General features: G+C 67.1%; 93 protein-coding genes and 3 pseudogenes (1 of these 96 only partly in view). 46 read left to right on the forward strand and 50 right to left on the reverse strand.

Annotated features, from left to right (window positions below; all coding sequences use genetic code 11):
• The 5 genes in view from ACWEKR_RS10970 to nuoN are tightly spaced (at most 1 nt apart) and all read left to right on the forward strand, a layout consistent with a single transcriptional unit that may run on beyond the window.
• Positions 1 to 139, forward strand: the final stretch of a protein-coding gene (locus ACWEKR_RS10970; RefSeq protein ID WP_452354319.1) for an NADH-quinone oxidoreductase subunit J. The gene continues 692 nt to the left of window position 1, outside the view; only the last 139 of its 831 coding nucleotides appear in the window; the start codon falls outside the window, past its left edge; its stop codon occupies positions 137 to 139.
• On the forward strand, positions 136 to 435 hold the full coding sequence (nuoK, locus tag ACWEKR_RS10975; RefSeq protein WP_159840702.1) for an NADH-quinone oxidoreductase subunit NuoK: 300 nt from the start codon (positions 136 to 138) through the stop codon (positions 433 to 435). The genes ACWEKR_RS10970 and nuoK overlap by 4 nt, the downstream gene beginning before the upstream one ends.
• Before the next feature lies 1 nt (position 436).
• The gene (gene nuoL / locus ACWEKR_RS10980) at positions 437 to 2,323 is read left to right on the forward strand and encodes an NADH-quinone oxidoreductase subunit L (protein WP_452354320.1); all 1,887 of its coding nucleotides are present in this window, start codon (positions 437 to 439) and stop codon (positions 2,321 to 2,323) included.
• Positions 2,320 to 3,945, forward strand: a complete 1,626-nt coding sequence (locus tag ACWEKR_RS10985) for an NADH-quinone oxidoreductase subunit M (RefSeq protein ID WP_452354321.1) — start codon at positions 2,320 to 2,322, stop codon at positions 3,943 to 3,945. The genes nuoL and ACWEKR_RS10985 overlap by 4 nt, the downstream gene beginning before the upstream one ends.
• Complete coding sequence (gene nuoN / locus ACWEKR_RS10990; protein WP_452354322.1) at positions 3,942 to 5,567, forward strand: NADH-quinone oxidoreductase subunit NuoN; 1,626 nt, start codon at positions 3,942 to 3,944, stop codon at positions 5,565 to 5,567. The genes ACWEKR_RS10985 and nuoN overlap by 4 nt, the downstream gene beginning before the upstream one ends.
• Positions 5,568 to 5,631: 64 nt before the next feature.
• Here nuoN and ACWEKR_RS10995 read toward each other — a convergent pair whose 3' ends face one another.
• Genes ACWEKR_RS10995 through ACWEKR_RS11005 form a run of 3 tightly spaced genes read right to left on the reverse strand, consistent with a single transcriptional unit; the run spans position 5,632 to position 7,297 of the window.
• Positions 5,632 to 6,459, reverse strand: coding sequence for a helix-turn-helix domain-containing protein (locus ACWEKR_RS10995; RefSeq protein ID WP_452354323.1), 828 nt, complete (start codon positions 6,457 to 6,459; stop codon positions 5,632 to 5,634).
• A gap of 5 nt (positions 6,460 to 6,464) precedes the next feature.
• Positions 6,465 to 7,013 carry a DUF6879 family protein gene (locus ACWEKR_RS11000; protein ID WP_452354324.1) on the reverse strand — a complete coding sequence of 183 codons (549 nt, stop codon included), beginning with the start codon at positions 7,011 to 7,013 and terminating at the stop codon, positions 6,465 to 6,467.
• Positions 7,013 to 7,297: a hypothetical protein gene (locus ACWEKR_RS11005; RefSeq protein WP_159840714.1), complete on the reverse strand. Its 285-nt coding sequence runs from the start codon at positions 7,295 to 7,297 to the stop codon at positions 7,013 to 7,015. Before ACWEKR_RS11005 ends, ACWEKR_RS11000 begins: the two co-directional genes overlap by 1 nt.
• 201 nt (positions 7,298 to 7,498) lie before the next feature.
• Between ACWEKR_RS11005 and ACWEKR_RS11010 the strand changes: the two genes are divergently transcribed.
• The 3 genes from ACWEKR_RS11010 (at position 7,499) to ACWEKR_RS11020 (ending at position 9,503) form a co-directional block, all read left to right on the forward strand.
• Positions 7,499 to 7,738 carry a GntR family transcriptional regulator gene (locus tag ACWEKR_RS11010; protein WP_452354325.1) on the forward strand — a complete coding sequence of 80 codons (240 nt, stop codon included), beginning with the start codon at positions 7,499 to 7,501 and terminating at the stop codon, positions 7,736 to 7,738.
• A gap of 344 nt (positions 7,739 to 8,082) precedes the next feature.
• Entirely contained in the window at positions 8,083 to 8,670 is a 588-nt protein-coding gene (locus ACWEKR_RS11015) for a TetR/AcrR family transcriptional regulator (protein ID WP_452354326.1), read from the forward strand.
• Entirely contained in the window at positions 8,667 to 9,503 is an 837-nt protein-coding gene (locus ACWEKR_RS11020) for an alpha/beta fold hydrolase (protein WP_452354327.1), read from the forward strand. The genes ACWEKR_RS11015 and ACWEKR_RS11020 overlap by 4 nt, the downstream gene beginning before the upstream one ends.
• A 273-nt stretch (positions 9,504 to 9,776) precedes the next feature.
• Here the strand turns inward: ACWEKR_RS11020 and ACWEKR_RS11025 are convergent, their stop codons facing one another.
• From ACWEKR_RS11025 to ACWEKR_RS11045, 5 genes and pseudogenes are all read right to left on the reverse strand, one after another.
• Entirely contained in the window at positions 9,777 to 11,207 is a 1,431-nt protein-coding gene (locus ACWEKR_RS11025) for a S8 family serine peptidase (RefSeq protein WP_452354328.1), read from the reverse strand.
• Positions 11,208 to 11,261: 54 nt separating this feature from the next.
• Complete coding sequence (locus ACWEKR_RS11030; protein ID WP_452354329.1) at positions 11,262 to 11,858, reverse strand: HdeD family acid-resistance protein; 597 nt, start codon at positions 11,856 to 11,858, stop codon at positions 11,262 to 11,264.
• A 104-nt stretch (positions 11,859 to 11,962) separates the two neighbouring features.
• On the reverse strand, positions 11,963 to 12,328 hold the full coding sequence (locus ACWEKR_RS11035; RefSeq protein ID WP_452354418.1) for a hypothetical protein: 366 nt from the start codon (positions 12,326 to 12,328) through the stop codon (positions 11,963 to 11,965).
• Positions 12,329 to 12,529: pseudogene (locus ACWEKR_RS11040) on the reverse strand (maltokinase N-terminal cap-like domain-containing protein); the annotation flags it as partial.
• 119 nt (positions 12,530 to 12,648) lie between these two features.
• Positions 12,649 to 13,584, reverse strand: a complete 936-nt coding sequence (locus ACWEKR_RS11045) for a hypothetical protein (protein WP_452354330.1) — start codon at positions 13,582 to 13,584, stop codon at positions 12,649 to 12,651.
• Between the two features lie 556 nt (positions 13,585 to 14,140).
• On the opposite strand from ACWEKR_RS11045, the gene ACWEKR_RS11050 reads away from it, so the two are divergent.
• Together ACWEKR_RS11050 and ACWEKR_RS11055 are read left to right on the forward strand one after the other, a co-directional pair.
• Entirely contained in the window at positions 14,141 to 15,328 is a 1,188-nt protein-coding gene (locus tag ACWEKR_RS11050; protein WP_452354331.1) for an NAD(P)/FAD-dependent oxidoreductase, read from the forward strand.
• Positions 15,329 to 15,338: 10 nt separating this feature from the next.
• On the forward strand, positions 15,339 to 16,280 hold the full coding sequence (locus tag ACWEKR_RS11055; RefSeq protein ID WP_452354332.1) for a sigma-70 family RNA polymerase sigma factor: 942 nt from the start codon (positions 15,339 to 15,341) through the stop codon (positions 16,278 to 16,280).
• 193 nt (positions 16,281 to 16,473) lie between these two features.
• Here ACWEKR_RS11055 and ACWEKR_RS11060 read toward each other — a convergent pair whose 3' ends face one another.
• Together ACWEKR_RS11060 and ACWEKR_RS11065 are read right to left on the reverse strand one after the other, a co-directional pair.
• Positions 16,474 to 17,397, reverse strand: a complete 924-nt coding sequence (locus ACWEKR_RS11060) for an NAD-dependent epimerase/dehydratase family protein (protein ID WP_452354333.1) — start codon at positions 17,395 to 17,397, stop codon at positions 16,474 to 16,476.
• Positions 17,394 to 18,071 (reverse strand): TetR/AcrR family transcriptional regulator, encoded by a 678-nt coding sequence (locus ACWEKR_RS11065; RefSeq protein WP_452354334.1) that lies wholly within the window; start codon positions 18,069 to 18,071, stop codon positions 17,394 to 17,396. The genes ACWEKR_RS11060 and ACWEKR_RS11065 overlap by 4 nt, the downstream gene beginning before the upstream one ends.
• 75 nt (positions 18,072 to 18,146) lie before the next feature.
• On the opposite strand from ACWEKR_RS11065, the gene ACWEKR_RS11070 reads away from it, so the two are divergent.
• The 5 genes and pseudogenes from ACWEKR_RS11070 to ACWEKR_RS11090 all read left to right on the forward strand — a co-directional run bounded on the left by ACWEKR_RS11070 (position 18,147) and on the right by ACWEKR_RS11090 (position 22,880).
• Positions 18,147 to 18,467, forward strand: a complete 321-nt coding sequence (locus tag ACWEKR_RS11070) for an MFS transporter (protein ID WP_452354335.1) — start codon at positions 18,147 to 18,149, stop codon at positions 18,465 to 18,467.
• 314 nt (positions 18,468 to 18,781) lie between these two features.
• Entirely contained in the window at positions 18,782 to 19,987 is a 1,206-nt protein-coding gene (locus tag ACWEKR_RS11075) for a site-specific integrase (protein WP_452354336.1), read from the forward strand.
• A 79-nt stretch (positions 19,988 to 20,066) separates the two neighbouring features.
• Positions 20,067 to 21,008, forward strand: coding sequence for a non-homologous end-joining DNA ligase (gene ligD / locus ACWEKR_RS11080; protein ID WP_452354414.1), 942 nt, complete (start codon positions 20,067 to 20,069; stop codon positions 21,006 to 21,008).
• 350 nt (positions 21,009 to 21,358) lie between these two features.
• Positions 21,359 to 22,486: pseudogene (locus ACWEKR_RS11085) on the forward strand (transcription termination factor Rho, short form); the annotation flags it as partial.
• Positions 22,487 to 22,547: 61 nt separating this feature from the next.
• Positions 22,548 to 22,880, forward strand: coding sequence for a DoxX family protein (locus tag ACWEKR_RS11090; RefSeq protein ID WP_452354337.1), 333 nt, complete (start codon positions 22,548 to 22,550; stop codon positions 22,878 to 22,880).
• Between the two features lie 13 nt (positions 22,881 to 22,893).
• Here the strand turns inward: ACWEKR_RS11090 and ACWEKR_RS11095 are convergent, their stop codons facing one another.
• Complete coding sequence (locus tag ACWEKR_RS11095; RefSeq protein ID WP_452354338.1) at positions 22,894 to 23,586, reverse strand: TetR/AcrR family transcriptional regulator; 693 nt, start codon at positions 23,584 to 23,586, stop codon at positions 22,894 to 22,896.
• A 750-nt stretch (positions 23,587 to 24,336) separates the two neighbouring features.
• Here ACWEKR_RS11095 and ACWEKR_RS11100 point away from each other — a divergent pair.
• Genes ACWEKR_RS11100 through ACWEKR_RS11110 form a run of 3 tightly spaced genes read left to right on the forward strand, consistent with a single transcriptional unit; the run spans position 24,337 to position 26,031 of the window.
• On the forward strand, positions 24,337 to 24,900 hold the full coding sequence (locus ACWEKR_RS11100) for an ester cyclase (RefSeq protein ID WP_452354339.1): 564 nt from the start codon (positions 24,337 to 24,339) through the stop codon (positions 24,898 to 24,900).
• 35 nt (positions 24,901 to 24,935) lie between these two features.
• A complete protein-coding gene (locus tag ACWEKR_RS11105) occupies positions 24,936 to 25,199 on the forward strand; it encodes a hypothetical protein (protein WP_452354340.1) in 264 nt (87 codons plus the stop codon).
• A gap of 22 nt (positions 25,200 to 25,221) precedes the next feature.
• Positions 25,222 to 26,031 carry an MBL fold metallo-hydrolase gene (locus ACWEKR_RS11110; protein ID WP_452354341.1) on the forward strand — a complete coding sequence of 270 codons (810 nt, stop codon included), beginning with the start codon at positions 25,222 to 25,224 and terminating at the stop codon, positions 26,029 to 26,031.
• Positions 26,032 to 26,062: 31 nt separating this feature from the next.
• On the opposite strand, the gene ACWEKR_RS11115 is transcribed toward ACWEKR_RS11110, so the two are convergent.
• Genes ACWEKR_RS11115 through ACWEKR_RS11130 form a run of 4 tightly spaced genes read right to left on the reverse strand, consistent with a single transcriptional unit; the run spans position 26,063 to position 31,493 of the window.
• Complete coding sequence (locus tag ACWEKR_RS11115) at positions 26,063 to 26,644, reverse strand: histidine phosphatase family protein (RefSeq protein WP_452354342.1); 582 nt, start codon at positions 26,642 to 26,644, stop codon at positions 26,063 to 26,065.
• Between the two features lie 10 nt (positions 26,645 to 26,654).
• Positions 26,655 to 28,352: a tetratricopeptide repeat protein gene (locus ACWEKR_RS11120; RefSeq protein WP_452354343.1), complete on the reverse strand. Its 1,698-nt coding sequence runs from the start codon at positions 28,350 to 28,352 to the stop codon at positions 26,655 to 26,657.
• 37 nt (positions 28,353 to 28,389) lie between these two features.
• Positions 28,390 to 30,204: a hypothetical protein gene (locus ACWEKR_RS11125; RefSeq protein ID WP_452354344.1), complete on the reverse strand. Its 1,815-nt coding sequence runs from the start codon at positions 30,202 to 30,204 to the stop codon at positions 28,390 to 28,392.
• Positions 30,201 to 31,493: an ABC transporter substrate-binding protein gene (locus ACWEKR_RS11130; protein ID WP_452354345.1), complete on the reverse strand. Its 1,293-nt coding sequence runs from the start codon at positions 31,491 to 31,493 to the stop codon at positions 30,201 to 30,203. Before ACWEKR_RS11130 ends, ACWEKR_RS11125 begins: the two co-directional genes overlap by 4 nt.
• Positions 31,494 to 31,708: 215 nt before the next feature.
• Between ACWEKR_RS11130 and thrS the strand changes: the two genes are divergently transcribed.
• From thrS to ACWEKR_RS11155, 5 genes are all read left to right on the forward strand, one after another.
• The gene (gene thrS, locus ACWEKR_RS11135; RefSeq protein WP_452354346.1) at positions 31,709 to 32,983 is read left to right on the forward strand and encodes a threonine--tRNA ligase; all 1,275 of its coding nucleotides are present in this window, start codon (positions 31,709 to 31,711) and stop codon (positions 32,981 to 32,983) included.
• A 116-nt stretch (positions 32,984 to 33,099) separates the two neighbouring features.
• On the forward strand, positions 33,100 to 34,440 hold the full coding sequence (locus ACWEKR_RS11140) for a cytochrome P450 (RefSeq protein ID WP_452354347.1): 1,341 nt from the start codon (positions 33,100 to 33,102) through the stop codon (positions 34,438 to 34,440).
• A gap of 48 nt (positions 34,441 to 34,488) precedes the next feature.
• Positions 34,489 to 35,346 carry an SDR family NAD(P)-dependent oxidoreductase gene (locus ACWEKR_RS11145; RefSeq protein ID WP_452354348.1) on the forward strand — a complete coding sequence of 286 codons (858 nt, stop codon included), beginning with the start codon at positions 34,489 to 34,491 and terminating at the stop codon, positions 35,344 to 35,346.
• Complete coding sequence (locus ACWEKR_RS11150; protein WP_452354349.1) at positions 35,343 to 36,884, forward strand: flavin-containing monooxygenase; 1,542 nt, start codon at positions 35,343 to 35,345, stop codon at positions 36,882 to 36,884. The genes ACWEKR_RS11145 and ACWEKR_RS11150 overlap by 4 nt, the downstream gene beginning before the upstream one ends.
• A complete protein-coding gene (locus ACWEKR_RS11155) occupies positions 36,871 to 37,512 on the forward strand; it encodes a TetR/AcrR family transcriptional regulator (RefSeq protein ID WP_452354350.1) in 642 nt (213 codons plus the stop codon). Before ACWEKR_RS11150 ends, ACWEKR_RS11155 begins: the two co-directional genes overlap by 14 nt.
• A gap of 27 nt (positions 37,513 to 37,539) precedes the next feature.
• Here the strand turns inward: ACWEKR_RS11155 and ACWEKR_RS11160 are convergent, their stop codons facing one another.
• Genes ACWEKR_RS11160 through ACWEKR_RS11180 form a run of 5 tightly spaced genes read right to left on the reverse strand, consistent with a single transcriptional unit; the run spans position 37,540 to position 41,924 of the window.
• On the reverse strand, positions 37,540 to 37,989 hold the full coding sequence (locus tag ACWEKR_RS11160) for a 2-phosphosulfolactate phosphatase (protein WP_452354351.1): 450 nt from the start codon (positions 37,987 to 37,989) through the stop codon (positions 37,540 to 37,542).
• A 26-nt stretch (positions 37,990 to 38,015) separates the two neighbouring features.
• Complete coding sequence (locus ACWEKR_RS11165; RefSeq protein ID WP_452354352.1) at positions 38,016 to 39,017, reverse strand: ABC transporter substrate-binding protein; 1,002 nt, start codon at positions 39,015 to 39,017, stop codon at positions 38,016 to 38,018.
• Between the two features lie 17 nt (positions 39,018 to 39,034).
• On the reverse strand, positions 39,035 to 39,376 hold the full coding sequence (locus ACWEKR_RS11170; RefSeq protein WP_452354353.1) for a 4Fe-4S dicluster domain-containing protein: 342 nt from the start codon (positions 39,374 to 39,376) through the stop codon (positions 39,035 to 39,037).
• Positions 39,376 to 40,965, reverse strand: coding sequence for an FAD-dependent oxidoreductase (locus ACWEKR_RS11175; RefSeq protein WP_452354354.1), 1,590 nt, complete (start codon positions 40,963 to 40,965; stop codon positions 39,376 to 39,378). The genes ACWEKR_RS11170 and ACWEKR_RS11175 overlap by 1 nt, the downstream gene beginning before the upstream one ends.
• Complete coding sequence (locus ACWEKR_RS11180; protein WP_452354355.1) at positions 40,962 to 41,924, reverse strand: ABC transporter permease; 963 nt, start codon at positions 41,922 to 41,924, stop codon at positions 40,962 to 40,964. Before ACWEKR_RS11180 ends, ACWEKR_RS11175 begins: the two co-directional genes overlap by 4 nt.
• 358 nt (positions 41,925 to 42,282) lie before the next feature.
• Here ACWEKR_RS11180 and ACWEKR_RS11185 point away from each other — a divergent pair, with 358 nt between their 5' ends.
• On the forward strand, positions 42,283 to 43,068 hold the full coding sequence (locus ACWEKR_RS11185) for a hypothetical protein (RefSeq protein ID WP_452354356.1): 786 nt from the start codon (positions 42,283 to 42,285) through the stop codon (positions 43,066 to 43,068).
• 315 nt (positions 43,069 to 43,383) lie between these two features.
• Here the strand turns inward: ACWEKR_RS11185 and ACWEKR_RS11190 are convergent, their stop codons facing one another.
• The 6 genes from ACWEKR_RS11190 to ACWEKR_RS11215 form a co-directional block, all read right to left on the reverse strand.
• On the reverse strand, positions 43,384 to 43,917 hold the full coding sequence (locus ACWEKR_RS11190) for a hypothetical protein (protein WP_452354357.1): 534 nt from the start codon (positions 43,915 to 43,917) through the stop codon (positions 43,384 to 43,386).
• 103 nt (positions 43,918 to 44,020) lie between these two features.
• Entirely contained in the window at positions 44,021 to 44,299 is a 279-nt protein-coding gene (locus tag ACWEKR_RS11195; protein ID WP_452354358.1) for a hypothetical protein, read from the reverse strand.
• Between the two features lie 316 nt (positions 44,300 to 44,615).
• Positions 44,616 to 45,263, reverse strand: a complete 648-nt coding sequence (locus ACWEKR_RS11200; RefSeq protein WP_452354359.1) for a hypothetical protein — start codon at positions 45,261 to 45,263, stop codon at positions 44,616 to 44,618.
• Positions 45,264 to 45,563: 300 nt separating this feature from the next.
• A complete protein-coding gene (locus ACWEKR_RS11205) occupies positions 45,564 to 46,700 on the reverse strand; it encodes a 2Fe-2S iron-sulfur cluster-binding protein (protein WP_452354360.1) in 1,137 nt (378 codons plus the stop codon).
• Between the two features lie 14 nt (positions 46,701 to 46,714).
• Positions 46,715 to 48,202 (reverse strand): phytoene desaturase family protein, encoded by a 1,488-nt coding sequence (locus ACWEKR_RS11210; RefSeq protein ID WP_452354361.1) that lies wholly within the window; start codon positions 48,200 to 48,202, stop codon positions 46,715 to 46,717.
• Positions 48,199 to 48,615 carry a nuclear transport factor 2 family protein gene (locus ACWEKR_RS11215; RefSeq protein ID WP_452354362.1) on the reverse strand — a complete coding sequence of 139 codons (417 nt, stop codon included), beginning with the start codon at positions 48,613 to 48,615 and terminating at the stop codon, positions 48,199 to 48,201. The genes ACWEKR_RS11210 and ACWEKR_RS11215 overlap by 4 nt, the downstream gene beginning before the upstream one ends.
• Positions 48,616 to 48,737: 122 nt before the next feature.
• On the opposite strand from ACWEKR_RS11215, the gene ACWEKR_RS11220 reads away from it, so the two are divergent.
• Complete coding sequence (locus tag ACWEKR_RS11220; protein WP_452354363.1) at positions 48,738 to 49,301, forward strand: PadR family transcriptional regulator; 564 nt, start codon at positions 48,738 to 48,740, stop codon at positions 49,299 to 49,301.
• A gap of 261 nt (positions 49,302 to 49,562) precedes the next feature.
• Here the strand turns inward: ACWEKR_RS11220 and ACWEKR_RS11225 are convergent, their stop codons facing one another.
• Entirely contained in the window at positions 49,563 to 50,543 is a 981-nt protein-coding gene (locus tag ACWEKR_RS11225) for an SAM-dependent methyltransferase (protein ID WP_452354364.1), read from the reverse strand.
• 476 nt (positions 50,544 to 51,019) lie between these two features.
• On the opposite strand from ACWEKR_RS11225, the gene ACWEKR_RS11230 reads away from it, so the two are divergent.
• Positions 51,020 to 59,494, forward strand: a complete 8,475-nt coding sequence (locus tag ACWEKR_RS11230) for an amino acid adenylation domain-containing protein (RefSeq protein ID WP_452354365.1) — start codon at positions 51,020 to 51,022, stop codon at positions 59,492 to 59,494.
• A gap of 4 nt (positions 59,495 to 59,498) precedes the next feature.
• Complete coding sequence (locus ACWEKR_RS11235; protein WP_452354366.1) at positions 59,499 to 60,365, forward strand: methionyl-tRNA formyltransferase; 867 nt, start codon at positions 59,499 to 59,501, stop codon at positions 60,363 to 60,365.
• Positions 60,366 to 60,390: 25 nt separating this feature from the next.
• Here ACWEKR_RS11235 and ACWEKR_RS11240 read toward each other — a convergent pair whose 3' ends face one another.
• On the reverse strand, positions 60,391 to 61,566 hold the full coding sequence (locus tag ACWEKR_RS11240) for an aspartyl/asparaginyl beta-hydroxylase domain-containing protein (protein WP_452354367.1): 1,176 nt from the start codon (positions 61,564 to 61,566) through the stop codon (positions 60,391 to 60,393).
• A gap of 365 nt (positions 61,567 to 61,931) precedes the next feature.
• On the opposite strand from ACWEKR_RS11240, the gene ACWEKR_RS11245 reads away from it, so the two are divergent.
• From ACWEKR_RS11245 to ACWEKR_RS11255, 3 genes are read left to right on the forward strand one after another with little or no spacing between them, the layout of a single operon-like run.
• On the forward strand, positions 61,932 to 63,239 hold the full coding sequence (locus ACWEKR_RS11245; RefSeq protein ID WP_452354368.1) for an FAD-binding oxidoreductase: 1,308 nt from the start codon (positions 61,932 to 61,934) through the stop codon (positions 63,237 to 63,239).
• On the forward strand, positions 63,236 to 64,294 hold the full coding sequence (locus ACWEKR_RS11250; protein ID WP_452354369.1) for an amino acid--tRNA ligase-related protein: 1,059 nt from the start codon (positions 63,236 to 63,238) through the stop codon (positions 64,292 to 64,294). Before ACWEKR_RS11245 ends, ACWEKR_RS11250 begins: the two co-directional genes overlap by 4 nt.
• 55 nt (positions 64,295 to 64,349) lie before the next feature.
• Positions 64,350 to 65,717 (forward strand): hypothetical protein, encoded by a 1,368-nt coding sequence (locus tag ACWEKR_RS11255; RefSeq protein WP_452354370.1) that lies wholly within the window; start codon positions 64,350 to 64,352, stop codon positions 65,715 to 65,717.
• Positions 65,718 to 65,931: 214 nt separating this feature from the next.
• Here ACWEKR_RS11255 and ACWEKR_RS11260 read toward each other — a convergent pair whose 3' ends face one another.
• A complete protein-coding gene (locus ACWEKR_RS11260) occupies positions 65,932 to 67,389 on the reverse strand; it encodes an aminotransferase class V-fold PLP-dependent enzyme (RefSeq protein WP_452354415.1) in 1,458 nt (485 codons plus the stop codon).
• 419 nt (positions 67,390 to 67,808) lie between these two features.
• Between ACWEKR_RS11260 and dpgD the strand changes: the two genes are divergently transcribed.
• The 5 genes from dpgD (at position 67,809) to ACWEKR_RS11285 (ending at position 73,432) form a co-directional block, all read left to right on the forward strand.
• Positions 67,809 to 68,621: an enoyl-CoA-hydratase DpgD gene (dpgD, locus tag ACWEKR_RS11265; protein WP_452354371.1), complete on the forward strand. Its 813-nt coding sequence runs from the start codon at positions 67,809 to 67,811 to the stop codon at positions 68,619 to 68,621.
• A gap of 285 nt (positions 68,622 to 68,906) precedes the next feature.
• Positions 68,907 to 70,061: a 3,5-dihydroxyphenylacetyl-CoA synthase DpgA gene (gene dpgA / locus ACWEKR_RS11270; RefSeq protein WP_452354372.1), complete on the forward strand. Its 1,155-nt coding sequence runs from the start codon at positions 68,907 to 68,909 to the stop codon at positions 70,059 to 70,061.
• Positions 70,062 to 70,085: 24 nt separating this feature from the next.
• The gene (gene dpgB / locus ACWEKR_RS11275; protein ID WP_452354373.1) at positions 70,086 to 70,787 is read left to right on the forward strand and encodes an enoyl-CoA-hydratase DpgB; all 702 of its coding nucleotides are present in this window, start codon (positions 70,086 to 70,088) and stop codon (positions 70,785 to 70,787) included.
• Between the two features lie 43 nt (positions 70,788 to 70,830).
• Positions 70,831 to 72,141: a (3,5-dihydroxyphenyl)acetyl-CoA 1,2-dioxygenase DpgC gene (gene dpgC / locus ACWEKR_RS11280; RefSeq protein ID WP_452354374.1), complete on the forward strand. Its 1,311-nt coding sequence runs from the start codon at positions 70,831 to 70,833 to the stop codon at positions 72,139 to 72,141.
• Positions 72,125 to 73,432 (forward strand): aminotransferase-like domain-containing protein, encoded by a 1,308-nt coding sequence (locus ACWEKR_RS11285; RefSeq protein WP_452354375.1) that lies wholly within the window; start codon positions 72,125 to 72,127, stop codon positions 73,430 to 73,432. The genes dpgC and ACWEKR_RS11285 overlap by 17 nt, the downstream gene beginning before the upstream one ends.
• Before the next feature lie 135 nt (positions 73,433 to 73,567).
• On the opposite strand, the gene ACWEKR_RS11290 is transcribed toward ACWEKR_RS11285, so the two are convergent.
• From ACWEKR_RS11290 to ACWEKR_RS11305, 4 genes are all read right to left on the reverse strand, one after another.
• Positions 73,568 to 74,719, reverse strand: coding sequence for an aminotransferase-like domain-containing protein (locus ACWEKR_RS11290; RefSeq protein ID WP_452354376.1), 1,152 nt, complete (start codon positions 74,717 to 74,719; stop codon positions 73,568 to 73,570).
• A 78-nt stretch (positions 74,720 to 74,797) separates the two neighbouring features.
• Positions 74,798 to 75,862: an isocitrate/isopropylmalate family dehydrogenase gene (locus ACWEKR_RS11295; protein ID WP_452354377.1), complete on the reverse strand. Its 1,065-nt coding sequence runs from the start codon at positions 75,860 to 75,862 to the stop codon at positions 74,798 to 74,800.
• Positions 75,859 to 77,853 (reverse strand): aconitase family protein, encoded by a 1,995-nt coding sequence (locus tag ACWEKR_RS11300; RefSeq protein WP_452354378.1) that lies wholly within the window; start codon positions 77,851 to 77,853, stop codon positions 75,859 to 75,861. The genes ACWEKR_RS11295 and ACWEKR_RS11300 overlap by 4 nt, the downstream gene beginning before the upstream one ends.
• Positions 77,837 to 79,102, reverse strand: a complete 1,266-nt coding sequence (locus tag ACWEKR_RS11305; protein ID WP_452354379.1) for a LeuA family protein — start codon at positions 79,100 to 79,102, stop codon at positions 77,837 to 77,839. The genes ACWEKR_RS11300 and ACWEKR_RS11305 overlap by 17 nt, the downstream gene beginning before the upstream one ends.
• 448 nt (positions 79,103 to 79,550) lie before the next feature.
• On the opposite strand from ACWEKR_RS11305, the gene ACWEKR_RS11310 reads away from it, so the two are divergent.
• A complete protein-coding gene (locus tag ACWEKR_RS11310; protein ID WP_452354380.1) occupies positions 79,551 to 79,757 on the forward strand; it encodes a hypothetical protein in 207 nt (68 codons plus the stop codon).
• A gap of 128 nt (positions 79,758 to 79,885) precedes the next feature.
• Here the strand turns inward: ACWEKR_RS11310 and ACWEKR_RS11315 are convergent, their stop codons facing one another.
• The 5 genes from ACWEKR_RS11315 to ACWEKR_RS11335 form a co-directional block, all read right to left on the reverse strand.
• Positions 79,886 to 80,110, reverse strand: a complete 225-nt coding sequence (locus ACWEKR_RS11315; protein WP_452354381.1) for a hypothetical protein — start codon at positions 80,108 to 80,110, stop codon at positions 79,886 to 79,888.
• A 132-nt stretch (positions 80,111 to 80,242) separates the two neighbouring features.
• A complete protein-coding gene (gene lexA / locus ACWEKR_RS11320) occupies positions 80,243 to 80,905 on the reverse strand; it encodes a transcriptional repressor LexA (RefSeq protein WP_452354382.1) in 663 nt (220 codons plus the stop codon).
• Positions 80,906 to 80,933: 28 nt separating this feature from the next.
• Positions 80,934 to 81,905, reverse strand: coding sequence for a LysR family transcriptional regulator (locus ACWEKR_RS11325; RefSeq protein ID WP_452354383.1), 972 nt, complete (start codon positions 81,903 to 81,905; stop codon positions 80,934 to 80,936).
• Between the two features lie 19 nt (positions 81,906 to 81,924).
• Positions 81,925 to 84,219, reverse strand: a complete 2,295-nt coding sequence (locus ACWEKR_RS11330) for a molybdopterin-dependent oxidoreductase (protein ID WP_452354384.1) — start codon at positions 84,217 to 84,219, stop codon at positions 81,925 to 81,927.
• 52 nt (positions 84,220 to 84,271) lie between these two features.
• The gene (locus ACWEKR_RS11335; protein WP_195085468.1) at positions 84,272 to 84,754 is read right to left on the reverse strand and encodes a nitroreductase family deazaflavin-dependent oxidoreductase; all 483 of its coding nucleotides are present in this window, start codon (positions 84,752 to 84,754) and stop codon (positions 84,272 to 84,274) included.
• Between the two features lie 410 nt (positions 84,755 to 85,164).
• Between ACWEKR_RS11335 and ACWEKR_RS11340 the strand changes: the two genes are divergently transcribed.
• Together ACWEKR_RS11340 and ACWEKR_RS11345 are read left to right on the forward strand one after the other, a co-directional pair.
• The gene (locus ACWEKR_RS11340) at positions 85,165 to 86,484 is read left to right on the forward strand and encodes a glycoside hydrolase family 1 protein (RefSeq protein WP_452354385.1); all 1,320 of its coding nucleotides are present in this window, start codon (positions 85,165 to 85,167) and stop codon (positions 86,482 to 86,484) included.
• 42 nt (positions 86,485 to 86,526) lie between these two features.
• Complete coding sequence (locus ACWEKR_RS11345; protein ID WP_452354386.1) at positions 86,527 to 86,721, forward strand: hypothetical protein; 195 nt, start codon at positions 86,527 to 86,529, stop codon at positions 86,719 to 86,721.
• Between the two features lie 5 nt (positions 86,722 to 86,726).
• Here the strand turns inward: ACWEKR_RS11345 and ACWEKR_RS11350 are convergent, their stop codons facing one another.
• Complete coding sequence (locus tag ACWEKR_RS11350; RefSeq protein ID WP_452354387.1) at positions 86,727 to 87,713, reverse strand: NAD(P)H-dependent flavin oxidoreductase; 987 nt, start codon at positions 87,711 to 87,713, stop codon at positions 86,727 to 86,729.
• Between the two features lie 61 nt (positions 87,714 to 87,774).
• On the reverse strand, positions 87,775 to 88,473 hold the full coding sequence (locus tag ACWEKR_RS11355; RefSeq protein WP_452354388.1) for a TetR/AcrR family transcriptional regulator: 699 nt from the start codon (positions 88,471 to 88,473) through the stop codon (positions 87,775 to 87,777).
• A gap of 187 nt (positions 88,474 to 88,660) precedes the next feature.
• On the opposite strand from ACWEKR_RS11355, the gene ACWEKR_RS11360 reads away from it, so the two are divergent.
• The 3 genes from ACWEKR_RS11360 (at position 88,661) to ACWEKR_RS11370 (ending at position 92,675) form a co-directional block, all read left to right on the forward strand.
• The gene (locus tag ACWEKR_RS11360) at positions 88,661 to 90,382 is read left to right on the forward strand and encodes a GMC oxidoreductase (protein WP_452354389.1); all 1,722 of its coding nucleotides are present in this window, start codon (positions 88,661 to 88,663) and stop codon (positions 90,380 to 90,382) included.
• Positions 90,383 to 90,521: 139 nt separating this feature from the next.
• Complete coding sequence (locus tag ACWEKR_RS11365) at positions 90,522 to 92,111, forward strand: serine hydrolase (protein ID WP_452354416.1); 1,590 nt, start codon at positions 90,522 to 90,524, stop codon at positions 92,109 to 92,111.
• Between the two features lie 132 nt (positions 92,112 to 92,243).
• Positions 92,244 to 92,675, forward strand: a complete 432-nt coding sequence (locus ACWEKR_RS11370) for a hypothetical protein (protein ID WP_195085474.1) — start codon at positions 92,244 to 92,246, stop codon at positions 92,673 to 92,675.
• A 132-nt stretch (positions 92,676 to 92,807) separates the two neighbouring features.
• On the opposite strand, the gene ACWEKR_RS11375 is transcribed toward ACWEKR_RS11370, so the two are convergent.
• The 4 genes from ACWEKR_RS11375 to ACWEKR_RS11390 form a co-directional block, all read right to left on the reverse strand.
• Complete coding sequence (locus ACWEKR_RS11375) at positions 92,808 to 93,191, reverse strand: VOC family protein (RefSeq protein ID WP_452354390.1); 384 nt, start codon at positions 93,189 to 93,191, stop codon at positions 92,808 to 92,810.
• Positions 93,192 to 93,505: 314 nt separating this feature from the next.
• On the reverse strand, positions 93,506 to 94,381 hold the full coding sequence (locus ACWEKR_RS11380; protein ID WP_452354391.1) for a DUF4231 domain-containing protein: 876 nt from the start codon (positions 94,379 to 94,381) through the stop codon (positions 93,506 to 93,508).
• A gap of 236 nt (positions 94,382 to 94,617) precedes the next feature.
• Entirely contained in the window at positions 94,618 to 95,889 is a 1,272-nt protein-coding gene (locus ACWEKR_RS11385) for a cytochrome P450 (protein ID WP_452354417.1), read from the reverse strand.
• Positions 95,890 to 96,247: 358 nt separating this feature from the next.
• The gene (locus tag ACWEKR_RS11390) at positions 96,248 to 97,363 is read right to left on the reverse strand and encodes a hypothetical protein (RefSeq protein WP_452354392.1); all 1,116 of its coding nucleotides are present in this window, start codon (positions 97,361 to 97,363) and stop codon (positions 96,248 to 96,250) included.
• Between the two features lie 600 nt (positions 97,364 to 97,963).
• Between ACWEKR_RS11390 and ACWEKR_RS11395 the strand changes: the two genes are divergently transcribed.
• Positions 97,964 to 98,725 (forward strand): bestrophin-like domain, encoded by a 762-nt coding sequence (locus ACWEKR_RS11395; RefSeq protein WP_452354393.1) that lies wholly within the window; start codon positions 97,964 to 97,966, stop codon positions 98,723 to 98,725.
• Positions 98,726 to 99,140: 415 nt separating this feature from the next.
• Here ACWEKR_RS11395 and ACWEKR_RS11400 read toward each other — a convergent pair whose 3' ends face one another.
• Entirely contained in the window at positions 99,141 to 99,473 is a 333-nt protein-coding gene (locus ACWEKR_RS11400; RefSeq protein ID WP_452354394.1) for a hypothetical protein, read from the reverse strand.
• A gap of 408 nt (positions 99,474 to 99,881) precedes the next feature.
• Positions 99,882 to 100,643: a 3-hydroxyacyl-CoA dehydrogenase gene (locus tag ACWEKR_RS11405; RefSeq protein ID WP_452354395.1), complete on the reverse strand. Its 762-nt coding sequence runs from the start codon at positions 100,641 to 100,643 to the stop codon at positions 99,882 to 99,884.
• A 238-nt stretch (positions 100,644 to 100,881) separates the two neighbouring features.
• Between ACWEKR_RS11405 and ACWEKR_RS11410 the strand changes: the two genes are divergently transcribed.
• The gene (locus ACWEKR_RS11410; RefSeq protein ID WP_452354396.1) at positions 100,882 to 101,733 is read left to right on the forward strand and encodes a crotonase/enoyl-CoA hydratase family protein; all 852 of its coding nucleotides are present in this window, start codon (positions 100,882 to 100,884) and stop codon (positions 101,731 to 101,733) included.
• A 166-nt stretch (positions 101,734 to 101,899) separates the two neighbouring features.
• Here the strand turns inward: ACWEKR_RS11410 and ACWEKR_RS11415 are convergent, their stop codons facing one another.
• The gene (locus ACWEKR_RS11415; RefSeq protein WP_452354397.1) at positions 101,900 to 102,574 is read right to left on the reverse strand and encodes a cyclase family protein; all 675 of its coding nucleotides are present in this window, start codon (positions 102,572 to 102,574) and stop codon (positions 101,900 to 101,902) included.
• A gap of 118 nt (positions 102,575 to 102,692) precedes the next feature.
• Here ACWEKR_RS11415 and ACWEKR_RS11420 point away from each other — a divergent pair, with 118 nt between their 5' ends.
• Entirely contained in the window at positions 102,693 to 102,899 is a 207-nt protein-coding gene (locus ACWEKR_RS11420) for a hypothetical protein (RefSeq protein WP_452354398.1), read from the forward strand.
• 17 nt (positions 102,900 to 102,916) lie between these two features.
• Here ACWEKR_RS11420 and ACWEKR_RS11425 read toward each other — a convergent pair whose 3' ends face one another.
• On the reverse strand, positions 102,917 to 103,801 hold the full coding sequence (locus ACWEKR_RS11425; RefSeq protein ID WP_452354399.1) for an alpha/beta fold hydrolase: 885 nt from the start codon (positions 103,799 to 103,801) through the stop codon (positions 102,917 to 102,919).
• A 140-nt stretch (positions 103,802 to 103,941) separates the two neighbouring features.
• Positions 103,942 to 104,457, reverse strand: a complete 516-nt coding sequence (locus tag ACWEKR_RS11430; RefSeq protein ID WP_452354400.1) for a hypothetical protein — start codon at positions 104,455 to 104,457, stop codon at positions 103,942 to 103,944.
• A gap of 299 nt (positions 104,458 to 104,756) precedes the next feature.
• Here ACWEKR_RS11430 and ACWEKR_RS11435 point away from each other — a divergent pair, with 299 nt between their 5' ends.
• A complete protein-coding gene (locus tag ACWEKR_RS11435) occupies positions 104,757 to 106,292 on the forward strand; it encodes a hypothetical protein (protein WP_452354401.1) in 1,536 nt (511 codons plus the stop codon).
• A gap of 329 nt (positions 106,293 to 106,621) precedes the next feature.
• Positions 106,622 to 107,107, forward strand: a complete 486-nt coding sequence (locus tag ACWEKR_RS11440) for a DUF2505 domain-containing protein (RefSeq protein ID WP_452354402.1) — start codon at positions 106,622 to 106,624, stop codon at positions 107,105 to 107,107.
• Between the two features lie 44 nt (positions 107,108 to 107,151).
• Here the strand turns inward: ACWEKR_RS11440 and ACWEKR_RS11445 are convergent.
• Positions 107,152 to 107,471 (reverse strand): annotated as a pseudogene (locus ACWEKR_RS11445) (esterase family protein); the annotation flags it as partial.

Below are 107,471 nucleotides of genomic sequence, written 5' to 3' on the forward strand. Positions count from 1 at the left end.
GTTCGAGGAACTGTCGGTCAGCACCATCCTGCGGCACCGCCGCACCAGGGCGCTCACCGAAGCGGCCGTCATCTCGGTCGGCACCACGCCCGCATCGGACGGGACCGACAACCCCAGCGACGAGGAAGGCAACCGGTGAATCCCGAGAACTACCTGTTCCTGTCCGCTCTGCTGTTCACCATCGGGGCGGCCGGAGTGCTGCTGCGCCGCAACGCCATCGTGGTGTTCATGTGCATCGAGCTGATGCTCAACGCGGTGAACCTCGCGTTCGTCACCTTCGCCCGGATGCACGACGACCTCGACGGGCAGGTGTTCGCGTTCTTCACGATGGTGGTCGCCGCGGCCGAGGTGGTCGTCGGCCTGGCCATCATCATGACCATCTTCCGCGCCCGCCGCTCGACCTCGGTCGACGACGCCAACCTGCTGAAGTTCTGACGTGGACACCGCAACGCTGTGGCTGCTGCCCGCCCTCCCCTTGGCGGGCGCTGTCGTACTGCTGCTGACCGGCCGCTACGCCGACAAGTGGGGTCATCTGCTCGGCACCGCGATCGCGCTGGCCTCGTTCGCGGTCGCCGTGCTCGGGTTCGCCGACATGCTCGGCCGCGACACCGCCGACCGCGCGATGCACCAGGACCTGTTCAGCTGGGTCCCGGTGGCCGGCCTGCAGGTCGACTTCTCGCTGCAGGTGGACCAGCTGTCGATGTGCTTCGCGCTGCTGATCACCGGTGTGGGTTCGCTCATCCACGTCTACTCGATCGGCTACATGAGCCACGATCCGGCGCGACGAAGGTTCTTCGCCTACCTGAATCTGTTCCTCGCGGCGATGCTGCTGCTGGTCCTGGCGAACAACTATCTCGTGCTCTACCTCGGCTGGGAGGGCGTCGGCCTGGCTTCCTACCTGCTCATCGGGTTCTGGCACGAGAAGCCATCGGCGGCAACGGCGGCGAAGAAGGCGTTCGTGGTCAACCGAGTCGGTGACATGGGCTTGGCGATCGCGATGATGGTGATGTTCGCGACGTTCGGGTCGATCGACTTCGGCGTCGTGTTCGGCGCCGCGCCCGCCGCGAGCGAGGGCACGCTCACGGCGATCGGCCTGTTGCTGCTGCTGGCCGCGTGTGGCAAGTCCGCCCAGGTGCCGCTGCAGTCCTGGCTCGGTGACGCGATGGAAGGCCCCACCCCCGTGTCGGCGCTCATCCACGCCGCCACCATGGTCACCGCGGGCGTGTACCTGATCGCGCGCTCCCACGCGATCTTCGACCTCGCACCGAACGCGCGCCTCGGCGTGGTGCTGGTAGGCGCGGTCACCCTGCTGTTCGGCGCGATCATCGGCTGCGCCAAGGACGACATCAAGAAGGCGCTGGCCGCCTCCACGATGAGCCAGATCGGCTACATGGTGCTGGCCGCCGGACTCGGCCCCGCCGGATACGCCTTCGCCATCATGCACCTGCTCACCCACGGGTTCTTCAAGGCCGGGCTGTTCCTCGGCGCCGGTTCGGTCATGCACGCGATGGACGACGAAACCGACATGCGCCGCTACGGCGGACTGCGCACCCTGCTGCCGATCACCTACGTCACCTTCGGTCTCGGCTACCTGGCCATCATCGGAGTGCCGCCGTTCGCCGGATTCTTCTCCAAGGACCGGATCATCGAGGCGGCGTTCAACCAAGGCGGGATGAGCGGGATCGCGCTCGGCCTGGCGGCGTTGCTCGGTGCGGGCCTGACCGCGTTCTACATGACGCGGGTGATGCTGATGACGTTCTTCGGCGAGCGCCGCTGGAAACCGGACACCCACCCGCACGAATCTCCCGCGGTGATGACCGGCCCGATGATCCTGCTCGCCCTCGGCTCGATCGGGGCCGGAGCGGTGTTCGCTTTCGGCTCCTCGCTGCAGAACTGGCTCGAACCGGTCGTCGGCGCCCATCACGGCACCGAGACCGTCCCCGCGGCGCTGGTCACGATACTGGTACTCGGCGTGGTCGCCGTCGGCGTCGCGGTCGCCTACTCGCAGTACGCACACCGTGAGGTCCCCGAGACCGCACCCGAAACCGTGTCCGCACTGACCGTGGCCGCCCGGCGCGATCTCTACGGCGACGCCGTCAACGAAGCCGCGTTCATGCGACCCGGCCGGCATCTGACCCGAGCGCTGGTCTTCCTGGACAATCGCGGCATCGACGGCGTCGTCAACGGCACCGCGGCACTGATCGGCGGGTTGTCCGCACGGGCCCGGCGCATGCAGTCCGGATTCGTGCGCTCCTACGCTCTGTCCATGTTCACCGGCGCGGCCCTGGTGGCCGCCGCCCTGCTGGCGGTGAGGTTGTGGTGAACGAATTCCCCTGGTTGACGACGCTGTGGCTGGCCCCGGTCGTCGGTGCGGCGATCGTGCTGATGCTGCCCCCCGCGCAGCGCACCCTCGCTCGAGCCGTGGCGCTGGGCTTCTCGGTGCTCGTGCTGGGTCTCGGCATCGGGCTGGCCGTGCGGTTCGACACCGCGGGCGCCCAATACCAGTTCGTCGAATCCCATCAGTGGATTCCGGCGTTCGGCGCCGGCTACACCCTCGGCCTCGACGGCATCGCGCTGGTCCTGGTACTGCTGACCGCGGCGCTGGTGCCCCTGCTGATCCTGGCGGGCTGGCACGACGAACGCGAAGTCGGCAGCGGCAAACGGGTGGCCCACACCTACGTCGCACTCACCCTGCTCGTCGAGGCGATGGTGCTGGTCTCCTTCGTCGCCCTGGACATCTTGCTGTTCTACGTGTTCTTCGAGGCGATGCTCATCCCGATGTACTTCCTCATCGGCGGGTTCGGGCCGCGCACCGGGGATGCGCTGCTGCGCAGGCAGCGCTCCCGCGCGGCGGTGAAATTCCTGCTGTACAACCTGTTCGGCGGGCTGATCATGCTGGCCGCGGTGATCGGGTTGTACGTCCTCACCGCTCGCGAGGGCCTCGGCGAGGGATCCGCGGGCACGTTCGATTTCCGCACGGTGGTCGCCGCCGCCAACGCCGGGCAGCTCGGCGCCGGTCCCGCGGTGCTCAATGCCCTGTTCCTCGGCTTCATGTTCGCCTTCGCGGTCAAGGCTCCGCTCTGGCCGCTGCACACCTGGCTGCCCGACGCCGCCGTCGCGGCCACGCCGTCCAGCGCTGTGCTGATGATGGCGGTGGTCGACAAAGTGGGCACCTTCGGCATGCTGCGCTACTGCCTGCTCCTGTTCCCCGGCGCGTCGGACACCTATGCGCCGCTGGTGATCACGCTGGCGGTGATCGGCATCGTGTACGGCGCTCTGCTGGCCATCGGGCAGACCGACGTGATGCGCCTGATCGCCTACACCTCGATCTCCCACTTCGGCTTCATCATCCTCGGCGTCTTCGCCATGACCAGCCAGGGCCAAACCGGCGCGACGCTGTACATGGTCAACCACGGTATCTCCACCGCGGCGCTGTTCCTGGTGGCCGGATTCCTGGTCTCACGGCGAGGTACCCGGCTCATCGCCGAGTACGGCGGCGTGCAGAAGGTGGCTCCCGTGCTGGCCGGCACCTTCTTCATCGCCGGTCTGGCGACGCTGTCGCTGCCGGGTCTCGCCCCCTTCGTCAGTGAATTCCTAGTGCTGGTCGGGACATTCACCCGCTACCAGTTCGCCGCCGTGATCGCCGCCAGCGCGCTGGTGCTCGCGGCCCTCTACATTCTGTGGCTCTACCAGCGGATGATGACCGGGCCGGTGAAGAAAGGCAACGAGCGCATCCATGATCTCGCACCGCGCGAAGTCGCCGTGGTGGTCCCGTTGATCGTCGCGCTGCTGTTTCTCGGCATCTATCCGAAGGTTCTGACCGACTTCATCAATCCCGCGGTGAGCCAGACGCTCACCACCATCGGCCGCAGCGATCCCGCACCCTCGGTACCACCCTTGCCGGAAGCGGGATCGGCCCACCAGTCCGGAGGTGCCCACAAGTGAACGTCCCGGCCTCCGCTACGACGCTCGCCGCGAGCGTCCCCGCGCCGAGCATCGAATACGGCGCCCTGTCCCCGATGCTCATCGTGTTCGGCGCCGCCGTCCTCGGCGTCCTGGCCGAAGCGTTCGTCGCCCGGCGCTACCGCTATGCCACCCATGTGGTGCTGAGCGTGGCCGGCCTGACGGCGGCGTTGATCGCCGTCGTGGCGTTGGCGGGCACCGAGACCGTCGCCGTCGCCGGGGCGGTCGCGATCGATGGTGTGACGCTGTTCCTGCAGGGCACCATCCTGGTCGTGTCGATCCTCGGGGTGTTGTTCATCGCCGAGCGCGGAGCCGAACCCCGTATACAGGCGCGGTCCGGTCCAGGAACCTGGAGCCGAGCCGCGGCCGTTCGGGAACGGGGTGTGGACGCGTTCACGCCGCAGGCTTCGGCAGTACCAGGCAGCGCGGCGGAAGCGGCGGCGCTGCGCGCGGGCGTGGCGACCACCGAGGTGTTCCCGCTGACGCTGCTCGCCGTCGGCGGCCTGCTGCTGTTCCCGGCGTCCAACGACCTGCTGACCATGTTCGTCGCCCTCGAGGTGCTGTCGCTTCCGCTGTATCTGCTGTGCGGGCTGGCCCGGCGCAAGCGGTTGCTCTCCCAGGAAGCGGCGCTGAAGTACTTCCTGCTCGGCGCGTTCTCCTCGGCGTTCTTCCTCTACGGCGTCGCGCTGCTGTACGGCCAGGCGGGTACGGTGCGGCTCGGCGGCATCGCCGACGCGATCGCGCAGCATCCGGACAACGCGACGCTGGCGGTGCTCGGGATCGCCATGCTCGCCGTCGGCCTGCTGTTCAAGATCGGCGCGGTGCCGTTCCAGTCCTGGGTGCCCGACGTCTACCAGGGCGCTCCCACCGCGATCACCGGCTTCATGGCCGCGGCCACCAAGATCGCGGCGGTCGGCGCGCTGGTGCGCGTGCTGCAGGTCGCGGTGCCCGGCCTGCGCGACGACTGGCGGCCCATCCTCGCGGCCGTCGCGATCGCCACCATGGCCGTCGGCGCGGTCATGGCGATCACACAGACCGACGTCAAACGAATGCTCGCGTATTCCTCGGTGGCGCATGCCGGCTTCCTGCTCACCGGACCGGTCGCGGCCAACGAGCGCGGTGTCGCGGCGGTGCTGTTCTACCTGGCCGCCTACGGTATCGGCACGCTCGGCGCATTCGCGGTGGTCAGCCTCGTCCGCGAACCGGACGGCGACGAAGCGACCGGCCTGCCGCGATGGGCCGGGCTCGGCCGCCGCTCCCCCTGGCTGGCCACGATCTTCGCGCTGTTCCTGCTCTCCTTCGCCGGGCTGCCGCTCACCAGCGGCTTCGTCAGCAAGTTCGCCGTCTTCGAGGCCGCCGCCTCGGGCGGTGCGACACCGCTGGTCGTCATCGGCGTGATCTGCAGCGCCATCGCGGCTTTCTTCTACCTGCGGGTCATCGTGCTGATGTTCTTCACCGACCCGCCCGCCGACGCTCCGGTGCTGGTGTCCCCGCCGCTGACGACGACGATCGTGGCGATCACCGCGGCGATCACCTTCGCGCTCGGCGTCTTCCCCCAGCCGCTGCTCGACCTCGCCGGCCAGGCGGCGACCTTCGTGCGCTGACCCGACCCGGCGATGCCGCCGCTGGACGACAGTGGCGGCATCGCCGTCGCACTGTTGCGGGCACTCAGCTGCCGCGCCGGCGTTCCAGCGCTTTCGCGATCAGCGCGCGGGCGCGATCACCGTACTCGGCTTGGTCGGCGAGGATCGCGAATGTCCGCTCGTGCAGGGCGATCTCCGACGGACGAGTGATGGTGAGTTCGGCCGAAACCGTCTCGGTGAGCACCTGCGCACGGTCGTAGATGACGAAATTCGTCGCGGGGGCACGGTACTCGGCGCAGATCGGGATGATGCCCAGCCGCACCCTGGGGTTGGCCATCACCGCCAGCAGGTGGGCGAGTTGCTCGGCCATGGTGGCGGCGTCGCCGACCGTGCGCCACAGCGCGGCCTGGTTGACCACGAAGTGGAACCGGTGCTTGGCCCGGAACAGCACTTGCTTGCGGGCGATGCGGGCGGCCACCGCGTCCTCCAGGTCGTCGCGTCCACCGGTGACCGCGATGCAGGCGGTCAGGATCGCGCGCGCGTAGCCCTCGGTTTGCAGCAGTCCCGGCAAGGTGTCCGGCGCGTACCAGCGGATCTGCGTGGTCTGCGCCTCCAGATCGATCGACTGCCGTTGCCTGCGCGCATGCCCGGAGGCGACGGTGCGCTGCCATTCCAGGTACATCGACTGCAGATTGCGCGCGTTGGCGACCAGATCGTCCAGCACGGCGGTATTGCCGCACGCTTCGCACCACGCCGCCAGATCCGCCTCCGAGGGCGTCTGCTTGCCGCCCTCGATCCGGGAAACCTTGCTGGAATGCCAGCCGCATCTCGCGGCCAGTTCCAGGCCGGTCAGGTGGGCGGCACGACGTAATTCACGTAGGCGCGCGCCCAGCACCTCACGTGCGTCCGACACACCGTTCACTCGGGTACGTGCTCACTCTCGGAATATCGTTGATGATCAATGCCCCTGGGCCACAGTCGTTCCCGCACCTGCAGGTAGCGGGCGATCAGCGCCGGGTCGGTGGTGATCGACAGCCCCATGAACGCCCCGTTCTCCGCGAAGGTGTTGAAGGCGAGGGTGTTCGTGTCGAACAGCCAGTAATCGTCGGAGGGCAGATCGACGGGGTCGATCAGATGCCGCGGCAGCCAGCGCACGGTCTCGCCGGTGGCGATGTTGTCGTCGGTCGCCGACACCAGCCATCGGGTGTAGCCGGTGTGCGGAACGGTCACGACGCGCAACCGCTCGAGCGTGACGCCGCGCGTGGCTGACTCGACCATCAGGGCATCCCAGGCTTTCCAGGACTCGGGCTGTTCCTCTCGCTCGTACGCTACTCCGGCATCGAAGCGGCGCAACGCCTCCTGCTCGTCCTCCAGCGCGTAGTGGTCGCGAACCTCCAGATGGAAGGCACGGAATCGAGCCGCCCGGAAGAGCGGCTCGAAACAGCGGTCACCGACGACGTGCAACATCAGCGCACCACCACGGCGGTTTCGTGACAGTCGAGGGTCAGCTGGGCAAGCAGTTCCGGGTCGGTGACCGGTTCACCGGCCACCAGCACCGAACCGCAGGTGCCACTCGCCTCCACCCGTAGCCACATGCCCGGTTCCAGCCAGTCCAGCAATTGGTGTGGCACGAGGACCGTTCCGGTGCGGTCGGTCGCATCGCCCTGCACCACCAGCACGCCGGTGTCGGTGGCGTACACGGCGGGACAAGCTCCATGATCGGATCCGGATCCGAGAAGTCGCAGGTTCATAGCTGATCCTTTGCGAGAGCTGACGGACGATGTCGTGCAATCGTCCCCACCGGAGGCGCTGGCGGTCAACGCGATTCGCAAAGTCGCGCAAAGTCATGGCGGGGGTATCGGTGTGGCTTCTACCGTCGATTCGGCAACTCCGGCCACCGAGCCTCAGTCGATTCCTGGGTTGCCTTCTCCCGAGGGAAAGGCCGCGACATGATGAGACGACCCAGGACTGCCGCCGATTTCGCGGTGCTGGGTGTGCTTGCGCCAGGCGGATTGCTCACCGTCGAGCAGCTGGCTCAGCAGGCGCGACTGACCTCATGGACGGTGCGCAGCGCATTGCTGCGCCTGCAGTCGCGCGGTCTGATCATGGATTGCCAGCACCGCGGCCGCTGGGCCATCACTCCGCGAGGGCGGGGTGAATGGGCCGCGAAGGGACGGCGATTCACTTTGTGAGCCGATCCGCGCGGCTTCGGTCGGGGCGCCGAGGTTGCCCGGATGGCCTCGCCGACGGAAGGCCGACTCGTGGCATGGGTCGGCCATGCGGTTAGCGAACGCTCGATCCTCGCGGCGCTCCGTGGGCACGTCGGGCCGAATCCCACTTCGAGGAACAAGTTGCGACGGTTGGCGGACCAGCTGATCGGTTGCCACGCCCCGACGACGGACGATCCCGAGGATCCGGTGGGCAAAGACGCGGTTCGTAGCCCGAATACCGGTGCGCATGCCGAAGCACCGCCCCACGGTGCAAACCTAAGCGTCCTAGGATATAAACTATTAGTACTAGGAATGGAGGTGTGCGCATGATGGCTCGGGCCGGGCTGACCGCGGAGCGAATCACCCGCGCCGCGGCCGATCTCGCCGACGAGATCGGACTGGACAACGTCACCATGTCGGCGGTGGCCAAGCAGTTCGGCGTGCAGGACGCGAGCCTGTACTCGCATGTCAAGAATTTGCGAGAACTCCGCGCGCGCGTCGCCGTGCTGGCGGCCACGGAGAAGAGCGAGCTGATCGCGGCCGCGGTGGCCGGGCGCGCCGGACGCGACGCTCTCGCCGCTTACGCCCACGCTTGGCGGGACTACGCCCTGCGCTACCCCGGCCGGTATGCCGCGAGCCAGCTTCCGTTCGATCCGGAAGTCGCGCGCACCGCGACCGGCGCGTTGCGCGCCGTCGAACTGACCTACAGCATGCTGCGCGCCTACGGTTTGGCCGAACCCGACCAGACGGACGCCGTGCGCTTGCTCCGCAGCACGTTTCACGGCTACAGCGTTCTCGAGGCGACCGGCGGATTCGGACACACACGCTCCACGGCCGACTCCTGGGAACGCATCATCGATGCCCTGCACGTCACCCTCGAGCAGTGGCCGACCGAGAACAAGGAGAAACGATGAGATCCGGCACTCTGCGCGTCCCGGGAGCCACGCTGTACTACGAACTGAGCGGCGCCGGGCCGGTCCTGCTGTTGCTACCGGGCAGCGGAGGCGACGCGGCAGTCTTCGACCCCATCCTCGAGCCGCTCGCGCGGCACTTCACCGTGGTCACCATCGACCCGCGCGGCTACTCCCGCAGTGTGCTCGACCCCGGCCCACCGGCCGACATCGAGGTCCACGTGCAGAGCGAGGATGCCCACCTCCTGCTGGAACACCTCACCCCTGCGGGGGAAGACGCCTACGTGTTCGGCGGCAGCGGCGGCGCGGTGGTCGCGCTCGATCTGCTCGCCCGCCATCCCCAGCGGTTACGGCTGGTAATCGCACACGAGCCGCCTTCTTTCGGCGTGCTGCCCGACGCCGCCGAACACAAGGCGTTCGTCGACGAGGTGTACGCACTGTTCGTCACCGACGGTCTCGCCGCAGCGGGCGCTCGTTTTCTCGAAGGCATCGGCGGAGGCGTCAGCATGCCCGACCCTGCGCAGCTCTCGCCGCGCGCCGCGGCGATGATCGAACGTCTGCACGCCAACGCACCGCGCAACATGGCACACGAATTGCGTGCGATCACGTCGCATCTGCCCGATGTGGCGGCCTTGGCACCGGTCACCGATCGCCTCGTAGTGGGTGCGGGCCGGGAAAGCAAGGGCAAACTCCCGTATCGCCCCGCGCAGACACTCGCCGCACAGCTGAACATTCCGCTTACCGAGTTTCCTGGTGGACACAGCGGATTCACCGACGCACCCGCCGAATTCGCACAGGTGCTGCTCGACTTGCTGATGGCCGCCCGCGTGGAATGATCATCGTGACCGGGCGGGGCACGGCCCGGTCCACCATTGTCGAAGCGCGCCGCCCGGGGCCTGAGCGTTCAGCTCGTCCCCCGCCGAGGCAACCGAGCACCGTTGCCGGGTGAGTTACTGCCGGTAGGCCATGAGTTGCTACCCGATACCCGGATTCCATTTCTGTCAACTAATTACCGAATGGATTTCACCTAGCGGAATCGGATGGATCAGCGCTGGTCTCTGGACTGATTCCGAGCACTTCATCCCCGGTGGGATCGTCGTCTCGACGGCCTATCGCGGCAGGATCATCGACTTCAGATCCGGCAGATTGCCGATACGCTGGATCGCGGGACGCTCCGGCGCATCGGTCTGCGGCGAGCCGGTGTCCCGCAGCCGCGCACGTACCTCCGCGGGCGTCTTGCGTCCGGCCGCGGCCGCGCTCATTCCCTGGAAGCTCGTGACCGCGCCGGCCACGATCGGCGCCGCGCTGGACGTTCCGCTGAATACGTCGGTGTACCAGAGGTCCTCGTCGGGTCCGCCTTGCAGGTCGCCGTATCCGGTGGTGGTGACTTCCAGTCCCCAGCCCTGCACGTCGACCCGCTCTCCGTAATTGGAGAAGGACAGGCGGGATCGGGCCGGGCCGTAGTCACGGCCGTGGAAGCCGGGCGGGGGTGCACCGGCTCCGACGAGGATCGCGCCGGAGTCGGCCGCACCGCCGCGGAACGGATTGCGCCAAGTGTCCGGGAACTCCGCAGGCCGGGTGTCATAGATCGCGTCGTCGAGATCCTCGCCGCCGTTCCCGCCCGCCTCCACCACGATGACGCCCTTGCCGACCGCATAGCGGATCGCCGCGGCGTCATCGGGCCACCATTCGATCGCGATGCAGCCACGCTGATCCGGCCGGTTGGCGTAGGTGAATCGGGGGCCTGGACGGTGCAATTCGAGCAGCATCACATCGCCGGTGTTCAGCGCGTCCGCGGCGGAGCGGATCGCGGCGGCCGAACCGGATCCGAAGATCGACACCGCCCGGATGTAGGCCTCGGGAACGATCCCGGTGATCCCGTAGGCATTCACGTCGCCGCTGATCACGCCGGCGACCGCGGTGCCGTGGTCGCGCCAGCCCTGCTGCGGTGCGGGGTTACCTCCGATCACCCCGCCTTGGTTGACCTGCAAGTCCTCGTGGGTGAACCGCCATGCGCCCTCGATGTCCACCACGCGTACGCCGGTCCCGCGGCCCCCGGGTACCGTCCAGGCCCATCGGGCGTCGATGCCTTTCGGGGCCGCGTCCAGGTAGCCCTGCCGCACCGCGAAATCCGGGGTCACCGGCGGCGCCTCAGCAGCGGAGCGGCCGGTGATCGCTCGCGCCCCTTCCGGCGCGAGAGGCGGTTCGGCGGGCGGTTTCACATATGCCGCCGCGACGTCGTCGGCGGCCCGCAGGCGCGCGGCCAGCTCGTCCAGTCCGCCGGTGACGCCGCGGACGAAGAAGTAGTTGAGGTATTCCGCACCGGTCTCCAGATGCGGGGTGCCGGTGAGTCTGCGCTCCACACGGTTGGCCGGTCCGAAGATGCGCACGAGTTCCCCGCCGGGCGGGAGCAGTTCCTCCAGACGTGATTGTGCGCTGCGACTGTCGTTCAGCGCGATCGGTGTGATCGCGGTGTCGGCGCCACGGGTGATCACGATCAGCTCCGCTGGTGACCGGAGTGGGGAGTGCTGGGATGCCATGGTGCCCAGTCAACCTCGACAGCACACGGCTCGCCACCGGATGCGTTCGCGCGGTCAGCCACCCAAGCGCAAGCTCGGCACCACGTCCGGCATCGTGACCACGTCGCGCCGGGAACCCGTGGCGAACAAGGCTTCCATCGTCCCGATCGCGACCAGGCACGGCCCCGCCACCCAGCCGAGTGCGTCCGGCGATTCGAACAGCACCACGCTCACCAGCACGCCGAACGCCAGCGTGACCAATCCGAACAGCTCGTGCCATCCGCGCCGGGGCAAGTCGTCGTCCCAGACCGCTACGGTGGCGTGGCAGATCCCACGGATCGCCCAAGCCAATCCGATCCAGAACGACAGCAGCGGAGTGGAATTCCCGCCCGCGAAGCACAGCGCCGCCAGTAGAGACGACACTATGCCACTGACCAGCACCAGCACTCGCAACGGTGTGGCGAAGCGGGCACCGACCGCCACGACCAATTGCAGGACGCTGTTGAGCAGCAAATAGCCGCCGGACAGCAGTTCCGCTGTCGGCAGCGACTTGTGCGGCCACACCGCTAGGGCCACACCCATGATCATCGAGCAGGCACCGGCCACCAGTACCGTCTGCCGGACTGTGCCGGCCAGTGGTTCCGTACGCCCTTCGACTTCGGTTTCGGGCATAGCTACATGATATGACCGAGGGTCCGGTTAGCGGCTCGTTTGCCTCACGACGGCACCGTCATCCATGCGCGAGGGCTTGGCGGGTCCGGCCGGTCATCCCCGAATCAGGCGGCCAGCTCGAGGAATACACCGCTGACGCTGGTGCCGTCAGCTAGCCGCCAAGGGGCGATGACATAACCGGCGGCGGCCGGTTCCGATCCCTGCAGAAGGCGATGGACTCGTACGGTCCGGTCGCCCACCGGGATATCGGTGCACACCGACTCCTCTCGGGCGATACCGAATCCTTGTGCGAGCGAGAGCATGTCGGCACTGCGGACGGTGACCGAGGAATCCGGCGCGTTGCTTTCGTTCTGGGCCTGCGGGCGGGCCTTTCCGGTGAGCAAGGCGACGATCTGGGCCACCGCCACCGGGTCACGGGTGGCGTCGTAGACCCACCGGGTGCCGAGGACACCGTGTTCGGAAGTGCCCACGAACGCATCGGCGGCCTGCGGTAGCGGCGAGCCTCGGTAAGTCAGCGGAACGTGATAGGTGCATGGCCGCGCTCCGGAGTGATCTGTGACCGCCAAGAATTCGATCCCGACTTCCCCCTCCGGTCGTCGACCCGGAATCCACCGGCTTTCCGTAGATCCGCGTGGTTCGCACCGCGATACCAGGCACGACTGGGCAACCATGAGGCAAGCAGTTCCATCTTGGTGGGCACCATGGTGGTCCGGTGAATGACGGCCATGCCGGATCCTTTCTCTTGGTCACGCTGCCGCACCGAGAATATGGCCGGCACCACATCGGCCTATCACCCGTCGCCGCGCCGTTCGGGTTCGGTAGCGGACAGCTTGCGGCGAGCTTCGGCGAGGAGTTCGTCCAGTTGAGCCTCGGCGCGTTCGGCGCGCGCGAGGGTCTGGGCGCGGGCTTCGTCCAGCGCTTCGAGACGTTGCGCGGCTTCTGCACGCGCCTTCTCGACGGCGGCTGCGGCTTCGGCGCGGACAGAGGCGAGTTCGGCCGCCGCGGCCCGACGGGTGTCGGCGAGCTCGGTGCGGGTCGCGTCGAGTTCGGCGCGCACTCGCCGCCATTCGGCTCGCGCCTCTTCGGCGGCTTCGGCACGTTCGGCGGCGGTGCGTTCGGCTCGCTCGGCCGCTCGTTCGGCGTCGGCTGCGCGTTGGGCGGCGAGATCGCGTTCGGAATGGGCCGCCGCGACCTGTGCCGCCGCTTCCCGCCGGGCCTGCGCGATGTCGGTCTCGGCGCGGCGTTCGGCTCGCTGAACCTGTTCCGCGGCTTGCTGTTCGAGGCGTTCGGCCTGCTCGGCGGACTCGCGGCGCACAGTGCGGATCTCGGCTTCCGCGGCGCTGCGGGCGGCGAACACCTCGTCCGCCGCCTGCTTGGTGACCCGTTCGACTTCCCGTAGCGCGTCGTCGCGCGCCGCATCGGCCTCGGCGATAAGTGCTTCGGCCTGCTCGGCAGCGCTCGCCGCGTCGTCGGCGGCGGACTCGGCGAGTTCCCTGGCCTCCTGCGCCTCCCGCCGGGCCTGCTCGGCCGCTACCGCTGCGCCCTCCGCCTCGGCGATCCGCCGTGCGGCATCGACCTGTACCGCTTGCACCTGGGCTTCGGCGATCGCCGGGTCCGCGAGCGTGGACAACTCTGCGACGGCGGCGCTGAGCGTGGTGTTCAGCTGCTCCGCCAGTCCGCGGAATTGGGTGAGCAGTTCATCGGCGCGCAACCGCGCGACAGTCACCGGCCCCGGTTGCGTCACAGTGACGGGAACGGCCGCTGCCTCGGACTCCTGTTGCTGCCGTTGCCGCTCCCGCCACGCGCGCCATCGCGTGTGATCCGGCCGGTCACAGTACTCGGAGGGACGGCCGGGCCCCGCTGCACTCGTGATGGGACGGGAGCAGCCCGGATAGTTGCACACCTTCGACACGGCCAGATCGTAGCGTCTGCCTCGTCGGGCCAGCCGAGTTCGGCCTGCCCGTCCCCATAGGGGTTGCCCACCAGGCGGAACAGCGCCACGCGCGGGCTCGCCGAATCAGGGCGTCATCGGCGGCGGCGTACGTATCGAAGAACCGCGTGGCGTCTCCTGCGGGCGGCCTCTCCGGCGGGCAGAAGCAGCCAGGCAGTTACCCGATCCGTCCTCGGATCACGGCGGCGAGCTCGCCGGAATCGAGGACGCCCGAGAGCGTGGCGGTCGTCTGCCGACCACGCCCCGGTGTAGCCCACGTCACTGGTTGATGCTGTCAGGAATTCGGGGGCTGTCTCGTTCAGGAAGCACGCGAACCAGACAGGAGCGAACCATGAAGCACCGCATCGTCGTCCTCGGGGCCGGATACGCCGGAGCATACTCCGCCACATTCCTGGCCCGCCAGCTCCACTCCGACGATTTCGAGATCACCGTTGTCAACGCCGAACCCGACTTCATCGAGCGGTTGCGCCTGCATCAGCTCGCCGCCGGGCAGGAGCTGCGCCACCGGCCGCTGGCGGAGGTGTTCGCGGGCACCGACATCCGGCTACGCCTGGCTCGGGTCACCGACCTCGACCCCGAGCATCGGACTGTCACCGTCGCCGACGGCAACGGCATCGACCGGCTCGAATACGACACCCTCCTCTACGCGCTCGGCAGCACCATCGCCGACCACGGCGTTCCCGGCGTCGACGAGCACGCCTACCATGTGGCGGCGCGGCCGGCGGCGCTGCGGCTGCGCGCACGCCTGGACGAGCTGGGCGAGGGCGGGAAGGTACTGGTGGTCGGCGGCAACTTGACCGCGATCGAGGCCGCCACCGAGCTCGCCGAATCCCGTCCAGGGCTTCAAGTCAGCCTCGTCACCCGCGGCGAACTCGGCGGCTGGCTGGGCGCCAAGGCTCACCGGCACATGTGGCGCGCCTTCGACCGGTTCGGTATCACGGTCCACGAGCACTCCGCCATCGTGCGCGTCGAGGAGGCTGCGGCGATCGCCGCCGACGGCACCGTTTTCGGCTCCGACGCGACCGTGTGGGCCGCCGGTTTCGCTGTCCATTCGATTGCCGCAGCCAGCGGCCTCGCGGTGGAACCCAACGGCCAGATCACGGTCGACCGTCAGATGCGGTCGGTCTCCCACCCGAACGTCTACGCCGCCGGTGACAGCGTCTTCGTCATCGGCGACAACGGCCTGCCGTACCCGATGTCGTGTGCTTCGGCCGGACCCACCAGTAAGGCGGCGACGGCTGCGATAATCGGGGACCTGACCGGCCGCAAAGTCGCGCCGACCACCTTCTCCTATATCGGCAACCACGTCAGCCTCGGCCGTAACGACGGGCTGTTCCAGCTGGTCGACGGGGACGCGCGGGCGAAGCCGGGAGCCCTGCGCGGCTGGGCGGCCGCACGCGTCAAGTCGGCGATCATCAATACCGCCGCCTGGGCTGTGAGCCGCCCGACTTTCGGAAAGCCGAGTCACCAGTACCGCTTGGCCATCCGGAAGCCCTCGACCGAGCTGGTCGCTGGATAGAGTCGTGCTCATGGACACTGCCACCGTGGCGCGTTTCGAGGCCAGCCGGAATCGGCTGGCCTCGCTCGCCTATCGTCTGCTCGGCTCGGCCGCCGACGCCGAGGACACGGTGCAGGACGCGTTTCTGCGGTGGCAGGCCGCCGACCAGGAGCACGTCGAGGTGCCCGAGGCATGGCTGACGAAGATCGTCACCAACCTGGCGCTCGACCGGCTCCGTTCGGCGAAGGTGCGGCGGGAACGCGCGGTCGGCGCTTGGATGCCCGAACCGCTCCTGGACGGCGACCCGATGCTGGGTCCGGCCGACACCGTCGAGCAGCGGGAATCGGTGACCTTGGCGGTGCTGACGCTCATGGAGCGCCTGTCGCCGGTCGAACGGGCCGTTTACGTGCTGCGCGAGGCTTTCGCGTACAGCCACGCCGAGATAGCCGAGATTCTCGGCATCAGCGAGTCCGGCAGCCAGCAACACGCGCACCGAGCCCGGCGTCGACTCGCCGCCGCCGGTAACGGCACCGACATCGACCACGCTTCCGCGCGTCGAATCGTCGAGGCGTTCGTCGATGCCGCGTCTTCGGGCCGGACCGAACGGCTGGTCGCGCTGCTGACCGGCGACGCGACCGGCATTTCCGACGGCGCCGGGTTGGGACTCGCCGAGAAGCTGGTCAGGTTTTCGACGCCGGAGCGGATCGCCGGCGCGGTACGGGCCGGCTTCAAACCTTCACCGGCCAAGCGCAGACTCGCCGGTGGCTCGCCGTCGATCCATGCCGCCGTGGTCAACGGCTGCCCGGCCATGCTCGCCACACTCGACGACCAGGTCCTGGGCGTCGTGATCCTGGAGGTTCGCGACGACAAGATCGCAGGCGTGCGCGGCATCGCCGCCCCGGACCGACTCCGTCGCCTCACCGCGGAATGGCAGCGGCAGGAGCACGATGTCCCGCTGATCGAATCGTGGTGATCGACCGTTCGGCCGAACACTGCGGCTCCCGCCTCCGGATTCCCGACGCCGTCAGGAAGTGCGAAGTAGCTTCGGCGGCTGCGGGTTTCGTCCAGCGTGGGGGTTGTGGGTCGACCTCGTGGTCCGTGAGCCGGGTGGGCCCGTGACCGTAAGCGGTGGTGACGAGTTCGCCGGTTGTCGGTCGAGTGGGAGCTCAGAGCCTGATACCTGCTGCCGATAGATCCTGTCGCACTGCGTCGATCTCGAGTAGTTCGTGAATCCATGTCGGTGCGGTGATTCGGTGGTGTGCCAGCGCCTGGACGGTCGTGGCGGCGACCGCGGCTGTGGCCAGGGATTGGCCACGGCCGGTGGCCCACCGTATCGGTCCGTCGGCGGGCCGGGCCAGGACCACCCATCTGTCGCTGCCGGGCATTCGGCGTGGAACCAGCGCCTGCAGTGCCGGCGCCCAGGTGAGTGCCGCCAGCCCGGCGGTGGCAAGCCGGGAATCCAATCTCAGATAGGTGCGGACGGGTACCGCGTATTCGCGGGTGAGTCGGTGTTGGTCGGCGAAGTCAGCGCGCAGCGCGGGAAACGGTTTGTACCCGGCCTGTCCGGGGACCGTGAAGTGCGCAGGTTTGGTGAAGTTGCGGACGCTGGTGCCGTCCGGGTCGGCGAAGTGCCGTCCCAGCAGCCGGTAGGTCCAAGCTGTCGCGGCGGGACCGTGGTGTTCGCCGGAACCGAGCCCGATCATGACATCGACCGGGCCGAGGTCGTCCGAGAGCGCGTCGACGGCGAGTAGGGTCGTCAGACCGGGCGCCAATCCGACACCGAGCATCACCGGCCCCCCGACGTACTCCAATGCCCGCACGTAGTCGGAGGTCGCTGAGATCTCGACGAACACGATCCCGCGGCGGGTGCACTCCTGGGCGAGCCGGACGTCTTCGGCGCCCGCGCAATTCACCACGATCGACACCCCGGCCAACGCGGTGATGAAACTGTCCATCGCGGTTACATCGATCACCCGGTCCGCGCGTGCCGCGTCGCGTCCGGCCGCGAGCACCGGGATTCTCCGCGCGCGTAGCAGCCGTACCAGGTGAGCGCCGACGGCTCCGTATCCACCCAGGACCAGCACGCTCACCGCGCCTCCTCCGGCGCGGAGGTTTCCTCGGTGTCGCCGCGCGATCGTCCCGAGGGGAGCAATTGCAGGATGAGAGCCTCGGCGGCCCAGGACTCCCACTCGGCCGCGGTCCATCCGCGTTCGTGGACGAGTAACCGGTAGATCTCGGGGGCCAGCGTGGCGAGCGCGATGTCGGCGGCGCGGGCAGCAGCGAGGCCCCGGCGCAGCGGTGTCTTGGCGGCGAGGGCCTCGGCCAGGCGGAGCTGGACCAGGTGACGCTGGGCGAAATTCGTTTCCCAGAGTTCGGCGAGTTCGGGAGCGGTCGCCGCGGCCGACCGGATCACCTCGAGCAGCGGGCCCACCCTGGCGTGAATCGTTGCCGCCGCGGCGACTTGAAGCCGGATCTGCTCGATGGGCGCAGCCGCCACCGCCGCGGCGAACCAGGGACGATCCAAGGTGGCGACCGGTTCGGTGTCGCCGGCGATCTCGATGTCGAGTAGTTCGGACAGGATCGCGCGTTTGGTGGCGAAGGTGAAGTAGAGCGTCTGTTCCGCCATCCCCGCCCGCTCGGCGATCGCTTTCATCGTGGTCGCCGTATAGCCGCGGGTGGTGAACAGTTCCCGCGCCGCTGCCAGCATCTTGGCTCGGTTCGCCATTGTCTTGGCCGCCCGCACACCGGTGTTTCTCCCTGTCATGCCTCGCATACTACTTGACTGTAGTGCTGCTCTAGTGAAACTGCTGTAGTACCGCTCTAGCGAAAGGCCGGGCTCATGGCACGCGTAGGCGTACTCGGGATCACGACGGTCGAGTTGGTCGCCTTCCTGGCCCCAACCGTGCCGAATGTGGCGCTGCCCAGCATCGGCGCGGACCTCGGGCTCGACGAAGCGGGACCGGGATGGGTGACCAATGCCCACCTGCTCACCTTCGGCGGATTCATGCCGCTGGCCGGGCGCGCCGCGGACGCACTCGGTCCACGCCGGGTGTTCGCGGGCGGACTCACCGTGTGCAGGCCGGATACACCGTTGAATCCCACAGTCCCAAGCGGCGATTCCGAGGGATCCGGACCTCCCGGCCTGACCGCTGATAAGTGAACCTTATCGGCGGTCAGATTCCTAGTTTGGGCCGGTTTCCCCTCGGAATAATTTCGTTTCGTAGCGTTGATTATGACGAAACTAAATACCAACGGAAAGGACGGAAAACTGGGTACCCCCTCGCCAGGGGTCGAGGGTCGGTTCTCATCGCTTTGACGCGACTGGCGAGCGCTTATCGGTGCCAACCGCTTTCGGAGAGGCTCACGCCGAGTGGATCCGCGCCAGGGCCGCACCGCAGTGCCGTAGGCTGATTTCCCGCGCCGAATGCCGGAGTGCGTACAGCCAGTCACCGATGAGAACGCGGGAGCCGTGTCGTGGACGATCGATCCAGCGTTGTGGTGGTCCCGGACGCGGTGCGCACCGAGTTGCGCCGTGGCGTGCGCAGCGTGCTGGTCGATGCGGCGGCACTGCGGTTGGTGCGCGACCGCTTCGATGACAAGCAAGCCGGTTCGCTGCGCCGGTATCTCGAGGCGTCGCAATCGGCGAACACACTGCGCGCCTACCGGGCGGATTGGGTGGCGTGGTCGGCGTGGTGCGCCACCGAAGGGCGCCAGGCATTGCCCGCCGACGCGCTGGACGTTGCGGTCTATCTCGCCGCGGCCGCCGACGCGCGGCGCGACGGCGGCGAATGGGCTTTCAGCCCCGCAACGTTGGAGCGTAAATCGGCGGCCATCGCGGCGGTGCACGCGGCGAATGGCCTGCCGTCACCGACTCGGTCGGATGTGGTGCGGCTGACGCTGCGCGGCATCCGCCGCACCCGGCGGACACAACCCAAACGCAAACGGCCCGTCCTGCTGCACACTCTCGACCAACTGCTCGGCGGGCTGCCCGAGCCGGGCTGGCCGTCCGAACCCGCCCGGCGGCGGGATGCGCTCGCACTGCTCATCGGTTTCGCGGGGGCTCTGCGCCGCAGTGAACTGGCCGGCCTGCGTATCGGCGACGTCGAGGTCGGCACCGACCACACGACCGGCGAGCCACTCCTGCTGATCCGGCTGCCCGCGACGAAGACCGACCCCACCGGCGCGGCCGAACAACGCGTGGCCCTCCCCCGCGGCCGCCGCCCCGCGACCTGTCCGGTCTGCGCCTTCGCCGATTGGCTGCGACTGCGCGAAATACACGCTACCGCGGGAACTTCCGGCGTGCGCGCCTGGCTGGCCGACAGTCCCGCGAAGTCGGCCGACATCCACCGTTGCCATGGCTTCACCGGCACTACGCTCACCGACGCGGACCTGCCGGTCTTCCCCACCATCAACCGGCACGGCGGGATCGGCGACCGTGCTATGTCCGGCCGGGCCGTCGCCGAACTGGTCAAGCGTTACGCCGCCCGGGCCGGGCTCGACCCCGACCTGTTCTCCGGACATTCGCTGCGCGCCGGGTTCGCCACCCAGGCCGCGCTCGGCGGCGCCAGCGACCGCGAGATCATGCGCCAGGGCCGCTGGACCAACCCGCGCACCGTCCACGGCTACATTCGCACCGCCAACCCGCTGGAGGACAACGCGGTCACCAAGCTCGGATTGTGACTCCGGGTCGGCGTCGGGGCTGCCCGATCCGCCCGTTTGCTGGAGATATGCTGATGATGTGCTGTCAGCGCCGGCGCCGATGCTGGCCGTCTCCGGACGGCCGCCGCGAGACCGTGGCCGGTGGGCCTTCGAGATGAAATGGGACGGCATTCGCGCCATCGCGCGGTGCCGGGACGGGGACTGCCGGCTCTACAGTCGCAACAATCGCGATCTCAGTGGCTCATTTCCCGAGCTCACCGCGGTGCTCGCGGATCTGGGCGAGCGCGGCGGGCTGATTCTCGACGGGGAGATCGTCGCCCCGGACCCCCAGACGGGGGCGCCGTCGTTCGGCCGCCTGCAGCGGCGGATGCATGTGGTCTCGCCGAGCGCGGAATTACTGCGCGCATTCCCGGCGCAATACTTGGCCTTCGATTTGCTGGCCCTCGGCGAAGTCTCCCTCCTGTCGCTGCCCTACACCGAACGACGTGAGCGCCTGGCGGAACTCGCGCTCGATCGCCCCCTCGCCCGCACCCCGCCCTACTACACCGACATCGACCCCATGGTTCTGATGGACGTCGCCCGCGAGCACGGTCTGGAAGGGATCGTCGCCAAGCGTCTCGATTCCGCGTACTACCCGGGCCGCCGCTCGCCGGTGTGGATCAAGACACCGCTGCGTAAGACGACAGAGGTCGTCGTCGCGGGCTGGCTGCCCGGCACGGGGCGGTTTTCCGCGACGTTCGGCTCGCTCGCACTCGGCGCGTACGACGACCGTGACCAGCTGGTGCACATCGGCAATGTCGGCACCGGATGGAGCATGCCCGATCGCCGCTCCTTGCAAGCCCGCCTGAATGAGCTGTCCCGGCCGGACACTCCGTTCGATGTCCCGCCGCCGCGCGCGATCGCGGCCGCCGCGCACTGGGTGGAGCCCGTTTTGGTCGCCGACATCGAATATCGCGAAGCCACACCGGAGGGCCTGCGCCACCCCAGCTGGCGCGGCCTGCGGCCGGACAAGACGCCGCACGAGGTGAACCTGCCGGAATAGCACCAGTGCCGCACGGACAGCGCCGTGGCACAAGCGCTACGGGCTTCGAATCGAGCACCGGAATAGACCCCCACCATTGCGTGTTGCGTGTGATACCGCTACCGTAGGTGCGGTCTTCATCTTGTGGACGTAGGTGACAACTCCCTCCCGCAAGAGTCCACATTCGCCACGGCGTTCTCGACTGCCGTGCACTCGGGCAGCGTGTCCGGACTTGTACGGATTCCAGTGACACGTCATAGCGGTGCGCGCGCTGAGCGCCATTCCCAGTAGGCGGCATTCACGGCGACCCGCCGACATCCATTCCACTCTCAGGAGAAATACTCATGCAAGACAACGCTGTTCACACAAGAGACGGTGAATCCGGGGAGGACCGGCCGACACCGGTCACCGGCATCCTCGAGATCATCCACAACCACGCCTCCTTGCACGTCGACGGTTACCTGGCCGGACCACACGACGCTCATGTACCGGCGCGTACGGTCCGTGAGTACGGACTACGCCGCGGGGACACTGTCACCGGCGCGATCGGCCCCGAGCGTGACGGCGCCAGACGGGCACCGCTGGTTCGGATCGACGGGATCAACGGCCTGCCACCCGGCAACGCCGCGGCGCGACCACACTTCCCCGACCTGGTGCCCATCTATCCGCAGGACCGCCTCCGCCTGGAAACCGAGCCGCATGAGCTGACCACTCGCGCCACCGATCTGGTCATGCCGATCGGCAAGGGCCAGCGCGCCTTGGTCGTCGCACCGCCCAAGGCGGGTAAAACCGCTGTGCTGCAGTCCGTTGCGCACGGTATCGCCAAGAATCACCCCGAATGCCAGCTGATGCTGGTACTGGTCGGGGAACGCCCGGAAGAGGTGACCGACCTGTCCCGCACGGTGCCTGCCGAGGTCGCCGCCGCGACCTTCGACCAGCCCGCGCACGAACACATCGCGCTCGCCGAGTTGGCCATCGAACGCGCCAAACGCCTTGTCGAAATGGGCCGCGACGTCGTCGTACTGCTGGACTCGCTGACCCGGCTGGCCCGTTCCTACAACTCGGCGGCCTCCGGGTCCGGCCGCATCCTCTCCGGTGGCGTCGACGCGGGCGCGCTCGCGCCGCCGAAGAGATTCCTCGGCGCCGCCCGCAATATCGAGGACGGCGGTTCACTCACCATCATCGCCACCGCATTGGTCGAGACCGGCTCGCTAGCAGACACCGTCATCTTCGAGGAATACAAGGGAACCGGAAACGCCGAGCTGAAACTCGATCGGCACCTCGCCGACCGCCGTCTGTTCCCGGCGATCGACATCGATCGTTCGAGCACGCGCAAGGAGGAACTACTGCTGTCCACCGACGAGCTGGCCGCCACTCGATCCCTGCGCAAGACCCTCGCGGGCCGCAACCCCCAGCAATCGCTCGAACTGCTGTTGACCGGCCTCGGACAGACCGAGACCAACCTCGACTTCCTGACCCGGATCCGCACCGCGAGCTGAGCCGGCGCATCCTGATAAGGCAGCCGCTCGGCTTCGAGAGGTTCTTCGTTGCGGGTCTTCCGTGTGCGCAGGATGTCCAGGCAGACCGTCCGACGACAGTGGTCAGCCAACCGCCGAGATCGACGAAATCGGTGGTGTCGGTGCGGGCCAGACACGACAAGCGGTCCTCACCCCCGGCCATCCCCGCACCAAGGAATGGGCTTACGCCGGGCTCGTCTTCGTCTACAGCGGCGCCGCCGCCTCGCATGTGGCCGCAGGGGACGGCCCCGACAAGTGGGCCATGCCCGTGTTCTTCGCCGCCGCCACCTTCGCCGCTCGCGCCCGGCTGCCCCGAGGCGGCTATGCCGACCAGTGGACGCTGACGGATCGACCGGCGATGGTGGGGCGCGCGTGAGTGCGTCGGCGGTTCAGCCGTTTCGTGCCGAACCGCTGACACGCGCGACGATCGCGTCGAGCGCCAGATCCATCGCGTAGTCGAATTCCGCCTGGCTGTCGAACCGGGCCAAGTACGGAGCAGCCTCGGCCACAGCCGGCAGTCCGGATTGTTCCAGGGTCGTCCGACGGGCGGCGATGCCGGCGGTGTCGCTGGTTCCGTAGGTGGGACCCGCGCTGACTTCGCGCAGCAGAGTGCCGATGAGGGTGGCCAACATCGTCCGCAAGAGATGAACCGCCTCCTCCGAGTCGCACCCCGCGGCGCGCAGCACCTCCAGGACGGCTTGGATCGGCGACAAACCCTCCACTGATCCCAGCTGCCGCGTGAGTACCAGCGCGGCGGCCGCGGGATGCCGCAGAGCGCGATCGCGGAACGCCTCCGCGATGGCGCGCAGATCGCTGCGGAGGTCACCGCTGAGCGCGGGCAACTCGATCGAGCCCAAAAGATGCTCGGCCACCGCATCGAGTAACCCGTCTTTCCCGTCGACGTGGTTGTACAGGCTTTTCGGATCGACTCCGAGCGCGCGCGCGACCGCTCGGATACCTACCGCCCCGACACCGTCACTGCCGATCACGTCGAGGGTCGCCTCGACGATCCCCGCACGGGTGAGCTGTCCCGCGCCTTTCGGAGGTCGTCCGCGGCGCGTCGAGGGAGCTTGGCTGGTCATGTGGTCATTCTGCCGCACGCCTCTTGATTTTACCCACATCGTGGATATAGTGTCGGAGTTACACCAAACCCACATCGTGGATATTGGAGTCCGACATGCGTTTCCCCTGGGGAACCTCCGACGTCGCCGATCTTCGGACCGTCGGAGACCACATCGACACCTTCACCGATCTCGCCCATGCAGACGGCGGCCCGGGCGCGCGCCTACAACTGGCTCGCGCCCGCGCCACGGCGTTCCGCCGAGAGTTCCCGAGCACGGGCACCCCGGACAGCGTCACCACCTGCGATCTGGTGACATTGCCGTATCCGACCCGCTTCGGACTGTTCCGCGCCTCCCGCGCGATCGCGCCGTTCCTGTCGATCACCAACCGCATGCTGGTGATCCGCTGGCACGATTCCGACGGCCACCGCCGCACGCTGCTGTTCGAACCCTCGGACGTCGAACTCGGGCGTCACACACCGTATTTCGACAATCTCGCCCAGCGCACCCCGGCCGTGATCCAACGGCGCATGGTCCGCGAGCACGGCACGGTGCAAGCGCATCTGTCGCGCTTGGGTATCGCGCCCGAGGAGGTCGACTACCTGATGTTCGACCACCTGCACACCCAAGATCTGCGGCGGTGGATCGGCACCACGGCGCATCAGGACGACCTCGGCACCACACCGGCGTGTGGACCAACCCGGGCACCCACCCCACCTTCCATCACGGCCACATCGCCCACGGCCCGCAGCGTTGAGAAAAGAGCAACCGATGTCGTCACGTTTCGCCTTGCCCCCCGAAGCCGTTCTGCGCGCGCGGGAGAAACTCGTTCTCGACCACTTCCACGACGAAGTGGCCCAGGACTGGGACGCCACCCTTTCGACGTTCCCGCATCCGCATTACGAGCTGATCGCGCCGATGGTCGTCCACGACGGCGACGAGGAGGTGCGCGGCTATTATCGCGACACCCGCCGCGCCTTTCCCGACCAAGACCACGAGATCATCGCCCTGCGGCACAGTCACGATGCGGTGATCGTCGAATTCTGGCTACTCGGGACCCATTCGGGGCCGCTCGGAAAGATCCCGCCGACCGGGTCGACCCACCGGACCCGGATGACGGCCTACTTCGTGTTCGACGAGCACGAGAACCTGGTGACCGAACGGATCTACTTCGATCAGCTCACCGTCTTGAAGCAACTGCTGGGCGGACTGGACAAACGCAGTCCCCGCGGCCTGTTCACCCTCGCCCGCGTCCTCGCCGGAGTCGCCGCCACGGCCGGAGACGAACCGGACCCGCGCCTACTGGCCACCACACCGCCCGACCTCGGCGACTGACGCCACTCTCACCCGATAGAACTCAGGAGAAGACCGTGACAATGCGCGCCGCCGCGCAGCGACCGCGGGACAACGCGGCCATCGGCAAGATCGTCTTGTCCTTCGCCGACGCGCACACCTGGCCGCATCCGGCCCCCGATCCGGTGGCCACCATCGAGCTCTGCGACCGCGCCCTCGCCGCCGGATTCACCGTCGGGCAGGAAGGCCGAACCGAATCCGGCCGCGGCGACTCGGGACGGCAGCAACCCGATCCAGGCCATCGACGCCGGCCTTCCTCGGAGACGGTCGGGCGGTCATGACGGTGATGCTGGAGGCATTGGGATGAAGGTCCACCACCTCAACTGCGGCACCATGCGCCCGCTGTGCACCCCCGACGGATTGGTCTGCCATGTCCTGCTGCTGGAAACACCCACCGGTCTGGTGCTGGTGGACAGCGGGCTGGGGCTGCGCGACGCCGCCGAACCCGGCGCCCGGTTCGGGCCCGGCCGCTACTACGTCCGCCCGCGGTTCGACGAGAACGAAGCCGCCGTCCGGCAGATCGCACGTCTCGGGTTCGACCCGCGTGATGTCCGCGATATCGTGCTCACCCACTTCGACGCCGACCACACCGGCGGGCTGGCGGACTTTCCCTGGGCCAGAGTGCATCTCACCGCAGCCGAAGCGGACGCGGCACTGCACCCACGCGGTTTCGTCGAGAAGGGCCGCTACCTGGCTACCCAACGCGATCACCACCCGACGCTGATCGGCCACCTCCCCGGATCCGGCGAGCCGTGGAACGGCTTCGCCGCCGCCCATGAACTCACCGACGTCGCGCCCGGCCTCGTCATGATCGGCCTGCCCGGCCACAGCCGCGGCCACGCCGCCATCGCCATCGATACCGGCAAGCGATGGATCCTGCACGCGGGCGATGCGTTCTACCACCACGGGCAGATCGACGGCACCAGCCGCGTGCCCCGCTCCCTGATCCTCATGGAGCGCTTCATCGCCCACGACATGCCTCGAGTCCGCGCCAACCACGAACGGCTCACCGAATTGTGGACCACCCAGGCCCCTGAACTGCTGCTGGTCAACGCACACGATCCCACGCTGCTTCGCCGCGCCCAGCAGATCGACGCAGGCATCGCGAGTTGAGGTGCCCTACCTCGACGAGGCCTGCAGCGGCTCACTCCGCCAGACCAGGCCCGGTGGCTCGCACGCCGGAGTCCTCGAAGGCCAGCCGGTAGATCGCGGGCATCGGCATCGCCCGGTGGAAGGCCCAGTCCACCTCTCGACATCCGAACCCGATCAATGCGCGCGAGATGAAGGTGCCGTGGCTGCCGATCACGACCGTCCCGCCGCGATGCCGCTGCGCCAGCTGCGTCAGGATCGCGGTGGCTCGCCCGGAGAGCTGTCGCATGCTCTCCCCTCCCGGCCGGGCCCACCCCGGTTCGGCCCAGCTTTCGCGGTAGTAGCGGGCGAAATCGGGAGTCGGGCCGAATCCGGAATCCCATTCACGCAATGCGTGATCCGTGACAACGGGCAGGCCGATGCGACGGGCGAGGGGTTCGACGGTTTGCACCGCCCGCAGGTAGGGGCTCGAGACAATGGCGGTGGGTGCCGCGGCGGCCAGGAAGGTGACCAGCCGCTGCGCTTGGCCTCGGCCTTCGTCGGTCAGCGAGCGCTCCCGATCCCCCGGTCCGCCCGGGCGCGGCAGGAACGGCTGGGCATGGCGGACCAGCACGAGCGTGGATGGCGCGGGGAGCATCAGCCCGCGATCAGCGCGGCCGGTGGGCGTGGTCTTCGACCGACGCGGGCCACTGATCGATGCGCGCGAGCGGGCCGCGGCGGCGAGCGGGGAGGATGCCGAGCAAGCCGCGATCGGCGCGCAGGTCCGAACGCGCTTGCGCCGCATAGTGTCCGGCGTGACGGGCGGCCGGATGCCTGCGGCGTGCTTCGGCCAGCCATCCGGTGGCTTGGCGGACGGCTTCGGCGCGGGTGAGCGGTGGGTCGGCGGGCAGCAGCAAGGTGGCGTGGTCGGGGTCGGCGACGACCGCGGACCCGAGATGTTGCAGGCAGCGGCCGATGCCGGGGTCGTCGTCCAGGACACGGTAGGCGCTCAGCGCGAGCTGCCAGCAGCGCAGGGCTCGGCGGGGTTCGCCGCGGGCCCACCACAGCGCGCCCATGGTCTCGTGGGTCTGTGCTCGCCCGTCGGGATCGACACCGGTGCGGGTGAGGGATTCGGCCAGTTCGAGACGGTCCTGCGCGGCGTCGAGGCGGCCTTGCCGGATGTGCACGACGGCGAGGTTGATCAGAGCGCACACTTCCCCGGCGACGTCGTCGCGCGGCAGCAGCCACCACGCGGTCTCCAATTGATCGGCGACCTCGTCCAGATCCACCGGTGCGGTGGCCAGCCGCCGCAACGCCGTGTGATGTTCCCAGCGGGCGGCCAAGCTCGTCGACAGCCGCCGCGGCCGGTAGCCGCGCGGCCGCTCGTCCAGCCGTCCGGCCCGCAGCAACACCAGGTCGCGGTTCAGCTCGTCGATTCCAGGCAGCGAGCACAGATCGTCGGCCACGCCGGTCTCGTTTTCCCCCGACCCGATGCGCGCGTACCACACGTCCAGGGCATTGCCGAGGCGAATCAGGTGCGCGACCGCCGCCGGGGGAAATTCCCGACCGGGATTCGCGCAGGCGGCCACCAGGGCACGCAGGTAGGGTTCCTCGGTCTCGAACCAGCGGCGAGCGCCCACGGCGAAGCGCCGTGATTCCAGCGCGATCGCCCAGCGGCCCGCGCGGTCGGCGTAGTGCTGCAGCAGCGCGGTGAGCGCCGCGGCCCACTGCGGTCCTGCGGTCACCGTGGGCCGATCAGGGAGTGCGGGCACTCGACGCACGCGGAATCGTTGTGCGCCGTGCTCGGTGACGATCTCCCGGCGGCACAGACCCTCCAGCAGTTTCGCCGCGGTGCGCGCGGAGGGTTCGCGTGCCAGCGGCAACCGCCCCGGCGTGTCCCGGATGGCGTTGAGCACGGCCAGCAGCGCGATGGTTTCGTAGTCGTGCACCGGCAGGTCCCGCAGCACCGCGGCGATGAGGTGCCCGTCGAGCGTCGCGACCCGTCGCGGGGGCGGCGCGGCGGCGCGCGGTCGGTGGTCGGCGAGCGCGGGGCCCGGTTCGACCAGATCGGCGATCAGGTCCATTTCCCGGGCGGTCCGCACTCGGGTGCGATACCCGCGGGCGAACCGGGACAGCGCGTAGACGGCGGCGGCGGCGACGAACAGCACTGACAGCCAGCGCAGCGGCCCGTTGAAGAACTGGACGACGGCGTTCTCGCCGAACGAATTCACCACCAGGGTGCGCACCAACTCGAACAACACCGTGTAGGCGACCAGCGAGGCGGTGCCGAGAAACCCGATCCAGATCGAGGATCGCGGCGTCGCGGTCTGCCCGACCGGTTCGGTGGGTTCGGTCGATGTACTCACCGTCGCTCTCCCTCCCCGCACCCCGGCGCGGCCGTTCTCATCGCAGCACTCCACCGGTCAGGCCCGGCACCACCCACCGCCGCCAGGTCACCAGCAGCAGCGCCACCGGCAGCACGGCCGACACCAGCGACCCGGCGGCCAATTGCGCGGTGTTCTCACCGAATTGCCGCGCCTCGCCCCACAACAGCAGCGACCACGGGCTCGCGCCTGCTCCGCTGACGACGAGCCCGATGAAGAAGTCGTTCCACACCTGGACGAACTCGAGCACCGCCACCGCCCCCAGCGCGGGCCCGGACGAGGCCAGCACGCGCTGGGCGATGGTGCCGGGACTGGCCAGGCCGTGCAGGGCGTCCGCGGCGGCGCTGCCCGGCGGGGCGAGCATCGCGCCGCGCAGCACGAGGATGGCGATCGGCAGTCCGGCGGCGGCGTGCACGAGGATCAGCGGGATTCGGGTGCCCGACAGCTCGTGGGCGTTCACCAGACCGTCGATCGGCCCGAGGTAGGTCTGCGCCGGCATCACCGCGAGCACGACCAGCGCCACGACCGCCACCCGGGCGGCGGTGCCGTTGGGGCGCAGCGCCGCCAGCCGGTAGGCCACCGGCGCGGCCGCGGCCACCACGACCACGGTCACGATCCCCGCGACCCAGGCGGTGGTCTGCAGCGAACGCCACAGCCCGTCGTCGCCCCACAGCAGACCGATGGCCGCGAATCCGAACCCGTCGTGCCCGTGCAACCCGGTATAGGCGAGCACGCCGATCGGGTAGAGCACCAGCACCGAGACCAGCACGATGCCCGCCGCGCGCACGGGACCGACGCGCCTGCGGCCCGCCACCGACATCGCGCGCACCGCCGACCAGCTCGCGCGGTGCCGGCGCACGTCGACTTGCAGCAGCCAGGCGACCGCGCCCACGAGCACCGCCAGCGGCAGCGCGTAGGCGGCCGCGACACCGGGCTCGGCGTCGGCCGACAACCGCCACCAATGCACGGTCGCGCTGTCGACCTGGTACTCGAGTGCCCCGGGCGCCCCGATCAGCACCACGTCGAACACGCGCGCGGCCGCGACGCCGACGGCCAGCCCGGCGATCAGCAGCACCGGCCGCAACAACTCGTACAGCCGGACCGCCAGCGGTCTGCCGTCGTCGCGGTAGAGGTAGCCCGCGCGCGCCGGATCGGCTTCTATCGCGTGGATTCCGGCACGGAACAGCGCGGTGAGGAAACCCAGCCAGGTCCACAGGAACGCCGACCCGAGCATCGCCGCGAGCCACCATCGGTAGAGCCAGACGTCCTCGATGCCCAGCCGGCGCGCGCCGTCGGCGAAGATCACCCGGAACGCCACGCCCGACACGAATGCCGACACTCCGAACGGAACGATCAGCGGCAACCACAGCCAGCGCGCCGAGCGCCCCCACCACGCGATCGCCAGCGCGAGGATCAGCAGCCCGATCGCGAAGGCCACCCACAGCAGCGTGCGCAGGTAGGCGCCGCGATCGTCGGCGGTCATCGTGCCACCCAGCAACCACAGTCCCCCGATCGTGCCGCCGATCGCCGCAGGCCACACCACGATTCGTAGCCAGGGCGCACTCAACCGCCTGCGCAGCACGGCGGGCAGCAGCGCACCGGCCGCGGCGAGCGCGCAGGCGAACACCGTGACCGGACGTGCCCGGGTGGCGATGAGGAGCGTCCACGCGGCGGGCAGCGCCAGGAGCGCGACCGTCAGCACCGTCGCGGGAAGACCCGCCGCCCATCCCAGCCAACGCCGCGGCCGGCCGCCGGGCACGAGCGGCCCGCGCATGCGGCGGGTGGCCAGCTCGATGCGCAGACCGTTGGCGTCGAAATCCGAAGGCCCGGTCATCGACGCCGCCGCTCGACGTCGTCCAGCGCGGCGATCGCGCGGTCGGTGGACTCGGCCACCCGCCGCTGAGCGCCGTCGCCGATCGCGATGAGGAACTCCGTCAGCACCCGCCACAGCCCTTCCCGGCCACCCACCGGACCGATCCGGTCGGACAGATCGAAGGTGCTGCGCGCGGCGAGTTCACGCGCCGAGGGCGCGAGCAACGGCGAATAGTCCGCCTCCGTGCGCAGGTTCGGCGCCAGGAAGCCGCCGTAGCGCTCGATCCACGGCAGCGGAGCGCGTGCGCCGGCCAGTTTCTCGATCAGTTCATCCGCGCGGGGGTTGGCCTGCCGGGTCACCACCATGACGTCGCCGCCGACGATCTTCGGCCGCCCCGATGCGGCGGTCACCGCGGGGAAGGGCACCACGCCCACGGCGTCCTCCACGGTGCGGCCGGAGGCGCGGACCGCGCTGCGCACGATCGGTTCGGCGAAGTCGGGGGCGACGACCGCCGCGGCTCGGCGGTGCTGGAACACCTCCCGGACGGCGTCGGAGAACTGTCTGGTCAACGCCACGCCGACGCCGCCGGGGAACGCGTGCCGCTGCCCCCACAGCACGCCCAGGTGCCCGAATGCGGCGCGCACCGCGGGGTTGTCCCACTCCCGGCTGCCTTTGGACGCCAAATCGTCGTAGATGCGCGGGGATTCGGCGAGCAGAACGTTTTCGAAGAAGTCGGTCAGCGCCCATCCGTCGGCGGCGGCCAGCGCGAGCAAGCGGATCGGGCTCTGGGCGAGCACCTCCATCCGGTCGACCCAGTCCCCGAGCGTCCAAGCCGCCGGCGCACCGAGGCCGTAGCTGTCGAACTGCTGCCGGTCGAACCACAGCAGCGACTTGTCGGCGGCTTTGAACGGCACCCCGTACATGCGCCCCTCGGAGCGGAGCAGCACTTGCCAGGGCTGGGCGTAACGGCTGCCGAGTTCGTCGGTCCACACCGTGTCGGCGACGGGCCGCAGTTTGTGTTCTCCAGCGAGTTCACGCACCCGTCCCGCCTGCGGAAGCAACACCACATCCGGCGCGGACCGCCCGCCCGCGGTGAACGCGGTGTCGGTGTTGTCGCCGAGAGGGATCACCTCGATCGCGAAGCCGAGGTCCAAGCCGTCCAGGACGGCGTGGAAGGCCGCCAGTTCCTGACCGCTCCAGGACACCCCGACGCGCACCGCGTCCGAGCTGCCCAGCAGCAGGTCCGGCGCGCACGCGGCGACCAGCGGGAGGAGCGTTCCCGCTTGCAGCACCGCTCTGCGTGTCCCCATCGACCCCCGATGTCATTGCGTGCCAATCGAACCCGATTATGCGCGAAAGCCGTCGCGTGGATGGGCGCTTCGCGATCTTCGCCGTTTCCCGGAAAAACCCGTGCGTGACCGCGGCGGACTCTGCTACCGTCGCCCGCGTGAAGCGCGCTGCTGTGACGACGACGCCGGAATCCGTCCCGGCGCGCTGATCCACGTCTGTCCGAGCCCCGGGGCGAGTGCCCCGGGGCTTCGTCTCGTGGTCACTCGCCCTTCTCGACGAGGAGACCACCATGCCCGACCATCGCACCCTCGGCCGTGCGCTGAACCTGTTCGACACCGACCCGCTGATCGGCTCCGGCCTGCCGTTCTGGCTGCCGGACGGCGCGACCGTGCGCCAAGCGTTGGAGGATTACCTCCGCGCCGCCGAACGCCGCGCGGGCTACCGCCACGTCTGCTCGCCGGTGCTCGGCAAACGCGAACTCTACGAAATCTCCGGGCACTGGCGGCATTACCGTGACGACATGTTCCCGCCGATGGACATCGGCGGTGAGCAGGTGGTGTTGCGTCCGAGCCTGTGCCCGCACCACGCGCTGCTGTTCCGTTCCCGCGCGCACAGCTATCGGGAGCTGCCGTTGCGGATCGCGGAGCTGGGCGGCATGTATCGCTCCGAATTGTCCGGCGTGCTGGGCGGGTTGACCCGGGTACGCGGAATCCAGCTCAACGACGCGCATATCTTCTGCACCCTCGATCAGGTAGCCGCCGAGGTCGCCGGTGCGCTGGCGATGATCGCCGACGCCTACGCCGCACTCGACATCCGTGCCGCCCGCTACCGGTTGTCGCTGCCCGGTCCGGGTGGCAAATACGTTGCCGCACCGCTCTTATGGGAGCGGTCGATCGCCCTGCTCACCGCTGCTCTGGACGAGTGCGGCCTCAGCTACGAAGCTGTGCAGGGCGAGGCGGCGTTCTATGGGCCCAAGATCGACGTGCAGGTCCGCGACAGCGCGGGGCGAGAGTGCACCTTGTCCACCGTGCAGGTCGATTTCCATCAACCCGAGCAGTTCGACTTGCGTTATACCGGCGCCGACGGCGCGGCGCACCGGCCGGTCATGGTGCACCGCAGCATCGTCGGCAGTATCGAGCGGGCCGTGGCCCACCTGATCGAATGCCACGGCGGCCGCTTCCCGGCCTGGCTGGCGCCGACCCAGATCGTGGTGCTGCCGGTGACCGAGGCCCAGCAGCCGGCCGCCGCGCACCTCGAGCGCCGCTGCCGTGACCTCGGGCTGCGCGTGGTGGTGTCGCCGCCGGATCGCGGCAGCCTCGGTGCACGCATCCGGGATCACCGCTTCATGCCGTATCAGGCGATCCTCGGCGCCGAGGAGGTCGCCGCCGGCGAGGTGGCACTGCGTCTGCGCGACGGACGCCGCATCGCCTCGCTGCCTGCCGCCGAAGCGCTCCGGCGCATCGGCGCCCTGCTCACCGTCCACAGCGCCGAACTGTGGGATGTCGCATGAGGACCCCGCCGACGGTGGCCGGTGCGCCCGATTGTCCGATGTAACCCTTGTCACATCTGGTACATGAGCGTACCGTACGAGTGGTACATCGGAGTACCACACGAGGAGGTGGGCGCATGCCCGCTGTGCGACGTCCCGACGGGCCATCCAGCCCGCCGATCGTGCAGAACCTGCGGATACTGACCGGACGCACCCGGACCTGGCGCCGCATGCACGACCGTTACGGATCGGCCTTCCGCATCCAGATGCCCCGATTCGGAGACTGCGTCGTGCTCGCCGAACCGGCCGAGATCAAAGCCCTGTTCACCACGAGCACCGATCTCGTCGACAACATCGACGTCAACCTCGGTCAGTTCCTCGGACCCGGATCGCTGTTCGCGCTGACCGGCGCCGAGCACCGCAAGCAGCGCAAACTGCTCACCCCGCCGTTCCACGGCCGTAGGCTGGCCGTATACGAATCGCTCGTCGAAGAGGAGGCGGTCCGCGAGATGGCCGACTGGCCGTCGGGCCGCGAGTTCGCGACCATGGACTCGATGATGCGGATCACGCTGAACGTGATACTGCGCGCGGTCTTCGGCGCCGAGGGCGCGGAATTCGAGGAATTGCGCCGACTGCTGCCCAAACTCGTCCTGATCGCCTCGGCCCTCGCCGCGGTCCCGGTTCCCCGGCGAGCGCTGGGCAGATTCGGTCCCTGGGCTCGCTTCGCGGCCTACCGCCGCCGCTACGACGAGATCGTCGACCGGCTCATCGACCGCGCCGACCGCGAAGGGGTGGACGAGCGCGACGACGTGCTGGCGATGATGCTGCAGGCGCGCTACGACGACGGCACGGCCATGTCGCGCGGTGAGATCGCCGACGAACTGCTGACCCTGCTCACCGCCGGGCACGAGACGACGGCGACGACGCTGTCGTGGACGATCGAGCGGCTGCGCAGGCACCCGGATGTCCTGCGCCGCTTGGCCGCCGAAGCCGATGCCGGGGGTTCGCAGCTGCGCGAGGCGACGCTGCTGGAGGTGCAGCGCGTACGGCCGGTCATCGACATGACGTTGCGCCAGGTCCGGGCCGACACGCTGCAATTGGGCCGATGGACCTTGCCCAAGGGCCAGAAGATCGTGGTCAACATCCGGTTGATGCACGACAACGAGGACCTTTTCCCGAACGCCCGCGCCTTCGACCCCGACCGGTTCGTCGGCGTCCGGCCGGGCACGTTCAGCTGGATCCCGTTCGGCGGCGGCAGCCGCCGGTGCATCGGCGCCGCGTTCGCCACGATGGAGATGAACGTCGTGCTGCGCACCCTGCTGCGGGACTTCACGCTGGAGCCGACCGACGCCCGCGACGAGCGCACACACTTCCGCGGCGTCGCACTCGTCCCGGCCGGGAAGGGCCGCGCCGTGGTGCACCGTCGCACGCCGCGTCCCGAGCGAACACTCGACCGTGCCGTCGAGGCGAGAGCATGAGCGAACGGTTCGCCGATCCCATCCGCACGCGCGAAAGCAGGAGCACCGATGCCCCGCACCCGTAGACCGCTGTCGGGCCGCCCGGTCATGATCACCGGCGCGGCCTCCGGCATCGGCCGCAGTCTGGCCCGATTGTTGTCCGGCACCGGCTCTCCCGTCGCGATCGCCGATATCGATGCGGTCGGGCTGAAGGAGACCGCGTCCGCACTGACCGGCCCGGTGCTCACCCGCGTCCTGGACGTGCGCGACGCCGCCGACCAGTCCGCTTTCGCCGACGAGGTCCGCGACTGGCTGACCGCGCCACTGGCGGCAGTGTTCAACAACGCCGGTGTCGCGATGTCCTCCTCGGTGCTCGACGCCGTCGCCGACGACGACGAATGGCTGCGACGGATCGACTTCGACGGGGTCGTCAACGGCACACGCGCCTTCCTGCCCATCCTGGTCGAGCAGGATCACGGCGTGATCGTCAACACCTCGAGCGTGTTCGGGCTGCTGGGCATGCCCAATCAAAGCGCCTACTGCGCAGCCAAATTCGCGGTGCGCGGGTTCACCGACGCCCTGCGCCAAGAGCTGCGCGGCACCGGCGTGTCCGCGGTGAACGTCCACCCCGGCGGCATCAAAACCAACATCGCGCGCAACGCCCGCGTCCGCAAGGACCCCGAGGGCCGGGGCCGGACACACGAGCAGATGGCCGCGGAGTTCGAGACACTGGCGCTGACCACACCGGAGAAGGCAGCCCGAATCATCCGCCGCGGAGTCGAACACGGCAAGTCCCGGATCCTGGTCGGTCCCGACGCCTATTTGTTCGATGCGTTGGCGCGGGTGACGCCCACCCACTACTACGGTCTGGTCGCGCTGCTGGAGCGCCGCCTGCGCGCCCGCGACGCGAAAGGGGCGCGGGCATGAGCGAACACCTCGACGTCCTGATCGTCGGCGCCGGGCTCTCCGGCATCGGCGCGGCCCACCACCTGCGGGCGGCCTTCCCGCACCGCAGCTACGCGATCCTCGAGGCGCGCGACACCCTCGGCGGTACCTGGGACCTGTTCCGCTACCCCGGCGTGCGCTCGGACTCCGACATGCACACCCTCGGGTACCGATTCCGCCCGTGGACACAAGCGGAAGCCATCGCCGACGGGCCGGCGATCCTGCGCTACATCCGCCGGACCGCCGCCGACGCCGGGATCGACCGGAACATCCGGTACGGGCATCGGGTGATCGAAGCGTCTTGGTCCAGCACCGAGTCACGCTGGACCGTGCTGGCCGAACACGACGGCGGCACGCGCGAACTCACCTGCGACTTCCTGCTCGTGTGCAGCGGCTACTACCACTACGACGAGGGCTACACCCCGCAGTTCGCCGGAATCGGCGACTTCCGCGGACAAGTGGTGCACCCGCAGCACTGGCCCGAGGATCTCGACTACACGGGCAAACGGGTGGTCGTGATCGGCAGCGGCGCCACCGCGGTGACCCTGGTGCCCGCGCTGACCGACCATGCCGCGCACGTGACGATGCTGCAACGCTCCCCCAGCTACATCCTGCCGGTGCCCGCACGAGACGCCCTGGCCGACCGGCTGCGCGCTCTACTGGGACCGAAACGGGCCTACACCGTGGTCCGGTGGAAGAACGTCCTGGTCAGCACGGTGATCTATCAGCTGAGTCGGCGACGTCCAGCATTGATGCGAAAATTCATCCGCAACCTGACCGTCAAGCAACTACCGCCGGGCTACGACGTCGACACCCATTTCAAGCCCGTCTACCAACCGTGGGATCAGCGGCTGTGCCTGGTGCCGGACGCAGACCTGTTCCGCGCGATCCGCGGCGGCCGCGCCTCGGTGGTCACCGATCGCATCGAACGGTTCACCCCGACCGGGCTGCGCCTGTCCTCCGGGCGCGACCTCGAGGCCGATGTGGTGGTGACCGCCACCGGCCTGCGCCTGCTCGCGCTCGGCGGCATCCGGCTCACGGTGGACGGGCAGCACATCGCGTTGCCGCACACCATGGCCTACAAGGGGATGATGCTCAGCGGAGTGCCGAACTTCGCCTTCACCATCGGCTACACCAACGCCTCCTGGACCTTGAAAGCCGATCTGGTCAGCGAATTCGTCTGCCGGCTGTTGCGGCACATGGACGCGGGCGGCTACCGGCAGACCACTCCGTGGCCGGACTCCACCGTGACGCCCGCACCGCTGCTCGACTTCCAGGCCGGGTACGTGCTGCGCGACATCGACCGATTCCCCAAAGCGGGCTCCCGGGCTCCGTGGCGGCTGGGCATGAGCTACGCCCACGACGTGCTCGCCCTCCGCTACGGCCGCATCGACGACGGCACCATCCGCTTCACCCGGGGCGGCGCGCCGTCCGACGATCACCACACCGTGGCATCGGGACACGACAGGCGCCCGGCCACGGGTTCGGGCCGGGCACGAGGAGCCGATGGGAGTAACTAACCTGACTCTCGTGACCCGCGCCGCGCCCGCATCCCGCACCTCCGCCGACAACGGCTCGGATTCGGGGTTCCGCCGCCGCCTGCTCGACGCCATGGCCATGGCGGTGCGCGAACGCGGCTACCAGGACACCACCGTCGCCGACGTGGTCCGCCACGCCCGCACCTCGCGGCGCACGTTCTACGAGCACTTCACCAGCAAACAGGACTGCTTCATCGCCCTGCTGAGCGAGCACCACAAGGAGATGATCCAGCGGATCGATGCCGCGGTCGACCCGCACATGCCCTGGCGTAGCCAGGTGCGTCAGGCCATCGAAGCGTGGATACGGGTCGCGCGTGAAGAACCGTCCTTGACTCTCAGCTGGATCCGCGTCGTCCCCGCACTCGGCGAGGACACCCGGCAGTTGCAGCGTGAGGTCGGCGAGGCGTTCGTGACGTTGATCCAGAAACTCGCCGACACACCGGAATTCGCCGCCGCCGGACTGCGGCCGCCGTCACGGCAGGTCGCGACGATCCTCTTCGGCGGTTTCCGGGAACTCATCGCCACCACCGTGGAGGACGGCGACGACATCGCGGGGATCGTCGACGTGGCGGTCGAATCCGCGGTCGCGCTGGTCGGACCGCACCGCTAGCACCCACTCGACGGTGACCGCCGCGGTTCAGCGACTTGCGTCGGCGAATGCTCCGTCGGTCAGCACCGGCACCACCTGGCTGCGCTCGATTTCGATGGCCACCGCGACATCCTGCGCGAACCCACCACCGGCGAGTTCCCGGCCCGAGGAGCAGTCCCGGATCAGCGCCGCGACGTCGGCGATTCCCTCGTGCGCCACGGCGGCGGCATGAGCTTCCGGAGACAGCGGTCCGGCTCCCAGACGCGCCAGCGCCGCGGCGACCGCCCCTGCTCCCAGCCAATCCTCCACCGCGGGCCGCAGGTCGGCGCGGCCGGGCCATTGCTCCCCGGCGGCGATCACGGCGACCGGCTGCTGCGCGCTGCCCCATCCTCGCCCGGCGATCCAGCCGGCGACCGCGTTCGCGTTGCGCAGACACGCGGCGATGACCGGCACGCCGCCGACGGCGGCGGAGATGGCCGACCCGTTGGGTGAGGGCACGCCCGGCTGACCACCCGTCCACCCGTTCAGCCCTGCTGGGTCCGGTCCGGCCGGTAGAACCACTCCTCCAGACCGAAATCCTCCCGGATCTTCTTCTGCTCCACGAGGAACTGCTTGGTCCCGGTCAGCAACTGGATGCCAGACGGCGCGAAGATCTCGTCGGGGATGTAGCTCTGCCGCGCGGTGGCGCGCACGACCGCCTCCGGTGACCTCGACTGAGCCACCTCGTAGTTCACGTAGTCATCCCAATGCTGCTTCGCATACCGGTTGGCCTCACCGATCACCGACTGCCACGCGGCACCGAACCGCGGATGGCTGTCGAGGAAGTCCTGACTGCTGACCGAGGAGCTGGTGCCCGCCAGATCGGGATGGTTGTCCTGAACCGAGTCGACCTGGTGGAAACCCTTGGCCAGGAACGCGTGGAAGAACGACGACGGGTTCACATCCGGCAGCGCGACCGCCGCGACATCACCGCCGTTGAGCGGCGCCTCCGCGTCGGTGGCCAGCAGATGCACCAGCTGCGCCTGGATTCCCTCGGCCTTCAACGCACCCTGCAGGTAGCGGTCGATGTAGGAACCGGACTGCACGCCGATCTTCTTGCCCGCCAAATCCTTCAACGTCCGGATCGACGGATCCTTCGCCACCACACCGGCGTTGTAATTCACCGCGGCGATGGCCGGCAGCCGCGTCTGCAACCCGCTGCCGCGCGCGACCAGGGCGGGCGTGTCGCCGTAGGTGGCGACATCGAGGCGGCCGCCGACCAGCGCCTGATTCAGGTCGGGTCCGTTGGGGAAGCTGTAGACCTCGATGTTGTCCACGCCCAACGGCTTCAACGCGGGCAGCAGGGCGCCGCGTTGATGGGCGAAGCCGACCGGACCGGTGAGCACGTTGCCGGTGCCGATGGTGCCGATGCGGAGGGTCTTGATCTCGGCGCGGGTCGCCGAGCCCGCGTCCTCGCTCCCACAGCCGGTGAGCACCAGCAGCAGGGCCGAAACGACGGCGGGCACGATCAGCCGGACAATGCGCATGATTCGCTTTCGTTGGTTCAGAGTTCGGACAGCCGCGGCGGCGGAGCGCCCTGCGGCAGGCGCGGTCCCACCGCGACGAGGCTGCCGGGCTTTCGGCCGCGTCCCCAGCCGAGTTCCTTGCGGTAACGGCCGATGTGCTCATCGCGGACCGTCTCGTGATCGGCCAGCGGCGTCGCCTCCGGATCGACGTACAGCGCGTCCATGGGGCAGTAGGCCTCGCACATGAAGCAGGTCTGGCAATCGGATTGCCGCGCGATGACCGGGATTCCGCTGTCGGTGCGGTCGAAGACGTTCGTGGGGCACACGTCCACGCATTTGTCGCAGGCGATGCAGTCGCCCGCGCGCAGGATCTCGATCATCACGCCACCGCCAGGGTGCCGGAGGCCGCGGCCGTCGCCGTCCACACTTCGTCCAGCCCACCGGACAGGATGTGGTGATGCTGCTTCGGATCCTGATCGGGGTGGTCGGCGCGTTTGCTCATCCCGCGCGTCTCCGTGCGCGCCAGCGTCGACCGGTACATCAACCGCCCCACCGCGGTGATCGCGGCGGCCTGCCGGGCGCGCACCCGCTCGTCTCCGGTGCCGCCGCCCAGACCGAGCGTGGCATGCTCCCAGACGTTGTCCAGCTCGGCGAGCGCGGGCCGGATCCGGTCGCCGTGGCGCAGGTAGTTCTTCTCGAACGGGATCAGTTCCCGCTGCGCGGCCTCGACCACGTCCTCGGCACGGATCGACGCACCGCTCTGCGGGCGCAACCCCGTGCGCCCGGCCCCATGCAGATCGGCAGCCCGAGCGCGAGCCGTGCGCAACGCGAACGCCGCCGCGCCACGGCCTGCCCAACTGCCCGACGACATCGCCCACGCCGAGTTGTGGCTGCCGCCGCCGGTGAACCCGCCGCAGATCCGTTCCCTGGTCGCCGCGTCCCCCGCCGCGTACAGGCCCGCCACCGTGGTGGCGCAGTCGTCGTCGACGACATCGATGCCGCCGGTGCCGCGGACGGTGCCCTCGGCCAGCAGGTCCACCTCGAACCGGTCGGTGAACGGGTCGATGCCGCGCCGGTCGAACTGCAGGAAGAAGTTCGGCTGCCCCAGCCGCATCTGTGCCTGCACCGTCGCGTCGGCGCGATCGAGCTGTGCGAACACCTTCTCCCGCAACAGCGTCCGCGCGATCACCGAACGCCCCTTGGTCGAACCCGCGCCCTCGAGCACCCGCCCGTCCTCGTGGAAGAACGTCGCGTATCCGTAGTAGGCGGTCTTGGTGATGGTCGACCCCTTCGGCACGATCGCGTAGGCGTTGGAGAACTCCATGCCCGAGAAGCGAGCTCCCGCCTCCGCCGCCATCAGCGCGCCGTCACCGGTGTCGACGTTGGTGCCCAGCGCCCGGGACAGGAACGCGCAACCGCCGGTCGCGAGGACCACGGCACCGGCCACGACGCGGTAGTCGCGGTCGGCCTGGCGCTGGTAGCCCGCCGCGCCGCGCACCACGCCGTCGTCGTCCACCAGCAATTCCAGCGCGGGCGAATGGTCGAGGATGCGCACCCCGACCCGTTTCAGCCACGCCCGCATCCGGCGCATGTACTCCGGCCCCTGCACACCGGTGCGGATCTGCTCGCCGGTGGCGGGGTCCACCGGGAATGGATAGCGTCCCTCCACCGCGAGCCGATCCATGTTCGCGTAGGTCGGATCGAGCACCCGGTCCATCCAGTAGTGATCGGCCAGATGACCGCCCAGCGCCTCGCGACTGGCCTTCGCGTTCGCCCGCGCGGTCGCTTCCGGCGCCACGTACCACACGCCGGTGCCGGACGGGGCGGTGGCGCCGCTGGTCCCGCAGTAGCCCTTGTCCACCACCGTCACCTCGGCGCCTGCCTCGCGGGCATGGATCGCGGCCCAGCAGGCGGCAGGCCCGCCGCCGATCACCAGAACGTCGGTGCTGATCTGCAACGGTTCACTCATGCTTCTGCTCCTGTCGGTGCCTCGGGATTCACGCCGAGTGCGAGCAGCAGCCGGCGGCGGAGCGCGGAGAATGCGGGGTCGACCACCGACCGCGGACGGGCGACGGTGATGTCGAACTTCCCCTCGTATCCGGTGCGCCAGGACAGGAACCGGTGTTCCAGCACGCGCACAACCAGGTCGGTGAGCAGCCCGAGCACCGCGTAGATCACCAGGACCAGGAAGATCTGGTCGGTGCGCAGGAACTCCTTGGCATCGTTCATCAGGAAGCCGAGCCCGACCGGCGTGGTCTGCATCTCCGCGACCACCAGGGTGAGCCAGCCGATGCCCAGCGCCTGCCGCAGTCCCACGAAGATCTGCGGCAGCGCGCCGGGCAGGATGATCTTCGTGGTCAGCTCGAATCGATTGAGGCCCAGCGATTCCGCGGCCTCCACCAGCCGCCGGTCCACGCCCCGAATCCCGGCCAGCACGTTCAGATAGATCGGGAAGATGGGTGCGACGATGATCAGCGCGATCTTGAACGAATCACCGATGCCGAACCAGATGATGAACACCGGCACCAGCGCCAGTGTCGGCAGCATCCGTAAAGCCTGCAGCGGGCCGTTGACCAGATCCTCGGCGATCCGGAACAGTCCGGCCGCCACACCGCACACCAAACCGATGCCGATACCGATCACCAGCCCAACCGCCACCCGCCGCCCGGAGGCGGCCAGATGCTGCCAGAGCTCACCCGAACGGATCAGTTCCCATCCGGCCTCGATGACCTCGGTCGGCGCCGGGGTGGTCGTGCCGAGCCAGGATCGGGCCCCGAGCTGCCAGATCAGCACCGCAAGAATCAGTCCGGAGGATGCTCGGGTCAGGCCCAGCAACTTACGGGTGAACGGAGCCGGGTTTTCGGTGGTCGCCGCCTCGGCCGGACCGGAAGATGGCGCCGATGTGATCGGATCCAACTGCAATGTCATCGGACACAGTCCTCACACGAGAAGTACTGTCCCGAACAGTAAGGTGCGCGACCGGTGCGCAGAATGATTGCGATCAGCGCGACCTGAACCCGCGACCGTGTCGACCCCGACGGTCTGCGCTCGAAAGAGTCGCCGAGCATCGGATGCGGGTCTCCGACGGCGGCGAAGAGGGTCCGGGCCGCCCCTCGCCACCCAGCGTGTCCTGTCCCATGCCGGGATTCCGCAGCGCCGCGCAGACGCCCCTTCTGTAGGCAGAAACGCCAGGTGGGACTCGAATCACCTATGAGGTACCGATGCGGCGGATCTACCTACGACTCTTAGCCTTGCCGGACCTAGCGCCGTTGAGAAAGTCACACCGATGGTCAGCATCACCCGAACCGCAGCTTGGCTGGGCAACCACTTCGCACCGTTCATCACCACTTCCCTTCCCGGACGAACGGCCGGATCGACAACGTTTCCGGCCGCGGCATCAGCCGTCTACCCTCAGCTCACGCCGGAAATCCATCTGCCATTGACCACGCGAATGCTGCTGTACGGCGATGGCTCCACCACGCTACTTCTCCAGCAGATCGCGGGATCGACCATCGCAGCCGACGTACTGCCCTCGCGCACCATCGATGCCGACGAGCTCCGCTTCTCCTGCTCGGTCTTCGACGACCCGGCCATCAGTACGCTCAGGGTGCGACACACCAGATTGCGGGATGTGGCTGGGAATGTCCTCAGCGAAAATCTGATCACCTACCGGGAAGCCGACGAGTCGACGCTGATACCTCCGGACGGTGTTCCGTTCGGGATCCATATCCGTCGGCTGGGCGCATTCGAACGCAGACGCATCTTCGCCACCGGCGTGACGTGTCATCCGTTCGGCCTGTTTCCCGCAGCCGCCGCAGCGCGCGTGTACGAGATCGTGTTCTCGACCCAGCAGAGTGTGCTCGTGCACGAAGTCTTCAACCCCGCGGTGGTCGGCACTCGAACTCGGGGTCACCGCAGGTCCACACCGATCGTCATGGCACGCACGCTCCGCACTTCGGGTGTGGGCACCGGCCTGCACGGCATCGGCGGCCATGTATCCGCCGCGCTCGGAGTGAGGCCGCATCGGATGCCGTCGGAAAAATCGAGCCAGATTTCGAACGCGGCACCCTGAAACGGGACGCACTTGCCGGGAAAGCCTCGACAAGTGCGCTCGCCCTATTCCGGCCCCAACTGCCCTGGAAGGCGACTTCCGCTCGGATCGAGCCAGCCCGCGACCGCTCTCCAGTCATCCGGTGTCATCCGCAGCGTCACGCTCTCCGTCGAATCGGCACAGGTGATGTGCATGCGTCGACGCTGATCGGAATCCGACAGCAGCAGGCTTCCGCAGCGTAGGCAATTGACCTCGATCACGATTCACCCATTCGTCGGTAGATGCACATCGTCGTCGTCACCGGAATCGGCGACTATGCCAAGCAGCCCCGCAACGTCATCGAAGCCCGCTGCGCGCCGAACCCGCTGCCGAGGGAAACCGGAGACGCCGACGCCGTACCTCGTCCACCATTTCCGCGTAACCCTCACGCACCTCGCCCAAGTGAAACCACGCCCGATGCCGTATCTCCACATCCTCGGAATGCACGACCGTCCACCACGCCTCGGCATACACCTCGGCGAGGTGGCTCATCACCTCACCCAGCGAGTGGGTGTGCATGCGCGCGCCGCTGGCACACGGCAGAGTGCGGAGGGCCCATGCGTCCACTGCGGCAACGAGTCGATCGATTCCCGCGCGCACCTGCTCGCCGTCGAATCCTTGTCGTCGTGGGGCCTGAGCGAGTCGGAAAGGCATGAGCTCGGCATGGAGGTCGCCGAGCTCGCGTGCCCACGCGACGAGGGAGAACCGGCTGGTGAGGCGACCGGAGATCGCGAGCAACAGTTCCCCGGGCTCCAACAGAGTCGCCATCGCCATCGATGGCGACAAGTCGTCGGTCCGGTCGTCCACCGAGATACCTCCGTTCACGTGCATCGCTCACCCCCTCGGCTATCAGCCTGATGCTCTAAGGTGCCGCCACACATCGGTAGCGTCGATGCGGACGAGCCCCGGCCACCTACGAGCCCTGCGCGAATGCTTACGGCGCACTCACCGCCGACAGACCACGAGCGGCCGCAGGCGGCAGGCCGAGGAAGACGTCGGCCTCGCCCAGCCGTGACGCGGAGCAGCTGAGCGCGAATGTTCCACCCCCGGGAATCGACGCTCTCGTCCGCGAACGGCCAGCGACGTCGAACGCGCGAACCCGGGAGCCGACCCGCTCGGGCACAACCCGGCCGTCACGCAGGGCGAAGCCGTGCTCGAACAGCATCCCGGCCATGGAGGCGCGGGTGCCGCCGCTGGTGCCGGGACCGGCCATGAAGTAGCCGATATCCGGCCGAGGTCGACAGCCAGCTTCTCGAGCGCGGTCGCGTTCCGAGCGGCCAGCACGGGCGCGGCGCCACGGGCGATCAGGCTTCGGCGGTCAGGGCTTCGGCGGTCAGGCGGCCGGTGTACCCGGTGGCGTCGAACAACACGATCTTCGCGCATTGGCAGTCACCCATGTTCTGGTCGACAGCTCTCGTCGCATGGACGACTCGAGTGCACCCTTCCAGGGTCGCGCGTGCCGGTCGGGTGACCGCGTAGCCGACTCCACGGCGGCCGCGCGCCGCGAGAGCGTCAGCGCAGGCGCCCGATCAGCAGCTCACCTCCCCCACCGCTGCCTTGTCGAACGACACGTGAACGTGGTCGTAGTGATTGGCGGTCGGGCTCCCGCGGTCTTCCAGATACGACCAGCCGTGGCCATCGTTGTACCGCTGCCGCCAGATCACGTAGGTCACGCCGAAGCGCTGCTGATTGGCGAGTACGAAATCGGCGATCGCGTCGCCGCGCGCGGAGTCGGGTGTCATGAGGTCGAGCGCCAAGCCGGCGCCGTGGTCGCCGTCGCTGCGACCGATGGCGCCGCCGATGTCGGTGAGGGCGAATGTCTTCTTCAACAGGTTGCCGACCTGTGCGACGTGCGGCCGAGTGCCGGCCAGGTCTGTAGAACACGGGACCGGCGGCGGGGGTGGGGGCGGGTGCTGTACGGCTGCTCTGGCCGATGGTGGTGGTTGCCCGGCAGCAGCCGCGCCTGCGACCGGCTCAGGCGCCGCCGGCGCGGTGGTGGTGACCGTGCCCGTAGCGACGGGCGCGGACGGCGGCGAATGGACCGCCGCGGCGTGCTGCGTGACCTGGCCCGGCCGCATCAGCGCCCACGCCACGACAGCGACGCCCGCCGCGATGCCGCAGACGGCCAGGAGAACAAGTCTCCGGGCATCGGTTCTTTTGCGGTGTTGACCAGGCATGATGTCGCTTACCGGTTACTGTCGAGAATAGGTCACCGATACATTACGAAATGGTCGCGGAAATGTCACGCCCAACCGTCCACGCGTCACACCCATGGCCGATGGACACCCAGCGCCCGCTCATGCCATGGCGAACAGCAGCGCGGCGGAGACATGCCCGGTGCCCGTGACGACGCGTGGGGATGCCGCACTGCGGCCGAGTGAGGAACCACCTCGCCCAGTGCCTGCCGGAGCTCTACAGCCAGTTCAGTGCTCGAGCCGGGAGTTGCCCGTCCGGCCGAGAACCGACCGCCTCGAGGGTCACAGTTCGAGCTCCACATCGCTGATCGGATACGCCACACACGAATGGGTGTAACCGAATTGCGTATCGGAAAGCCGCAGTTTCGCTTCTTCGGCGGTATGCACCTCACCCTTCAGAATCCGCACCCGGCACAGGCTGCATTCACCGGATCGACAAGCGGCTTCGGGACGAATGCCGTTGTCCTCCAGCGCATCCAGCAGCGGCCGGTTGCGAGGGGTGCGGAAGGATACGCTCCCGGCGGTAACGGTGACCTCCGCCGCCGGATCGACGTCGGTGGGCCAGTGTGACCGAACGGTCGGGTCGGTGGGTGCGCCGTTGGCCTCGAAACGAATGCGCTTGCGCGGATGGCCGAGCGCCGTCAGCTGTTCCAGAGCGTACGGGTACAGCGCCTGGGGACCGCACACGTAGACCATCCGACCGTCGAGTTCGCCCGCCAGCAGGGCGATGGTGTCTGCGGTGAGCAATCCGGTGGCCCCGGTCCACCCGGTACCGGGTTCGGCGATGACGTGGTCGACGTCGATGCCGGGGTGCGCGGCGGCGATCTCGTCCAGCTCCGGACCGAAGATGATGTCGGTGGCGTCGCGGGAGCCGTAGACGAGGTGAAACGTCCGGTCCAACCCGAGTTCGGTGATCTCACGAATCATGCTCATGGCCGGGGCCACGCCGGAGCCGCCCGCGAGGAACACCACGTCAGTGCCATGGAACAGCGGGTTGTGATGGAAGGTGCCCATCGGTCCGGTGGTGGTGAGCACCTGACCGATCCGGACGGTGTCGAGGAGCAGGTTGCTGACGCGCCCGCCGCGGACACGACGGACGGTGAGGTCGTAGTGGGTCAGCCGGGCGGGGCTGGAGGAGATGGCGTATGGACGGCTGGTGCCGTCGATGAAGACGTTGACGTACTGGCCGGCCAGGAAGGGCGGCAGCTGAATCTTGTCGAGGCCTTCGAGTCGGATCGTTTTGGTGGAGGCGGTCTCGTCGACGATGTCGGTGACTGCCAGACGGAGGCGTTCGGGATGGTAGGCGTCGATGGTGGCGCGCGTTTCGGCGAGATGGTCGCGGGTGTCGGGGACGCGGGTAGCGATCTCCGCGAGGATCTCCGCCGCTCCGTCGAACCGTGTGGCGAGTGGGTGTCTCATGAGTCGTCCTCGGGTCAGGCGGTTTTGGTGCGCAGGAGCCGGCGGGCAACCCGCGCGCCGGCCTCCAGGGTGGGTTGGAATCCGCCGATTCCGGCCCAGGATCCGGCCAGATGCAGTCCGGGCACGTGGGTTCGGCGTTCGCTGTCGCGGAACAGCCAACCCTCGGTGGCGTCCTGGTCGTAGCCGTAGATCGCGCCGCCGGGGTGTCCGAGGTACCGCGTCATGGTCAGCGGTGTCGCGACGTCGACCTCTTCGATGGCGTCGCGAATGCCGGGAGTGATGGTTTCGCACAGGTCGAGCAGGGTTTCGGCGTAGGCGAACTTGGTGCGCGCGTACTGCGAGGGAGCGACGTTCTTCCAGATGTCGGCGTACTGCAGCGTCATCAGGCTGACGTGCGTGGCTCCGGTGGGCGCGAAACCGATCGGCGCGACGTCATAGGAGCTGACGCAGATGCCCCGCGCGGGCTCGAACGATCTCCACGCGTTGTAGGTGCGGTCGTCGTCGGTGTCCCGGTTGACGAACGTGGTGCTGGTGGTGAACCCCAGTTCGGCGGGAGTGGCGTCCAAGCCCATGTGCAGCACGAAACCGGAGACGCCGATCCGCCTGCCGGCCAGATCGTTGCGCACCTCGGCCGCCACGTCCACGCCTTCGAGCATTCCGTACGTGCTCGGCAGCGACGCGTTGGACACCACGTCGGGCGCGGTGACCTCCGAACCGTCTGCCAGCCGCACCCCCAGGACCCGCCCGGACTCGGTGAGCACCGCCTCGACGCCCGCGTTGAACCGCACCTCACCGCCGGCGGTGAGGAAGGCGTCCAGGATGGCGGTGGACATCGCCTGCGACCCGCCGCGCACATGCCAGGGTTTGAATTCGAAGTAGGCATACAAGGTCAGCGCCAGATCCTGGAACCGCAGTTTCGACGGCGGCTGTCCGATGTAGGTCCAGTACATGCCCAGCGCGACCGCGAGTCGTTCGTCGTCGAAGAACTCCTCCAGCACGCTCTTCAGTGGCCGCAACCCGTACTCGAACAGCACCGGGTCGATCCGCTCGACCGGCATCCCGCGCATGGCGGCGATCTGCCAGAAGGTCACCTTCTTCAGCAGGTCGAAGAACTTCGCGACCCGATCGCGATTCCCCGGGAACTCGGCCTCGACGGCGTCGATCGCGCTGTCCCAGTCCGCGGGCAGGATGAAGTCCAATTCGCCGGGGATCACGGCGCGGTACAGGTCGTGCTCCTGGACGAATTCCAGTTTGTCGGCGACTCCGAGCTGCTGGAACAGGCCTTCGCGCAACGAGATCGGCTGCCCCTCGACACCGACGCCCGACAACTGGTGCAACGCGACCTCGAACTCGAAACGCCCACGGCGGAACGAGGTCGCGCACCCACCCGGTACATTGTGCCGCTCCACGAGCAGGGTGCGCGCGCCCGCGCGTTGCAGCGTCGCGGCGGCGGTGAGGCCGGCATTGCCCGCGCCGATGACGATGACGTCGTAGTCGCTCACGCTCCGGCTGCCTCACTTTCGGACTGCGCGGCGGCCTCGGCCTTGATGCGCTCGAACTGTTCACCCATGCGCGCCGCGAGGGCTTGCGCCGCCGACAGAGGGCGCACCATGACCATGAAGTCGTCGATCTTGCCGTGCTCGTCGAAGTGCAGGAAGTCGCAGCCGGTCAGCCGCTTGCCGTCGACGGTGGCCTCGAACACGAAAGCGTGATCGCGACCGTTCGCGTCGGCGATCTCGCGCACATAGCGAAAGTCCTCGAACACGCGGATCACCGCGCGCAGAATGGCCGCGGTGACCGCCTTGCCCGGATACGGCTTGAACGCCACCGGACTGGTGAACACCACCGCGTCGGCCAGCAGCGCCTCGATGGCGGCCTCGTCACGAGCCTCCACGGCTGCCCGGAAGGGATGCATAACCCACCTCTCATACTCAACTAATTTAGTATCTAAACCAGACGTTATCCTGACAACCTGCCCACGTCTAGAGGACGATAATCAGGTATTTGAATAATCCAGTTCACTGGTAGCCTGAGCGGATGGCGCTACGCAACGCGGTGTTGGCCGCCCTGCTGGAAGGCGAGGCCTCCGGATACGACCTGGCCAAGAGCTTCGACGCCTCCGTGGCCAACTTCTGGATGGCCACGCCCCAACAGCTGTACAAGGAGCTGGAGCGCATGGCGGCCGACGGCCTGATCACCACCCGGGTAGTAGAGCAAGAGCGCAGACCCAACAAGCGCCTGCACGCCATCACCCCTGCCGGGCGGGCAGCCCTGCACGAATTCATCGAAACGCAGGCCAAGCCCACCGCCATCCGCGACGAGATGATGGTGAAGGTGCAGGGCATGGACACCGAGGACGCCCCCACCGTGCGCGCCGCGATAGCCGGCAAGCTGGAGTGGTCGAAAGCGAAACTGGCCCGCTACGAACGCCTACGCTCCCGACTGCTGGACGGCCGCAGCGAACAGGCCTACCTGGCCGAGGCCGAACGAGTCGGCCCCTACCTCACACTGCTGCGCGGAATCTCCTTCGAACAAGAGAACATTCGCTGGGCCGAATTCGCACTGACGGTGATCGATCGGCGGATCGCCGCGCGAGCATGACGACTACGACACGGCCCGCTGCAACCCACAGCCACTGCCGACGACGCCGCCCACTCGAACTTCCTGCAAACACTCGGCGAGAACGCCCCCGCCGAGGCGGCCCGACGACAACGCCGGCATCCAACGTCGAACTGCACGCCGCCCAACTGCTCCTCGAGAAGCTGGGAGTGACTCCGCTCGGATCGCCGAGTGCCGCGCACGATTCGACACGTACCGACCGGGCGCACGGGTTCGCCCCGTCGCCCGCGTCGTGTTCCCTGGTCAGGTCGGCTTGCGGGCCAGGATCAGCCGGCAGTCCGGCAGGTTGGGCTGCACGATCCGCACAACGTCGAAGCCCGCCTCGCCGAACGCCTTTCGCCAACCATCTTCGGTGAGCAGCGACTGCTCCATCAGCGCCTGGGTCAGCGAGTACTCCGGGGTCAGCACTTCCGGCACGTTCTGTTCGGTGGCGGGCGGGATCTCCTCGGCGGTCAGCATGTACGCACCCGAGGGCAATCGGTCACATAGCCCGCGCAGGTAGTTCACGAGCGTGTCGTAGCCGTGCTCCAGTACCTCGTGCAGGAAGAAGAACGTGACGACCAGTTGTACCGATTCCAGTTGTGGAATCGTGGCGGCCTTCGCTCCGTCGGCTTCGTGGATGGTGATGCGGTCGGCCAGCCCGGCCTTGGCCACCTCCTGCTGCGCCTCGGCGCACGCGGCCGGGCTGATATCCACCCCGACACCGCGGCCGCCGCCGGCCTGGCACGCCGCGATCAGGAAATGTGCATTGCCACACCCGATGTCGGCGATCGAATCGAAGGAGATCTCATCGAGGATCGCCATCACCTCCGGCCGCAGATCCCGCTGTCCGACCAGAGCTGTGCCGACTGCCACCCACCGCACGTCCCGGTCGATATCCGAACCGAACGTCCGCTTACCGGTCAGCAAGTCGCCGAAATGGTGCAGTGCATCGCCGTAGCCGCCGGACAGCCACATCAGATAGCCGCGGTCGGCGTACAGCTGACGGCCGGCCTCGGTGAGAACATAGCGGTCACCGGCGCTGCGAATGACGATGTCGCGCTGCGCCAGATAGCGCAGGGTGGCCTCGGCGAGGTACCGGTTCGTGCCGAGGTCGGCTGCGCGCAACCCGTGCCCGGCGAGCTCGTCGAGTACACCGATGATCCCCAGAGACGCGAAAACCGTGCAGGTGACATGGCCGCGCATGTAGTCGAACGCGCGCCGCTGAGAAGAGCTCTGAGTCATGGCCGCTTTCCTGATCGTGGGAGTGAATTGATATCCGCGTGGAGCACCCGTATTGGGCGTATCACGACATTTACAGGTCCACAAAGCATTTCAATGACGTCCGACGTAGCGGAAGCGAGCAAGGGCGTATCCGGGTCATCGAGACTGTCTCGATCGCCGCCGCGAACCACTTCCCAACCGCAGACCGTTCCCACGCTCGGTCTCCTCTTGAATCTTGCTCCGACGCCCGGACCCCGTACCTCCCGCGCTGCGAGACCGCCCGTCCGTGACGGCACGGGCTTCGAATGCTAGACGGATGGCCCGCCGAAGACGTGCGCCGAAACTTCCCGATATTGAGAAATCAGCGCGCGGCGTCGGCCGTGCTGCAGCCAGCACTTCGCACGGCAAGCTTGCCGGCCACTTCCCAACAGTGAGCACATCGACCTTGCCACCCGATCCCGGTGGGGATATCGTGCTGGGCTGAAGCACTGATCACGTTGAGCGCCAATAACATTGGCAACGATTCTAAACGAACCGATCGAATCGATCAGAGAGCATCCGACCGAATTCACAGGGGCGCGGACGGATACGGTGCAGCACCGCGGATGCCCTGCCCACGCCGAACGGTGGCAACCGCCGCAGAATCGGCAACGCTTACATTGCACCAACTGATCGACATCGGTGTCGGAGAGATTTCGATCTGGTCGGCATCACGCCGTAGCAGTGACGATATTCGTGCAGGGGGTATCGAGGTCATGAATCCGATATCGGAGCCATCGCTGCCGGAAACGGAGCCGATCCGGTTGGATACGTTCGGCAATGGAACGGCCTCCGATGACATCGGCGCAGGGCTCCGTTCGATTCCCCAATTGTTCGCCGCACAAGTCGCGCGAACACCCGACAACCGCGCGGTGGTGGCCGGGGATCGATCGTGGAGTTACCGCGAGATCGATGACATGTCGTCTCGCTTGGCGCACTTTTTGATCATGCAGGGGGTACAGCCCGGATATCTGGTCGGCGTGCTGTTGCCACGTTCGATGCACTGGATCGTGACGGTGTTGGGCGTACTCAAAGCCGGTGCCGCCTATGTGCCGGTCGACCCGGCCTACCCCGATCACAGGATCGCTTTCGTGCTGCGCGACACCGGTGTCGCCGCCGTGGTGACTGCGGCGGGATTCGAGATCCGCACCGCATCGCTACTGCAGCCGATCGACCGGCGTGTTCCCCTTGTGAAGGTGTCGGATCCGGAGATCGACCGCCAGCCGAGCGCCGCGCTGCCCTTCCCCGCACCACAGCAACTCGCCTATCTGATCTACACGTCCGGAACGACGGGGCAGCCCAAGGGGGTCGCTGTAGCGCATGCCGGCGTCTGTGAAATCATCACCGCTCACACTCGGCGGCTGCGTATCAACGGAGACAGTAAGGTTCTGCAATTCTCGCGGCTGGTCTTCGACGCCTCGGTGCTCGATATGTGGTCGGCGTTGCTGACCGGCGCCACCGCGGTCGTGCCCACCGAACAACAAGCGCAACCAGGCCCCGAACTGGCGCGGTTGATCGCGCGGCACAAAGTCACCCACGCGCATCTCACCGCCTCCACTGTCGCCGCGCTGACCCCGCAACAGCTGGCGAACATGACGTTGGTCGTCGGCGGAGAGCCATGCAGCGCCGGTTTGGTCGACCGGTTCGCGAACGGCCGGATCATGGTCAACGTGTACGGTCCCACCGAAACAACGGTGTACGTGTCGATCAGCAAGCCATTGGCAGTGGGATCGGGTACACCGTCGATCGGGTCGCCGGCGCCAGGGGTCGCGCTGTCGGTGCTCGATGCTTCCTTACGCCGGGTACCGGTAGGGGTGGTCGGCGAGCTGTATGTCGGGGGCCACGGCGTAGCCCACGGATATTGGAATCGGCCCGGCCTGACCGCAGCGCGGTTCGTCGCTGATCCGATCGGCGAATCCGGCGGCCGGTTGTATCGCACCGGAGATTCGGTGCGCTGGAACCAGGCCGGGGAATTGGAGTTCGTGGGCCGCGTCGACGACCAGACGAAGATCCGCGGGTTCCGCATCGAACCTGGCGAGGTCGAGAAGGAGCTGGTCGCGCATCCGGGAGTCGTCCGCGCGGTCGTGGTCGCCCGCGAGGACCGCCCTGGCGACAAACGACTGGTCGGCTATGTTGTGGCAGCTGCGGGCGCCGAGGACGGCGCGGTCGATGCGGCAGCGATACGTCGCCGCCTCGCACGGCGATTGCCGGACTTCATGGTGCCGTCCGCGATCGTCGTCGTCGATCGCCTTCCGGTGACAGTCAACGGAAAGATCGACAAGCAAGCGCTACCTGCGCCGAAATATCAGTCCAGTATTCGGTATCGCGCACCTGAGACTCCCGCGCAAGCGGCTCTGGCACGACTGTTCGCCGAAGTGCTCGGACACGAACAGGTCGGTATCGACGACGACTTCTTCGAACTCGGCGGCCATTCGCTGGTGGCGACACGGTTGACGAATCGGATCCGAGCAGTGCTGGGCAAGGAACTGGCGGTCTCGGCAATCTTCGGCACACCGACGGTAGCGGGATTGGCGGGTGCTCTCGACGCCCGGCCGCGGTCGCGTCCTCCGCTCGCGCCGATGCCGCGCCCGAGGGTCGTGCCACTGTCCTACGCGCAGCGCCGCCTGTGGTTCCTGCATCGGCTCGAGGGACCGTCGGCGACCTACAACATCCCCTTTGTCTGGTCGTTGACCGGCACGCTGAATGTGCCCGCGCTGCGGGCGGCAATTCTGGATGTGGTGGCTCGCCACGAATCGTTGCGCACGGTGTTTCCCGAACTGGACGGGACCCCGTACCAGCGAATCATCGACGTCGACCAGGTCGAGCTCGGCTGGACCGTCCTGGATGCGGATGGGTGGGACGATCGGCGCGTATCGAACGAGGCCTCAGCCGTCGTCCATCATCAGTTCGATCTCGCTGTCGAGATACCGTTGCGCGTGCGGGTGCTTCGCCGCAATGACAGTGCGCACGTGCTGGTGATGGTGCTGCACCATATCGCGGCCGATGGCTGGTCGGCCACCCCATTGATACGGGACCTGGTTGCGGCCTATCGCGCACGGGTCCGTGGCCACGATCCCGATTGGGCGCCACTGCCCGTACAGTACGCCGACTACACCCTCTGGCAACAGCAGCTACTGGGTTCGGCAACGGATCCCAACAGTGTCCTGTCCACCCAGTTGGCGTACTGGCAGTCCGAACTGGTCGCGGCCCCAACAGGTTCAGGACTGCCGACCGACCGGCCGCGGCCTGCCACGGAGTCGTATCGCGGTGGTACGAGACCGTTCGTGCTGGACTCCCGGCTCCGGGGCGAGATTCTCCGGATGGCTCGCGATGCGGGCGTGTCGGCGCCGATGGTGCTGCAAGCCGCCCTGTTGGTGCTGCTGCACCGGCTCGGTGCGGGCACGGACATTGTGATCGGCTCGCCCATCGCCGGGCGTTCCGATCAGGCTGCCGACGGTCTTATCGGCTTCTTCGTCAACACCTGGGTACTGCGTACGACGCTCACCCCGGATATGCCTGCCTCGGAACTGCTGGCCCAGGTGAAACGCAAGGCCCTTGGCGCCTACGAAAATCAGGACGCTCCCTTCGACGTCCTGGTGGAAAAGCTCAACCCCAGTCGGTCGGCGGCCCGGCACCCCGTGTTTCAGACGATGCTGGTGTATCAGCACAGCCCCGTCAGCAGTTTCGACTTGGCCGGGGTTCAAGCCACCCCGATCGCCATATACACCAATACTTCCCGCCTGGACTTGTCATTCGTCATCGACGATCACGGTGATCGCGGCGGCTGGGCCGCCCGCATCGAGTACGCCAGCGATCTGTTCGATCCGGCGACCATCGACACGATCGCGGCGCGATTCCTTCGGGTGCTGGCCGGCATGGCCGCCGATCCGAGCATTCCGATCGGGGCGATCGAGCTCCTCGACGAACACGAGCAGCGCCGACTGGACGTCTTCGGCAATTACGCGGCGCTTCATGCCGAAACCGGCGACACCAGGTCGCTACCGGAGCTGTTCGCCGCACAGGCGGCTCGGACACCGAACAACGTGGCGATAGTCTTCGACGATCGGACATGGACGTACCGGGAACTCGATCGAATGTCGGCGCGATTGGCTCACCACTTGGCCGGGTACGGAATCGCTCCGGGGAACGTCGTAGGCCTGATGCTGCCACGGACGGCACACAGCTTCATCGGGGTGCTCGCGATCTCGAAGATCGGTGCGGCGTACGTCGCGGTCGATCCCGCCTATCCAGATCACCGGATCGGGTTCGTGCTCAGCGATGCCGGTGTGGCGGCAGTCGTCACCACGACGGAACTGGTGAGCCGAGCATCAGCGATCCTGCAGGCAGCCGATCGCGACGACCGCAAGGTCGTCGACATCTGTGATCGGACCATCGATGCCCAGCCCGATACCGGTCTTCCGTTCCCCGACGCCCGGCAGGTGGCCTACCTCATCTACACCTCGGGGACCACCGGCACTCCAAAGGGCGTCGCCGTCACCCATGCCGGGATCGCAGATCTTGTCGCTGCCCATATCCGGCGTCTCGCCGTGAATGGTCGAAGTCGTGTTCTGCAGTTTGCTCCGTTGGTTTTCGATGCGTCGGTGATCAATTTGTGGTCGGCGTTGTTGTGTGGCGGGGCGGCGGTTGTGCCTACGGAGGATCAGGCGCAGCCGGGGGTTGGGTTGATGTCGTTGATCGCTCGGCAGCGGGTGACTCATGTTCATGTGACGCCGTCGACGTTGGCGGTGTTGTCGGTGGATGGTTGGGATTCGGTGGAGTCGCTGTTGATGGGCAGTGAGGTGTTGCCGGCTGGGTTGGTCGACGAGTGGGCTGGGCGTCTTTCGATGGTGAATACGTACGGTCCGACGGAGACGACGGTGTATGCCACGATGACTGGTGAGTTGGTCTCGGGGGCTGGTGTGCCCTCGATCGGGTCGCCGGTGCCGCATGCTGCTTTGGTGGTGTTGGACGCTCGGTTGGGGCGGGTGCCGGTGGGTGTGGTGGGTGAGTTGTATGTGGGGGGTTCGGGTGTGGGTTTGGGGTACTGGGGTCGACCGGGGTTGACTGCGTCGCGGTTTGTCGCTGATCCGTTCGGTGGGGCGGGGGGTCGGCTGTACCGGACGGGTGATTTGGTGCGGTGGACCCGGTCGGGGGAGTTGCAGTTTTGTGGTCGGGTCGATGATCAGGTGAAGATTCGGGGGTTTCGGGTCGAACCGGGTGAGATCGAAGCCGTACTGGTTTCGTATCCGGCGGTGCTCCAGGCGGTGGTGGTAGCGCGCGCGGACCAGCCGGGCGAGCATCGGCTGGTGGGGTATGTTGTGGTCGATTCCGGGTCGGGTGGGGTTGATGTGGCCGCGCTACGGCGGTTTGTGGGGCAGCGGTTGCCGGGATTCATGGTCCCGGCGGGGATCGTGGTGCTCGAGGCGATGCCGTTGACGGTGAACGGGAAAGTCGATCGGCAAGCGTTGCCGGCGCCGCGGTATCGGTCGGCAGGGCAGCATCGAGCGCCGGAAACGATCCCTCAGCAGGTGTTGGCGGGATTGTTCGCGCAGGTCTTGGGACTCGACCGGGTCGGGGTCGATGACGACTTCTTCGAACTGGGCGGCCACTCACTGTCGGCGACCCGATTGGTGAGCCGGATCCGATCGGTGATGGAAATCGAGGTCCCGGTCCGGCAAGTTTTCGACACACCAACCGTCGCCGGGCTGTCGGCCGGCATCGACGAGCGGGTGCGGCTGCGTCCACCCCTTACCGCAATGCCGCGTCCGGCGGTGGTGCCGCTATCGTTCGCGCAGACCCGGCTGTGGTTCCTGCATCGGCTGGAGGGGCCGTCGGCGACCTACAACATCCCGATGGTGTGGTCGCTCGCCGGCACACTGAATGTCGAGGCTCTGCGGGTCGCGGTAATGGATGTGGTAGCCCGACACGAGTCGTTGCGGACGGTATTTCCCGAGGTGGACGGGGTGCCGCGGCAGCGGGTTCTCGATGCTGGGGCTGTCGATGTCGGCTGGCATGTGGTGGACGCGACCGGCTGGGACACCGAGCAGGTCTCGAACGCGATTGTGCCGTTGACCCGATATGAGTTCGATCTGGCCACCGAGGCCCCCGTACGGGCAAACGTATTGCGGTGCAGCGACAACGAGCACACGCTGGTTCTGCTCGTGCACCATATCGCCGCCGACGGATGGTCCTCGGCGCCGTTGATGCGGGACTTGGCTCGCGCCTATCGATCACGTGTCGTACACCAGGCTCCCGACTGGGCGCCGCTGCCGGTCCAGTACATCGATTACACCCTCTGGCACCTGGCGCTGTTGGGCTCGGAGACCTGCCCCGACAGTGTGCTGTCGAAGCAGATCGCGTATTGGCGTACCGAGTTGGCAGGGGCGCCGCAATGCCTGAGTCTGCCCACCGACCGACCGCGACCACGGGTCGTGTCCTATCGAGGGGACACGACGACCTTCATGATCGACCCGGTGCTGCAGACCGCGATCAGGCAACTGGCGCGCCGGAAAGACGTGACGGTGTCGATGGTATTGCAGTCGGCGTTGGTGGCGCTGCTGCATCTGCGGGGAGCCGGTGACGACATCGTGGTCGGCTCCCCCATCGCCGGTCGCACCGACGAGGCAGCCGATGACCTGGTCGGTTTCTTCGTCAACATGTGGGCGCTACGCGCTGAGGTCACAGCGCGGATGCCGTTCGCTGAACTGCTGACGCAGGTCAAGCGGAAAGCATTGGCGGCCTACGAGAATCAGGACGCTCCGTTCGAAGTCGTGATCGAAAAACTCAACCCGATCCGCTCCACCGCCCACCACCCGCTGTTCCAAACCATCCTGGTGTTCCAGAACAACACCACCGCCGACATCGACCTGCCCGGCGTGACGGCGACCAAGATGCCGGTGGCAAACGGGGTGTCCCGGCTGGACCTGACCTTCACCATCGAGGAAAGCCTCGATCACCACGGCTGGCCCGCGACCATCGAATATGCCGAGGACCTGTTCGATCGAGCCACCGTCGACGGTCTCGGCAAACAATTCGTGCGCGTCCTCGAAAGCCTGGTCGCCGATACGAGCGGGCATGTCGGCGACGTCCAACTACTCGATGAACTCGACAACCGTCGACTGGATGTGCTCGGCAGCGGCGGCAAGCCCACCACCGCAGGCAGTGTATCGCTCCCGGAGCTGTTTTCCGCACAGGTCGCGCGTACCCCGGACGCCCGTGCGGTCGTATTCGAGTCGCGCTCGTGGACGTACGCACAGCTGTATAACGAGGCGGGCCGTTTGGCGACTCGCCTCGTGGCCGCGGGCGTCACCGCAGGTTCCCGGGTGGCGTTACTGCTGCCGCGGTCGGCGTACACGGTGATCGCGATCATGGCGGTGCTGAAACTCGGCGCGGCCTACGTGCCGATTGATGTTGCGTATCCGCGCCGACGAATTCGCTTCGTGCTTCACGACGCGAGACCCTCGGCGGTGATCACCACGACCGACCTGATCGGTCGCGCAAAGACCCTGTTACACGAGATCGAAGCCCCCATCCCCACAGTGGATGTGACGGATCCGGCTATCGATACCCTGCCGAGCGCACCCGAAACGAAACTACCCGCCGAGCAGGTCGCGTACGTCATATATACCTCCGGCACCACCGGTACCCCCAAGGGGGTCGCCGTCACCCACGCGAACATATGTCAACTGTTCACCGCCTTCAACGGCCGCATGGACTTCGGGCCCGGCCAGGTATGGACGTCGACTCACTCCTATGCTTTCGACTTCTCGGTTTGGGAATTCTGGGGACCGTTGCTCCACGGCGGACGGCTGGTCATAGTTCCAGATGCCGTTGTGCAGTCCCCGCAGGACCTTCTCCAGTTGCTCACCGAGGAACGGGTTACCGTCCTGAGTCAGACTCCCTCCGCATTCGACGCGTTACAGTCGACAGCCGGAGCCCTGAGCGAAACGCTCGGGACGATCGTGTTCGGGGGTGAGGCATTGACACCGCGCCGATTGCGATCGTGGGTGGCCGCGCATCCCGAGGTGCGATTGATCAATATGTACGGCAACACAGAAACAACCGTGCACGCCTCGTTCCGGGAGATCGGCCCGATCGACACCGGCTCCTCGGCCAGCCTCATCGGCGTGCCCCTGGCCGGGCTGACGTTCCATATACTCGACGCTCGGCTGTGCCGTGTGCCGGTCGGAGTCGCCGGTGAGCTGTACGTGGGCGGTGCGGGTGTCGCCCAGGGGTATTGGGCACGCCCCGGCCTGACAGCGAGCAGATTCATCGCAGATCTTTTCAGTGGCTCCGGAGGGAGACTGTATCGGACGGGCGACCTGGCGCGTTGGACCAATTCCGGCGAGCTCGAGTTCTTGGGTCGAAACGATGATCAAATCAAGATCCGCGGGTTCCGTATCGAGCCGGCTGAATTGCAATCGGCGCTGAGTTCGCACCCGGAGGTGGCACACGCGGCGGTAACGGTCCGCGAAGACCAGCACGGAGACCGGCGGCTCATCGGATACGTGGTCCCCGTCGATGCCGTCCGTGGAGTAGACGCGGCCGCGCTGCGTCAGCACGTGGCAAGCCATGTCCCGAAATTCATGGTGCCTGCGGCGATCGTGGTGCTCGATGCGATGCCGCTGACCTTGAACGGCAAGGTGGACCAGCAGGCGCTGCCCGCGCCGAGATACCGGTGCAGCACAGAGTATCGCGCACCGGAAACGGCGACGCAGAAGGCGGTGGCGGACTTGTACGCCGAACTACTCGGGCTCGAACGGGTAAGTGCCGACGACGACTTCTTCGGCTTGGGCGGCCATTCGTTGTCGGTGATGCGATTGACGGCGGCTATCCGAAGATCACTCGGTGTCGAGATCGCGGTTCGGACGATATTCGAAGCGGCTACCGTAGCCGAGTTGGCCAGTGCGATCGAGCGCACTTCGAAGGGGTGATCGCGTGACGGAACGCCTGCGAATCGTGATCGCTGCCCGCGGCGCCAAAGAGTTCTCGACGCTGCACGACGTATGTGAACAGGCTGGGCACCTCCCGGTCGCCTATGTGTACAGCCGCTCACGAAAGCCCGCGACAGCACTCTCACCAGATGTCGTCGGAGCCGTAGGCGAGATGCTACAGGCTGCCCCGCCAGGAATGGACTTCCTCCTCCCCGGAACCGCTTCCGGTCTAGCCGACATACTTTCCGGCTATCGATCCGATCTTCTCCTGGTATGCGGCTTCAACTGGCGCATACCGACTTCGGTACTAGGAATCCCGACGCACGGAGCTATCAATATCCATCCTTCGATGCTGCCCAAGTACCGCGGACCGGAACCCATCCAGTGGGCGATCCGCCGGGGCGATACCGAATTCGGTATAACGCTGCATCGGATGGACGAAGGCTTCGATACCGGCAACGTAATCGTGCAACAAGACGGTATACCGATCGACGACGACCCGACCCCTGAGCTCCTGTGGCAGCGAATGGAGCCGGTGATTCGGAAACTGCTGTCGCAGGGCCTCGATCGAGTGGCGGGCGGCGACCTCGGCGAACCCCAAGACGAGACCCGAGCATCCTATGCCGGGCCTATGGAGCCAGAGTTTCTACGCATCGACTGGCGGCGCAACACTCGCGAGATACACAACCAGGTTCGAACATTCCGGGCGATGCGGGCGGGGTCCGGCCCGATCGCTCAGGTGGGCAAGCGTTGGTTGAAAGTGCTACGCACCAGGACCACACCGGGCACCGGCCTGCGAGTTGACTGCGCGGACGGACCGCTGTGGATCGTCGAGCATGTAGCAGTCCCACCGCCGGACGACGGCGAATAATGTCCGCCGTGCCCCTCATCGAGGGTCAGTGATCCGACTCGGCCTGATCAAAGATCCTCGACGCCCGCCGGTCGTGGCCGAAACGGCTTTCCAAGACGATCGAACCATCGTCTACGACGACGGTTCGTTGATCACTCCAACCGGAAAACCGGAACCTGCTGTCCCCCACCGGGGTCATCGCGAGCACGGTGCCATTAACGGTCTTCATGGAGACGTTGCCGTCGGAATAGTTCAGTTCGACAGACAACTTCGGCTCCGAATTTTCCAAAGGCGCGTCGTCGGTGAAGTTGAGAAATGATCTCGGGATATCGAACTTGCGCGCATGTGCCCATGGCCGGCAATCTGCGCAAGCCGAAGCAAAGGAATTGAACAGCGCACCATGATCTTCGAACGGCTGACGAAATCGGGCCGGAAACAGCTGAACCAGATCAGACGTCATGAGCGCATCGATGACGAGGTGTACACGCACTTCCGCACCTCTGTTCTCAACGCGATGAAGCCGACCGAAATCGCCGTACCACAGTCGACCGGGCGCCCAGCAGTAGCGAACACCGTCCAGAACAAGAATAGCGTCCGGGTTCGTCAGCACAGGTATGTGCAGCCGGCAGAAGCCACGGCGCACATCATACTTGGGATCACAATGCTCATCCGAGGACGCGCCGGGGCCGAGGGCCATCAGTCGGACGGAGTTGAATGGCACCGGAATGGCCGAGACGACCTCTCGCATATAGGGCAGTCGACTCCACCAAATCGTGGGCGCATATCCCCTGTCCTCCGGACCGCCTGGATCCGTACGATCTGCGTCCCCGCCGATACTCCACAGCGGAAGTACCCTCCACTCGATCTCGGTGGGTGGGCTCGTGGTGCCCAATTCGCTTTCACCGTCGACGCCGAGGACATGGGTTCGCTGTTTCTGCCAGGAGACAACAGAGATCGAGGAAAGCTCTCGCGCCAGCCGCGCGCCATCCATACGGTAGGCAAGTTCGGCAGCGGCAGGCATGTGAGAAGAAGCATCCGGATATGCCGAAGGAAGAGCAGTCATCGGGTGACCTCGCAATAGGTGCGGCACAGCGGTGGTCCGCCCCGCGAGGGCGCTCCCGCTCTGTCCGGCCGAAGAATGAGCGTTGTACAACTGCGCGACCAGCATAACGGATTTCCGCACCCATCGCATCGACAACGTCACTCCACCCTTCTCGGTCACACCAGCCTTCCTTCTCGCCGCCGAGCACTCCGCGGCCGCAGCGGCGGCGAGATCCACATGCCAGGAGACAGTTTCGGCATCGCAAAATCACTTCGTCTGCGACACTGAGCGATTCGGATCTCGCTGCACTGCCCGCTCCTCCACCCGCTGCCGGCACCGAAACTCCCACGGACTGGGAAGCTACGGCTTTGACAGTGGTACATGAAGAACGGGAGGATAACGAAAAGGCCAGTGTGCGAACGACGGGTGGATCTTTGACGCACCAATCGGCATCGGATATGCGAGCGCTCCAATCACTGATGGGCGACCGGGTGATATCCCCCGGCGACAGACAATACGACGCATTCCGTCGAGTATGGAATGGAATGCACGACCGCCATCCAGTGCTGATCGCGCGATGCCGTGACACGGCGGATGTAGCGGCTGTGGTCCGGTTCGCGCGCGCGGCAGGCCACTCGGTGACCGTGCGCGGTGGTGGCCACAACGTTGCCGGTACCGCGGTGGCCGATCATGCGGTCATGATCGACCTTTCGCTGATGACCGAGGTATCCGTCGATCCGGCCTCCCGAACAGCGGCCGCGGCGGGCGGCTGCCTGCTGCGGCACGTGGACGCCGCGACCATTCCGCATGGGCTTGCCTGCCCGGCCGGCGTCGTATCGCACACCGGCCTGGCCGGGCTCGCGTTGGGTGGCGGCTACGGCTGGTTGGCACGAAAGTGGGGTCTGACCTGTGACCACATCCTGCGAGCCGAGGTCGTGCTCGCCGACGGCTCGATTGTGGAAGCGGATGACGTGACACATCCCGACTTGCTGTGGGCACTTCGAGGCGGCGGCGGAAACTTCGGAATAGTCACCCGGTTCACTCTTCGGCTCCGGCGAGTCGGCCCCGTGGTCTATCGATCCGGTGTCCATGCGATGGACACCGCGAGTGCAGCGCTGGAGGCATACCGAGAGTTCGCTGAGCGGCAGCCGCCGGACCTCCACACGGTCGGCGCTTTCAAGATCGCGGGTACGCAAGATTGGTTGCCCCGGGAATTACACGGGAAGCCGGCATTGTTCCTCACCGCTATATGGCTCGGCGATTCGGTGCGAGCCGGCGAAATGATCGCCCCACTGTTCGCGGCCTCGCCGCCCACCGCAGTGTTGAACCGGGTCTTGACACACGCGGAACTGCAAGCACTGGGCGACCACGGAGAACCTCACGGAAACCGGTACTTCACAAAATCGTGCTATCTTTCCGCATTTCCCTCAGCGGCTGCGCACGAAGCCGTCGAGGCCGCCGCGGAAATCACCTCGCCACTGTCTTGCATAGACTTCGAATTCCTGCGCGGAGCAATAAGCGACGTACCCGGGCAAACGTCCGCCTTTCCCGCACGGCAGGCACCGTACATATTCACCGCGTCAGCTCAGTGGACCGACTCCCGTACGGACGAGGAGCACGTGGACTGGGCACGCCGGAGCGTGGCGCGGCTTGCTCCCTGGAGCTCCGGCGGGGCCTACGTGAACTACCTGCAGGACGAGGTCGGTACCAACATTGTCGCCCATTACGGAAAAGACCGATATCGGAAACTATCCGAAGTCAAGTCGCGCTACGACCCGGACAACATATTTCAGCACAACCACAACATAGCCCCTGCACGGCCATCGGTTCGCGATAGAAAGGTAGTTCGGTGACCTCAACCGGCTCGGCGGCAATTACGGTCGCTCCACCACACGCTCGCGACAGCAACAATCCCGAGACCTTCATCGAATATCTGAGATCTCCTTGGTATCATCTGATCGCCGAGTTGCACGACATCATTTTCACCGAGACTGCCCGGTATGCGGGATCACGGAAACTCAAGAACTTGTTCCTGCCCATGACCACCCGAACGGTCACCTGCCCCTCCGCATCGGGCAGCGACTCCGAGCCGGTTGCGGTGACGGTCGGCGGCGTCGACACATACCTGCCCGACTCCATACAATTCGCACTGGAGTACGGCTGCCGACTCGCACCGGATGGCTGTTACACGATCTTGCCGTCGTTTCGTACCGAACAACCGGACGAGACGCATCTCAGCCAATACACCCATAGCGAGGCGGAACTACCCGGCGGTCTGGACAGCCTTATTCGATACGTCACCGGCTACGCGAAAGCACTGGCGGCCGCCATCCTCGATCGAGCGGGAGACCGCTTGATCGAGGCACGAGGCGACGTCTCTCACCTGGTCAGGATGACCGACCGTGTCGAGGGCTTCGAACAACTCACCTTCGATGAGGCGGCCGAGGTGGTAGCCGATGTAAACGATGCCGTGAGCGGCAGCGACGGCTCACGGACCCTTACCCGCATCGGTGAGCGTCTACTGATGGAACGTGTATCCGAATTCGTCTGGGTCCATCATTTCGACAGTTCGACGGTACCCTTCTACCACGCCTTCGGTGATGAGAACGGCTCGACGGCCAAGTGCGCTGATCTCTATTTCGGAATGGGCGAAGTGTTCGGGTCGGGCGAACGGCATACCGAAGCCGAAGAGTTGCGCAAGTCCATGGCGCTGCACGGCGTCGACGAAGCCGACTACGCATGGTACGTACGCATGAAAGCGGAACTTCCGATGTTGACATCGGGATTCGGCATGGGCGTCGACCGGTTCCTGATGTGGGTGCTCAACCATCACGACATCCGCGATATGCCGTTGATCTCCCGCATCGATGAACCGCAGTCCTGGCCATCGGCCATTGTCCGACCCTAGCCGCGCGTAAGAACAACGTTTCTGATCATCGAGTCATGTCGAATACGGAGAGTGCGTGGGTATCGTCAACGAAATGCAGGCCGAATGGGACCGTGCACTGCTGGGAACCGCGCGGGACCACGAACGCAGCACGCGCCAGGCGGCGGAATTGGACCTCGCGCTGGCATCCGGTGATTATCGCGCACCTGCGGGCCCGGTACCGCTGAGGCCGGTTATCCTACCTTCGGCGACGGTACATACATTGACGAGCATGTCTCGTCATTTGCTCCGCCTGATCGAGTCTATTTGCACCGAGCGAGCGAAAACACCTACGGAGTTGGCCGAATTGCTCGGCTACCGACGCCCTCCGGCATCGATGTTGACAGACGATCCGAAATGGAACGCGACCGCTCTGGATATGGCCCGGCCGGACATCATCATCAGCGGCGGCATCCCCCGCTTTGTCGAATACAACATCACAAGCGGCATCGCCGGCCCGGAACAGATGGCCAGGCAGAACCGGTTCTTCATGAACAAACTCGAGAGTCTGCGCCGCGACATCGCCACAAAGCTCGTCGTTCCCGACACGTTCACCGCTCGCCGCGAAGTCGTCATGAAAGCCGCACGGGCGTACGACATCCCGAATCCTCGCGTGTGCTTGCTCGGCTGGAGCGACGAAGGACTCGGCTCCAGAGACTATTTTTCGGAAACGATCGAGGATTTCAACGGTCATGGCATATCCTGCAGTTTCGCCACTCCCGACCAGCTCGACTCCTCCCCGACCGCGCTTACACATCAGGGTCAGCCGATAGACATCGCTTATCGCGCCTTCGCATACACACACGAGGGCGCGAAGCAAGTGAATTGGGACATCGGCCCGCTGCGCCACGCCATGGAGGCTGGTACCGCGGTCACCCTGGCACCGGAGTTAGCGGATCTGTACTCCAGTAAGAAGATTTTGGCATGGCTGAGCGAATCCGCGGACTCGCTGCCGGCAGCGGACCGGGAGTTCGTGGAAACTCATATCCCGTGGACTCGAGTGATCGCGGACCTGAACGTATCGTGGCGCGGCCGCTCATTCGATCTACTTTCTCTGCTCACCGACGAGCAGGACAAGTTCATACTCAAACCGCATGATCAGCTCGGCGGACGAGGGGTAGTCGTAGGGCAAGCGACTACTGCCGCCGAATGGCACAATGCGGTGACCTCGGCGGCAGCCCTGGGAGGGTATGTTGTGCAGGAGTTCTGGGCACCCGACCCTATCGCGATACCGGTATACCGCCCCCCCACCGGCAGCACAGAGCTAGTGCGCGCGGCGTCTGTCGTCAGTCCGATCCTGTTCGGCGGGAAACTCGGTGGTGTGCTCGTACGACATACTGATTCACCAGCGACCTCGATCGTGAATATCGCCACCGGAGTGGACAACACGGCTTGGCTTGCCTAGCCCCGACTTTCCGCCGGGCCCGGGGCCCGGCGTGATCGGGTTCGGAAGGGGCAAGGCAGCGAGAACCCAGGCAAGGCCGACCGACTGCTGTCTCGGTCGATCACCGCTGGATCCGGGTCGCGCTCGGGAAGCCGGAGTACATCGCTACGAACTGGACCGGGGCACTGATCCTCCGGCTCCGGTGACGTGCCGACACCGTCATCCACCGCAAGCGTCAGCATCGTTCTCGATCCGCAAGCGTCCCGAGATCATGGTCGGCAGTGCGGTGATCACGCCACGACCGAAGATAACGATGGAATCCGAGGATGTCTTCGAAGCTGCTGACCGGGCCGAGCGAGACGCGCAGTGCACCGCCGGTGGGTAGACCGATGGCTCGTCGGTAATCGTCGATCGTACGCAAGCCCGTCCGCATCGTGCCCACTCGAATCAAATCTTCGGGCTGGAGTTCGAATATCGTCTCGCCGACACCTGGGTTGCAGAAACACCCGGCACGCAACGCGATCCCGTGCTGTACCGCACGATCTTCGGCCATCCGCTCGTCGATGATGTCGCCGCTCGGATCCAGTAGGTTGAACGCGATCGTCGCGCCCCTCCCGCGGGTTTCGGTAGGGCCGTACAGCGCACAGACAGGCATACCATTGCTGTGGCGAAGCGTCGACATCTCATCGAGCAGAAAGTCGGTCAAGCACCGCACTCGCGTTCTGACCGCTTCGCGATCGAGAGTCTGTTGCACGTAATCGAGTCCGATCGACACACCTAGTGCACCCAGGAAATCAGGCGTCCCGTCCTCGAAATTGTCCGGGGGCGGGGCGCTGGCGTGCCAGCCACCCAGTGCGCTCGAGGCGACGACGGTGCCGCCGGAGAACCAGGGACGTCGCAGTTGTGCAAGGGCCTCGTTCTTGGCGATCAAACATCCGAGCCCCGTCGGCCAGCCGAAGATCTTGTAGTAGGACAACGGTACGAAGTCGGGTTTGTGCCGGCTGAGATCCAGATCCGATATCGCGACGTATGCGGCAGCGTCGAGAAGTACCCGCCAGCCACGGGCGTGAGCCTCGGATATCCATTCGAGTGGATGTTGAACACCGGAGAAGTTGCTCTGCGCTGGATACGCGAACAACGACGGCGCCGCCCCGGCGCGGTTCAATGCGTCCACCACGGCGGACAGCTCGGCGCGAAGATCTGCTCGGAGGGCGATGGTTTCCATCGTCGCTCCCTGCGCGCGGGCGTACTCGCGGATTCCGAGCACGGAGTTGTGATTGTCGCGCAGCAACGCCAGACGGGCTCCTGGCTGGAACGGAAACGACTCGCCGACGAGCCGCAGAGCACCCGTGGCATTCGCCGTGAAGATCACCGAGTACTCGTCGGGATCGGCGTTCACGAATCGCAGTGTCGCCTGGCGAGCATGCCGGATCGCCTCGGTGGATCGACGGGACGGAACACTGGCAGAATGCGGATTGCCCCAGATCTCGTTGTCCATGACGCGCCGATACGCGCGGAGCTGTGATCGGCTGGGGAGGCCGCTTCCCGTGTAGTCCAGATAGATCAGGCCCTGCTCATCCAGTCGACGGAAGTCGTCGGCGCGGACGCGATCGAGATGTCGTGTGCCCTGGTACGCGGGGTACGAGCGCAGGAATGTTTCGAGGTTCGCATCCCCGGGTTGTGTAGCGGTCATCCTCGGTCCACATATCCGTCGTCGAAATGATTGCCCTGCCTCGTGGTCGAGCACCCGATAGCCGGGACAAGGGCGCACCCTACCGGCCGGGACGGGCAGTCCACCGCACCACGCCCCAGCAGCGGCAAGACTCGATCCGTCGCTTCCGTTCAACAGGCGCGCGGTTCCGAGGGCAAGCCCTTCCCGAACAGCATCGGAAGAGGCTTACCTTGGCCCCACTACGGCCCGGCCGCAGCCGCCGAGTTCGTTGCGATGGAAACGAACCCGGCGGCGGTCGAGCCGCAGAGTGTTCACCGACCGCGGGAAATTCGGCATATCGAATTCACATGGTCGTGCAGAAACCGAAATATGGTAGGCCTCGACGATCGCGCGTCGCGCGAGTTGCAGGGCGACACCGAAGCAGTCATACTGGTGCCACCATGGATTTCCAGACCATCCACTACGAGAAAATCGGTCGAGTTGCGCACATAACCATGCGGCGACCCGAAGTGCTGAATGCGATGAATTCGCAAATGCACGAAGAACTGAGCGAAGTCTGGGACGATTTCGAAGCGGACCGCGAAACTCGGGTTGCCGTTCTGTCCGGGGCCGGCGACCGAGCCTTTTCCGTAGGGCAGGATTTGAAAGAGTCGAGCGCGAATACGCCCACCACTTTTGGCAGCTACGGAAAGCCTGGATGGCCACGCCTGACCGAACGTTTCGAGCTGTCCAAGCCGATCATCGCCAAAGTGCGTGGATATGCCCTCGGCGGCGGCTTCGAACTGGCGCTGGCCTGCGACATCATCGTCGCCGCCACCGACGCCGTGTTCGGACTGCCGGAAGCCACACTCGGTCTGGTACCAGGCGCGGGCGGAGTGTTCCGTCTGTCCCGACAGCTTCCCTGGCACACCGCGATGGGACTGCTGATCAGCGGACGGTCGCTCGCCGCAGCACGCGCATTCGAGCTGGGACTCGTCAACGATGTGGTACCGCCGGACGAACTGGACGACTGCGTCGCGGGCTGGACCTCGGATATCGCGCGGTGCTCGCCGTTGTCCGTTCGTGCTATCAAAGAGGCTGCCACCAAAGCCGAAGGCAGGCCGCTGGCGGAGGCATTCACCACACGCTATCGCTGGGAAGAACGCCGCGCAGCCAGCCGGCACCCGGCCGAAGGGCGACTCGCCTTTCGCGAAAAGCGGGAGCCACGCTGGCGCGAAGCGCCAGAGGACGACAACCAAGACAACTCCGAGTGAGACCGCCGGCACCATCTCGGACTTCCCTCCACGCACCGGCATTCGCCCATCGATGCCGCTGGGACTCACCGCCGCCCGCCCCGCCGAACAACCAGTCCGCGCGGTGAAACCGCCTGAATACCAAAGCCATCAGGGAAACGAGAAGGTTCCCAATCGTGGGCAGGCCGTGCCGCCGCGAATTGCCGGATCGGGCTAGACTCCCCGAGCGACGATCCGCTGGCACCGGCCGTGCCCGAGGCGAGCTTCCCAGGGAATGGATGTGATTCACGATGGATCTCGTACGCCGTGCCCGCCAAACGTCAGGGTGCCGATCTCCGCATCAGCGTGTCGGCACTGATGCGCCACTCCGGCTCGGGCTCTCGGCGGCCGGAGTATGAGTTGGTGAATTCGGCCTCGCGAATTCTTGGTGTCGGAACGGCAGTCCCACCGACGTCCTACTCTCAAGGAGAATTGCTCGACAGATTCGGCATCACCGATCCACGTGTGCGTTCACTGTTTCTCAACGGTGGGATCGAACGACGAAATCTGACCTTGCCACCGTCGCATGCCGATGGCCACCTAGCCGAGGAGACGCAGCGCCAACTACTCGACAAGCACCGGACCGCCGGTACCGAGTTGGGGCGCAACGCACTCATGGCCTGCTTGCGGGAGATCGGCGCAACGCCGGCGGACATCCGGCATCTGTGCTGCGTGACGAGCACCGGCTTCCTCACTCCGGGCTTGGCGGCCTGGCTGGTCCACGATCTCCCCATTGATCGGCATTGCTACCGGCTGGACGTGGTCGGCATGGGCTGCAACGCCGGTCTCAACGCACTTGCCTCGGTAACGGCATGGTCCCGAGCCCATCCCGGTGAGCTGGCCATGATGGTCTGTGTAGAGGTATCGTCCGCCGCCTACCTGCACGACGGCACGCTGCGTTCGGCCGTCGTCAACAGCCTCTTCGGCGACGGTGCCGCCGCCGTCGCGGTCATGACCCACTCGGACCGGGAACCCGCCTCCTCCCCTTCGATTCTCGGATTCTCCAGCATGATGATTCCCGAGGCGATCCATGCGATGCGCTACGACTGGGACGACAGGCACGGAAAGCTCAGCTTCTACCTCGATCCGGAAATCCCCTACGTGATCGGCGCGCACGCGGAACCGAGCGTTGCTCGGCTGCTCGATGAATTCGCTCTCCGTCGCTGCGAAATCGCGCACTGGATCGTGCACTCCGGTGGCAAGAAGGTTATCGATTCGATTCGGGTGAACTTGGGACTGACCCGATACGACCTACGGCATACCACCGGTGTCCTGTGCAACCACGGCAACCTGTCGAGCGGTTCGTTTCTGTTCTCGCTCGAAAAGTTGCGCGATGAAGACACCACGGCGGCCGGCGAGTTCGGCGTGATGATGACAATGGGTCCTGGAACCTCGATCGAGATGGCCTTGATCCAGTGGTAACGGACGAAGATCGAGGATATCGGGGTGGACGTGATCCAATCTTTCGAGGAAACGGACGTGGCAACCGCGTTCCGCGCCACGACATTGACAATTCGTGTCGACCAGACGAGATCATTGAGTGAGCTCACCGAACAACTGGTCGCCGCCACGGCACGGCTGGCTACCGAAACACACCTCACCAATACGCTGTTCGTCCTCGAAGATCCGCCGCAGGCCGAACCGGCCGGTCCCCCCGCGACGAGTGTCGAGGAAGTACGGCGTTGGGAGCGGGCGGTCCGACGGGTCGAGCAGTCGAATGCGCTGAGTGTGGTGGTCATGCAGTCAACCTGCCGCGGACCTGGCTCGGACATCCTGCTCGCCGCCGACTACCGGATCGGCACACCCGAGGCTCGACTGATGTTCACCACCGATGACGGGCACCTGTGGCCAGGTATGGCACTCTACCGTCTGGTGCGGCAGGTGGGCCCGGCTCGTGTTCGGCGACTGATGGTACGTGGCGGAGCATTCAGCGCGAACGAAGCACTCGAACTCGGGATACTCGACGAGCTGACCCCAGAGCCCGAGACTGTTGCCGAGCGCGTAATACGCGGTACGAGTCGGCTTTCCAGGTCCGCACTGGCAGTTTGCCGGCAATTGCTCCACGAAGCCGTCTCCGTCGAATTCGACGATGCGCTCGGTGTCCACCTTGCCGCCTGCGACCGCGAGCTGAGACGCCGCAATGATTGACCCTCGGACCGGTCCGGATTTCGTCGGTGACTTGGACCTCGATATGGCACGCCTGACAGAGCACGTCGCGCGCTGCGAAGACGTCATCGCCCGCTCTCCGTCGAAAACCCACCGTGATGCCGGATCGCAGCGCTCGGTGGATCAGGCGTTCGCTGCCGCCAGGACCGCGCGCCGGGCCTTTCTGGCCGCGCACACGGATCGTGTGTACGACGCGTTGACCGGAGGGCTGGCCCACCATCGGCGCCTGCCTGAACTGGTCCGTGCCGCGGCAGAGAGTTTTCCAGGCCTGCTGCCGTCCACGGAGAGCATCGCTGACGAACGCGGCCGCATTCAGGCCGAACGCGATGGACGTGAGATCGACCAGGCGATCTTCTGTTCGGCGATATTGCGTTCCCCCCGATCGGGTGCCCACCTCATCGATGCCATGCGGACGCCTACCGCGGGGGCGATCGAGCTGCTCGACACCTTTCACCGCAACGGCAAGGTCGAGTTGCACTCGGTCGCAGTCGAACGGCTCGGGCACGCCGCCTACTTGACCTTCCGCGACGGTCATCCCCTGAATGCGGAGAACGATCAGCTCGTCGCCGACACCGAGACAGCAGTGGACCTCGCACTGCTCGACGACGACGTGCGGGTCGGCGTCTTGCGCGGCGGCCCCAGCAGCTCGCCGCGATATCAGGGCAAGCGGGTGTTCAGCGCGGGGATGAACCTCACCGATCTGCGCAACGGCGGGATCTCGTTCGTGGACTTCCTGCTCGGTCGCGAGCTCGGCTTCATCAACAAGATCATGCGCGGGCTCTACACCGGCGACGGTGTCGGCGCCTCGACAGACACCGGCCCGCTGGAGAAACCATGGATCGGTGCCGTCGACGCCTTCGCCATCGGCGGCGGCATGCAGCTGCTGCTGGTCCTGGATCGAGTCATCGCCGAGGAAGGCGCGTTCTTCAGTCTCCCCGCCGCGGAGGAGGGCATCGTTCCCGGCCTCGCCAACCTACGACTGTCGAGGGCGGTCGGTAGTCGACTTGCTCGCCGAATCATATTGGGCGGCAGGCGGATAGCGGCGACCGACCGGGCCGCCGAGTTGATCTGCGACGAGGTGGTCCCAGCGGAGCGGATGGACGCCGCGATCGCGGCCGCGGTAGCGGATCTGTCCGAGCCCGCTGTGGTGGCCAATCGCCGAATGTTGGCGCTGGCGGAAGAACCGGTAGAGGTGTATCGGCAGTATCTCGCCGAGTTCGCGATGATACAGGCTGAGCGGATGTACAGCTCCGATGTTCTGGCCAACGTCGAGCGACGCTGGCAGGAATCGCGTCGGCGAAAGCTTGCGGGAGGCAACCGTGCGGTTGGCACGTAGCGCCTTGCACGGGTCGCTCGAGGATCCCGTTCTCGGCTCGGTGACCTTCCTCAACGAGATCATGTCCCGGTATCCCGAGGCGATCTCCTTCGCTCCGGGGGCCCCGCACCCAGAGTTCTTCGACAACCTCGATCCACAGAGCCATATCGAGCGCTTCCTCGCGCACCTGCAGCAAGACAGAGGGTACAGCCGGGAGCGGGCTCGGCTACTGCTGTTCGAATACGGTCCCAGCCGCGGCATCATCAACGACATCGTGGCCGAGACCCTGCGGCGCGACGAAGGCATTGTCGCCGACCAGTCCGAGATCGTGATCACTGTCGGTGCACAGGAGGCGCTGCTGCTGGTGCTGCGGGCATTGTCCACCACGCCGGCGCGGGCAGCGGTGGCGGTCGCCAACCCGTGCTATCCGGGCATCGTCGGCGCGGCGCGGCTGCTCGACCTACCTGTCGTTCCGATTCCCGAATCATCGAACGGCATCGACATCGACCGACTCGCCGAAACATGCTTTGCCGAAGCCGGTTCCGGGCGCCGCATCCAACTCTGCTACGTAGCGCCCGACTTCGCCAACCCCGGCGGGAGCCGGATGCCGGTTTCCGCAAGGTGTCGGCTGATCGAGCTGGCCGACCAGGCCGACTTCCTCATCCTGGAGGACAATCCGTACGGATTCACCGCGCTCGGGCACGAGGTGCTGCCGTCGCTCAAGGCGTTGGACACGGTTGGACGCGTAATCCACGTCGGCACGTTCGCCAAGACGTGCTTTCCGGGCGCTCGCGTCGGGTATGTGATCGCGGGCCAGCACGTTGACGGTGGTCGCTGGCTCGCCGATGAGATCGCCGCGTTGAAGAGCATGGTCACCGTCAACACCGCCCCCCTCGCGCAAGCGATCGTGGGCGGGATGCTGCTCGCGGACGGCGGCACGCTCGCCCAGCAGAACCGGCGCAAAGCCGCACGGTACCAACGCAACCTCGAATGTCTGTTGACCGCGCTCGACGCTGGTGCGCACGGCTGGCCCACGGTCGAGTGGAATCGGCCCGACGGCGGTTTCTTCGTCGTCATGCGCCTTCCGGTGCAGGCAGACCTCGCGCTCCTGGAGAGATCAGCGTCCGAGTACGGCGTGCTGTGGACCCCGATGGACCAGTTCTATCTCGACGGAAGCGGCAGCCGCCGACTGCGTTTGTCGTGCAGCTACCTCGATGTCGCAGACATCCGGAGCGGGGTCACGCGGCTGACCGCGTTCATCGAGAACGAGGTACTCGCACGCGAACCGCTCGCCCCGCCCCGGGAAGGTTGATGCGGACGACCCGAAGGACGGTCTGACGAACGAGACCGCCGCAGTGCCGAACGACCTGTCGATCCCCAGCCGGCCAGGAGAATTGAGCCGAAGCCTTTCGACAGGCCCGTTCGGATTTCGAATTCATCCAGGCAGTCAACGACCGCAACGGTCCCGCTGACTACCGTCGAGCACGGCGGCCAAGCGCTCGACACCTTCTCGAATCTCAGCGGGACTGTGCGCGCTGAACGACATCCGCAGCGTCGACGGATCAGCGACACCCGCGAAGAACGGTGCTCCCGGCACGTACGCAACTCGCTGAGCCAGGGCAGCCGAGAGAAGCGCGGTGGTGTCGAAGCCGTCGGGCAACCGAACCCACACGAACATTCCGCCGTTCGGACGGCTCCAACTGCTGCCGTGCGGGAGCACTCGCGAGAGCGCGTCCACCAACGCGTCGCAGCGTTCACTGTAAAGAGCACGGGCGCGGGCGATCCGCCCATCCAGGTCGCTCGCCGCAAGGTAAGCCGCGGCGGCCGCCTGGTCGATCGTCGAACTGTGCAGATCGACCGCCTGTTTGACGACCGCGCACGCCGCGCGCACCGTAGCGGGCACGCGCATCCAGCCCAGTCGCATCCCGGGAGCGAGAAGCTTGGACAGGCTCCCCAGCAGAATGGTCCAGTCGGCGGACTGCGCGTAAGAAGCGATCAACGGCAGCCGCTCGCCGCGAAACCGCAACTCCCCGTATGGATCATCCTCGACGATCCACACGCCGTACTCGGCGGCGATCCGCGAAACGGCGGCACGTCGGTCCGCAGGCAAGGTATGACCGGTGGGATTCTGGAAGGTCGGCACCAGATAGACCATTCTGGGCCGATATGCAACGACGAGCTCACGCAGGGCTTCGATCACCATGCCGTCACCGTCGGTGGGCACCGGGATGACGCGGGCGCGCACCGCGCTGAAGACCTGTAGCGCGGCCACGTAGGTCGGGTTCTCGACAAGAACGATATCGGCAGGCTCGAGTAAGGTGGCCGACAGCACATAGATGGCCTGCTGCGCTCCGGTGGTCACCAGCAGATCGTCGGCGACCGTCGGAAGTCCGGCGCGAGCGAGAAACAGTGCGATCGCTTCGCGCAGCGCCGGATCGCCATCGGTCACCGAGTATTGCAAGACGCGCGCACTCGATTCACGCAGTACTCGCTCGTAGGCGGAGCTGATGCCTTCGACGTCGAACAGTTCGGGCGCCGGGAGCCCGCCGGCGAACGAGATCACATCCTGGCGCGAGGTCAGTGCGAGCGAGTCACGCACGATGGAACTCGAGCCAGGTCCGACCCGGTCGGATCCCGCGACGGGGGCGATACGGTTGCGCATCGGCTTGCCCTCGGATCAAGAAGTGGTAGCGGGTTCGCCCGCTCGATCGGCTTTGTCGTCGATGAATCGGGCACCGAGCCGTTCGATGACCTCGGCCACGAATCCCTCGGTGGTACCACAGCCGCCCAGGTCCGGTGTGGCGAATTCGGAAGCGGCGACCTCACGAACCGAATCACGCAGGTGGACCGCTTGTTTGCCGTATCCCATATGGTCCAGGGCCATGGCGAGTGACATCGCCGCCGCGGACGGGTTGGCGATCCCCTTGCCGGCTATGTCCGGTGCGCTGCCATGTACCGGCTCGAACAGCGCGCATCCGGTCTCCGGGCAGATGTTCGCGCTCGCCGCAAGACCCAATCCACCCATCAGAGCGGCGCCGATGTCACTGATGATGTCGCCGAACAGATTCGGTGCCAGCACGCCCTCATACGACGACGGGTCGCGCACCAGGTGGTAGCAGAACGAGTCGACGTATTCCTGTCCGGCCGCGAGCTGCGGGAAGCCCGCCACTTCGCTCTCGAAGACCTCTTGCCAGAGGCGTCCGGTGTTCGGCACGGCGTTGGATTTGTGTACCAAGGTAACCTTCGTGCGTCCGGTATCGGCGAGTCGCCGCAGTCCGAATCGCACGAACTTCTCCACTGTCTCTCGGATATACACGCATTCATCGATGGCAACGCTGACCGAACCGCGACGCGCGATCGTTCCGCCGACCCCGGCGTAGAGCCCCTGCGTGTTCTCGCGGAACAGATCGATCCGGCCGGTGGGCAAGTCGAGCGGGCGGTAGTTCACATAGAGATCCAGACCGCGCCGTAGTCCGAGCAAAATACTGCGACCGTGGGCCATGTCCGGAATTCGCGGATCGCCCAGTGCACCGAGGAGTATCGCTTGGTACTTCGCGGCAAGAGAGTCCACCGCGCCGTCCGGCAATCCGACGCCCGTCGCGAGCCATTCATCGGCGCCCCACCCGAATATGTCGTGCTCGACGTCCAGATCGCAGGCGTCGTTGAGCAGGTCAAGCACCGGCAACACCGCGAGGACGACCTCGCGTCCGATCCCGTCGCCAGGGATCACCGCGAGCCTCATCGATTCCCCCGCTCTTCGCCGAGCATGTCTTCGACAGAACTGAGCTGCCCGGCTATCGCGGTGGCGGCCACGACATAGGGTGACGCCAGATACACCTGACCCGGCCCCGAGCGCCCGGGAAAGTTTCGGTTCTGGGCACTCACAGTGATCTCGGCAGGGCTTTCCGACACCCCGGGTCCGGCGTTGATACAGGCCCCGCACGACGGCGGCAACACGGTCACTCCGACGTCGGCGAACAACTCGACATATCCGCGGGCCGTCGCGTAACGCATGACGTCCTCGCTACCGAACTGGATGAATGCTTGGACTCCTTCGGCCACGGACGCGCCATGCTCGCGGGCGAGCGCGAAAACACTGGCGTACATGTCCATGTCGTGCGCTTTGCCGCCGGTGCATGAGCCGCCGTAGACCTTGTCGACAGGTACCGAATCGTGGATCGAGGACAGCGGTACCGAGTTGCGGGGGTCACCCGGCAGCGCCACCATCGGCTCGATCCCCTCGAGCGCGAGTTCCACGACCGCGGCATAGCTCGCGCCGATATCGGAGACGACGATGTCGCTTCGGTCGGCCCGCGGTCGCCCTGGCCGTCCGGCCAGATAATCGCGGGTCCTGGCGTCCGGCTCGACCATCGCGGTCATCGCACCGGCCTCAACCGCCATGTTGCACAGCGTCGCTCGCTCGTCGACGTTCAGGCCGGCGACGCCCTCGCCGCTGAACAGCAGTACTTTTCCCAGCGTCCGGCTGCCGCGGATCTGTGGGTGTGCCAGGAGCGAGAGCATGACGTCTTTCGCGCACACCCCAGGCCGCAACTGTTGCCGCAACTCGATCCTGATCACCGCGGGGACCTTGACCAGAATCTCGCGGTTGTACCACGCGTTGGCCATGTCCGTCGCGCCGACGCCGAAGGCGAACGCGCCGATGGCTCCGGCCGTACAGGTATGGCTGTCGGTCCCGATGATCACATCGCCGGGCTCGGCGACATGTTCCATGATGTAGTTGTGGCAGATAGCGCGACTGCCACCGGAGTGCGCTGGTCCGATGAACTTTCCCTGGCTTTTCCTGGCGAACTCCCTCTGGCGCGTGCGCAGATTGTTCACCCGGCTGATCAGATCTCTGCCGTTGTCGCGGCGGCTCAGCACGGATTCCGCGAGGGAGAGGTGATCCTGGAAGTAGTAGCAGGTGGCCGGCTGCAACGGGCTCGCTTCCGCACCGAATTCCAGGGTGAACATCTCCGCCGCCATCGGCGTCACGTATTCGTGGGAGAAACGGATATCGGTCTGCACGAAATAAGACTCACCTACGGCGACCGCACTGTCCGGCGGCCGATGACAGCGGGACGAGAGCCTGCTCTGCAGCACCTTCTCGACCGCGTTGAGCGGACGGGCTGGGGTGAACCGCGGCAGTACCGGCGTACTGCCGGCCACAGCGCTCGCGCGATTGAAGCCGAACAGCCCGCCGAAATCGATAATGGCGCGTTCGAGGTCGTTCGCGCCGGCGGTGAACAGCTCGAGCGGTAGCTCTTCGCCGGCCAGGAGTGCGTCGAGCAGTCCGAAATCGGTACAGGTGACGATGCCGATATTGCGACAGTTCTGCTCATAGATGCGCTCGAACGAGCGGGCGAAGACCAGCTCGACGCCCGCGTACTTCTCCGCGAGCGCGGCGTGTTCGCGCGACGAGCCACAACCCTTGGCCGCGCCGCTGACGACAATCTGCGGACCGAACGCTCTGACCGCCCCCTGCGTGACCCTCCGCCCACGCAATCCGAGATAGGCGAAATCGCCGAGTTGCTCGTCATACCAGTAACAACACCAGCCGGGAATCATCTCGTCGGTGGAGATGTTGTCGCGCAGCGGCGTTCGCAGCAGCTCGGCGGGATCGAGCGGACAATCGCCGGACAGCTGCGCCGCGACCAGGTCAGGATCCTCGGTCAGGAACAGTACTTCGCCGCGCAGCCGGAAAGTTCTCGTGCTGGTCTCACTCTGTCGTCGCAATGATCTGCCCTATCAATTCATCGGTCAGGGGAGCATTGCTCCGCTTGGCTCGCCGGAGGATCCTTTCGACCAGCACCCGGTCCTCGGCGACTCCGTTCGTGGCCAACCAGTGGCGTACGTTGCTGGCGCCTGAGCTGGCATCGATGAGCACTTCTTGAGTACGTCCGAAATGACTCGCCGGGACCGCGGAGTACACCGTGTCCTCGAGCAGCCGGTCCCCCTTCTCATGGGCTTTGAGAATCGCGGCGGCGTGAACGCCTGCGCTGGTCTTGAAAACATCGCTGCCCATTGCCGGGTAGTTGTTCGGTATGGCGGTGTTCAGCACTTCGGATGCGTACTCGCAGTATCCCCGCAAGGCGGTGAGATCGTAGACGCCGGGCTGGTCGAGGTGACTGTTCAGAATGAGCTGGTCGAGAGACGCATTGCCGGTCCGCTCGCCGATACCGAGGATCGTGCCGTGCACCCGGACACATCCCGCCGACAGCGCGGTGAGCGAGTTGGCCAACGCGAGCCCGCGGTCGTTGTGCCCGTGCCATTCGAAGTCCGCCACATGCCCGCGTTCCACGAAATACCGCATGGACCATTCGATGAGCGCCTCGGTACCGCTCGGCAACGCGGCGCCGACGGTGTCGCACAGGCACACGCGGCGCACACCGACCTCGATCGCGACGTCGTAGATCTGCCGGAGTAGTTGCGGCGGGCACCGAACCGTGTCCTCCAAGACGAGTACGAACGTCACGCCCTCCCGGGAGCACATCCGTGCCGAATCGCGGATATTGCGTGCGATCGAACAGAGATCCCAATCCTCGACGTACTGCCGAATGGGGCTGACGCCGATGAAGACGTAGGCGTCCACCGAGACGCCGACGGCCTGCGCTACCTCGCAGATTGCACCGACATCGTCGACGTGTGTACGCCCGGCGTAGCCCTGGGCCAAATCGTAGCCATTCGCGTCGATGTACCTCGCGATCTCGATGCACTCTTTCATCGCCGCGCGACCGGCACCGGGAAAGCCGAGATCGGCGGCACCGACACCCACCGCGACGGTATGGTCCACGAGGGCGAGTTTCTGCGCCAAGGTCGGGTTCCGGACATTCGGCGCCTGGACCCCATCGCGTAACGTTTCATCGAAAAAGATGCCTCGACCGCCTGGCTTCCGCGTATCGCCTATCGATCGCACACCATTCCAGGTGAACCATGCACCAGTCCGTACTTCGTCACCGTTCAAGTCACGGATGGGATGATCCATCGGTCCGCCCCCAGCCTTCCGGAGCTGATCTTCGACTGACCGACACCTTCGCGCCGAGGATGATCAACTCCGCCAACGATTATGTGAGTTCCACAGCGTAGCCAGACAATTCGCGGGTCGCGCGTCGACATTCCCCACGCTGAGAAAGCCCAGCACGCGAATGTCGCCAACCGGCGACCTCGGCGCATCCCCCAGAGTCCCGCCCGCGCCGGGCCGGGGGAGCATGCTCGCATTACGCCGGGTGAATCGACCTCGGCACGAACAGCTCTCGCGAGGGACAACACGGTGCTGCGATGGAACCAGGTGAATCACTGTCGACGGATCTCCTCGGAGCGGGACCACCAGTCGCGCCAGTACCGCACGCGACCTCCGCTCGCCGACTATGACGGCAGCGAGGGCCTACCAAGGGTACGCACCAGTAGCATGCCTCCGCGTCTGCCGGTGGGCAATGAGCCGGACCGTGCGCTCGCACCATCTCGCGCAGGACATCCGCGAACTGCGCCAGGTGTGCGGTGTCGTGGATGCGCTGGATCGCGACACGGCGTTCGGTATCGCGCAGCGGCTTGATCTCCAGTCGGCCGGCCCCAAGGGCATCCACCACACGTTGCTGATCATGTGGGCATTTTCTCCCGCAAGGTCATCGCCTGGCGCATAGTCCCGGGCGGATCCCAATGGAATGCGCAGCAATTCCAGCTCGGGTCCATCGCCGCCAATGAGGGGTCGTGCCCATTACCTCCACGCCGACAGCGGTGGCCCGATGACCAGGAAACCGGTGTCCGAAGGTCAGCCGCCGATCGAGCGCACCCACAGCTCCCAGGGGCCGAACCTCTTGTAGACGCAGTCGGGGTAAGTGTCGGAGCTGCGGTAGCGTTCCCCAGCCGCCAGACACTCTTGCTGGGTTTCGTATTCGCCGATCCACACCCCCTCGGCGGTGGCGTTGCCCGCTGCCAAACCGAGAACAACCATCGCCGCGGCAGCGGCTGCCATAGATTTCCATACCGTCAGCATGCTGACGATCCTGCCAGGGCCGACGCGGTACAAATGTCCCCAATGCCGGGATGTCGGTGCGCCACCCGAAGGGCACGGCGGCCCGGGCGCGAAGGCGCGCGTGCATCCCGCCCGGGCCGGCGTTCGCCCAGCTCAAATCCGCCGCATCACCGACACGACCTTGCCGAGCACCACCGCCTCGTCGCCATCGATCACCTCGTAGGCCGGGTTGCGCGGCTCCAAGTACACATGACCGTTGCGCCGCCGGTACACCTTCACCGTCGCCTCCCCATCGATCATCGCCGCCACGATCTCACCGGAATGCGCCTCCTGTTGCCGCCGCACCACCACGATGTCGCCATCACAGATCGCCGCGTCGACCATCGAATCGCCGCGCACCCGCAACCCGAACACCGTGCCCCGCCCGACGAGCTCACGCGGCAACCTCATCACGTCGTCGGCGTGCTCCTCGGCCAGGATCGGAGCGCCCGCCGCGATGTCGCCGACCACCGGCACCGCCACCGAATCCTCCGCGACCTCCCGCCGCGCCGACGTCTGCAGGAACATCCGCACATCGATAGGACGCGACACCGTCCGGCTGCGCCGCAGAAAACCCCGCTCCTCCAGACTCCGCACATGCTTCGACACCGACGACGCCGACCGCAAACCCACCGCGTCACCGATCTCGCGCGTATTCGGCGGATACCCGTGCCGCAGCACCCACTCCCGGATCGTGGCGAGAATCCGCTGCTGCCGCGGCGGCAACGTCGAAGTGTCGAGATGCTCGAACGCGTCGAGCGTGTCGTATCCGGTCACCCGGGAATCGTAGAGGCACCGGCCGACACTACGGACCGGCCACCGCACCGGGCACACCGAACAACGCCTGATCGGGTTCGGGAACCCAGCAGGCCGCAGCGGTATCGCGGTTGTAGTTGTCCGCCACGTGCTCGACCAAAGAGCGCAGTCCCGGATGCCGGTTGCCCGCCTGCCACAGCAACGCCAGCGGATAGGCCGGAGTGGGATCGACGATCAACAGACGCCGCACGTTCGGATGCCACGGCGTCTGTCCCCCGTCCCCGGTGAACGTCGTCAACGACGACGAATCCGCGATACGTTCGACAATGCCCGCCATACCCTCCAGCGGGCCCCTGGTGTCGATCGGAATCCCGCTGAACGCGCTCAGATCCCGATAGAAATCGGCCCACTCCGACGGCACCGCCGCCCCCGGCACCCACACCGGTCGCCCCGCCATCTCCCGCAATGCGATCGTCGACCGGCTCGCGAACGGATGATCCCTGCCCACAAGCAAATACAGTGGCTCCAAATACGCCGGAGCAGCGACGACATCGTCGGGCAACAACACCGGGCCGCCGTAGGCACGGGCCAAGGCCGCGTCGACCAGACCGCTACCCAACGCCTCCCGCGACGTCCTGATCATGTTCGACATGACGATCTCGGTGTGCGAGTGCGAATGACGCGCCAGATAGAACTCCATCAATTCCGTCGCCGCCATACGCTTGCCCAGCACCGCCACCCGCAACGGCCGCACCTGTTCCCGCACCGCCCGCACCGCCGCCTCGGCACCCGCCAGCAGCGACCGCGCGTGCGGCAGCAGCCGAGCACCGGCGCCGGTCGGCACACTCTTGCCCTGCCCTCGATCCAGAACTGCCACCCCCAGCTGTGATTCCAGCTTCGCGATCCGCTTCGACACCGCCTGCTGGCTGATCCCCAGCACCGCGGCGGCGTGACCGAACTGCTCCTCCTCCACCACCGCCACGAACGCGCGCAACGCGGCGAGATCCAAATCCACCGTCACCCCGCGACTCTCGGCGACCTCACAGCGCTTCCGGGCCCATCCCACCGGGCGGCCGGGTCACCGTCACATCGGGGAGCGGGCCCGCGTAGCGCTCGACCTCCACCAGCGTGAGCTGCCCGGCGCACCCCTGACTGAGCGTCGACGAGGGGCGATCGGCGATGAGCACGTTCGGATTGCCGTGGCGGCAGAACGTCGGGTCCGCCGGGTCGGGGTCGTACCACGCCCCGGTGGACAGCTGCGCGACACCGGCACGCACCCCCTCGTCGACCACCAGACCGGCCAGGCAACTGCCCCGATCGTTGAACACCCGCACGATCTCACCGGCACGCAGGCCGCGCGCGTCGGCGTCCGAGGGATGCATCCGAATCGGTTCCCGCTCCGAGATCTTCACCGACCGGCTGTGGGCGCCCACATCGAGCTGACTGTGCAACTTGGTCCGCGGCTGATTCGCCACCAACTGCAACGGAAACCGCGCCGCCGCCGCGCCGCCGAGCCGCTCCTCCGGCTCCAACCACACCGGGTGCGGCGGGCAATCGGCGTACCCGAACCCCTCGATGGTCGCGGAGAAGATCTCGATCCTGCCACTGGGTGTGCCGAGCGGATACCGGTCGGGATCGGCGCGAAACTCGGCCGCGAGCACCTGCTCGGGATCCGGCACCGGCAGCTCGAGCACGTCGCCGGACCAGAACGCGTCGAAGTCCGGCAACGCGTGACCCGCTCGGGACTGCTCGACCCGCCAGCGCTCGTACAGATGCCGCAGCCACTCCGTGGCCGAGCGCCCCTCGGTGAATTCCGCACCCACACCGAGCCGATCGGCCGTCTCGGCGAAAATTCGATAATCGTCCCACGCCTCGGCGTGCGGGCGGGTCAGCGCCTTCATCGGGAAGAACGAACGATCACCCTCGCCCACGCCGTAGTCGTCGCGCTCGATCGACATCGTCGACGGCAGCACGATATCCCCGTGCCGCGCGGTCGCCGTCCAGAAGGCATCGTGCACGACGACCGTGTCCGGACGACCGAAGGCCGTACGCAACCGAGCCAGATCTTGATGGTGGTGAAACGGATTGCCGCCGCACCAATACACCAACCGCACATCCGGATACACCAGGTCTTGCCCGTTGTAGCGAAAGGACCGACCCGGATTCAACAGCATGTCCGCGATCCGTGCGACCGGGATGAACGCCTGTACGCCGTTGCGCCCTTGCGGGAGCCGCGGCGCAGGCACGCGCGCCGGCTCCCCCACACTCGCGGCCGATCCGTACCCGTGCCCGAACCCGCCCCCGGGAAGCCCGATCTGCCCCAGCATCGCCGCAAGCGCGACCGCCGCCCACAACGGCTGCTCGCCATGTCGCGCACGCTGCAGCGACCAACTCACCGTCACCAGCGTGCGCGCGGCAGCCATCGCACGCGCCAGCCCACGGATACGACCGGCCGGGACACCGGTGATCGCCGCGGCCCACGCCGGATCCTTGACCACTCCGTCCACCGCGCCACGCAGATACTGCGCGAAGCGGTCGTAGCCGACGGTGTACTCGCGCAGGAACTCACCGTCCGCCAACCCTTCCGCGTCCAGCACCTGAGCCAGTGCCAGCATCATCGCCACGTCCGTGCCGGGCAAGGGCGCGATCCACTCGGCCCCGCTCTCCGGCGGCGTATCGTCGCGCAGCGGGCTGATCGACACGAACCGGCACCCACGCGCCCGCGCCGCCGCGATCCAGCCGCGCGCGTTGTGCCGCGAGACCCCGCCCGGCGACACGGCCGCGTTCTTCGGTGACAGACCTCCGAACGCCACCACCAGTTCGGAGTGCTCGGCCAGGACGCTCTTCGCCGTCGCCTGCTGCGTCACCCAGCCGATGTCACCGATGACGTACGGCAGCAACACCGCCGACGTGCCCAGGCTGTAGCTGTTCACGTGCCGGACGTAACCGCCGAGACAGTTGAGGAAGCGATGCAATTGGCTTTGCGCGTGATGAAAGCGCCCCGCGCTGGCCCAGCCGTACGAGCCGCCGTACACCGCCTCCGGCCCGTACTGCCGGTACACGCGGCCGAGCTCTCCGGCCAGCAGATCCAACGCACGGTCCCACGAAACCGGAACGAAAGAATCCGAACCTCGCGCTCCCGGACCCGGGCCGTACTCCAACCAGCCTCGGCGAATATGCGGCCGATCGATACGGGTCGGATGATGTTGCGCCGAAGCGACATTGTCGATCAGCGGCGTCGGCTCCGGGTCGCCACGCCACGGCCGCACCGCCGTGAGCCGTTCCCCATCGCTGTCCGCCTCGAACGCGCCCCAATGAGTCAGATGCGTGGTCACCGTCCCACCGTAACCGCCCCCGCCGTCACCCCGACCACGCTCGCCACAGCGCTCAATCGACAACACGGCGCAGCTCGAAGATCCGGAACAACCGCCCGCCGGAGCGCTCGTACTCCATGGCGTAGCCGGGCCAGAACTCGACCGCCAGATCCCAGTACGGCTTTCGCTCCACGCCGGTGATCTCGCGCACCGTGACCACGAATCGCTCGCCCTTGTGCCGGACCGAAGCGGTCTGTGCCGCCCGCAGATTCGCCGACCAGGCCGGATGAGCGGGACTGCCCCAATTCGAGCCGAGGACGACGAAGTCCGCACCGTGCGGCACGTACAGCAACGACGTGGTGCGCGGGATTCCGGTCTTCCGTCCCGGCACGGTCACCTCGACGGACGGCAGCCCCGCCAGGTCCAGGACGCCCTTCCGTCCGCCGCTCGCCCGCCGGATCAAGCGTTCGACCCACAGCACGAGCGGCGCCGTCCGCATCACCCAGCGTTGCTGCGCGAGCCGTCGGGCCAGCGGTGGCAGCGGATTGGAGACCATATACGCATCCTGGCACGGCCTACGTCCCCGACCGGATCCGCACGCCGGTACCGAGGAACATCTCACAGGAGGGCACTCAGGTGTACCCTTCCCTTCCTTGCTTGGTCTGTAGGGCTTGGGATCGGGGGGTAATTTATTGGCTGAAATATAGTTAAATGCGCATATCTACGTATCTGAATGTTACATGGCCGCACAGCGTTCTTCTCGCTCCATACGCACTTCCATCACGATTCCCATACCCTTCTCCCGGTTCGAACCCCAGTCCATAAGATTCGCCCCCTCGCTGCCCCACTCTCCGTCTCCCAGAAAACGGACAAGTGACCAGTTACCCTGTCCCCGTGGTACCCACTCCCCCGGTCCGTGCGCCGAGCTCCACGAGCGCCCGTCACCCGTCTCGGAACAGGAGTTCGATGCGTTCCCACCTCCGCCATGTCTCGGCCGCACTCGCGGCCGTCGCCGCGGTCTTGCTGGCAGGCATCGCGCCGGCCGCCGCCCGGCCCGCGCCACCCGCCGTGGTCACGCCCATGGGCTCGGATTTCCTCTGGGGCGTCGCAGCCTCGGGATATCAATCGGAAGGCCACGCTCCCGACAGCAACTGGTCCCGCTACGTCGCGTCGGGGAAAACGACGGACCCATACCGCGATTCGATCGACTTCTACACGCGCTACCGCTCGGACATCGCCCTGGCGGCCGGCCTCGGCGTGAAGGTGTATCGGATCGGCGTGGAGTGGGCGCGTCTGCAGCCCGAGCCGGGCAGATGGGACCCGGAGGGATTGCAGTTCTACGACAACGTCGTCGCCGCCATCACGGCCGCGGGCATGCGTCCGATGATCACCATCGACCACTGGGTCTATCCGGGGTGGGCGGTCGAGCGCGGAGGCTGGAACAACCCGGGCATCATCGAGGACTGGCTGGCCAACGCGCGCACGGTCGTCGATCGCTATGCCCCGTATCGACCGTTGTGGGTCACGTTCAACGAGCCGACTTTCTACCTGGTGAACGAGTTGCGCAACGGCGGATTGCCGCCCGCCGCCGCGCCCGCGATGCACGACCGGATCGCCCGGGCGCACAACAGCATCTACGACTACATCCACCAGATCCAACCGGACGCGATGGTGACCAGCAATGTCGCCTATATCCCGGCCGCCGAGGACGTGGTGAACAAGCCACTGGTGGACCGGATCGGCGCGAAGCTCGATTACATCGGCATCGACTACTACTACGGCCTCTCCCCCGACAGCCTCACCACCACAGGGAATTTCACGGAACTGTGGAAGAACCCGCTGCAGCCGGAAGGAATCTATTACGCGCTGCAGCACTACGCCCGTCAGTTCCCCGGCAAGCCGCTCTATATCGTCGAGAACGGAATGCCCACCGAGAACGGCTTGCCGCGCGCGGACGGCTACGGCCGGGCCGACTCCCTGCGCGACACCGTCTACTGGCTGCAGCGGGCAAAAGCGGACGGCATCAACCTGATCGGCTACAACTACTGGAGTCTCACCGACAACTACGAATGGGGTTCCTACACACCGCGTTTCGGACTGTACACGGTCGACGTCCTGAGCGATCCCACGCTGACGCGCAAACCCACGGACGCGGTGGCCGCCTACACCGACATCACGCGTGCCGGCGGCGTCGCTCCGGACTATCGGCCGACCCGCGCGCCGAAGGATTGCTCCTTCGTCGACGTGCCGTCCGGCTGCTCCGACCCGGTCACCGTCCCGCGGTGACACTGGAGTCGTGACCGGTACTCGACCGAGCGGAGGCAGACGATGACCGACGATCCCGTCGCGGTGCTGCGGCGCTGGGCCGATTCGGGCGGCATCTGGCGCGTCGCGGGGCGCCGGTCCGGCTCGGTCACCGTCGTGCTCTACCAGTGCACCGGTGGCGAGGAGGTCGACCGGCTGACCTCCTCCGATCCCGAGTTGCTTCGCTATCTCGGCGAGCGCGCCGGCAGCGAGGACTGAACCACTCAGCCCGCGCCTGGGCCCACCACCCCAGACCACAACCGGCCGAGCACGTGCGCGACCGGTTCCACGACGGTCACCAGGCCGACGCCTTCCCCCGCGTCGATCGGCGTCACGGCCGGATCGTTCGCGGCCAGCGCGGCGGTGAGCGCGTGCCTGGCCGCCGAATCGGCGGCGAGTTCGTCTTCGCGCCCGGTCCACCGGTCGGTGAACCCGGTGCGCAGTACCCGCGCGGGAAATCGCGTGGGCCAAGGCAATTCCATGCCCACGTCGTAGGCGCGGGTGAGCACGGTGTCCGCGCCGCTCGCGGCGAGCAGGGCGCGACGGCCCGCCTCCGGCAGCAGCGATTCCGAGCACGCCGCGAGGCAGGTGCCCAGCCACGCCCCGCTCGCCCCGGCCTGGAGCACGGCGGCCAGTTCTCGGGGTGCGCCGATGCCGCCCGCGGCGAGCACCGGGATCGATGCGACGGCCAGCACCTCGTCCAGGAGCGGCAGCAGCGGCGCGTTCACGGCTCCGTGTCCGCCGCCCTGCACGCCGCGGGCGACCAGGACGCCGATGCCCGCGTCTTGCGCACGCCGCGCGTCCGGCCCGCTGTAGACCTGGGTGGCAGGCACGATTCCGGCGTCTGCCACGCGAGCCGCCCAGCCCAGGTCCTCGCCGAAGCTCACCGAGATCAGCGCGGGACGGGCCTCGATCGCGGCTTCCAGCAGTCCCGGCTGCCCGGCGACCACCCAATCGACCAGACCGATGCCGAACGGACCGGTCACACCGCGAAGGTGCGGCAACTCCTGCTCGAGCGCCCGCACCGATCCGGCGCTGCCCATCCCGATCATGCCCAGGCCACCGGCCGCGGTCACCGCCGCGGCGAGCCGTCCACCCGCTACGCCGCCCATCGGGGCGTTGACCAGCGGGATCCGCGCATCGATTCGATTCGCCCACGCGAGCGCGGCGCTGATGGCGGGGCCGGGAGACTGCCGGCTGGAGGTCGTCACGCGGTCCATCGCAGCACACGCCGCCGCGACCGGTCGCGGGCTCCCCCGTTCCGGCGGCGGCTCACGCCCGGTGACCGAGCATGTCCAGCAGTCCGTCCAGCTGCAGTTCGAACAGCTCGTCGCGGTCGGCGAAGGTGTCGGCGCCGTACATATCGAAGACGTCCGCGCTCACCGCCCCGAACAGCCCGACCCAGAACGTCACGCCGCGGACGATCAGCCAGTCGGGCACGCCGAGCTGGAACTCGTCGCGGATGCGCGCGAAACTGCCCGCGAGCGCCGCGGAGATTCGCGGCTCGGCCGTGGGCGCCGCGAGTCGGCCGGCTCGGTGGGCCGCGGCGAACAGCGTCAGCATCGTGGCGATCACCCGGGTTCCCGGTGCGACGGTCTCGGCGGCCGGTGCGTCGTAGCCGGGTACCGGCGTGCCGAACAGCAGCCCGTAACGGGCCGTTTCCGCCAGCGCCCATCGCCGCACTGTACGCCCGAGGATCCGCAGCCCCTCGATCGGATCGTCTCCGCACTCGGCCAGCGCGCCGTCGACCGCGTCGCCGAGGGCGTTGTATCCGTCGACCACGAGCAAGGTCAGCAGTTCGTCGCGACTGCGGACATACCGGTAGACGGCCGAGGAGACCACGCCGAGGTCACGTGCGACCGCGCGCAGCGACAGGGCCGCGGCGCCCTCGGTCGCCAAGTGTTCCCGCCCGATCCGGACGATGTCGTTCATGGTCTGGGCCCTGGCGCGGGCTCGGGGTGTGGTCGGCATAGCAGCAACGATGCGCGCTTCAGAGAGCATTGTCAACTAACGTGAGCACCGCTCTGAAACCGTGCCGGACAACGGCGGGCAAACCCGAATACCGGACGGATCCGCTGATTCCGACCGACTTGCGTACCGTTACTTACCCGGGAGTAGTGTTAGCCGAGTCACTGGCGACACGATCGAGGAGTTCCACATGGACCAGCGGACGACGGATTTCGACGTGCTGATCGTCGGTTCCGGGTTCGGCGGCAGCGTCACCGCGCTTCGGCTGGTGGAGAAGGGGTACAAGGTCGGCGTACTGGAGGCGGGCAGGCGCTTCGCCGACGACGAGTTGCCCGAGAACAGCTGGCAGTTGAAGAAGTTCCTCTGGGCGCCCGCGCTCGGCTGCTACGGAATCCAGCGCATCCATCCCCTGCGCAACGTCCTCATCCTCGGCGGCGCCGGCGTCGGGGGCGGGTCGTTGAATTACGCGAACACCCTGTACGTGCCGCCGGAGCCGTTCTTCCGTGATCCGCAGTGGCGTGACATCACCGACTGGCGCGATGAGCTGACCCCCTACTACGAGCGGGCGCAGCAGATGCTCGGCGTGGTACGCAATCCCCACATGACGCCCGCCGACGAGGTCTTCAAGGCCGTCGCCGACGACATGGGCGTGGGCGACACGTTCGTGCAGACGCCCGTCGGCGTGTTCTTCGGCGAGCCGGGCAAAACCGTGCCGGACCCATACTTCGGCGGCGTCGGCCCGGAGCGCACGGGATGCGTCGAATGCGGCGACTGCATGGTGGGCTGCAAGTACGGCGCGAAGAACACGCTTGTGAAGAATTACCTCTACCTGGCGGAACAGGCCGGAGCCGAGGTCATTCCGATGACGACGGTCACCGAGCTGCGGCCGCACCCCGACGGTACCTGGGACATCTCCACCGCCCGCACCGGCGCCTGGATACGCAAACAGCCCCGGACGCTCACCGCCTCGCACGTCGTGCTCGCCGCGGGCACGCGCGGCACCCAGAAGCTGCTGTTCGCCATGCGTGACAAAGGCGTGCTGCCCGACCTGTCCGATCGCCTCGGCGTGCTGACCCGCACCAACTCGGAATCGATCGTCGGCGCGGCCACCAAGAAGGTGCGTCCCGGCACCGACTTCACCAAAGGCGTCGCGATCACCTCCTCCATCCACCCCACCCCGGACACGCACATCGAGCCGGTCCGCTACGGCAAGGGCTCCAACTCGATGGGCTTACTCCAGACGCTCATGGTCGACGGCGGCGGCCGCATCCCGCGCTGGCTGCGTTTCCTCGGCATGGTGCTGCGGCATCCGATGGACCTGCTCAGCTTCCTGAGCACCAAGAACTGGAGCGAACGCACCATCATTTCGCTGGTCATGCAGCACTTGGACAATTCGATCACCACCTACACCAAGCGGGGCCTGTTCGGCCGCAAGCTCACCAGCAAGCAAGGCCACGGCGAGCCCAATCCCACGTGGATCCCGGTGGGCAACGACGTGACCAGGCGCGTCGCGGAGAAGATCGGCGGCATCGCGGGCGGCAGCTGGGGCGAGATCTTCAACATCCCGCTCACGGCCCATTTCCTGGGCGGCGCGGTGATCGGGGCCGACGCCGAGCACGGCGTGATCGATGCCTACCACCGCGTGTACGGCTATCCCACACTCAGCGTCGTCGACGGCGCGGCGGTCTCGGCCAACCTGGGCGTCAACCCCTCCCTGACGATCACCGCACAGGCCGAACGGGCGGCGGCGTACTGGCCCAACAAGGGCGAGGTGGACACCCGCCCACCGGTGGGCACCGGATACCGTCGCATCGCTCCGATCGCGCCGGCGAACCCGGCCGTTCCCGCGACTTCGCCCGCGGCGCTGGTGCTGCCGATCGTGGAGATCAAGCAGACACCTGCCGCCGGATAGGCCGGAGGCCTCGATCGACCGGGGACCGCGGCGGGCGGCCGCCGCGAAACCTTTGAACCAGCCGCGCAGCAACCTCCGCTGGACTAGCCTTTATCTGGTCTTTTGTCGCTACAAAGCCAGGAGGCGACCCGTGAGCACACTGCGCCGGGCACTGCTCGCTCCTACCGCCGTGGCGGCGGTCGCCCTCCTCGCCATGACCGGTTGCGGCGACGGCGAGTCGGACTCCACGGCGACGGGAGCGTTCCCGAGTTCCGCGGCGTTGCCCAATCAGGTCGCCGGGGTGCCGATACCGGAGGGCCGGATCGATGATGCCGTGAGCGAACTGGACCAGCTCGCGGATGGCCTGCTCGCCTCCTCCGGCATCCCCGGCATGGCGGTCGCCGTCGTGCACGGCGGAAAGGTCGTCTACAGCAGGGGATTCGGTGTCCGCAACGTCGTCACCCAGGAGAAGGTCGACCCGGATACGGTCTTCCAGCTGGCGTCGCTCTCCAAGCCGATCGGAGCGACGGTCGTCGCCCGCCGGATCGCGGCAGGGGGTGTCGAATGGGACACGCCGGTGCGCCGGCTGCTGCCGTCCTTCACGCTCGCCGATCCCTACGTCACCGAGCATGTCACGGTGGGCGATCTGTACGCACACCGCTCCGGACTGCCCGATCACGCGGGCGACCTGCTGGAGGATTTGGGCTACGACCGTCAGCAGATCCTCGACCGGCTTCGACTGCTGCCGCTGGGCGCCTTCCGCGACTCCTACGAGTACACCAATTTCGGGCTGACCGCGGCCGCCGTCGCCGTAGCCGCGGCCGCGGGGACCGATTGGGAGACGTTGTCGGCGCAAATGATCTACAGCCCGCTCGGCATGACATCGACCAGCTCGCGGTACGCCGACTTCGCGTCTCGCGCGAACCGCGCCGAGGGGCACGTTCTGATCGACGGGAAGTACGAGCCGGCGAACCCGCAGCGTCAACCGGACGCGCAGTCTCCGGCCGGAGGTGTCAGCTCCTCGGTGACCGACATGGCCAAATGGATGACGATGGTGCTCGCCGACGGCTCCGCGGGCGGCTCGGTGCTGGTGCCACCGGACGATCTCCTACCCGCCATTTCCCCGCAAGTCGTCTCGGCGCCGCCGAAAACGCCGGACGCACGCGCGGGCTTCTACGGGTTCGGTTTCAACGTGAGCGATTCCGCCTCGGGCCGGGTCGTACTGGGGCATTCGGGGGCGTTCGGTCTCGGCGCGGGCACCGCGTTCACCCTGATTCCCTCCGCCGATGTCGGCATCGTGACACTCACCAACGCGGCGCCGATCGGCGTGCCGGAAACACTGAACGCGGAGTTCGCCGATCTGGTCCAGTTCGGCAAGATCCAGCAGGACTGGCGCTCGCTCTATCGCACGGCGTTCGAACCGCTGGGCGCCCCGTCCGGAGCATTGGCCGGCAAGCAGCCGCCGAGCCACCCGGTTCCCGCGCGGCCGCCCGCATCGTACGCGGGCACCTACGACAACGCCTACTACGGCCCGGCGACGATCAGCGCCACCGACAAGCTCCTCACCCTCACCCTCGGCCCCGACAACATGACCTTCCCCCTGAAACACTGGGACGGCGACACTTTCGTCTTCACGCCACCTGGCGAGAACGCCAATCACGGCTCGGTCTCCAAGGCGACCTTCCGCGGCGCCGAACTCACCCTGGAGTACTACGACACCGAACACCTCGGCGTGTTCACCCGTAGCTGACGGTCGCCGCCACACAGCCGCGATCTCCCGCGCCGGAGGCGGCGCACAACCGATCGCGGACGCGTCGCCCGTTTCCAGGGGTTTGCCGACGACGGTTGCGGGAAGTCGCTGGATGCAGGAGAGGAGGCAGTGATGACCGAACCGAACGAGACCTATGACCCGCCGCAGGACACGGGCGCGCCCGACTCGACCGAAACCGATCCGGCGGCCCTCAACAGCGCCGAGGATCTCGATGAGGACCGACTGCGTTCCGACCCACTCGAGGCCGGAATGGACCCGCCGGAGCACTGGACCGGCGTCACCAAGTACGGCGTGACGCCGTGGGAGCAAGCCCATCCTCGACCGATCGGTGACCGGCTCGCCGAGGAGGAGCCCGACGTGGATCCGAACCGAGAGACCGGAGACGCCGAGAAGCTCGAGGAGGATCGCAAGCTCGAGGACATCAGCTGCGACAGCCACGAAGTGCGCACCGAGCACCGCTACGAGGAGCAGCTCGGTGTCGCCGCCGACGTCGCGGGCGGTTCGGTAGCCGACGATATCCGGCGACCCGCCCCGCCCGAATAACGGCAACCGTCGAGCCGATCGGATGCACTCCCACTCGCCACCGCCCGCCCCGTCACCGGTGAACGCCGTCGCCGCATTTCGCGCGATCGCTTCCGGGCGGCGGGCCGGGCGGGGGCGCTCCGATCGCCTACCTCACTCGTCCGGAAGCCAGACCAGACAGAACGTGTGCCCCACCAGGTCGGCGTAGACGCGGAACGCTCCATCGGTGTCGGCTTGCACGAGTGTCGCGCCCAACGCGATCGCAGCCGGCTCGGCTTGCTCGATATCGTCCACCAACACGTCGAAATGAACCTGTTGCGACGCCTCGGGATCGGGAAATCGCGGCGGCTTGTATTGGGGCGCTGTCTGAAACGCGATGCGCCTACCCGATGTTTCGACCAGCACCACCCAGTTGTCGTCGTCTTCCTCGAGGAGATCTCCCCCGAGCAACTCCTGGTAGAACCTGGCGAGTTTGCGTGGTTCGGGGCAATCCAGCACGACGCTGCGCAACCGACCGACCCCGTTGTTCGATGCCATACTCCGACCTTCCTGACCTACGCCATTCGTCGTTGCCTACCCGCACCGCCCAGCGACAAACGCGGCATTCCGGGACCTTTCGCCTGCGCGCCGGACTGTACGGACGCACAGCTGACAACCGACCGGCCGGGCCGAATGCAACGGCCCGCCCGACGTCACGAATCACGCCGGACGGGCCGCTTCCCCGTTCGCCATACGACGCCGCCACGTCGTACAGCTTGATCATGGTAAGCCCCGAATCAGGTCATCTCCGGCAGCCACGCCGGATCATCGGACGTTCGATCGAATGCCCGCGACGAGCACGGTGATGGACGCTATTCGCCGTGCGATGCCCGCCAGAGAGTGTGTTCGCGGCTGATCGCTTCCTCGGCGTCGGATACCGCGTCGGCCCAGTCTCCTTCGGTGTGGTTCTGCTCCAGAACTTCGGCGACGATGCTCAATTCGTTCGAAGCGACGGCGTAGGCGGCGGCCGCGGTGCTGTGCTGCCGGGCCGACGACCACGCGGCCAGACCCGCGACGGCCGCCGCGAAAATGCCCGCCAGGTCGAAATTCACCGCGTTGAACGCCTTTGCCAGCGCCCCCGCGACACCCGCCACCTCGAAGACGAGCGACATCGTGCCGTAAACCTGGGATCTGCGTTGATGGTAACCGGATTTGGTGGCATACCACCGTTGCTGTTCCCGGATGCGGTCGTCCAGGTAGACGCGGCGGCGTTCGTCGAACGGGGCGGAACGCAACTGCCGCATGCGATCGCTGATCGCCGGAGCGGTGGTCGGCCGCAGCGCGAGCGCCGAGATATCCTGACGCAACAGCCTGATACGGTCGATCAGCATCCGATCGGCCTCGGCCGGGGACAGCGTGCCGACGAACGGCGCGCCCTGGACGGCGTACTTCCAGGTCAAGGTCTTCACCGACTCGGCGAGCGCGCGGCCTTCGTACCAGGATTTGCCGGGACGGCTGCGCAGGACTCCCACGTCGACGGCCAGGATTCCGACGAAGGCCATCGCGGTCAGGATGGCCGCTATGTCGGTCCCCGACGAGCCGACCCGGACGGTGAAGGCCGCGCACGCCGCCGCCACCACAGCCAGCCAGAGCCGGGCCCCGTAGGCGCGGAGATAGAACTGCTGGCCGTACATTGCCGCCGTGTCCGCGGACTGGAAAAGCCCGGGATAATCGTCAGCGTGCCGCACAGGCCGCGCACCCCCCTCGAACCGACATGGCCGAAGGGTAGCAGTCGGGCGCTACCTCTCGAATCAATTTGCGCAGCTTCGCAATTGCCATGTACGCGCCGAATGCCCGCGTTCCACCCGGTGCGCCGCGTCAGCCGTAACGGACCCGCGGATCCGCCATGAGATACCGGGTCGTGGCCCGATGATCATCCGTCACCGCGATCTGTTCCGCTGACGAGCCACGGTCCGCCGCCGCGCTACACGATGCGCACCGGCGCGGACTTCGGGAAGACGACCGGCAAGGCCCCCAGGGCGCGGTGGAACGGGCCGGGCCGCCATTGCAGTTCGCTCTTGGGCGTGGCCAGCTGGATCTCCGGCAGCGCGTCGAGCAGCTGATCGATGGCGTTCTGCACCGTCATGTAGGCGACGGATTTCGCCGGGCAGGCATGCGGTCCCGCGCTCCACGCCAGGTGCGAGCGGTTGCCGATACGGCTGCCGCCGGGCTCGTCGGTCCCCCGGATCTGGGGGTCGTTGTTGCAGCCTGCGAGGCTGATGACGACCGGCTGGTCGGCCGGCAGCCAGACACCGTCGACCATGATCGGTTGCCGGGGGTACGTCGTGCAGAAATTCGCCATCGGCGGGTCGTTGAACAGCACCTCGTCGAGCGCGTCGGTGGTGGACAGATTCCGGCCGAGGACGTCGCCGAAGCGGAACCGGTCGTCGGTGATCATCAGCAGCAGGGCGTTCGTGATCAGGTTGCGCTGCGCCTCGAACCCGGCCCCGTAGAAACTCATGAGCTGGGCGAAGATCTCGATGTCGTCGAGTTCGGTCGAGTGATGCGCCAGCCGCGAGGTGACGTCCTCGCCGGGCTGTTGGCGCTTGAGCCGGATGAGCTGCATCAGCGCCTCTTTGAGCATCTTCATGCCCTCGGGCCCCCGCACCGTGTCGAAGCGCGCGGCCATACCGGTCGCGACCCGCTCGCCGATTTCGGTCGGGCAGCCGACCATCTGGTTGAGGACTTCGAGGACGAGCGGAAACGCATACTGGCTCACCAGATCGGCGGTTCCGGTTTGGCAGAACGAATTGATCAGCGGGACGGCGATGTGTTCGACCGTGGTCGGCACGTCGAACAGATCGATTCCGTCGATGGCGTCGACGGAGGCATGCCGATAGCGATCATGGGCCAGCCCGGTGTTGTACCGCGCGGCCGGATACCACTCCATCATCGGCCGGACGGGCGAGTTTTCCGGGATGGTCTTCTGCCACGTGCGGGGATCGGCCGGAAAATGGTCGGGGTCGCTGAGAATGCGCACCGCGGTCTGGTAGCCGATCACCAGGGTGGCAGGCACTCCGGGTGCCAGCTCGATCGGAACCAGCGAGCCGTGCGCGCGACGCATATCGCGGTATGCGCGGTGCGGGTCGGCGACGAACTCCGTCGTGTACAGCGGCACGCGCGGGGCATCCGCCTCCGTCGGGAATCCGTGCTGGACGGGGCACGCTCCGGTTCCAGTGGTATGCGGCGCGGCCATCGGGGACTGTGGTGTGGTCAAGAACGTGACTCCAGGTGATGGAACAGCAATTCGACGAACGTGATCGGTCAGCGGGTGCACGTGCCTGCCAAGACCTGTCGTCCAGAGCTTGGCGACCCGCTTACGCTAGCAACATAGCAACGCTTCGATCGTGGCGCTGACGAAGGCGGCATCGAACGCTACACGAGAGCCGGTACCGGACAACGCAATTCGCCGAATCACCGGGAGGCGTTCCGGCGAAAGCGCTGGTCGCCGCGGCGCGGCACGATCATCGCGAACCAGCTCGGAACCGTACTCGGCCCGTGGCGATCGTGGCAACCCGCCGATGCCGATTCGGCGTCGGCTATCGCGGGGCAGATCACTGTTCGCGGCCGTCGCCGGCGCCGGCCAAGGCCACCATGGTTGCGGCCGCCTGCCGTGCGGCGTCCACAGTGCATCGGCCGAGGCCGCAAGCGGTCGCGACGCCGTAGGCCGCGCGTCCGGCCGCCTGCTCGAAGAGAGCGAGCGCGCGGGCGCTGTCCTCCTCGGAGTCCGGAGACACCACGCCGGCGATCACTTTCCAGTCCGGATCGAGCTTGCGCAGCGGTGCGTAGAACCTTGGGTCCTGCGGAGCGGGCTCGGCGCCGTAGGCGCACGGGATATGCACCGGAGGTAGTGGAGTCCCCTGTTCGCGAAGCAATCGTGCGGTGCGGCCGAGCAGCTTCACAGCCGGGCCGAGAGAGCGTGGGCTCAGCAGGCTCTTGTGCTGGTAGTCGCCGTAGCACAGGTGGACGATCGCTTCCGCCCCGATTTCGTGCATCCGGCCGAGAACACCCGCGAGTTGCCGCGCGACCAGCGAGGCGAGTGCCCACTGCGACCGCAACTGCTCGGCTTTGACCATGCTCAGCAACGCGATGGGCGATTCGAGCTGCCAGACCACACGATCGCCGTACCGCTCGACGACCTCGGCCATCTCCTGGATCACCGCTTCGGTGAACACCGGCAGCTGCCGGAGCGCGTCCACCACGAGCCCGCAGCGCCGCACCGCAGGCCAGACCGGCAGCCCGCCGGACACGGCGGCGGCCGCGAAGACGAACATCGCGAGATCCAGCGGATTGGGCTGGCTGATCTGGACTTTCGTCGCGGCCAGCTCCGGCCGGTCGCTCCGCAGCGACTCGAACGCCTGCACGACCCGGCCGATTCGCTCGACCCGATTCATCGAGACATGCCGCGGCTCCAGCACGCACCCGGACCGCAGGCCGTAGCTGGGGAAATCTCCGTAGTCGGCGTACTCGCCCGCCCGGACGATCTCGAAGACGTCGGCGTGCTGCTTGCGCGTGCGCAGATAGTCCATGATCCAGTCCGGATCGAGGTCACACGGCAGCGCGGTGACCGGCCATCCCTCGCTGTGGTCGGCAAACCATTGCATGACGGCACGATCACCCGTCATCAGTTCGGCAGGCAGGCTGCCGACATAATGCGCGAATCTGGTCATCTGTGGCTCTTCTGTTGTCGGGCCGCGGGATCCGCGACCCAGGGCATCTCCGTTACGCCGATCGGTAGCTGTGCAAGCGTACACGGACGCGCGCCGATCCCGCACCCCCTGATATCCACCCGCTATGGAGAAGCGCGGGACTGTCGCGTGGATCCCCACTGTCGCACCGAATCTACGAAATTTCGCCACACGCAGATGGATTCGCGGTCTACCATCGGTCTCGTCCGGAACGGTTCGCCGGGGAGGACAATCCGGCGGCGGCCGGTTCGTACAGGCGCCGTGTGTCGCGTACCGATTTGCTGTGCACCACTGATCAGAGCCGAACAAACGCAGACGGTCGACAGCGTCATCATCGATCGTCTCGGTATCCATCTCGGGGGGCCACGCAGGACAATCGAAATGCTCGGGTCGAGGTGGTTCCGGCCGGCCGCCGGTGAAATGTGCCTCCCCGCCATCGGATCGACGATTCGAAGCGGTTTCGGTACCCGCTCGCCCGCGGTGCTCGAAATACGCCGGTTCACCCACCGGTCGGCGCGGTAGACCTGCGGTGCCTCGCCCACGCGACGGTCGCGAGAACCATCAGACAGAACGGAGTACCGCATGGCCTTCGAATTTCTCGTGCCCGCACTCACCGCGCTGGTCGCGGTGGCCGTCTTCGTGGCCGGGGATCGCCTACATCCGACGGCGTGGCGGCACACCGACGACGATACGGTCGGCGCGCTGGTGCTCAATCTGATCAACACGATTTTCATGGCGGTGGTCGCCTTCATCGTGGTGATCGCCTGGCAGCAGTACGACAACGCGCGCAATCACACCATCGCCGAAGCCAAGGCGCTCATCGATACCTACTGGGCCGCGCACGGCATGCCCGAGCCCGACCACGCCAGAATCCAGGGACTGGTCCGCGAGTACACCGAGCAGGTCCTCACCGAAGAATGGGCGGTCATGGCCGACGACGGCCGCCTCAGTCAATCCACTCAGGACACCCTCGACGACCTGCGAGACGCGGTGGCCGCGGTGAACTCGGCGGACGACGAGGTCGACGAACTCCGCACCAGCGCTGTGGCCGGCCTCGACGCGGTGGCCCAAGCCCGCGCCGACCGTGCGCTCGACGCCGCTTACCGAGTTCCCGGCTTTCTCTACCTGGCCATGTGGATCTGCACAGTCCTGCTGCTGTTGAGCGTGGTCCTCTCCGGTGTCCAGGTCACCAAGCGCAGCGTCGTGACCACCGCGCTGCTCGGCGCGATCGTCGGCGTGGTGATCCGGGCGATCTACAACCTCGACGAGCCGTTCTCCGGCGGGAACGTGGTCCCCAAGGAAGCCTTCGAACTCGCTCTGTCCCGGTATCAGCACACCACGTGACCTTCCGGCCGGTTTCGACTACGACGAGGCGACTGCACATGCGAAGCAACCGAGACACAACTCGAACTCCGCGATTGGCAAAGGGTCTGGCCACGGCGATACTGCCCTTGACCGTGGTGGTATTCGCTGCTCGACCGCTGGAAGCATCGGCGGAAGCCCCGCCGTGGCCGCCGCTCGTCGATCTGGTGACCGGAAGTTCAGGGGGCGCTGCCGGTCCCGTGAGTCCCTACGCCAGCAGTGATCCGAGTTTCGGTCTCTCATCCGGCAGCGCCTCCGGGCCCGGTGCCGAAAGTCCGACCGGTGGCGGATCTCTGGCCCTCGGCCCGATTCGACTGCCGTCCGGCAGTGCGGGCAATGTCGCGACCGGCAGCGTCGGGGCCGGCGGTGCACGCGGTGGCCTGCTCACCACCGGTGATCAGGAACTCGGCAACGGCACACCGCGAACAGCAGACGCCGCACCCACGCCGACCGCCATGACGGCGAGCCCGGCCGAAGCAATGGAGCTCGACACGGGCAGCGTCCAGTCGGCGTGTTCCGGAAGTGCCGCCACCGGCAGCGCATTGTTGCTGCTCGGGCTCGCGACGGGCAGCGGCTTCGGCTCCCTCGGCTCCAGCTCCCTCGTGCCGGGCCTCCTCGGTCCCGGGTCCAGCGGGTCGAGTCTGGGCAGCGCCGCCGTCGGCAGCGCCTTCTCCGGCAGCGCTTTGCTGACCTGCTTGTTGCTGCTTCCCACCGCCCCGCCGGTGCCCATGAGCCCCCTCCAGCTCGGGCCGCCCCCCGAAGTCCGCATCGTTCCGGCTCCGGCCGACATACCTATGCGGACACAGCCGCGAGCCGAGCGCCCTTCGATTCCGTCGCCCACGCCCCCGCCGAATCGCCCGCGGGAAAAGGACGTTCGAGCTGCCGAACCGCTCCACGACCCCGAAACGTGGAATCTCATGAAGCTGATGACGGTTTTAGTGGTCACGGTCATCACCGTCGTCGGCATACGTGTCGCGCCCGGCGCGAGACGAGCCCGCTGAGCGCCGGGGCGCGCGGACAGCCGGTCTCTGCCACGAATTACAGCACCGGGTCCGAGCTGCCGGACGGTACGGTCGCAAACGCCGTGCGGGTGTCGGTCAGTCCGACACCCGCACGCCCGGCAACGCCCGCGACTACGTCAGCGCGGGGCCATCCGGATGGCGCCGTCGAGACGGATGGTCTCGCCGTTCAGCATCGGGTTCTCCACGATGTGGCGTGCGAGCGCGGCGTATTCGGTGGGATCGCCGAGTCGCGAGGGATGCGGCACCTGCGCGCCCAGGGATGCGATGGCCTCGTCGGGCAACGTGGCGAACAGCGGGGTGTGGAACAAACCCGGCGCGATGGTCACCACGCGGATCTTGATCGCCGCGAGGTCACGCGCCACCGGCAAGGTCAGGCCCACGATCCCGCCCTTGGACGCCGAGTACGCCGCTTGCCCGACCTGACCGTCGAATGCCGCCACCGACGCGGTGTTGATGATGACACCGCGCTCCTCGCCGACCGGATCGGACTTCGCGATCCGTTCGGCGGCCAGCCGCAGGACGTTGAAGGTGCCGATCAGGTTGACGTTGATCACCTTGGTGAAGTCCGCCAGCGGGAACGCCCCGTTCTTGCCGACGGTCTTGATGGCGTTGCCGATGCCGGCGCAGTTCACCGCGATCCGCAGGTCGCCCAGCTCCTGCGCGGCATCGAGCGCCGCAGTGACCTGCTCCTCGTTCGTGACGTCGGCAGCGGCGAAGACCACGCCGTCGCCGAGTTCCTTGGCGACGGCCTCGCCCGAGGACGACGGCAGGTCGATGATCACGACCTTCGCCCCCTTGCCGTACAGCTCCCGCACGGTCGCCAAACCGAGTCCCGACGCGCCGCCGGTCACTGCGGCGACCGAGTTGCTGATCTCCATCCCACTCCTTTTCTCCGGGTCGTCGGACGGCGGCGCGAACCGCCGGCCGACGGTTTCCGCTGTCACCCCGGGTGCGGGGAGCCAGGCGCCGTGTCCGTTCGGGACACGGCGACAGGCTAACCGGCCGGGCAGCACTAAGTAAACAGCCATTCTCCTTCGAAAAGGCGTGGAGGTCGCCCGGGCCGACGCGAACCCCCTGCAAGAGCGGGCAGCCCGGCGTGATGGCAAGCTGTCCGTTATGGCCGATATTCGCCTGGACGTCTCCGACGCCATCGCCACCGTCACCCTCCACCGCCCCGAGCAGCTCAACGCGTTCACCACAGCGATGGGGACCGAGCTGATCGAGGCCTTCGACACCTGCGACCGCGACGATCGGATCCGCGCGGTGATCCTCACGGGCGCCGGACGCGCCTTCTGCGCAGGCGCGGACCTGTCGGCGGGCGCGGAGACCTTCGTCGCCGACGACCGGGACGCCGCCGAATCCTTCCGCGACAGTGGGGGCGAACTCGTTGTGCGCATGTTCGAATCCCGCAAGCCGATCATCGCCGCCGTCAACGGCCCGGCCGTCGGGGTGGGCATCACCATGACGCTCGCGGCAGACTTCCGGCTCGCGGTCGACAACGCCCGGATCGGGTTCGTCTTCAATCGGCGCGGCATCGTTCCCGAGTCCTGCTCCAGCTGGTTCCTGCCCCGGCTGGTACCGATGCAGACGGCGCTGGACTGGGTGTACTCGGGCCGTCTCGTGGACGCGGCCGAAGCGCTCGACGCGGGACTGTTCTCCGCGCTGCATCCGGCGGACACACTGCTCGACGAGGCCCGTGCGCTCGCCCGCCGCGTGACCGAACATTCCGCACCCGTCTCGGTGGCGCTGTCCCGGCAGATGCTGTGGCGCAACCTCGGATCCGAGCATCCGATGATCGCGCATCGCATCGAATCCCGCGGCATCTACCACCGCGGCGCCGCCGCCGACGCCAGGGAAGGCGTGACGGCGTTCCTGGAGAAGCGGCCCGCCCGCTTCCCCGACAGCGTCGCGCGCGACCTTCCGGACATCTTCGGCGACGATCTCGCCGTCCCGCCCTTCCGTCCCTGAACCGGACTGCGGTACAAGCGGATTCGACGATCCGGTCGGCCGCGATCAGGATCCGTCGCCCGTGGCGAGGAACTCTCGCGGCAGCGCGATGATCGCCACCGGCCGTACCGAGTCGAAATCCCGCACGCCATCCCCGCGGACGGGTCTCGAGGCCAGGACGGCTCCGTTATCGGTGCCCCGCTCCCGCGCGCTCGGTCCACGCCACGGCGCGCAGCGGAAACGAACCCATTCCGCGCACCGGCGCCGGCAGTGCGACCAGTCTGGCTCCGGTGTCCGGGACCGCGTCCAGATTCGTCATCTGCTCGATGATCGGGATTCCGGCGCCGAGCAGCGTGTGGTGACACGGCCGCGTCGGCAAGGACGTGTCATCGATGTTCAGCGAGTCGATACCCACCAGCGCCACATTCGCCGCCACCAGGGCATCCGCCACCTCACCGATCAGGAAAGGATGCCCGGGTTCCCGATACGCCGACGAGCCCCACTTGGCCGACCACCCGGTATGCACCAGCACCGCCTTTCCCCACAGGCGCGCGGGATCGCCGAGCACATCCGGCCCGACCGTGCGCAGTCCCGCTGCGCGGATCATCACGATCGGCACGTTGAACAGCCGTTCCACCGGCAGTTCGGCGACATCGGCTCCCCCGGCGTGGAAATGGAACGGTGCGTCGATATACGTCCCGGTCGGACCCACCATGTCCACGCGCGCGATGTCGTAGGTCATGTCGACCAGCGGCGACTGGTCACGGGCCACGGCCGTAGTGACCCGCGGTGCGGGCAGGCCCGGCTGGGTCGGCATACCGTCCGAGATCGGATGTGACAGCTCCACGATCGCTCGGCTCATGCCAGGGACGCTACCGCGCTCGCGCCGGGAGACGTTCGCCTCGGCGGCGCCGCGCCGGTCGAAATCGGCACATGCGGATCCGGCCGAAGAAGCGCAGAATGGAAACCGGAAGGTCGTCATGCGATTGCTACAGGGTCTGCTCGGCGTGGTGCTGGGAATTCTCACGGCCGTGCTCGGCACGGTACTGGGGTTGCTGGCGGCCGCGCTGTGGCTGGTCGGCGCGGTGCTGTGCGTGACCATCCTCCTGCTTCCGCTGGGCCTTCCGGTCGTGAAACTCGCCCGCCGTCTGTTCACTCTCTCCCGCCAGCTGATGCGTCTGCCCTGAGGCCTCCCGCCGCCGGGTCAGTCGATCAGGTCGCGGAGGGCTTCGACGACGACATCGGGCATCTCCTCCGGAAGGAAATGACCGCATCGCACTGCGCCGGACCGGAGATCACGCGCCCAGCCCGACCAGACGGACCGTGGGTCGAACGGAAGGACGACCTCGCCCGGATCCTGCCAGAGTGCGGCGACCGGCATGTTCAGCCGCCGACCCGCACGACGGTCGGCTTCGTCGTGGACGTTGTCGATGTATGCGCCGGCCCGGTAATCGGCGCAGATCGCACGGACGGCGCCGGGAGCGCTGGACGCGGCGAGATACGCGGCGCGGACGTCAGTGGGGATCGCACCGGCTATCCGGCACCAGCCGTCGAGGAAGTGTCCGAAGAACAGATCGGGGTCGGCGAGGATCATGCGCTCGGCCAGCTCGGACGGTTGCGCGAGCAGGTACAGATGGAAGGCGAAGATCCCGGAGGTGCCCCGCAGTGCCGACCACATGTCCGCTGCCGGTAGCACGTCGAGTATCGCGAGATGGCTGATCGAGTCCGGGTGGTCCAGACCCGCACGGAAAGCGACCAATCCGCCTCGATCATGGCCCGCGAGCGCGAAACGCTCATGGCCCAGCGACCGCATGAGCTCGATGATGTCGGCGGCCATCGTCCGCTTGGCGTACATCGCGCCGTCCGGCTCGCCGACGGGCTTGTCGCTGTCGCCGTAGCCGCGCAGATCCGGGCAGATCACCAGATGATCCCGCGCGAGGTCGGTCGCCACGTGACGCCAGGCGAGATGGGTCTGCGGGAAGCCGTGCAGCAGCACGATCGGAGCGCCGGACCCGGCCATGGCGACGTGCAGACCGACGTCACCGACCGGCACCCGCTCGTAGGTGAAACCGGCGATTCTGTTGCTCATCCCTCGGACGGTAGGGCACGCCACCGACAGGCCGGGAGCATCGGCTCTGGTCGAAGTCGCTGCGGTCGCGGCGAACTCGACGCTCGTAGGGCTTCCCGACGCGGGTTCGCCGGAGGCGACGATCCGTTTCGATTGAACTATCAACGGCTCAGCAGTCCCGCACGGAGCGACAGGCGACCGCTTCGCGCGACGGGATGGCTTGTCGCGCCGAGGAGTAGAACGTGTCCGAGTACGCGACGCGCGCTCAGCGGTTCCCCGGCGAAGGTGGCGAACCGGTGCCGCTCCTGGTCGCGCTGAGCAGCCGAAGTCGGCGGCTTATCGGGTGCGCCCCAAGCAGTAGCAGGCGGGTGACCAACCTGCGCCCGGGTGCGGGACAAGAGTGGCGCCAGAAAGCGCCGGGCGAATTCCTTCGCCGCCGCGGCATCGGCGAGCGGCAGCGCGCCCCGCGGATTGGAGATGAACGACATCGTCAGGCGGACGAACAACTCGGCGACCACTTCGGCGTCGAAGACGCCCAGCTCGCCCCGCTTCTGCCAGTGCACGATGAACCGCGCGACCAAGGCCCGGCCCTGCTCGATGAATTCGTCACCGGTGAGGAACCGCGTGAGTTCACCGGCCGCCGACGACACGCGCAAGCTGCGCGTCAGCAGCGGCATAGCGCCTGCTGCCGGATCGGCTGTTACTGCTTCCGCTGGCCTACAACCGGCTGCAATACGAGAAACTGGCCCGCTACCACCGCAAGTACGCGCTGGACTCCTTCGCACCGCCCTCCGGCGCGGCAGGCGGCTGCCCGATCTGAACGGCCTCGCCGTTCACTCACGCCGGAGCAGTGATAGTTGCACGATGGTTCACTATCACATCCGGCGCGGGCGGGGGCGCGGTTGCGTCCCGCCCGGCGAGCTGCCATCCTCATGTTCATGATCTCCCACGGAAAGGGCGTCCTGCGCCCGGCTCGATGAGCCCCCACGCGGCCACGTTCGTGGCCCACGCGCTATCTCTCTCCGCCCTGCACGGTCCAGGTCCTTGGCCGCGTGACGGGTATCCCCTACCGGACGAACGGTCCGACGAAGCGGGCGAAATCGTCCTTCCCAGCGTGGTATACGACGGCGTCAGCACACATCACTTCGGGACCGGCACCCACCCCGTCGCCGAACTCGCCGACCGCATCCTCGCCGACCTCGACGATCCGGCCCGCCTGCTGGAGCACTTCGCCGGCCTGCGGGCGGTGGACGTCGCGGACGACCTGGTGACGGAACTTCGCTCACGCTCGTATCCACTCGAAAAGCTTCATCGCGCAGCACGATTCGTGACCGAGACCGCCACACGGCGCGAGGTCGCCAAGCTCGGCATCGTGCTGCTGGGCACGTGTGGCGACGAGCGCGACCGCGAGCTGCTCCAGTTGCTGGGGTCGCTGGAGGAATTCGCCCTCTTCGCCGTCGTCGCGCTCATGAAAACCCAACCCGATCGACACCGCGCGGTCTTCGAACTGGCCCAGCGCCTCGACGGCTGGGGGCGCATCCACGCCGTGGAACGGCTGAAAGGCTGCGCCGATCCCGACATCAAAGCGTGGTTGCTGCGGGACGGCTTCCGCAATGGCGTGATGAACGAGTATCTCGCGTGGATCGCCGCCACGACCGGCGGTCTCTACGACGCCCTGCTCGACGACGACATCGATGACGCCTTGCTCGACGGCGCGGCGGACATCCTGCGGGCCCTCGCGCTCGGCGGCCCCGCCGAGGACATGTCCGACTACGACGACGCGGTACCCGCCATGCACCGCTTCGCCGAACTGCTCGACCGGGCCGAGCCCACTCTCGGGCGGCTCGACGCGGCACTGGCTCTCGCACGGCTGACGTCCGGCACCGGCTTCGACTGGCCCGACGGCGAGCCGGACCGGCTGCGCGCCAGGTACGCCTCCCTCACCACACAGCGGCGGTGGCGCCATCTGGTGACCCGCGAACTCGCGACGCACGCCGTTCCGGCCGGTCCCAAGAGTCCCGGCGAGCGCCGGTCCCACACGTTCGAGGTCGCCCTCTCCTGCGCGGGGCGACTGGGCATGACCGCGCTACCGAATGCGTTCGCGCGCTTGCGGAGCGATCCGTACAACGCCTATGTCTGGCAGTGGGCTTTGCACCATGCCGAGCGGACCGCGGTCGAGCAGGTGATCGCTCTGGCCGAAGAACTGCTTCCGCTCGACGATCTGGCGACCGGCCCGACCGAAGCGCTGGGCCTGGGTCCAGGCTATGAGGCCGATCGGGCGCTCGAGGTCATCGTCTGGAATCTACGCGAGCATCCGGGTGCCGGGCAGACGCTACTGCGGGTCGCTCTCGGCAATCGGGTCCTCCGGTGCCGTCGGGGCGCCCTCGTCGCGCTCGGCGCCTGGCCGCCGGAAGTACGCCCGACGCGGGCCGGCGAGTGGGTCGCGGCGGCCGCCGAGCGGGAGATCGACCCGGAGCTCCGCGGGGACATGCTGGCGTTTCCGGAGACGTGAACCACAGGCCGCGGTGGGCGATCGGGGTTGCCCACTGCGCTCGGCTCCCCGCAAGCGATGGCCTGCGCCGAATCCCGGCACACGACCCTTCGGCGCAGAACTCCCCGACCGCCCGCAGATCAACTGGCCTGTCACCGTATCGGACCCATACCGCCGCCGTTCGAAGGCGATGACTTGCCAACGGCGACGGCGCAATACAGCTCCGGCTGTCACGATCGGATACGTTCCGTCGATACGCGCGCTCGCAGCGAGATGCAGCGTTCCCCTGGCGGGACGATGGCGGCGATGCGCCGATTTCGGAGGCTCCACAGCAGGTAGCGTGTGCCGGTATGGCGACCCCGTTGGCGTACACGGCCACCTACTCCCATTCGGCCGACGCGCTCCGTACGGCGCTGGCCGACGCGCAGTACTGGAAAGACCGCGTCGAGGAGGTCGGCGGGGCCGACGCGCGGCTCGTCGAGTTCGACGCAGCCGAGGACCGGTTGCAGGTGCGGATGGTGCAGACCATCCCGGCGGCGCAGTTGCCCGGCGCGGTCACCGCGGTGCGACCCGAAGGTCTGGTCATCACCCGCACCGAGACCTACACCCACGACGGCGGCAGTTTCGACGCGCGCGTGGAGGGCGTGCCCGCCAAGGTGACCGGCACCGTCCGGCTCACCGAGAGCGACAACGCGGCGGTAGCGTTCGTCGATGCCACGGCCGAGGTCGGCATCCCCCTGTTCGGCAGGAAGATCGAGGCCGCCGTCGTGGCCCGGCTCGTCGAGATGCTCGCCGTGGAAGCGGAGTACACGGACGCCTGGATCGCCGGGCACTGAACCCTGGCAAGGGCTCCGTGGCATTCGGTCGAGAGCGTTGGCGTCTACGGTCGATCGGCGAGCGCGCTACCGATCGTGTCCCATGATTTGTGCAAGTCGTCCTGCCAATACCCCCAGGAGTGGGTTCCGGTCGGACGCAGTTCGAATCTCGCCGGGACGCCCAGATCTCGCAGCCGATCCCGGAGTTGGCGCGTGCACAGATTGGTGACGGCTTCCATCGGAGCGCCGATGATCAACTGGTAGGCCAGCTGTATCCCGGATCCGTGCGCGCCGTCGAGGGTGTCGTGTGGTCCGGGTGCTCCGGTGCCGGTGGAGACGTAGATGGCGGTACCCCGCAGCTTGTCCGCGTGCAGGTAGGGGTCGT

The organism is Nocardia sp. NPDC004573 (assembly GCF_053602135.1).

What these genes read in the sequence shown, in the direction of transcription:
- ACWEKR_RS11000 (WP_452354324.1), bottom strand. Translation starts at nt 7,013, where the DNA reads ATGTTGCACGTCGTCGGTGACCGCTGTTTCGAGCCGCTCTTCCGGGCG.
- ACWEKR_RS11005 (WP_159840714.1), bottom strand. Translation starts at nt 7,297, where the DNA reads ATGAACCTGCGACTTCTCGGATCCGGATCCGATCATGGAGCTTGTCCC.
- ACWEKR_RS11010 (WP_452354325.1), top strand. Translation starts at nt 7,499, where the DNA reads ATGAGACGACCCAGGACTGCCGCCGATTTCGCGGTGCTGGGTGTGCTT.
- ACWEKR_RS11015 (WP_452354326.1), top strand. Translation starts at nt 8,083, where the DNA reads ATGATGGCTCGGGCCGGGCTGACCGCGGAGCGAATCACCCGCGCCGCG.
- ACWEKR_RS11020 (WP_452354327.1), top strand. Translation starts at nt 8,667, where the DNA reads ATGAGATCCGGCACTCTGCGCGTCCCGGGAGCCACGCTGTACTACGAA.
- ACWEKR_RS11025 (WP_452354328.1), bottom strand. Translation starts at nt 11,207, where the DNA reads ATGGCATCCCAGCACTCCCCACTCCGGTCACCAGCGGAGCTGATCGTG.
- ACWEKR_RS11030 (WP_452354329.1), bottom strand. Translation starts at nt 11,858, where the DNA reads ATGCCCGAAACCGAAGTCGAAGGGCGTACGGAACCACTGGCCGGCACA.
- ACWEKR_RS11050 (WP_452354331.1), top strand. Translation starts at nt 14,141, where the DNA reads ATGAAGCACCGCATCGTCGTCCTCGGGGCCGGATACGCCGGAGCATAC.
- ACWEKR_RS11055 (WP_452354332.1), top strand. Translation starts at nt 15,339, where the DNA reads ATGGACACTGCCACCGTGGCGCGTTTCGAGGCCAGCCGGAATCGGCTG.
- ACWEKR_RS11065 (WP_452354334.1), bottom strand. Translation starts at nt 18,071, where the DNA reads ATGACAGGGAGAAACACCGGTGTGCGGGCGGCCAAGACAATGGCGAAC.
- ACWEKR_RS11070 (WP_452354335.1), top strand. Translation starts at nt 18,147, where the DNA reads ATGGCACGCGTAGGCGTACTCGGGATCACGACGGTCGAGTTGGTCGCC.
- ligD (WP_452354414.1), top strand. Translation starts at nt 20,067, where the DNA reads ATGCTGGCCGTCTCCGGACGGCCGCCGCGAGACCGTGGCCGGTGGGCC.
- ACWEKR_RS11095 (WP_452354338.1), bottom strand. Translation starts at nt 23,586, where the DNA reads ATGACCAGCCAAGCTCCCTCGACGCGCCGCGGACGACCTCCGAAAGGC.
- ACWEKR_RS11100 (WP_452354339.1), top strand. Translation starts at nt 24,337, where the DNA reads ATGTCGTCACGTTTCGCCTTGCCCCCCGAAGCCGTTCTGCGCGCGCGG.
- ACWEKR_RS11110 (WP_452354341.1), top strand. Translation starts at nt 25,222, where the DNA reads ATGAAGGTCCACCACCTCAACTGCGGCACCATGCGCCCGCTGTGCACC.
- ACWEKR_RS11115 (WP_452354342.1), bottom strand. Translation starts at nt 26,644, where the DNA reads ATGCTCCCCGCGCCATCCACGCTCGTGCTGGTCCGCCATGCCCAGCCG.
- ACWEKR_RS11125 (WP_452354344.1), bottom strand. Translation starts at nt 30,204, where the DNA reads ATGACCGGGCCTTCGGATTTCGACGCCAACGGTCTGCGCATCGAGCTG.
- ACWEKR_RS11130 (WP_452354345.1), bottom strand. Translation starts at nt 31,493, where the DNA reads ATGGGGACACGCAGAGCGGTGCTGCAAGCGGGAACGCTCCTCCCGCTG.
- ACWEKR_RS11140 (WP_452354347.1), top strand. Translation starts at nt 33,100, where the DNA reads ATGCCCGCTGTGCGACGTCCCGACGGGCCATCCAGCCCGCCGATCGTG.
- ACWEKR_RS11145 (WP_452354348.1), top strand. Translation starts at nt 34,489, where the DNA reads ATGCCCCGCACCCGTAGACCGCTGTCGGGCCGCCCGGTCATGATCACC.
- ACWEKR_RS11150 (WP_452354349.1), top strand. Translation starts at nt 35,343, where the DNA reads ATGAGCGAACACCTCGACGTCCTGATCGTCGGCGCCGGGCTCTCCGGC.
- ACWEKR_RS11155 (WP_452354350.1), top strand. Translation starts at nt 36,871, where the DNA reads ATGGGAGTAACTAACCTGACTCTCGTGACCCGCGCCGCGCCCGCATCC.
- ACWEKR_RS11165 (WP_452354352.1), bottom strand. Translation starts at nt 39,017, where the DNA reads ATGCGCATTGTCCGGCTGATCGTGCCCGCCGTCGTTTCGGCCCTGCTG.
- ACWEKR_RS11170 (WP_452354353.1), bottom strand. Translation starts at nt 39,376, where the DNA reads ATGATCGAGATCCTGCGCGCGGGCGACTGCATCGCCTGCGACAAATGC.
- ACWEKR_RS11175 (WP_452354354.1), bottom strand. Translation starts at nt 40,965, where the DNA reads ATGAGTGAACCGTTGCAGATCAGCACCGACGTTCTGGTGATCGGCGGC.
- ACWEKR_RS11180 (WP_452354355.1), bottom strand. Translation starts at nt 41,924, where the DNA reads ATGACATTGCAGTTGGATCCGATCACATCGGCGCCATCTTCCGGTCCG.
- ACWEKR_RS11185 (WP_452354356.1), top strand. Translation starts at nt 42,283, where the DNA reads ATGGTCAGCATCACCCGAACCGCAGCTTGGCTGGGCAACCACTTCGCA.
- ACWEKR_RS11190 (WP_452354357.1), bottom strand. Translation starts at nt 43,917, where the DNA reads ATGCACGTGAACGGAGGTATCTCGGTGGACGACCGGACCGACGACTTG.
- ACWEKR_RS11195 (WP_452354358.1), bottom strand. Translation starts at nt 44,299, where the DNA reads ATGGCCGGTCCCGGCACCAGCGGCGGCACCCGCGCCTCCATGGCCGGG.
- ACWEKR_RS11200 (WP_452354359.1), bottom strand. Translation starts at nt 45,263, where the DNA reads ATGCCTGGTCAACACCGCAAAAGAACCGATGCCCGGAGACTTGTTCTC.
- ACWEKR_RS11205 (WP_452354360.1), bottom strand. Translation starts at nt 46,700, where the DNA reads ATGAGACACCCACTCGCCACACGGTTCGACGGAGCGGCGGAGATCCTC.
- ACWEKR_RS11215 (WP_452354362.1), bottom strand. Translation starts at nt 48,615, where the DNA reads ATGCATCCCTTCCGGGCAGCCGTGGAGGCTCGTGACGAGGCCGCCATC.
- ACWEKR_RS11220 (WP_452354363.1), top strand. Translation starts at nt 48,738, where the DNA reads ATGGCGCTACGCAACGCGGTGTTGGCCGCCCTGCTGGAAGGCGAGGCC.
- ACWEKR_RS11225 (WP_452354364.1), bottom strand. Translation starts at nt 50,543, where the DNA reads ATGACTCAGAGCTCTTCTCAGCGGCGCGCGTTCGACTACATGCGCGGC.
- ACWEKR_RS11245 (WP_452354368.1), top strand. Translation starts at nt 61,932, where the DNA reads ATGCACGACCGCCATCCAGTGCTGATCGCGCGATGCCGTGACACGGCG.
- ACWEKR_RS11260 (WP_452354415.1), bottom strand. Translation starts at nt 67,389, where the DNA reads ATGACCGCTACACAACCCGGGGATGCGAACCTCGAAACATTCCTGCGC.
- dpgD (WP_452354371.1), top strand. Translation starts at nt 67,809, where the DNA reads ATGGATTTCCAGACCATCCACTACGAGAAAATCGGTCGAGTTGCGCAC.
- dpgC (WP_452354374.1), top strand. Translation starts at nt 70,831, where the DNA reads ATGGCACGCCTGACAGAGCACGTCGCGCGCTGCGAAGACGTCATCGCC.
- ACWEKR_RS11295 (WP_452354377.1), bottom strand. Translation starts at nt 75,862, where the DNA reads ATGAGGCTCGCGGTGATCCCTGGCGACGGGATCGGACGCGAGGTCGTC.
- ACWEKR_RS11305 (WP_452354379.1), bottom strand. Translation starts at nt 79,102, where the DNA reads ATGGATCATCCCATCCGTGACTTGAACGGTGACGAAGTACGGACTGGT.
- ACWEKR_RS11310 (WP_452354380.1), top strand. Translation starts at nt 79,551, where the DNA reads ATGAGCCGGACCGTGCGCTCGCACCATCTCGCGCAGGACATCCGCGAA.
- ACWEKR_RS11315 (WP_452354381.1), bottom strand. Translation starts at nt 80,110, where the DNA reads ATGCTGACGGTATGGAAATCTATGGCAGCCGCTGCCGCGGCGATGGTT.
- ACWEKR_RS11335 (WP_195085468.1), bottom strand. Translation starts at nt 84,754, where the DNA reads ATGGTCTCCAATCCGCTGCCACCGCTGGCCCGACGGCTCGCGCAGCAA.
- ACWEKR_RS11340 (WP_452354385.1), top strand. Translation starts at nt 85,165, where the DNA reads ATGCGTTCCCACCTCCGCCATGTCTCGGCCGCACTCGCGGCCGTCGCC.
- ACWEKR_RS11345 (WP_452354386.1), top strand. Translation starts at nt 86,527, where the DNA reads ATGACCGACGATCCCGTCGCGGTGCTGCGGCGCTGGGCCGATTCGGGC.
- ACWEKR_RS11355 (WP_452354388.1), bottom strand. Translation starts at nt 88,473, where the DNA reads ATGCCGACCACACCCCGAGCCCGCGCCAGGGCCCAGACCATGAACGAC.
- ACWEKR_RS11360 (WP_452354389.1), top strand. Translation starts at nt 88,661, where the DNA reads ATGGACCAGCGGACGACGGATTTCGACGTGCTGATCGTCGGTTCCGGG.
- ACWEKR_RS11370 (WP_195085474.1), top strand. Translation starts at nt 92,244, where the DNA reads ATGACCGAACCGAACGAGACCTATGACCCGCCGCAGGACACGGGCGCG.
- ACWEKR_RS11375 (WP_452354390.1), bottom strand. Translation starts at nt 93,191, where the DNA reads ATGGCATCGAACAACGGGGTCGGTCGGTTGCGCAGCGTCGTGCTGGAT.
- ACWEKR_RS11385 (WP_452354417.1), bottom strand. Translation starts at nt 95,889, where the DNA reads ATGGCCGCGCCGCATACCACTGGAACCGGAGCGTGCCCCGTCCAGCAC.
- ACWEKR_RS11390 (WP_452354392.1), bottom strand. Translation starts at nt 97,363, where the DNA reads ATGACCAGATTCGCGCATTATGTCGGCAGCCTGCCTGCCGAACTGATG.
- ACWEKR_RS11395 (WP_452354393.1), top strand. Translation starts at nt 97,964, where the DNA reads ATGGCCTTCGAATTTCTCGTGCCCGCACTCACCGCGCTGGTCGCGGTG.
- ACWEKR_RS11400 (WP_452354394.1), bottom strand. Translation starts at nt 99,473, where the DNA reads ATGGGCACCGGCGGGGCGGTGGGAAGCAGCAACAAGCAGGTCAGCAAA.
- ACWEKR_RS11405 (WP_452354395.1), bottom strand. Translation starts at nt 100,643, where the DNA reads ATGGAGATCAGCAACTCGGTCGCCGCAGTGACCGGCGGCGCGTCGGGA.
- ACWEKR_RS11410 (WP_452354396.1), top strand. Translation starts at nt 100,882, where the DNA reads ATGGCCGATATTCGCCTGGACGTCTCCGACGCCATCGCCACCGTCACC.
- ACWEKR_RS11415 (WP_452354397.1), bottom strand. Translation starts at nt 102,574, where the DNA reads ATGAGCCGAGCGATCGTGGAGCTGTCACATCCGATCTCGGACGGTATG.
- ACWEKR_RS11420 (WP_452354398.1), top strand. Translation starts at nt 102,693, where the DNA reads ATGCGATTGCTACAGGGTCTGCTCGGCGTGGTGCTGGGAATTCTCACG.
- ACWEKR_RS11425 (WP_452354399.1), bottom strand. Translation starts at nt 103,801, where the DNA reads ATGAGCAACAGAATCGCCGGTTTCACCTACGAGCGGGTGCCGGTCGGT.
- ACWEKR_RS11430 (WP_452354400.1), bottom strand. Translation starts at nt 104,457, where the DNA reads ATGCCGCTGCTGACGCGCAGCTTGCGCGTGTCGTCGGCGGCCGGTGAA.
- ACWEKR_RS11435 (WP_452354401.1), top strand. Translation starts at nt 104,757, where the DNA reads ATGAGCCCCCACGCGGCCACGTTCGTGGCCCACGCGCTATCTCTCTCC.
- ACWEKR_RS11440 (WP_452354402.1), top strand. Translation starts at nt 106,622, where the DNA reads ATGGCGACCCCGTTGGCGTACACGGCCACCTACTCCCATTCGGCCGAC.